We start from the raw sequence: 115343 nt of genomic DNA, 5'->3' as shown, positions 1-115343 counted from the left end.
GCTGGCAAAGCCCAGGCCCCAGTGGTCATAAGCCAGGCGCCAGCCGATCTCCACGGCCGGTGTAAAAGGCGCCTTGAAACCCACCACATGCAGCCCGGTAAAACCGATGAACTCGCCGGTGTCCTTGCGCTCCAGCGCCCAGAGCCCGAAACCCAGTTCGGCAAAATGACCCCGCAGCCGCCCGATCATGGCAGCACTTTCAAGGTGGCTCAGGGGCTTCGGAAAATAGCGCATGACGCGAGGGTCCGCACTCATCCGGGCGAACGCCGGCAAGTCATCGTCACGCCATTGCCGCATCCGCAGTCGGGCGCTATCAAGCTTGAGTATCGGTTCCATCGATTCTCCCGTGTCACGAGACATTAATGGGCTTCAGTGCAGCCGTCCGCTGCGCCACACAACTGGGCGTGCGGATACTTTACTGGCACTATCGGGCTTCGGCCCTTCAACGGACGCAAAATGTCCCTACCGCTTATCTACCACGAAGACTACAGCCCGGAATTCCCGGCGGATCATCGCTTCCCGATGGACAAGTTTCGTTTGTTGCGCGATTACTTGATCGACAGCGGCCTGACCAGTGACGTTCAATTAATGCGTCCCGAGTTGTGCCCGGCGGACATTCTGGCGCTGGCTCATGACCCTTCCTACATCAGCCGCTACCTTAGCGGTGATCTGTCGCGCGAAGACCAGCGGCGTCTCGGACTGCCGTGGAGCGAGGCTCTGGCACGCCGAACCATCCGTGCGGTAGGCGGCTCGCTGCTGACGGCCGAACAGGCTCTCAAGCATGGCCTGGCCTGCCATCTGGCGGGCGGCACCCACCATGCGCACTATGACTACCCGGCGGGTTTCTGCATTTTCAATGACCTGGCGGTGATCAGTCAGTACCTGCTGCAAAGCGGCCGCGTGGACAAGGTCCTGATCTTTGACTGCGATGTGCATCAAGGTGACGGCACGGCGCGCATTCTGGCCGATACCGAGGATGCCATTACCGTGTCGCTGCACTGCGAAAAGAACTTCCCGGCACGCAAGGCGCAGAGCGACTGGGACATCCCGCTGCCAATGGGCATGGGCGACGCCGACTACCTGAACGTGGTCGACGACCTGCTGAACTACCTGCTGCCGTTCTACAAGCCGGACCTGGTGCTGTACGACGCAGGCGTGGATGTCCACAAGGATGATGCGCTGGGCTATCTGCAGCTCACCGACCAGGGGCTGGCCAATCGCGACGAAGCGGTGCTGCGTCACTGCCTGAGTCGCGACATTCCGGTCATGGGCGTGATCGGCGGTGGTTACAGTAAGGACCGCCAGGCACTCGCAAGGCGCCACGGGATCCTCCATCACAGTGCGCAACGGGTCTGGAACGACATGGGTCTGTGACCCTGCGCGGGACTTCGCGTCAGTCGCAGGCCATGACGTGCGCCACACCTTGAAAGAGCGCTCGGGTAGAATGCCCCACCCCTCTGCTATCGATATTTCGCTGACCATGACCGACCTCGCCCCCTCCGCTTCCCGAACCGTCGCCATCATCGGAGGCGGCCCTGCGGGGTTGATGGCAGCAGAAGTGTTGAGCCAGGCCGGACTGAGGGTCGATCTGTACGACGCCATGCCGTCGGTCGGGCGCAAGTTTCTGCTCGCCGGGGTGGGCGGTATGAATATCACCCACTCAGAGCCCTACCCGGCTTTTCTGGCGCGCTATGCCGAACGTTCGCCGATGATCGCACCGCTGTTGCGCGGCTTTGACGCTGATGCGCTGTGCCAGTGGATTCATGCACTAGGCATCGAGACCTTTGTCGGCAGCTCGGGGCGCGTGTTTCCCACAGACATGAAAGCCGCCCCCCTGCTACGCGCCTGGCTCAAGCGGCTGCGTGACGCGGGTGTCACGATTCACACGCGGCATCGCTGGTCGGGCTGGAACGCTGATGGCAGCCTGCGCATTACTCATGCTGACGGTGAACTGGCGATCAAACCTACAGCCACGTTGCTGGCGCTGGGCGGCGCCAGTTGGGCGCGGCTGGGTTCGGACGGGGCCTGGCTGCCATGGCTGCAGGCAAGGCAGGTCGAGGTTGCGCCTTTGCAGGCCGCCAACTGTGGTTTCGAGGTAAACGCCTGGAGCGACCTGCTGCGCGACAAGTTTGCCGGTGCGCCACTGAAAAATATCGCGATGGGCCTGCATGGCCATGCCCTGCGTCTGGGCGAATGTGTGCTGACCGCGACGGGTGTGGAAGGTAGCCTGGTGTATGCGCTGTCGGCGCAGATTCGTGAACAGATCAACCTTCACGGTTCAGCGGTTGTGGATATCGATCTGCTGCCCGGCAAAGCGCTGACAGACATTCAAAAAGCCCTGAGCAAACCCCGCGGCTCACGTTCGATGTCCAAGCATCTGCACAGCCAGTTGGGGCTGGACGGCGCCAAGGCAGCGCTGTTGCGCGAGCTTGCGCCTCGTGAAGCGTTTGCCGATCCGCAGCTGTTGAGCGAGGCCATCAAGGCGCTGCCACTGCCCCTGATCAAACCGCGCCCCATTGATGAGGCCATCAGCACCGCAGGCGGCGTTACCTTCGAGGCCATGGACGAACGTCTGATGCTCAGGCAACTGCCCGGCGTATTCTGCGCCGGTGAAATGATCGACTGGGAAGCGCCGACCGGCGGCTACCTGCTGACCGCCTGCTTCGCCAGCGGCCGCGCTGCAGGGTTGGGGATGGTCGAGTGGCTGCAATCGCGCTGATCATGATCGTCGCCACGCTCCGCGTTGAATGCGCACTGCGCTTCAAGGCTTCTTCTTGCGCGGACCCGTGTTGAAGACCGGTACTTTACGCACCGGTTTGACCACCGGCGCAGGCTCGGACTCGCCGCTGTCGACCCATTTGCCCAGGTTGCGCTTGCTGCCCGACACCTTGGGTTTTTTCGGTTTCTTGGGCTTTTTCAGGATCTGGCCGCTGGCATCCGTACTCGGCACGCGATGCTCCGGTTCGAAATCCTGCTCTTCCTTGCGCTCCAGGGTCTGGCGGGTCAGCACTTCGATGGCTGACAGCAACTCAACCTCATCGGCACACACCAGCGAAATCGCCTCCCCCGTCAGCCCTGCACGGCCGGTGCGGCCAATACGGTGGATGTAATCCTCGGCCACGATCGGCAGGTCCAGGTTGACCACGGTCGGCAGGTCATCGATGTCCAGACCGCGCGCCGCCACGTCGGTGGCCACCAGAATCTTCACTTCATTGCTCTTGAAGCGGTCCAGCGCACGCTGGCGAGTGGCCTGCGGCTTGTCGCCGTGAATGCCGTCGGCGTTCATGCCCAACCCCTGCAAGCGATCCACCAGTTGATCGACGCCAACCCGGGTCTTGGCGAACACCAGCACCTGGCCCCAGCGATGCTTCTTCATCAGATGGATGAACAGATCCGCCTTGCGTTTCTTGTCGACGGTCACGACCCATTGCTTGACCGACGACGCCGCGACATTGCGCGGGCTGACTTCGATGGTCAGCGGGTCATTGAGCATCTGCGCGGCTAGCAGACGAATCTCGTCGGAGAACGTTGCGGAGAACAGCAGCGTCTGGCGCTGCTTGGGCAACACCGCATAGATACCGCGCAATTCCTCGGCAAAACCCAGGTCGAGCATACGGTCAGCTTCATCGAGGATCAGCGTCTGCAACTGGGAGAACTTGACCGCGTTCTGGCGGTGCAGATCGAGCAAGCGGCCTGGGGTCGCGACCAGCACGTCCACGCCCCTGCGCAGCTTCATCATCTGCGGGTTGATGCTCACGCCGCCGTAAGCCGCGTAGGTGGTCAGCGGCAGATGCTCGGCGTACTGACGAATGCTTTCATGAACCTGATCGGCCAGCTCGCGGGTCGGCGCCAGCACCAGCGCGCGAATCGAATTGGGCGCGACTTTCGGGCCTTCCATGGTTAGCCGTTGCAGCAGCGGCAGGGCAAAACCTGCGGTCTTGCCGGTGCCGGTCTGCGCAGCAGCCATCAGATCGCGGCCCGCCAGTACCGGAGGAATTGCCTGAGTCTGTACAGGCGTCGGAGTCTGGTAACCGAGCGCTTCGAGTGCGCGCAGCAAGGGTTCGATCAGGCCGAGAGAGGCGAATGTCATGGAAATACCGTAGGAAAGATTCAACGCAAGGCGCGCAGTTTAACCTGTCCGGCGCGCCTCGGTTAGCTTGTGCGTGTCGATACGGCCTCTTGCGGCGGCGACCGGCGCCATTGCGGCAGGCCAATCAGCACCACGGCACTGATGATCACCACCATGGCCATGCACTCTTCGACACCAATCGTTTCGCCAGCGAACACCACGCCAAGCATCACTGCCACGGCCGGATTGACGTAGGCGTAGCTGGTCGCCGCTGCCGGGCGCACGTTCTTGAGCAGGTACATATAAGCGCTGAACGCGACGATAGAGCCGAACACCACCAGATACAGCAGCGCGCCCCAGCCCGCCGCCGTCGGCATATGCGTTAGACGCTCGCCACTCAAGGCACTGCCGATCAGCAGCGTCGCTCCCGCCGTGATCATTTCCGCCGCACTGGCCATCGGCCCCTTCGGCAACGGCAGGTGCTTGCTCAGCACCGAACCAAACGCCCAGGCGGCGGCGGCAAAGATCACCACGGCGGCGCCATAAGGGCTGGCCTGCAAATTGGAGCCGAGGTTCAACAGGCCGATGCCGATCAGGCCCAGCACGATGCCTGCCCATTCAAGGTTAGTGGTGCGATTGCCCCAGAACAGCCCGAACAGCAGGGTAAACAGCGGCATGGTCGCCACCGCCAGCGCTGCCACACCTGACGCAACGCCTGCGTGTTCGGCCAGGGTCACACCGCCGTTACCGCAGGCCAGCAGCAGGAAGCCAATCACGAACGCGGCTTTCCACTCAGCCCAGGTCGGCGCCGGCACGCCGCGAAACCTTAAAAAGCCGTACATCAGGCAACCAGCAATCAGAAAGCGCACACCGGCCATCATCAACGGCGGCCATGATTCCACGCCGATGCGGATCACCAGATAGGTAGAACCCCAGATCAGGTACAAGGCCAGAAAGGCGCCGATGAGCAAGGGCGAAACTCGAACGGATTGAGGCATGGCTAGGCTCTGGGATCATTGTTATGGTTGACCTATTGTATGAAGGCCGAAGTCGGATATTAAGCAGACAAACCTGTTTAAAACGCGCTGAAACTTACGATTCAATGCTTGTCAGGCCTGCTTTCCTTTTATTTTAAAACCGCCCATCGCTCGGTACGAGGCACGCCATGACCCTGGATAAATACGATCGGATTCTGCTCGATGAGCTGCTGAAAAATGGCCGGGCGTCTTTTGCGCAGCTGGCGAAACTGGTCAACCTGTCCGCGCCCGCGGTGGCCGAGCGGGTCGCCAAGCTGGAAGCCAGTGGCGTGATTACCGGTTACGAGGCCAAGGTCGATCTGTCGAAAGTCGGCCTGCCGATTCAATGCATCATCGAATTGCGCATGGGCAGCCATGGCAATCAGCAGGCCTATAAGGACCTGTGGAAAGTCCCCGAACTGATCCAGTGTTATCGGGTGACGGGCGACCCGTGTGTGATCATGCGCGCGGCGGTCGATTCGATGCCGCACCTGGAAGACCTGATCAACCGCATCGCCAAATTTGGCTTCAGTAAGACGTCAATCGTGCTGTCGACGGCAGTGGAGCGCAGCCTGCCGGCCGATTACTTGATCAGCAACGGCAAACAGGAGCACTGACAGTTCAGACGCCGCGCTGGCGCTTCAGCGTTTCGCTGATCTTGGCGGCGGGGACTTTCTGCAGGGAACACAGCATCTTGTGAGAAATGGCAGAGATGCCGTGGGTCTGGCGCAATTCGTTGGTCAGGTACGCCGTCAGGTTGGCCGCCATTTCCGCATCGGCCATCGCCCGGTGAGCCTTGCCGGTGTCGGGCAGGCGCGCATAGCGGGTCAACGTGCCGAGCTTGTGGTTCGGTGCGCCGGGCATCAGCCGTCGGGCCAGCAGCAGCGAACAGGCAAAGCTCTGTTCGCGCGTGCGCTCGATACGCGACAACTCGTAATCCCAGAACTTCTGGTCAAACGAGGCGTTGTGCGCCACCAGCGGTGTCGAACCGACAAAATCCGCCACATCGCCCATCACCCGCTCGGCGCTGGGGGCGGTACGAATCATGTTGTTGCTGATGCCGGTCAACCCTTCGATGAACGCAGGAATACGCACGCCCGCATTCATCAGACTCTGAAAGCGCTCGACGATACGCCCCTGCTCCATGATCACCACCGCAATCTCGGTCGCCCGGCAGCTATGGCCTGGGGAGATGCCGGTGGTTTCAAAGTCGATGACTGCAATACGTTCCAACACTGGCCTGGCCCTGTAAATTCATTTCAACAACAACGCGCCTTCGATCGGCACGTAACGGCTGGCGGCGCGGATCAACGAGTTCGCGGTCAGCCCCGGCACGCCGTAGGCGACCGCCTCGACCCCATGCTTGCTGATCACGCGTTCGAGCAACATGTCAAAATCGCCATCACCCGACGCCAGCACGACTTCGTCCACTTGCGGCGCGAAATCCATGATATCGATGGTGATGCCGACATCCCAGTCCCCTTTGGCCGAACCGTCGCTACGCTGGATGTAGGGCTTGAGCCTGACCGTGAACCCCAGATTGCGCAGGATCTGCTGGAACTGCTGTTGCTTGCTGTCGCCACGATCGATGGCGTACGCAAACGCGTGAACGATCTCGCCGCGCTTGCTGATATCCGCCCACAAGGCGGCGTAATTGAAATGACAGCCATGCGCCTGGCGCACGGTGTAATACAGGTTCTGCACGTCGGCGAACACCGCGATCTTCTTCACCGCAATTCCTCATGGCGGGCAACATGCCCACGGGTTACAGCGATCCGGAACGTGAATCGGCGCCCAGTATGCCAGTTTGAGGAAGGAATTGAGGTCGACACAGCGATTATCGTTCCCGCGCTCCAGCGCTCATTGTCATACACAAATCTTTAAGAGCCCGGAAAACGTGACTTTCGAGCTTCTGCCCGCAGGGCGTAGGAGCGAACTTGTTCGCGAGACGGTGTTTCAGACGATGTATTTTCGACGGTTATAAAGCCCCCTTCGCGAGCAAGCGAAGCGTAGCCCGGCTCGCTCCCACGGCTTGCGGCCAGAATCAAGAGCAGACTTGCGTATAACGATGAGCGCAGAGTCCAGGCACGATCAGCGACCTTGCGGGCACCTATCGCTCCTCACGCTCCAGCGTGGGAGCATGAAGAACGACCGTCACATCCTCAAACGAACGAATCATCGTCCGAGAAACTGTCGCCACCATCGTCGAAACTGTCGTCAGCCGTGTACTGCTGATCCGGCTGTCCCCAACCGCCCTGGTCATTGGACAAGCCGGTGTCCTGAGCCTGTGGCGCGTCGTGAATGACTTCGACGATCTCCTGCGGCTGGCTGTGGTGGCTGAACATGCTGCTGATACCTTCTGCCAGCAACACACCGCCCGCGACACCGGCCGCAGTCTTCAGCGCACCGCCAAGAAAGCCACTGCCGGCAGCCGGAGCCGGCGCGGCATAACCGCCCTGCGGCGCTGCGGGCGCAGGTGCAGGATTGAAACCACCACCATCACGCCAGCCGCCACTGGAAGGCTGGCTCGGTTGCGGCTGCGATGCGCGCGGGGCGCTGCTGCCAAAGATACTCGACAAAAACCCGCCACTCGCTGGCGCGGATGAGGCTTGCCCCTTGGCCTGCTGGAGCTCGGCCTGCAACTGCTGAATCTGCTCGTCGCGCTGTTTTACCTGCTGATTGAGCTGATTGACCGCCGCTTCCTGCACCAGAATCGCCTGCGTCATGTAATACGGCGCAGCGGGCTGACGGGTCAGATGCTCCTTGATACGCGCCTCGGCCGCAGCATCTCGCGGGGCGGATGCCGTTTCAGCGTCTTTCAGTTTCGAGAAAAGACCGTCAATCAGGGTTTGCTCTTCGCTGTTCATGACCACCTCACTGAGTTGCCACTGGAATTCTTCCCTGCCGCAATGGCAGGACCATGTGCAGAAAATGGGGCCTCATCGACGCGCTTCAATGACATGAAGAAAAAGATAACAAGGCGTGCGCCGAAAACCACTGCGCTTGGTTCGACAGGGGCCATGGGCTAAAGTGTGCGCCTGCTTTTAGCCTGCGATCTATCTCCATGAACCCGTTGAACATCATCCAGGATTCGCTTTATTTCTTTCGGCGCAATCTCGGCAGCATCGCGCTGCTGTGCCTGCCTGTCGTGATCCTTGAAGTGCTGGCCAAACAAGCGCTGGGCAACGCCATGTCCGCCGACACGTCACCTGCCTACGCATTGGTGATCGGGCTGTTTTTCTACCCTGTCTATACGGCCGCGCTGATCCTGTTTCTCGACGCACGCAGCCGTGGCGAGGACGTACACACCCGCGATGTACTGGCCATGGCCGTGCGCCTGTGGCCGACCTTCGCCGTGCTCTCGGCCATGAGCACCCTGCTGATCATGTTCGGCCTTTCACTGTTCGTCGTACCCGGCATCTGGGTGATGATCAAACTGGCGTTCAGCGAATACCTGCTGGTTCTGCGCAAACTCACGCCGTTCATGGCCATGCGCGAAAGCATGCAGATGACCACCGGACACTTCACGCGCATTCTGGTGTGTGTCCTGAGCGTCTATATTCCCCTGTGGCTGCTCGAGGGCGCCAGCCTGTACCTGTTTCCGGAACCGCAAAGCGCAGCGGTTTCCGTAATCACCGACAGCATCGGCAGCTTCCTGCAGCTGTTCACCACCATCGTGACGTTCCGCCTGTTCATGCTGATCAGCGAGCCCGCGCACCGCGCCTGAAGCAAAGGCTGACGTCAGGCGCGTCGATTCGGTATGCTCAATACAGAATCCCTCACTGAGCGCCAGGCGCTCCAAGTCGAGCCGATGCCCCGTTTACTGCTACGTCTGACCCTGTACGGCTTGCTGCTGGTCGCCGTATTGCTGTTACTGGTTTTCCAACTGACCTGGCGTCCTCCAGCCCGTGAATTACTCACGGCCAGCTGCAACCCTGCGGTCGAGGCACCGAAACTGGTGCCGGGGCAAGCGCTGAAAGTCATGACCTGGAACATCCAGTACCTGGCGGGTAAACGCTATGTATTCTGGTACGACATGGCCGACGGCAGCGGCCCGGATGAACGCCCGACCCATGAAGACCTTGCCTACAATCTGGATGAAGTGGCGCGGGTCATCCGTGACGAACAGCCCGACATCGTGCTGCTGCAAGGCGTCGACGATGGCGCCAAGAACTCCGACTATCAGGATCAGCTGGCGCTGATCAAGGAACGTGTCGCGGACCTCTACCCATGCAGCACGCAGGCGTTCTACTGGAAGGCAGAGTTCGTACCCAACCCGCATATCTGGGGCAGCGTCGGCAGAAAACTGGCGACCCTCAGCCGCTTCCACATCGACAGCGCCGAACGTATACAACTGCCGGTGCCCGACGCCAACATCATCAGCCGTCAGTTTCAGCCAAAGGATGCCTTGCTGGTCAGCTACCTGCCCTTGCGTGACGGCGGCAAACTGGCCGTCATCAATACCAGCCTGACCACCGCCAGACACGCCGGCGACACCGCACAAAAACAGGTCGCGGCCACAGAAACACAGCTGGACAAGCTGGAAAGCGGCGGCACGCCCTGGCTGATCGGCGGCGACTTCAACCTGCTGCCGCTGGGCCAATACCAGCGCCTCCCCGAGCAACAGCGCCTTGGCTACGCCGCCGACAGCGAACTGCACGAGCTATGGGACAAATACCCGATGATCCCCGACAACGCCGAATCCAGCGGCATCGACCGCAGCAAATGGCTGACGCACTTCCCCAACGACAGCCGCATCAACGGGCCGGACCGGACGGTGGATTATCTGTTCTACAGCCCGAGCCTGAAGCGGGTCAGTGCGCGGGTTCGGCGGGATGATACGTTGCTGATATCTGATCATTTGCCGGTGATTGGGCGGTTTTTGTTGCCGGTGGTGCCTTGAAAGGGCAAAGCGCACTCAGGCGTCAAGGGTGCTCAACATCCGTCCTCAGCATCGCGTCGAGTGCTCGCTGAAGCTTCGATGCGCGCTCCGCGCATGGTGCCGCCTTCATGCTCATTGTCCGCAAATATGGGCTCGTAACCTTTTCCGGTGAACGTAAAGAATTTCGTTTTCCCATCAGCCTTCAACTGGGCCAGGGCTGCGCTTACCAACGGGAGAGACCGATCGTCAGGCTCAAGCGCGCGGTCATATCCATCAAACTCGATGCCCATAAAGTCCGACTATCCGCATCATCCGTGTAACAGCGCGCGACGAGGGACAAGGTGCCTTCTGTGAAGTAGTACATATCGTACTCATAGTAATAGTCGTAGAGTCCGTCCTTATCCTGCTCACTGGCGTCGATATGGTGATACCGCTCCATGAGGATTGAACCCGGGCCCTGGGATGTCCACTGGGGTTTGAGCTCGCGTTTACGGTTGTCATCCCGTGAGAAGATGGTTTTCATCCAGCGCTTGATAAGGGATTTGAAAACAAATCTGGCAGTGTTCAATATCTTTCCCTGGTTACCCGATTGCTCGGCGACTTTCCGCGATCGATTCTTGAGTATTCGCGTGGTTGAAAATACCGGAGCCAAGCGAAAATGGCAGCCCTATAGCCCTCGATAAGCTGGCGAGTCACCGAGCATCTGAATGTCGTCCTTCAGCAGCCGACAGGGTCAAAACAGTTTGAACCGTTTCTGAGCGCGCTCGCCTAATGATTAGCCCATGGATACTTCCATGGGCGACGTGCCAATACCGGCATACACCAAAGGGTGATCAACATGGCTAAAGACGACAAGAAAAGTAAAGGCGAAGCCTCGAAAGCCAGCAAGGACCTGAAAGACAAGAAGGCATCACCGGCCAAGAAATCTGAAGCGGCCTCGACGCTTTCCAAGTCTTCCGAAAAGAAAGACAAGAAAAAAGACGCCGAGCCAAAGAAAGCAGCCAAAAAAGCGGATAGCAAGCCAGAAAAGGCCAAGAAATCAGACAAGGTTGAAAAGGCTGAAAAGCCGGCTAAAAAGAAAAAGTGACATCTGCTGCCTGCCAGGGCTTTGCGCCCTGGCGTTCTCTGGGTCACTGTCTCGCTTGCAAGCTAAGTGACCAGAATAAAGAGGTTCTCCCTCTAGAGATCAACTCAACGTTGCACGCCCTGAATTTTCTCAAGACGCATTTCATAACCTTGACCTGGCTGCGTGACCGTCTCTGTTTCAACGGTCTGCACAACACGGCCCGATGCATCCTTGGTCACTGCGATGCTTTTGCTGTAAGCGGTTTGAACGCAGCCCGAGATAGAGATGACTGCCAGCAACAACAAAGCGAAGTTAGTTTTCATTATGGATTCCTGTCCATTGGTTGAGTGGCGGGCAGCTTAACCGGATAGATAGCCTCTTGCCGTCATTTTTGCGCTTTTGCTTTATAAAGTCCGCTGGAAAAGCCGAGCTCCTAATTAGCCTGACGCAGTTCAACGTGATCGGTTGGCAGAGCTTGACGGCTTAGCCTCTCGGTCTACTGGATTACGAGCCATTGCTCCCGGACCTCACGTCCCCCTCAGTTTCACCCGCGCCCTCGCCTCCGCCACCAACGGATCATCCGGCCAGTAATGCTTTCTATCACCTAGCACCTGCGACATTGACAGCGTTGTAGCTTCTAAATTAGTGGACTTCTGGCGTTTTCGTCAGCAACACCGTTGACTGTCAATCTCGCTATGGAGGATTGACATTTTGAGAGGATATTTTTTGAGAGGATGACACCCTCGGCAAGATCTGCCCATAACAAAGCGAAACGGCCCTAACAAGGCGGGCCGTTTGCTTGGGACCGTCACGTAGCGTTAGAGGGTTGAAGCAACAACTGTATGCACGACACCGCACCTATTAGATCCGTGCAAACCCATACTCAAGTCTTCGCACATATCAATCGAAATGTTCCGAGCATTCGCAAACCATCCTTTCTTCTAGCCAGATAGAGCTCATTCAGCTCAACAGAGCCATAGTCTCTCACGGACTGAAATCCTATACTCTGAAGCTCATGTTCAATGACAGCGGGGTCAAGCCATGTTTTCCATGGCTCACCCAGTTGCCCGATCAAACTCACAAGATGATCGCCTATGGCATTTTCAATGGGATCGAGCAACGTAGGGGTGACGCCGTAATCGAAAATTACGCCGCTTCCTTTTGGCAGCGACGCGACAAACGTTAGTGTGTCAAGTATCGCTTCTTGGGATATGTATATCGTCACGCCTAACCAAGAAAAAAATGCAGGTTGATCTGCGCGAAAACCGGCTTTCTGCAGCTCTTCGGCTAAGGTGTTACTTTCAAAATCAACCGCCACGAACGTCAATGAGTCAGGTACTTTTATGGACGCTTCTTTAAGGAGACTTCTCTTCCATTCTTGGGTAGATGGATGGTCCACTTCAAATACATGAAGGCCCTCTTCAAGATAAGTATTCCTGAGAGCGAATGTATCAAGGCCGGCACCTAAAACGACATATTGTTTCACTCCGGAGTGTACAAATTTTTTGAGTTCATCTTCAGCTAATCGACTACGAGTAACCACGACAGCACGTATGCCTCGCGCATGGAGATCGTTGGATTGGAATGGATACTGTCGCAGGTCGGTTGCCGCCTGCTCGCCAAGAATCGGCAAGGCCAACGGGTCGTTGAATATGATGGGTTCATCCAGCAGCTGATGAGCGGCCCGGAGTTCGGCAACCTGAAAAGCAGTTCGACTTGGAATACCCGTATTAATAACGTTTTTCTGTGAAGTGAGCATCATAGCTTTCCTGTACCGTACTATGGGCCAACTAATATTTTCTGCATGATTATCCTTCACGTTTTACACCATCAATAGTTGTTGGTCTGCTATAGCTGGTTTTTTCGATCGACACTTGCAATTTGGCTTGCAACGTCCAGATTCCGCTTTAAGGACCTTTCGTGACCTGACTCCGCTGTTCTTGCACGCCCACCGGTACTTCGCCCTTGAAGGTCACCCGGCGTACGATGCGCTCTTGGGTTCCTTAATCATCCAGCGCGTAATGCTGGGTGGCGCGGTTATCCCAGATCGCTACGTCACCGCTATGCCAGCGCCAGCGCACAGTATTTTCCAGCCGTGGGACGTGACTCTGCAGCAGGCTGAACAGGTGGGGGGGTAATGTTGTTCGATTAAGGCTATAGCTGGCATATTCAGGCAGCAAATGACTTAAATTCACTCTCGATGCATTTGATTCAGCCTACGCAAAAAGATAGAGGGTGCCGTTCTATGCTGTCGGCACTGCGGATGACCGAGGAAGGCTCGATGGAGTTACGATGCCACTGTCGGCAACGTCAGCATGAAAAAGCGCAAAAAGGGTCAAGAAAAATGCCAGTATTTCTTGACCCTTATCTGATGAGGGCTTGATGTCAATAAATTTTACTTACGAACGGGACAGTCGCTGACGAATTTGCGCAACCAACGCGTCAAGCGTCCCTCTTTCATTGGTCTCCACGCGTTTGCTGAGCAGCAACTCTTCGGCGCTGAGCGGGTCACGATTGGCCTGCTGCCCTTCGATGACGGTCAGGGTGGCGTCGGACAGATCGTTCTTGTCTGTCTGACGTTGTGCCAGCCAAGCGGCGATCACGGCCTGTGGCGCATTGCAGTCGAGGATCAGGAACGGTGCGCCGGTGGCCTCAGCGATTTTCGCCGCAGCGTCGCGTTGTTCACGCTTGAGGAAGGTCGCATCCAGTACCACCGGGAAACCAGCGCGCAGTACGGTGTCGGCGATCTCGTTCAAGCGCGCGTAGGTGGCGGCGCTGGCATCTGCCGCGTAGATCCCTGCCTGCGGCTTGTTCTCGACATGCTGCTCGCCGAACAGGCGCTTGCGCTCTACATCCGAACGTAGGCGAATTGCACCCAGTGCTTCTACCAGGCGCATGGCCACGTGGCTTTTGCCGACGGCTGACACGCCGTGAGTGATGGCCAGGAAAAGCGAGAGGGTAGTGCTGTAGCTTTCTGCCAGGTTGGCGTAGTTGCGGTATTGGCGCAGGGTGGTTGCGCGCTGCACCGCGTCTGCCTCGGAAGGCATGCTGAACAGTGCAACCTTGGCGCGTACCAGGGCGCGGTAGGCTTTATAGAAGTTCAGCAGCTCCAGGCCTTGGTAGTCGCCGGTAAGTTCCAGGTACTGGCTGATAAAGCGCCGCGCCAGGCTTTTGAGGCCACGGTCTTCCAGGTCCATCGCCAGGAAACCGGTGTCGGCATACACGTCGGTGAAGCGGAATGGCTCGTTGAACTCGATGCAGTCAAAGATCACCACATGGCCATCAATCATAGTGGCGTTGCCCAGGTGAATATCACCGTGGCATTCGCGGATGAAACCATTGAGCTTGCGTTGTTCAAACAGTGGCTTGAGGCGCTCGAAGCTGCTTTCGGCCCAGGCCTGCAAGGCTTCCAGTTGTGCCAGGTCAGCCTTGTCGCTGAGGAAAGGGCGGATCTGCTCGAAGTTCTGCAGCACCGGCACCATGACGTCGTGTGGCGTGCCGGCGGTGTGTGTGGCCGGCACTTTCGGGGCATTCAGGTGAAAGTGCGCGATCTGCCTGGCCAGTTCATCGATGTGCGCGCTGGTCAGTTCGCCGTTGGCTTGCAAGGTGCTGAGCAGCTGGCTTTGTGGGAACTGGCGCATTTTCAGCACGTAGTCGACTAACGGGCCGTCGCCGCCCAATTGCGGTGCTTCTGCGCTGCCGGTGATTGGCAACACTTCAAGATATAAATTATCGGTCAGGCGCTGGTTGAGGCGCAGCTCTTCATTGCAAAAGTGGCTGCGGGCTTCCAGGGTGGTGAAATCGAGGAAGCCGAAATTCACCGGCTTCTTCATTTTATAAGCGTAGTTACCCGTAAGCAGGACCCAGGAAATATGGGTCTCGATGACGTGGAACTGATCCACCGGATGGGGGAACAGGGCCGGATTTTGCAGGGCAGCAATCAGGGACTGGCTCACGTGTGATCCTTCGGAGTTTGGGGAAATTCATGGAGGGTATGATTGCTGCTACAGACGGTTGTGCAAACCGCTGTCCAGCTCATATTGGTCATCAATAGTATTAGCTCAGCAGGCTGGAAACACCTGAATATAATATAGCGCAAGAAAACATCATCAATACCGATGGTGATGCTTTAAGTATTACCTGCCTTGGGCCCCCTCCTTCTTGCGAATGGAGATTGACAAAAGTTCCGACGCTCAGCCAAAAAAGGGATGCCAGCAACATAACCCCAGAAAAGACCAGCATTTCCTGAGCAATTAAAAGCGGATCGTCGATAAGCGTAACGGAAAAGATGATCGAAGACACAATAAATGCTTTCGGATTAAACAGCGTAGCAATAAATATATTAAATCCCAAAATAGTTTCGGTCGCTTTTAAAAAGTCACCTGAAAGCTTCCACGTCTTGCAAGACATGTAAGATATATAGCCCGCACAGAACACCTTCATGAAAAACAGACAAACTGTATTGCCCGAGACATATTCGATCAGAATGGAATAGAAGGTGATCGCAATCACGTAGCCGGAAAGCTCGAACAGCGGTAAACCAGCAGACTTCAAAAACCCCTTGGACACGCCGGCCGCCAGCAATAACGTATTCGTCGGTCCCGGAACAAATAACAGTACAGCAGACTCAATCGCCACCTTCAGTAGTTCATGCATATCACACCCTTGCACAACAGCAACATTTCACTCGACAAAAAATCATTGAATACCTGGTCACTCACCGCGCGCCCCGCAACTCGACCCCGTCCGCGCGCGTACGTCCCCAAGGCATAAACACGCGGTCATAAAGCTTTTTCAGGCATGGTACTTAACGATGCATGCCCCCCAAAAAAACATGCCAAAACTCAGGCAAAAGGCCAAATCACCATCATCCATCGGGGTCCCAGTCAGATTCAACAAACTATCAATCGTAAAAACATGCGCTTTCGGAGGCAGCGTTGGCAGCCTGAGTTTTGAGGCGTCGCCGCCGACCTCCATAATGTACATTTTGGACAAGTGCATAATAAAGTTATTGGTTATGAAGTGGCTTATAGCACTTTTATCAAAATCAACTTTCAAAAAAATATCCCTAGACAGCGTATGAATTGCGGTCAAGGCGAGCCGCAACGCATCAATATTTTTCTGTTCAGCATAAGCCTTAGTGACTCGGTGGTCGGTGGCCTCCGACCGCGCGATAACCTCGTAGCAGTTTCTGGTTTTTTCGCAGGTCACCAGACAAACTGCTACCCCGTCACTTAAAATCGCCGTTCCAGGATAATGCCGCTCCTCGTCAGTCATCAGCTTTTCTGCGAATACCAACAAAACCTTACTGTCTGGGCGCTCCTGCAGGATCTGCCCACAAAAACGCAAGGCATGAACGAAATTACCGCACTCCCCCGCAGACAAGGCATACAACGTCGCCTTATGAATGCCGATATTCGCTGCCAACTTCGAGAGGTAGACACTCAGGCCAACGACCTTGTCAATGAATTTGGTTGAGCTGATATAGACAATATCGGTCACTTCCTCTCGAACGACATGGCTCTCATCCAGGACCTTCGCGGCTACCTTTTCGCACACAGCATAAACGTCACGACTTTCATTTACATAATATTCAAAGCCGCCCGCCCGAAAGGCCTTAAGCTCATCAGGACTAATGCAAGATGACAAGCTATCAATTGACTTCGACTCGCCGAAATCAAACACGACGTTAGAAATAAACAGATTGGTCATACCGGCATTCCCTGGCAATTAAATATATACAAAAAAGAGACAGTCCAACTACTCAAAGCCCTGGCAGCCTATACGCCATTCAAAAGAGCCGAGCTTAACTCAGCCAACGAGGGCTGTTTATTGACGAACTGAACCTTGAGCCATTCGGAAATGGCCAGATAGTTGGACGGTAGCAACCTGCATAGCGTTGGCCTTTGATCATCCGACAGCCAACCATGGGCGTTACCCGCACGCTGGCGAATCGCTGGATCATTAGTGATGTACGTCTTGGCTCGCCCACCAAAATGGATCGTCTTAGGATCTGGGAGATCCACTATAAAGGCGTCGCTTGCGGAAAAAAGGGTCTGCCTGATCAGTCCAGGCAAAAAAGACTCGCCTATCAGCACGTTCAACTCACTGCTGACAAAAAAATCTATTTGACTGAGCGTCCCTTGAGTGAAGTCGTTCGGGGCCGACAGCGCGCCTTCGATGCCAATCTTTATATCCAGTTCAGGGTGTTCAACCCTCAACCGGTTAATGCCCATCAATGCCTCCAGGTCATGCTCTTCATTATTGAGAATAATGGCATCACAGGCAGCGATGTTTTTCGCAAACTCAAACTGAGCAGCATCAATTCGCCCTTGCAGGTGCAAACGCTCAAGAACACCTTGCGGTAGCTTCTGGTAAAAGCCCTGAACACAGCGAGGATCATCCACGCGGATAAACAACTTGTTCTTTTGTGGGGTACTACTAAAACGCCCTTGGTAGGCCGAAATAACCCGGTAGTAGACCAGTTCAGTCGTCATACCGTAGACGCCGGTCAGGGCGACAGCGTTCAACTGATGCGCCAGAACTTTTGAAAACAGAACCTTATCGTTTTCACTGTGGGTAATAGCCACCCCCACACACCCGGAGTCATTGGATCTTTTGGCGCCCAATCTCGAAAGAATGCTGTCCAGGCTACCGGAATCAATCGCCTCAGCGGTCCAAGGAACTGCCTGAAAAGCTAGATGTCCGCACGCCTGTGCACGCTCTATAAAAGAATAATCCAGATTATCTTCCGAGAGCGTCAGGACATGAGGGTAAGCCAGGCCAAAATAACTAGAAAACTCATCCCCCCGGCTCCAGCGACTTTTGAAAGCCTTACCCAACCCGTCTTTCGCAGGCTGCCGGGCAACCTTGCTTTCCACGCTTTCTGTGCTGCCTGGCACTTGGCGAATGACTTTCTCACCCAAGATTAATGGCGAGCATTTATTTCGGATCTTTGTTGTCAGTTTGGTGAGCACATCACCAGGACCGATCTCTACGTACTCGTCGACCTCCAACCCCATCAAGTAACGAACGCTGTCCAACCACTGCACTGGGCTGTACAGTTGCTTCACCAGTTGGTTCTTCAGCATTTCATGCTGATGGGGCAAACCGGTGACGTTACTGATCACCGTTTTATTCATCGGTCGAAACGTCAAAGGCTCGAGAAACCGCTCAAAATCTTGTGCTATCGGCTGCATGTAGCGCGAATGAAAAGGTGCCCCCACCGGAATAGGAATGTAGGTGCCCGCCAGCGAGTTGATAATGCCTTCAAACGCCTCCAGCGCTTGATGCGGCCCTGCAATCACCAACTGATCCGGAGAGTTGATGTTTGCAATATCAATGCTGGTAATGCCGTTATCGTTGAGCAGTTGCTGCAGATCCTGAGCTTTATAATTCAGGATCACGGCCATGGAACCGGCATTCGCGGAAGACATCAATTCCCCGCGGTGCTTGACGATGCGCAGTCCCGTTTCAAAGTCAAAGACATCCGCGGCGAACAGCGCCGCATATTCTCCCAGGCTGTGCCCGGCCAGGAACTCGATCACCACCTCGTTATCTTCCCGATAGGCGAGGTACTGCAATGCACACACGGTATACAGCGCAGGTTGCGTGTACTGTGTTTTGTTCAACTGCTTCTGTGGGTCTTCCAGGCACAGCTGCTCAATGGAATACCCCAGAATATCACTGGCGATTTCAGTCTGCCGACGGAAACGTTCGAACAATTCACGCCCCATGCCCACTCGCTGTGAGGCCTGTCCCGGAAAAACAAGGGCAGTGTTCTTTGCTGGATTATTGCCGACCACGCTTGTTCGAGTCTTTTCCATAGAATGATTTACCAAGGTAGTGTCTTGAGGCCCGGGTTGAGCGATAGCGCTTTCGCTATACGCCTTTGCAAGGCGCTTTAGGGTCAGCACGCCGGCCTGGTATTGAGTCGTGTCGTTACTCATCAACGACATCAGCGTCAGGCTCACAGGGACCTGCTTTGCCCTGAACGCACCCAGATGCTGTTTGACAAATCCATGCAACGATCCGGAAGGACTAAGATCAACATACACAGGCGTCGCGCCTGTGGCGCTTGCCTCTATCAAGTCGATGGTGTCTGCAAAGTTGATGGGGGACTCAACGATCCCCCAAAAGTGCTCGGCGTCAATCACACGACACCGCGCAACCGTTGCACAGGAGTAAAAAGGCAGCGTGAATGCCCCGGTTGTGTACTTTTTTATCGACGCTAAAGAAGCCGCTTTTAACGGGCGTATGGCAGGCGAATGAAAGGCGTAGTCCACAGCGATCCGCTGATATAAAAAAGCTCGTTGCTGGCAGCTCTTTTCCAACGCATCAATCACCCACGTATCTCCCGAAAAGGTGACGTGTCGTGAGTGATGCACACCCGCAACAGCAACTTCAGGAAACTCGGCGAGCAGTGCGTCCCTTTCATCCGGGGTAATCAATGCCGACAGCATGCCGCCTTTCGGCAACTTGCCTTGTCCTGCAAACTGCTCGATCAATATGGCTTGATCACAGATTGCAGCCAATAAATCCGTATCCGAAATGGCACCGGCGACACAAGCGGCAATGAACTCCCCCAAACTCGTGCCGATCACCGAGTCAGCGGTGATCCCTTCAGCAGCGAGGGTTGAGACCAGTGCCAGTTGCACCATCACGATGCTCGGATGAGTGAACGTGATAGAGGAGAAGTCATCGCTGCGAGACTTGTCTTTACGATAAATCTCCGCGATTACCGATTTACCCAGTATGCGTTGGCCTATCAGATCCAGCCGCAGCATGGCTTCACGAAACGTTGAATGCGTCAGGAATAGATGGCTCGCCATCTGATAGTAATGACACCCCTGCCCGCCGAACATAAATATCCTGTGCAAGGGATAGACCATCCCCTGGTTCAGCGGCGAGGCGGTGTCTCTGGCGAGCGCATCGGTCCTGACATTCATTGCATCAGCCCTCCACGTCGGTTTCTAACACTTCTTCAATCTGGTCGCCGTGCTCAGCCACCAGGTACTGTGCCAACGACTGAATGGTGTCGTGCTCGAAAAACACCACCACAGAGATCGCCAGCCCCAGACGGCTGTTGATCAACTCACACAACCCAACAATGCTGATCGACTCGTAGCCGTTTTCAGTAAACGTTGCTACAGGACTAAACGAAGCTGACTCCTTGTCCAGCAACTCCGAGGAGATTGAAACCAACCACGAAACCGTTGCCTGCAACTCGTCACTGGCGCCATCAAACGAATAGGCTGGCTGTTTTTGCGCGACCGCTGCCAGTGGCGCAGGCGATGCAACGGGAGGTTCCACGGTTACCTGCGGTTGAATGACTGGCGTGTTGTCAGCGAGAGTTGCGGCCTTCCAGATGAACGCGAATTGCTCATCCGAATGGTTTTTGTCCAGGGCGTGAATAAATGCAGTGGCAATGTCATTGGCCGCGTTGCCCTCCACTTCCAGCGCTACGGTCTTGCCTTCGCGGTAACCACTACCCTGCAACGCCGCGCGATAACGAGCAAAGGTTTTTGCCAAGGTGTTGAGCTGTTTACTGTCGTGTTCCTCGACGGTCATGACGATGGAGAACGATTGCAGCTGGGAGTCAAATGAGTAGGTCGCCTCATCTAGGTTAATCAGTGCCGCGAGATGACGAATAAGCGCCTTGTCTTTCAACGGTTCCTTATGCTGCTGAACCTTGTCATCGGCCGGAACAATGTAATGCACACCCTGGACATCGCCCAGTTGGTCTTTTATCAGCAACAGTGCATTGAACACGGACTTTCTATCGTCAAGTTCAGCCGCGTAGTAGCCGACTTTGGTATTGTCCAGGCTGTTCTGAAGTAACCCGATTTGCTCATCGATGTCTGGCGATGAAAGCGCGTCACCCAGGATTGCGATATGGCATCCGCTGGTTTCATCATCAATCGCACGAATCACACTTTGGCCCACCTCATTCAAGCCGTTTGCCAGGACATAGACACCGTTGTCATTGAGTAACGAGCCTGATTCCGGCTGGCTGACTTTCTGCACGCTGCCGGCATAGATACTGTCGTGGGCACACAGGTATTCAGCGATGTGAGTCTGTGTGTCTGCTGCACGGTTGATCAGCGTCGAAATGTTGGCAAACGAGCACAAGGCTTCACAGTAAATAATCGTCAGTTTGACATTGGCAGCGCCCAGCACGTGCTGTTCCAACGCCCCGGTCAATGCTGCATAGAGTTGATACTGGCGATCGAACGGCATGATGATTTGCAGGTGCAAAGGCTGAGTGCTGTCCGCCAGCCAGGCTTTGACCTTCTTCGCCAGTTGGCGTGAGACGGACTTGGCCAGATCAGCGAAAGACTGGGCAAAGCCGTTCGGCAGGACTTGCTGCCATTCTGAAGAGCCGGCATCGAGGCCGCAGGTCTCCAGATCTCGCTGGAAGTAATCCAGGGTGTCCAGGCCAACGACACAGATTTTCGTATCGGCCTGCGCCGGTTTCGGATGTGGGCTCACGTCCACCTTGTTCCAGCGATGAATAAACAACGACTTCGGTTCGGCGGTGACTTTTTCGACCGCCACCGGTGCCGTAATGACCGGCTCGCCAACCACCGGCTCAACGGTTTTCTGAACAATCTTCCCTGCGACTTTTTCAACGACCGGTTCAACCATAGCGGCTACGGTTTTCACCCGCTGCTGCACAGGGGCTGCCTCGACTTTTTGAGACACGCCGGCCGTGTGGTTGCCCATCGGCAACCAATGACGGTTTTGTGAGAACGGGTAGGTCGGCAGGCTGATACGTTGCCCTCTTTTCCCCAGCAGGCCGCCCCAGTTAATCACCACCCCTTTGGCCCAGAGCGCGACGATGTTCTGGTATTTACCTTGCTTCAGCCATTCAGAAAGAATCAGCTCAAGGGAGTTATCCTCGTACAACAGCTTCGCTGTGGCGTCCATCTCGCTGGCATAGCAGACATGCAGCGGGGATTTGCTTTTTTTATCATTCAGGAATGCATCGAGGTTGTCTTCAAGGTGCTCGATGGAGTCCGCCAGGAAGCTCAGGCGGTACGGCATTTGAGTGCGGCCGGTTTGCAGCGTATAGGCAATGTTGCCCAACCAGTATCGTGGCTGGTTGTTCAGGGAGGTGTTTTGCTGAGCGTTGTAGTGGATGTAGCCCAGCAACTGCGCAGCTCTCTGGTGTAGCGCCTCCTTTGATTTTGCGGACAACACGATCAGTTCCGGGTAATCCATCGTGTAATTGACCTGATTCGACACTTCCTCGTGCTCTTCGATGATGAAGTGCGCATTCGCACCGCCCGCGCCAAAGGACGACAGGCCGGCAATCCGCTTTTTGACCTCTTTATTCGGCAGACGCCAATGGGACAGCAACTGGGGAATCGAGAAGGAGGTTTTTTCGATCTGCAGGTTTTTATTAATTTTCTTCGAGTGGAGCGAAGGGACGATTTGCTGGTATTTCAGTTGCAGCAGAATCTTGGTCAAACCGGCCATGCCTGCGGCACTTTCGCAATGACCGATATTCGATTTCACCGAGCCTACCGAGCAGAACTTACCTTGTTGTGCCGAGTCTTGATCGATGGAAAACGCCTGCCTCAGCCCATGAATTTCGATGGCGTCGCCCAGATTGGTGCCCGTACCGTGCGCTTCAATGTACGAAATGTCCGCAGAACGAATGCCGGCCTGTTGGACCACTTTTGAGATCAGCTTGCTGTGAGCTTTCGGGCTTGGAACGGTATACCCATTGGTCTTGCCTGCGTGAACGATCAGCGACCCGGTAATCACCCCATAGATGTGGTCGCCATCGCGCAGCGCATCCTCGTAGCGTTTCAACAAGACCGCACCAACACCTTCTCCCGGTACATAGCCGTCTGCACTCTCGGAAAAGCTCGCACATTTACCGGTCTGCGAAAGGTCGCCGCCCTGTTTCAGCACACCATATTTGTTGGGATGCAAGGTCAGATTGACCCCGCCGGCAATCGCGTAATCAATCTCCCCAAGCTTCAACGCAGAGCACGCCAGGTGCACGGCGGACAGCGATGACGAACACATGCTGTCTATGGCGACGCTAGGGCCTTCCAGGTTCAGGATGTAGGAAACACGGTTGGCAATGGAGGCAAAGCTGTTGGAGATGGCATGCCCATCGTACAGACCTTTAGCCGTTTCGCTGTGCAGCTGATACTCCTGGTACATCGCGCCGACATAGACACCGGTGGTCATGTCACTTTCGGCCAGGGAATCTTTGGTGTAGCCCGCATCTTCCAGCACCGAGAAAGCACATTCGAGGAATTTACGCTCCTGAGGATCTGTCAGCAGCGCATCGGTTTCACTGAAGTCGAAGAACTCCGCGTCGAACTCGTCAAAGCCGTCAATAAAGCCGCCCTTGAAATTTTCCGGATTTTCGACCCGATTAAAGCCGGTTTGCTCCCACCTTGCCTTGGGCACTGAGGTCACCAGGTCACGACCTTGCGACAGGTTTTCCCAGAACTCGTCCAGGGTCCGCGAGCCAGGGTAAGTACCATTCAGCCCGATGATCGCGATATCGCCGGAACGACGGGGTTCAGGGTAGGTTTCCTGGAAATCAAACACCTGAGGCAGTGACGCCGACGGGGCGTCAACCTCTTGAAGGGAGAATGCGCCCAGGTCGATCACGTCAAACTCAGTAACCGCAGGTGCGCTGGCAGGGGCCTGGGTGTGAGAAGCAACGGCAACCGGGGCAGCACTAGGTGGTTGTGCATCGCTGAAATCAATACCCAGCAACGCCGCCAAGGCCTGTTTATCTTGCTCGATAAAGTAATCGATGATGCCTTCGACGCTATCAATATCAAACAGCAGGGAACTGCTGACCTGCTCGAAATGCTCACGCAGTTTATTGGTGAGGGTGACGACCAGGATAGAATCGAATCCCAGTTTTTCGAGGGAGAGGTCCAGCGCGATTTCATCGACAGGAAGCTGAACGACGTCGGCGATCAGATCAGTGAAAAACGCCTGGCTCTTGGCTTTCAACATTGCAACGTTGACAGCCGAAGGGGTATTTGACGGGGTATGCATGGAGGACTCGTTCCCTGATGAATGACTGGATCCGGACTCAACGACCTTGGGGGCAAGGGACGCGGCGTGCTTTTGCGCACGCATCAACATCACGAACTGCCCCATGTCGTGGGCCAGCTCGGCGGGGAACTGCGTAGAGCCGTAACCCACTTGCAGGGCGGTGTTGTGCCACGTGGCAGGCTCCAGAACCGGAGAGCCCGGCACCCTGATGTGATCGTCGTTGTACAACCACCAACCGTCGAGGAAACCAAACGTGAGGTGGTTGAACAAGGTATTGCGGCTGAGCTCGTTGACGATCAATGAGCCCTGATCTTTCAAAACTTCCCAGACCCGGCGAATCGAGGCGGCAATGTCACGGGTGGCGTGTAACACGTTGGTGGCAACTGCAATATCGTAGTAATCACGCTGCAGTGGTTGGTCATCGACCGACTTTTCTACGTTGAAAATCTCGTAGCGCAAGAATGGATTGCCTGGCCCGTATTCCCGCTGGGCATGAAACAGAAACGACTTCGAAAGGTCGGTGTAGCAGTACTCTGCGATGTTGGCGTGAAACGGCGCCAGGTGCTTGAGTAACACGGCGGTTGTACCGCCGGTGCCAGCGCCCACTTCCAGAATGCGAATTTTCCGCTGAGGGTCAGCGGCCAGCAGCGTGTTGATTTCGTCAACCACCGTCCTCGAAAGCACCAGGTTGAAGTAGTCAGCAACGCGGTTGTTTTTATAGATACCCTCGACCATGCGCATCGAAGAGTCAGGGAACATGACGTCGGTGGCCTTTATTTTCCCGGTCAGTATCTCCTTGGTATGGATCAGCAAGGCTTCAACCAGTTTGACTTGAGCGGATTTATTATCATCCAGCAGCCATTCAACTTTTGCGGTGTTCCAGGAGAGCCAGGCTGCGCTGGCATCGCTCTCAGGAAACTCTGCCGTTTTGCTGAATTGACCGGCGTCGTGACGAAGGTAACCCTGGCGCACAAGGCTCATCAGGGTCTCCGTCAACCAGCGCGAAAAACCTGCGCGAATATCGGTCTTGCGAAGCACGTCTTCAACGGAAAACTCAGTACCGGAAAACACGCCCAAGGTTTCAAGGTCGGCAGCGACGATCCGGCAAAGGTAGCTGTCCATGTCCTCCAGGTAAAAAACGCCTTCCTCCCTTAGGGCCATATAGTGTTCATTCCGATACACATATTCCATCATACAGCCCTCCACTCCATCGTTATTTAACTGAGTTGTTGATTGCACAAAACCAAATTCTGTAGTGTTCTGATGAAGTGTCACCTTATCTATCAATGTTATTTTTTCTGGATCGTAGGCAGCGATAAAACTGGCCTGTAAATGATCCCCTGCAATCAACGCCTCAAAGGCCAACATGCCGATGGTCGGGTTGATTGACGCCATCCCGCTTTTTTCCAGCACCTTTTGATACGACGCATCACTGACAATGCCGACGGTTCCCCAATACCCCCAGTTCATGGTTCTGACATGGGTAGTTGCGCACTTGGCCTGCAAGTAATGGGCAAAACTGTCTTTAAAGGTGCACCCCGCAGCGTAATTACTCTGCCCGGCCTGGCGAGCAAAGCTCTGGATCGAGGAATAGAAGGCGATGAAGTCGAGGTCTAGATCGGCAAAGTAATTTTCGATGTTTCGGCAAATATCCACTTTCGCAGCAAGGGCCGAACTAAAGGTTGTTTCAGACATATTGGCAACCGTCTTGTCCTCCAGGACGATTGCCGAATGAATAATGCCGTCCAGCCGGCCATATTGACGGAGGATGGTGTGTCGTAATTGCTCCATTTGGTGTGGCTGGGTGGCATCAACCGATACGTACAGGGGAGCACGACCGAGTCTCTCCATGGCACGCAATGAATGACGGATTTCATCATTAATGGCTTTTCGACCTGCCCAAATGACTTGGCTATCGTGCCGTTGCAAAAGACGTTCGGTCCAGGCCTGGCCCAGGCCACCGGCACCACCGATGATCAGATACACCCCGTTGTCACGGTAGATCGGCTTGACCGGCTCACTGCCGTTTTCAACCGGCAACACCTCCAGGTGCTCGGCATACCATTGATCGTCGCGGCAGCAATACGTCTGTCCTTTGACTTTTCTTTTTTCAATGCCTTGCGACGAGCGCACCAGCGAGGGGTTTGAGGTCGCACGCGCCACAAAGGCGTCATCGACATCAAGCAAGCTTATCGTCCAATGGCTGTATTCTTTCGCAGCGGCACCGACAAACCCATGCAACCCGGCGTTGACCGCTGTGTTAGTGCCTTCGTTGTTGACATTGAAGTTATTCTTGGTGACGACCGTGATCGACAACCTGACTTCATCAGCCTTTAATGCCAGCAACGCCTTGAAGAACCTGAAGAAGATTTTTTCTTCGATACCATACTGTAAACCTTGATCCTCTGCGTGCACAGAGACATCAAGGCTACCGCCGATCCAGAGGATACTTTTAATCGTTCCCGGGATGTAGTCCGCCAGTGTCGCGGTCATACGTTCCAGCGTATCCAGCGCAGTAAAGCTGCAGTGAGCCTGACCGCCAACCAACGACAATAATCTCTGCCTGTTTGGTGACACACCCGCCGCAGAAGTGACTGGAATAATAACCAGAACGCTTTCATCGGTCGCCAACGACGGGCTGCCCGCTATTGGCCGCCAACGATTAACAGCATAAATGTTATGCACGGCATTGCTCATATCAAACCTTCTACCCAGAGGTAACAATCAATAGCACCCAAACACCAGGACCTGTTTAAGCTTCAGACAAGCGCGGCACACCGGACAGTATCCGTTGGCGATAACCATCCAGCACCGCACAGACATTGGATTGCGCGTCGTAGATAACAATGGTCCAGATTTCTTTCTTGCCATCATTCAGCACATGCCCAACCGACCAGGCGTTGAGTGGAATTTCCCGATACTGTTGAAAGCGGTCTATTGCAAAAGGAACCCGGGTTTGCACCCCACCCTGATCCCTGGTTTGTTTGGCTTTATCCCGCGCTACAGCGAGAATCGAGATGGCCTGAAGTGCAGAGTCTGCAAGGCAGGGATGAACCGAAAAAGGCGACTGTTTATTCGCCAGGATCGACGGCAGTTGCAATTGAGCGATGACCGTCGAGGGCGAAAAGTAGAGGGCCTTGATGCCTTGCAAACGGGTCTTGTGGGTAATGCCATGGCGACGCAACAAGTCATAGCATTGCGCTGCCGGTACTTTTCGATACTGGGCCAGCCCTGCCGCGCTCAGGTCAATCTCATCGAACCGGATCCCCTGTGCTTTCAGGTGACTGAACGACTGATCTTCTGCCAGCACCTGTTGACCTGACGACAACTCACAGATGGCTTGGGCATACAGCTGCTTTTTATCTCGGCTCAGCACCTTCAGGTCAGCGTTGTCGCCTCGCTCTGTCACTTCCACAATAATCGGTAAGCGTGGCGTGGCGTCGGTAAAGACCATCGGCTGAACCCAGGCAATATCGTTCAGCGCTATTTGGTAGGCATTCTTGAACTTGTCGCCATACACCGCGCAAACACTGCGTTTCATCAGCTCGATATACATCACGCCGGGCAGGACTTTCTGTCCCATAACCAAATGATCCGCGATGAAGAAATCATCCACCGTCAGGGTGAATTCACAGTACTTGCTGGCGGCTTTTGACCTTGCCGCCGTGGCTCGTGGGGCTGATGCGGGAGGACTCGGACGTGCAACGGAGGCCTGTTTCGCCGGCGCTTTATCCTTTGAAGACGCCCAGAACGACATGGAATTGAACGGACTTGCCGGCAGGCTACAAATGCTGCCCTGGAACGAAGCGTCGTTGACCTGGCCATTTTCAATATAGACGTGCGCTTGTTTCAGCAAAGCCTGGGCATTGCCCTGCCCCAGGTCGCTCGGCGTAAAGATTTGCATGCTCGGCTTGGCTGCTGACAGCAGGGAGCCCAGTGCATTGGCCAGTTCAGAAACCGAGCGGCAAAGAATCGCCACGCGCTTGCCGAAGTGCCTGCGCCCGCAGGCCAAGGTGTAAGCGATGTTGGTCAGCGACACCGTCGCGTCAGACTCGAGGTGCTCACGCAGTTTCTGCAGGAGTTTGACCAACTGTGGGTCAGAGTTCGCCGACAGCAGAATCAACTGCGGCCCAAACTTCTCCGCCGTGTGCCGTACCGGCTGGGGTAAATCACCGAGCACCACGTGCGCATTGGTGCCACTGGCACCGAAGGCACTGATCGTTGCCAGCCTCCGGCCATTTCTGGCTTGCCACGGTTGTGAAGATTTCGCGACATAAAACGGGCTACCGGCCAAATCAATTCGCGAGTTGCCTTTGGTGTGGTGAATCAGCGGCGGAATGGTGCTGTGTTCCAGTGCCAGCACCGACTTGATCACACTCGAGATACCGGCGGCAAATTGGGTGTGGCCAATGTTGGCTTTGACCGAGCCCAAGGCGCAGTAATTCTTGTGCGCGGAGTCCGTGGTGAAGGCTGCACAAAGTGCGTTGAACTCAATCGGGTCGCCCAGGTTGGTGCCGGTGCCGTGGGCCTCCACCATGGAGATGTCGTTAGCGGTAATACCGAAATCCTTGTACACCCGTTTCAGCAACTTCTCTTGCGAGACGGCGCTTGGGGCCGTGATGCCGTTGGTTCTGCCGTCCTGGTTGATGCCGTCACCGTAGATGACCGCGCGAATGTTGTCGCCATCGGCCAAGGCATCGTCCAAACGTTTAAGAATAATCGCCCCGACCGCTTCGCCGGGGACAAAACCATCGGCGTTTTCATCAAATGGCGAGCACGTCCCGGTGGGCGACAACATCCCGGCTTGTGTCGCCTGCACGTACAAGCGCGGCGTCGTCTGTACAAATACACCGCCCGCAATCGCCGTATTGGTGATCCCCAGTCGCAGGTCTTTACAAGCCTGATGGATCGCCACCAACGAACTTGAACACGCAGTGTCGATGGTCAGCGCCGGCCCTTTGAAATCCAGGTAATAGGCAATCCGCGACGCAATCATCGAGCCCATGTTGCCCCACAGCGCTTGCGCCGGTGCCTCACTGGCCTCGAACACTTCGTTGTAGTCGCCAGTCCAGCCGCCGACGTAAATGCCGAACTGATCTTTCACTTCAGGGGTCAGGCGACTGCCTGCATAGCCACTGTCCTCCAGGGCATGCCACGCCTCTTCGAGGAAAAGGCGTTGTTGTGGGTCCATATACGTGGCTTCAACCCCGGAAATGTTGAAGAAGATCGCATCGAACTTATCAATTTCATTGAGGAATCCACCGCGCTGGCAAACACCGTCGGGATACTTTTCCTGATTGAGATAGTCCGCCAGGTCCCAACGATTCACCGATTCGGTGCTGTCTTTGCCGTCGCGGATATTGTTCCAGAACGCCTCGGTATCATCGGCACCGCCAAAACGGCCACTCATGCCGATAATTGCAATCGGCTTTTGGTTGCGTTCCTGGCCAGTTGCAGGCGACTCGCTGAGTAGCTGAGGCGCTGGCCGAGCGAATTGAGTCGACGAGTCGACGATCGTCACAGGCGTAATCAGCCCATGGGCATGGCGGGATAGATCCTCGACATTCGGATAATCGTAGATACACGTGGTTTTCAAACCGAGACGATACTGTTCATTAAGCGAATGGATTAAATCAACGCCCAAAATGGAGTCCAGACCGTAATCGACAAACGACACCTCATTGTTGATCGACGCCTCATCCATCTTGAGTACATTGGCCAGTCTTTCTCGAATGAATCCGGCAACGGCCGGCACTTCAAGGCGAACGGGCACGTGACTGATGATTTCGGCGCTCACCTTCCCTGCTTCTGATGGCTGATCCAGGTGTCTGACGGCCTTTGCGTTCGAACCGACTTTGTCCAGGAAGCTATGGGTGTTGGCCGCAAAGGCATACTCGGGTATCCGGCATTTTTTCGGTTGCAGCCCATCGCTGTACAAACCTTCCCACTGCTCAAAGCTGCCATTGACCCACAGTTGCGCCAAGGCGTCCGACTCGTGGTGGGCAAAAGCAATCTGAACGCGGTCGTGGGCCAGCGCTTTTTGCTTGGAAAGCTCTTCAAACCGGTGAGTTTTCACCCCGGCATACAGGCCGCTACCATTAACCTGAGGGTCTTCCTCGCCAAGGAAGCGCTGGAGACGCTCGATAAAACCGGCTAGATCCCTGGCACAAATCGCGACGCGATGTTGATGGGCATTTCGACACGTTTGCAGCGTGAACGCGATGTCACGCAACGCGGGTACGGTCGACGATGAAGCGCCGCCCTGAATAACCGCCACCAGCCGCGCAATCGATACACTGCCTTGCCAATTGAGCATCGACAGATTCAGCCCGTAGCGGGTGTTGACGGCCTCGAACAGTCGATAGAAATCAAATGGTTTGAGCCCGGCATCGACCAAGGGGGTTGAATCGTCAACCTGATTCAACGAGAGATTGTTATCCAGCCCCCGAAGCGTGGCGCGAATAAACGTCGCAATATCCATTGCAGTGGAGGCTTCAGGCGCTTGCGCCTGAAGGAAATCCAGGAACCGACGGCAGTTTCTTTTCAGGCCTTGTTCGGTATTCGAAGAGAAAGGGAAAACCAACGCCTGGACATGTTCTTGCCCGACAGGTGCGCCAACGACCTGTTCCTGCGGCGCTGTGTACTCCTCCAGAATAACGTGGGCATTCACCCCCGCCGCACCGAACGACGAAACACCGGCGATACGATTGCGGTTGTTGCGCGATGGCCACTCGATCAGCTCCCGCTGCAAATAGAACGGCGACTGGTCGAACTCCAAGTTAGGATTGATCGTCTGTGCGTGCAGGCTGGGTACCAGGACCCGGTGCTGCATCTGCAGCACCACTTTGATCACACCGGCCAGACCGGCGGCGGCTTCCAGGTGGCCGATATTGCTTTTTACCGAGCCAATCGCGCAGGAAGACTCAGGCAGGTCATTACCCGAGAAACAGGCTTTGAGTGCGTTCAACTCGATGGGGTCACCGAGTTCCGTCCCGGTGCCGTGAGCCTCGATGTAGCTGAGTTCGCCCGCTGTGATATTGGCGCTGTTCAGGGCTTTCTCGATCACCGCCGTTTGCGCCTTGGGGTTCGGCACGGTGTAGCCTTTGGCGGCGCCACCATGATTGACCGCCGAGCCTTTGATTGTTGCGTAAATCCGGTCGCCGTCTGCCTGGGCCTGCCGAAGCGGCTTCAGAATAAGCGTCGCGACACCTTCACCCGGTACAAAGCCGTCCGCCTGGTCGCCAAAACTGTGGCACTGACCTTTTTGCGACAGCATGCTGGACGCACAGAGTTGTACATAGCTTGCGGGGTGCAGATACAGGTTCACGCCACCGACAATCGCCATCTGGCAACGCCCGGCCTTGAGACTATGGACCGCCTCATGAATCGCCACCAGCGACGATGAACACATGGTGTCGATGGGCATGCTGGGCCCATTGAGGTCGAAGAGATAAGAAATACGGCTGGCGACAGAACTGAACGAGGTCGTCGGAATCGTGCGTTCGTCTTGATTCCAGAGTGCCGGGCCGTAGAGATTGAAGCCAGTCTTGGTAATGCCGACGTAGACACCAACGTCGCCGTCATACTGCTGCTTGATTTTATCTTTGGTGTAACCAGAGTCCTCCAGGGCACGCCAGCAAGACTGCATAAACAGCCGCTCCTGCGGATCCATGGCGAGGATTTCTCGTGGTGAGAGCTTGAAAAACTGCTCATCGAAATCATAAGCCTGTTCAAGAAACCCGCCTTGCTTGCAGTAGGATTTACCGTCTCTGATGGCCTCGATTTTGTCCGTGGCATAGAAGTCTTCCAGGGACCAGCGCGACTCAGGAATCTCGGTCACCGCGTTCACGCCGTTGCGCAACAGCTCCCAGAACGCTTCGATATTCGCCGCCCCCGGAAACTGCGCGTTAATACCAATAATGGCGACCGCATCACCGGCCTGCGCATCCACTGCGCGGGGCACCGCCGGACGCGGCTGAGCGTCCTGACGGGCAGAGGCTTGCGGAGCCTGTTGGCTCGCTGCCGGGGCAACCGCGCCGAGCCACGCCTGCACCGCGTCGGGTTGCAACTGGCTCAGTGTGGTGGCCAGGTCATGAATGGATTCCACTTCGTACAGCAGCGTTTTCGACAGTCGAGAGAAATGCTCACTCAACGCCTGATTGATCCGCATGATGGAAAACGAGTCGAGGCCGTAGCTTTGCAACGGCTCGAAGGTGTCGAGTTTGCTTGTCTCCAGCTTCAGGACGCTGGAGATCAACTGTTTGAGGTGAGCGACCAATGGATCATAGGCAGTCTCAACCGATGTCACTGCGCCCTTCCCGCTGGCTGCTTGAGCCGTTTGCTGACTGAGCGCCGGGGTTTGCAGGTTCCGCTGTGGTTTAGCGTTAACGTACTGGCTATCAATTTTCACCGGATCGCCATAGGTCACCAGAACACGGTGGGTATCGGCGGCCAGTAACAACGTATTCACGTGATTGAGGGCCACATCGACCGGCAACGGCAACAGACCGTACTCGACGTGGAGTTCTTTCAGCGCCTGCTGATCAACACCCATACCGGCGTTTTCCCAGAGCGGCCAGTTCACCGACAACAGGCGATCAAAGCCGTTACGCCCGACCTTGTTTCGAGCGTCGCTGAAACCATCAATGAATCCATTGCCGGCCGCATAGTCGATCTGGCCGACAAAACCTAACTGGCCTGCACAAGAGGAGCAAAATAGAATGAAGTCAAAGCCCGTTTCAGTCTGTTGACTGACGTCGTTTGCAGCCTGAATCAGATGGATGCTGCCACTGACTTTGGCTTCCAGGGTATTTTCAAACTGCTCGACGGTTTTGTTGACCAGAAAACTGTCATTCAACGTGCCGGCGCAGTGGAAAATCCCTTCGAGGTGATGGGAGGCGACGACCTTGATCAACAGCGACTTGAGGTCCGAGTAGCTCGCCGCGTTCGCCGTGAGATAGGAAACCCGGGACTTTCCGTAGGTGTTTACCAATTGCAGGTACGGCGTATTACTTTGCAGATCGGCTTCACTGCGGCGCCCGGTCAATACGACGCGGGCCTGCTGCCCCTGGCGCAAAATGTAATCTGCCAAGTGCAAACCAATACCGCCTACGCCACCTATAATCAGATAACTCGCATCGGTTTTTATAAAGCTTTGCAACGACGCACCATCAGAACGGTCACTGAGCGTTTCAAACACCTGAACATAACGGACATTCTTGAGGTAGCGCACATACGCCGCGTGACTGTGCTGTTCCTCGGCCAGGCTATTTTGGCTTAACTGACCCAATGAGGCTTCATCGAGCGCCACCAGTTGAGTGGTAATGCTCGGGTGCTCCTTATTCAGGGTTTTCAGCATGGCTGAAATAGCCGCTTCCACTCCGACATACACAGATTCGTGCGCTACTTTGTCTTCAGCGTAACTATCGGGCCTCAGAAAAAACACCTGGAGCAGCGTATCCGCCGAGCTTTTCCGGCCTTTACCATGCTGCAAAATGGCCGTGACCTGCGCCTTCAAACTGACGAAAACGTCGAGGATCATCGCACTGGCCAAACCGCTCATCTGGTCGGCAAGCGTGCCTTTGGCGGCCGCCTCTTCGGGAGCCGACACTACCGTCATCCGGGCCAGCAGGCGTTGATCCAGGCGGGCTTTCAAGGTATCCACCAACCGCTCATGACCGTGCTCCGTTACGACCACCACGCAATGCTGTTCGTGAGCCTGAGCCACATCGAGCGCGCGCCCAAGCGGCGCATCGCGCCACACCGGCACATAACGCGTACTGCCCGGCGGCCCGGACTGCTCTTCACGCATACGGCCCCCGGTGGCGTCGGTTTTGGCCAGCGCCTGAACCGCTTGCTCTTTAGTAATACGACCCGCTTTGAGTTGATCAATAATGTAACGCTGAAAGTTAGCAATCTCATTGGAGTTATTCATGACGACACCCTTAATCCTTTCTCAATAGCTGCAGGACCGTCTCGGTATCCAGATCGTCCACAAGCACTCTGTCCAGTAAATCTTCATAAAATGAGTGCTCTACAAATTGCTCATTTGAAAAATTATCGACGTCATACCAGGTGGTCACTTGGTCTTTAGGCAGCCAATACCGCTGCTGTTCGAAAGGATAACCAGGCAACACAACCCGATTAGGCCGTGCGCCTCCGTAGAGCAAATTCCAGTTAAACTTAACGCCTTTAACAAACCGCTCCGCCACCCTATTGGCATTGTCCAAAGTGAGCAGTTCTGGCAGTGCCTCGTTGGACATTTTCTCGGTTTTCGAGCCCTTGATATGCCCGGTAAAGATGGACACGTGGTTTAACTCATTGGCCCCGGTCGAGAAGTCTGCATCGGACAGTGCGGCCTCACTTTCAATAAACCGCGTGAGTTTGTTCAGGCCATCCGCGCTATCCATGGCCACAATCGACAAACGGTAAGACAGCTCGGCACGCCCAACCTGGAGGGTGTAAGCCACCTCCTCAATCTGCTCGGGATGACTGGACAGGTGCTGGCGTAAATTGATCGCTTGCGAGACCAGCCCACGGCGAGTTTTCGCCGACAGCACCAGAACCACCTCGTGCCCGGAAAACGCCCGGTGCGCACGAGCAGTCGTCCGATTGCTTTCATAACGGCGCAGAACGACGCTGGCAATCGAGCCGCCAAATCCGAAACTGCTGACCGCCGCGAAAATCCCCTGATCACTGGCCTTCAAGCTGGACTGGCGTTCGTTGATCACGAAGCGGCTGTCATGCAGTTCGATATAGGGGTTCAACGGTGAGCAGTGAAGATTGGCGGGCACCGTCCGCTCGCTGAGTACTTTCACCGCTTTGATCAGGCCGGCCACGCCTGCGGCTGACTCCAGATGCCCGATATTGCTTTTCAGCGCGCCGAGATAAATCGGCAAACCATGCGTTTCCGTCACCGCCTGTTTCAGCGCATTGACCTCTACAGGATCGCCAAGCTCGGTGCCAGTACCATGAGCCTCAACATATTGCAGTTGGCTCAAGTCGATCTTTTTAAGGGTTGTACGCAACAGCTCAGCCTGGCTCTTGGCATTCGGCGCCGTCAGCGACTTGGCCCGGCCGCCATGCTGATGCGCACTGCTTTCAATCACGGCCAGGATGTTGTCGCCGTCTTTCTGCGCCAGCGAAAGCGGCTTCAGGATGACCACGCCCACACCCTCGCCTCGAACATAACCATTGGCATTGCGCGAGAAGGTGTTGCAACGCCCATCCAGGCTCAACATGCCTGCATGGTCAGGCTCGGCGAAGCCCTGGATGTCGAGTAACAGATTGACCCCACCGGCGATGGCAAAGGACGCCGAGCCGGAACGCAGGCTTTCACAGGCATTATGGATAGCGACCAGTGAACTGGAACACGCGGTGTCAATCGACTCACTCGGGCCGTGGATGTCCAGGAAGAACGACACACGGTTCGCCAGCATGGCGTGAGAGTTGCCCGTGGCGATGTAACCGTCCAGCTCCTGGTCTTTTTGCAGCAATGCCCGGTAGTCATTGTTGCTGACCCCGATAAATACCCCGGTGTCAGAAGGCAACTGGCTGGGGTCATAAGCGGCGTTTTCAACGGCGTGCCAGACCACCTCCAGGACTTGGCGTTGCTGTGGGTCCATGAACTCCGCTTCAACCCGCGAAATATTGAAAAACGCCGCATCAAACCCGTCTACCTTATCCAGGTAGCCACCCTTTTTGACGCATGCCACACCGGCGAACGCCGCTTGGGTGTCCTGGTTGTAACGCTGGTAGGGGAAGTCTTGAATGCTGTCTTGGTTATTGAGCAGGTTCGACCACAACGCTTCAACCGACGCGGCCCCCGGGAATCGTCCGGCCATACCAATGACCGCGATGGATTCATGAGGGTCCGGCAGACGGTGATTCCGCTCGGCCTCTGGTTTCTCGACGCGAGAAACCGGCGTTGCAGCCTGGTTCACTGCAGAGGCGCTGTTCTGTGGCGCCTCTTCACTGGTGCCGCTGACGCCTTGATCCTTGAGGTAAAAACACAATGCCTCAATATTTTCGCAGTCAAAGAAAACGGCCGGGGTGATTCTGGCGCCCAGCGTCTCGTTAACTTCTTTGCTCAACTGGGTTAAGCCGATGGAGTCAAAGCCGAACTCGTAGAAGCTGGTTCTTGCGTCCACTTCGGATTCATCAAACTTCAAAAGCTTAGCGACGATGGCAGACACGGCTTTGCCGAGACCGTCGGACTCCGTGCCAGCGGCGGCGACTGGTCGCGGAGACTCGGCAGTCTCGTGGCGGAAAACGGGTTGGCTGCGGAAGCTGGCCGTCTCAATGGTCTTGGCGGCACGCGGTTCAATGGCTTGGCTATTGGCGATATACACATCGTCCAAGAGGGACAACAAAGTGCCATTCTTGTCAGCCAACGCAATCGTTCCGCGCAACGCTTGCCCCGACGATTCGAGGGAGAACAGCAGGCTGCTGACCTTCGACACAGACGCTAAATCCAGCTGGACATTGCAGGCGCAAAGCGCGTAGTCGCTCCAATGGTCCAGTCCTTGGCGCAAGGCGATGTAGAGGACGGCTTGTTGCAACGCCGAACCGAGTTCGGATAAAAACGTCGTGTTGCGGGCAAAGTGATTGTGTCGATAATCAGTATCTTTCAAGTGCACGCGATAGCGCTGTTCACCGATCAACTGCAGCTCGCTGATAGCATTGACGTAATCGCCAAAAACGATTTTGTGCTCTTCCAGCGCTTTGCTGACCTGTGCACCGGAAAGGCTTTCCCGAACGGTCGCATTCGCAAACGCGGGAAAAGGCTGCTGGAGAACCCTGCGTCCATCGCCAGCTTGCACGGCAAATTCGACCCGTGCACACAGTTGATGCGGCGTCGACGCATCCGCTGTGGAAGAGATGTAAACGTCAGAAAATTGCCCCGTTTGATCATTCAATGCCACCGCATAACACAGCTGCGAAGGCACAACAGGGGTAGGCGCCAGCAACTCCCAACGCACAGAGGTGTAGCCGCTTTGCGGATCAGCCTGCTTCATCACTGCAATCGCCGCATCGAGCAGGCTGAACGTGATTAACTGCGGCTGTTTCTTGACCCGGTAAAGGTAGTCGAGGATTTCAATCTCGATCAAATCAGCGGAGTAACGGATGCCGCTCAGGTCGGAGGTGTTGTCACGGACCAGCGGGTGATATTTGTTGCGGTTGCCCAGAGGATCAATAACGCTTGGGGCGTCTTCCAGAACCTCAAACCAGCAGCGTTTCTTCTCGAACTGATAAGCCGGAATGCGTACTTTGATCATCGCACCCAGGGCCGCTTGGTCATTCAAGCCATGCAAGGCAAACCAGTCCACGGTCGAGCCATTGGTCCAGTACTCGGCCAATGTCTCAAGCTCAGCGCTCTCGATAGCCTGACTCAGTTCCCTCCTGGAGAACTCCTTGGTCGCACCCGACGCACTGTCCACGAAGCGCACGGAACGGTTGCTGGAAAGACCACCCAGCCAGCTATCAATCGACCCAATGACCTCATTGACGCTGTCTGCGCAGAATGCCAGGCGGCATTTCATCTGGTTCTTGGCCACTTGCAGGGTGTAGGCTAGCGAGGCGGGCGATACATCACGGTGGTCTTTCAGGTAGCTTGAAAAACCCTGCAGGTTCCTGACCAGCGAATCACGATTGGTCGCCGAAAATACAAACAGCTGTTGCTGGGTCTGGCGCGGGCTGCGGCTGGTCGTCCGAGGGTCGACATACTCCTCCAAAATCATGTGCGAGTTCATCCCTCCAGCACCGATGGAGGTGATCGATGCTCGACGCGGTAAGACCAGGTTGCTTTCGGAACGAGGAGCTGGCCACGACTGCAGTTCTTTATGCACATAAAACGGTGAGTCTTCGAAACGAATATTGCTGTTGAGCGTATCCGCACCCAGCGACGGCACGATCTGCTGGTGCTTGAACTGCAGTAAGATCTTCGAGATGCCGGCGATACCAGCGGCCGCGAGAAGGTGGGCAACGTTCGACTTGATCGAGCCAATCGGACAGAACTGCTTCTTATCGGTGTATTTTCGGAAGGCCTGGGTAGCGCCTTTTATTTCGACCGGGTCGCCCAGTTCGGTACCCGAACCATGGCCTTCGAAGTAACCAATGGTTTGCGGGTCAATTTGCGCATCTTCAATCGCTTTTTCTATCGCCAGAGCCTGCATATGCGGCTGCGGAACGGTGAAACCATTGCGTACGCCAGCATTGGACAGGGCCGTTCCCTTGATAATGCCCCAGATGTTGTCGCCATCACGCTTGGCATCTGCCAGGGTTTTCAGGACCACGGCACCCACGCCTTCGCCCAAAATAGTGCCATCGGCGCCAATCCCATAGCTTCTGATGACATCTGAGGTTTTGGTGGTGAAATGTTCCTGGGAACTGGAGATCAGGTTGTAAGGGTGCAGGAGCAAGTTCATGCCCCCCGCCACGACTATTTTCGACTCACCAGACCGCAGCATTTGCACAGCCACATGAATGCAGGTCGATGTCGCCGAGCACATGGTGTCGACAAACAAGGACGGGCCGGTGAACCCATAAAAATACGACAGCATGTTCGGGATCGTGCCGGTGTAGCTGCCGCTGGCAGAACCGCCCCGCGTGAGGTTGTTTTGGAAACCATACAAGTTGTAGTGGTTGCTCATGGTACCCGCGACAACACCCACGTCGCCTTTATACAGCTGTTGCAACGACTCTTTTGAATAGCCTGAATCTTCCAGGGCCTCGACGCCCACTTCGAGGAACAGCCGGACTTCCGGTGACATCTTCTCGGCTTCGAGTTGAGAAATCTGAAAGTAACGCGGATCAAACTTGTCTATGTCGTCGAGGAAGCCACCGGTCTTGATCGTCGACTTACCCCACACATCGCGTTCTTTGTAGTAAATAGCGTCGTGCTTCCAGCGATCCGCCGGGATCTTCTCGAACGCATGCTGGCCACTTTTCAACAACTCCCAGAGTTCATCCATGTTTCTCGATTTAGGATAACGTCCGGACAGACCGATGATCGCAATATCATGCTGATCACGGTCATCGGCGGCGACCTGACTGGCGACAGGTACTGCTTCAATTTGCTTGTTGATCGACGGTGCCGGTGCGGCAGCCGCCTCTTCAGCGACTTGTTTGTCTTTAGAAGGCGTGTCTGTATGAGCTGCGACCTCGACGACAGGCGCTCTGCCCTCCAGGTACAGGCTCTTTAGTTTTTCGCTGTATTCATCCATCAGATAATCGGCCACTTCATTGATCGTGAAGTATTCGAAAAACAGCGTTTTTGATAACTGACCGAATTGCCCCTCGAGTTGACGGATCATTTCTACGGCCATAATCGAGTCAAAGCCGTACTCTTCGATTTTCTGATCGCCTCGGATCGTCTTGGCGTCGCGTTCAATGACGATAGCCAACTTGCCCTTCAGATAGTCCTGGGCATATTGAAACAGGGCCTCATTATCGACGTCATCACCGCTCTTCGAGGGATCAGGACTCTCCTGACTGCCCCCCTCAGGCACAACGCTGCGCTGGTTAAGGCCTGCGATGTAAGCGTGGATTTTCTCCTGGTTGCCGTACGTGACGAGGATCGGAGAATCATCGGTGGTGGTCAGCGCATAACGCAACGCGTGCATCGCTTCATGGGTGGGAAGCGGCTCCATGCCGGTTGTTTCATGCACCGATGCTAAGGTGCCGGCGTCCATTTTCATGCCACCTTCTTGCCAAAGCGGCCAATTAATGGCGATCGTCTGCCCGGTCCCCTCCCCCTCGCGCACCCGTTGATTGCGATCAATCGCGAAGGCATCCAAAAAGGCGTTGGCTGCGGCATAGTCACTTTGGCCAGCATTGCCAAACGTGCTCGCCACCGAAGAGAACAGCACGAACTTGCCTAATGGCAGACGCTTGATCGCCTGATCGATAGCCAGCGTCCCATCGAGCTTTGGCGACAGCACTGGCAGCGAATCCTTGACCTCTTTACGCAAGATGAAGTTATCGGCAATGTGGCCAGCGGCATGGAATATGACATCAACGCTGTGATGAGTATTCTTCAGTGCAGCGACGAAATTCTCGACCTCAACGACATCGGTAATATCGAGTGGCTGATAATCGACCTTGCCACCCCGTGCTTGTATTTCACTTTTCAAGGCAGAGAAAACAGCCTGCTGCTCGGCGGCGGTTTTGCGCCCGGTCAAGTAGAGCGTGCACCCCGGAAAATCCGCTGCGAGCTGCCTGGAAATCAGTTGACCAATACCCCCCAGCCCGCCGGTTATCCAGAACACCGGCTGTTCATTAAGCACCGGAATTTTTCCCTGAACAGGCCTTACGGGTTGCGCTGTAATCCGTTCTATCCGACGCAGGCCTTGCGCATCATGACGTACGCTAAATGCTCCGTCGGCGATGAGAAACTCACGGGCGATGATCGATCCGGAATCGACCAGCGGAGAGTTTTCTATCGATACAAAGCGGCCCTGGATCCGTGGGTTTTCATTGTGCGCGACCCGCAGCAGCGCAGTCAGGCTGGAGCGGATCACATCCGGCAGTGTCGAGGAGGCGCAGACCAAAAGGTGTTGAATAGTTTTAGGCTTGGTTTCCAGGAGTTTCTTAATGTATGAAAACACGTGGGAGTACGCTTCAATCGTCTGTGCGCTGCTCACTGCCTCAGGGGAAGACAGCGCCATCGACTGGAACGTGCAGGACGTTTGCGCAGACACCTGATTACGATAATTGGCGATCCAGCGATCATCCTGAATCGTACTGCCCACATAAAGGGCAAGCACGTGATTAGCACGATCTGCGGGCGCTGTTGAGCTTATTGGCGGCTGTTGATGATCTGTACTGTCAACAACCCACTGTTTCGAAAAATAGAGATTCTGGCTACTCGGTTCATTCGAGCCACTGTTGTTCTTGCTGGTCATTTGCTCACCCACGGGACTGCGCAATAAGAACATCGTAAAGTTTTTCGCCGACGCTACCTGTTCGCCTTGTTCGGTAAAAATATTCAGATCAAAGGTCAACGAGGCTTTAGTGCCGGCAAATCGATTTTTCTCACGGATACGAGCCCAGACGGTCGTGGGGAAAATCTGATAGACCGATAAACTGTCGAGTGAAAAAGGAACATAGGGATAACGTGAGGCGTTATTGGACAACGCCGTCGCAATACCGGCCTGCAATACCGAGTCGAGAATTGCCGGGTGGGCAGAGAATGATTGTTGACTCCCAGCGATTGAAACCTTTACCCAGACTTCATCCACGCCGACATGGATTTGCTCGACACCCTGCAGCCTCGGGCCATGGTAAATACCTGTGCTCTGAAGGTATTGATAGCATTGATCGCGGTGAATTTCCTTGAATGACGACATGTCCGGCAGGTCAATACGATCGGCTACCGTTGAACCCGGCTGATACTCGCCTTGCACATGAACACGAACGTTATCTTTAGCCTGCCCTTCGATATTTTTGGGATGGGTATAAAAACGAAAGCCTTTGCCTGGCGGCCCAGAGGCAGCGTTTGCATCAGCCTGCTTACTGTCGAAGTCGAGGTAAATCGACTTTCTGATATCGACGTCGTCGTCGGACAGTTCGATGGCAAATGGCGATAACCAAAATACGTTTGAGAAGTCGACATTGATCATTTTATCGGCACGGGGAATCGTCGATAAAATCATTTCCAGATAGTGCACACCCGGCAATATAGATTGGTTATTAACCGTGTGATCTTCCAGGAAGAAGGCTTTACTCGACAGCGTAAATTCGACTGTACCCGGCTGTTTTGGCTTGGCCACATCAGCGTTCTTTTTGGGGAACCAGTAAGCCGTGCGCTCAAATGAATAAAGCGGCAAGCGGACTTTCGCGGGGATCAGGCTAGCGTCGAGATAAAGGTCATTCCAATCGACGGCAACCCCAAAAACCCAGTACTGGGCCAGGCTGAGCATATCGTGATTGGACATCCAGTTTTCAGTCAGTGACGCTCGATTTTCTTCGGCGTAACTCCTAAGTTTCTTGCCTTCTCCGGCATCGTAAGAGTTACCTACAAATGTGTGCTCGGCAGCAGCGCGTGTATCTATAAAGCTCCGAATCGCCAGTTTCAGTTCGTCGATAGACTCAACCACAAAGCACACGCGTTCTGTGAGCGCGTCGCGCTGGCACTGTAATGCATGGGCAATGCCGGGCAGGTCAGAAGGGTTGTCCTCCAGAAACGCCAGCAGGCGCTGGGCATACGCCACCAACGACTCACTTGACTTGGCCGACACAGGGATCGCAAACACGGGATGGTTATGAGCGACTGCACGGGCTGACAACTGCGCGGTTTCAGGAATGAACTCCTGGATCACCGCATGGGCATTGCTGCCACCAAATCCAAATGAACTGATACCGGCGATGCGCCCTGTCGAGCCCTCCGCAGGACTCGCCCAAGGCTGATGCTTGTCGACAATATAAAAAGGCGTATCTGTCAGTTCTATCTTGGGGTTGATGCTTTTAAAGTTCAGGTTTCCGGGCAGTTCTTTATTCTTTAACGCGGCTAAAATCTTGATAATCCCGGCAACACCCGCTGCACCTTCCAGGTGTCCAATATTTGTTTTAACCGAGCCAATACCGCAGTAGTTCTTCCTGGACTGCGGGTCATCGACAGCGTGGCTCGCCTGAGCGAAGGCTTTCTTAAGCCCATGGATCTCGATAGGGTCACCCAACGGCGTGCCGGTGCCATGGGTTTCGATATAGCTAACATCGCGAACATCAATATTACTGCGTCGATAAAGCTCTGCGATCAGGTCCGCTTGCGCCTGAGGGTTGGTCACGGTCAGTGAGCCGGTTTTACCTCCATGGTTGTTGGCAATACCTCGCACCACGGCGTAGATGTTGTCCCCGTCCTCAATGGCCTTGTCCAACGCTTTGAGCAGCAAAAGCCCGCCGCCCTCACCGCGCACATAACCATTGGCGCGGTCATCGAAGGTATAGCTCTTGCCATCTTTAGAGAGCATTCCATTTTTGGTAAAGGCGATAAAATGCTGCGGGCTCCAGATTAAATTCACCCCCCCGGCCAAGGCCAGCTCACACTCGCCGGACTTGATGGCATTGACCGCTAACGCCAACGACACCAGCGAGCTTGAACAGGCGGTATCAATGCTGATACTGGGGCCTTTGAGGTCAAAGTAATAAGAGATCCGGTTGGATAAAATCGAGTACGCCGTTCCCGTCGGAAAGTAAGGATCAATCGGCGTGTGATTCAGCGCCAACAGCTCAGCGTAATCCCAGTGACACACCCCCATAAAAACGCCGGTGTTCGTCCCTTTCACGCTGGATGGGCATATCCCTGCGTCTTCAAAGGCGTGCCAGGCCATTTCCATGGCAATACGTTGCTGGGGGTCCATGAACTTGCTTTCACGGGGCGAAATCCCGAAGAAATTGGCATCGAAGCACTCGATATCGTCGACGAACCCGCCCCAAATACTCGATGTTTTATCGCCGCCGGTTTTAGGATCACCGTAAAGCTCAGCCTTCGACCAACGCTTTTCATTCACCTCACTAATCAGGGACTTTCCAGCTTTAAGCTTGCTCCAGAAAGCATCAATAGAGTCTGATTCAGGCAGGCGAAGGCCGACCCCGACAATAGCGACCTGGGTGCTATCTAGGTCAGTTTTTGTGCTTGACATAAACGTTGTCCCTTTGGTTTCTAGTGCCTTGCGTCTACGGCTTGAACCAACAACTTATCCACCCGGCAAGGATTGATATAAGCCGCGCCCTGACGTTTGACAAACCATTTATCCAGCTCGATCAAGGACATCAGATAGACAAACGCCTGGTTGTCTCTGACTGTTATGTCTTCACCGCCGGCAAGGGTTCGTTCGACCACTTTTTTGATCAGTGCTTTTGCAAACACCGGATTAATCAGCTCGATGGCGTCCAGCGCATTGGACTCGCAAAGATGATTGAGATAATCGAGGGCGTGTTCGACAAACGGCCCGCTGTCCGGCGCACGATATGGTGTTTTGGCTTTATGAATGATACGGTCCGGCAGAATTCCATCGTAGGCCATGCGCAGCATGTACTTTTCAGTAAAGCCATCGTCAAAACGCAAATTGATGGAAGAGGCGAGTTTCTGCACATTGATGTCGAGGAATGGACAGCGGTTTTCAATACCATGAGCAAGGCCCATACGCTCGCCCTGGCTACTGAGGAGATACCCGGAAAGCAAGGTATTGAACTCCAGCCACTGGGCTTTTTGCGTTGGGCTTAACGCGCTGTACACCGAGTCTTTCGCCACCCATGCCTGAATGCCAGCAAATGGATCATTCTTGGTTTTCAGCAACCGACTGGCAAAGCGCCCATTTTGAAAACGTATTTCGTGGGAGAACAACCCAGGGATTTTTTCTTTCGCATAAGCGTTATAGAAACCCATCAAGTTCGAGTCATTGTCTTCACTGAAGCTTTTCATGTAAGGATACAACTTGGCCAGCAAGCGTTTCTTCTCATCGTGATCAGTGGTGTCCCACTGGGAGCGCAACAGAGTCTCTTTAAAGATGTTGTAGCCCAGAAAGACTTCATCCGCTCCCTCTCCGCTCAGAATCGCTTTGATACCGGTCGAGCGAACATGCTTGGACAACATGTACATCGGCACGGGCGCGGTACGAAACAACGGCATTTCAGCATGGAAAACCGTCGCCGAGAAATTATCAACAATGTCTTTATGGTTAATAATCAGCCGTTCATGCTTGGTCGAGAACAACGCAGAGACGAGTTGTTGATCACTCGACTCATCCAGGTTCTTATCTTCAAACTCCACAGAAAACGTGCGCAGCGGCTTTTGCTTGATGATCCTTGCCGCAATACTGGTCAACACGGAGGAGTCAACACCACCACTGAGGTACAGCCCCATAGGCACGTCACTGCGCAGTCTGAGCTTGACCGCCTGCTCAAGAGTGTTGCGGATCTCTTCCTTGGCTTCATTTTCAGTGCCATCAAAATCCACAGCGCGAAAATCCAGGGCGTAGTAGGGCCGGATCTCACACTGAGCCCCTCGCAAGGTCATGATGGACCCAGGTGGCAGCTGACGAATGCCCTGAAACGGGGTTTGCGATGGCAGGGGTGTCCAATGGGCGAGGATTGAGGACAAGGACATTTCGTCAAACTTGAACTCAAACCCTGGAAAGCCAAAAAAGCACTTCATCTCTGAAGCAAAAAGATAACCACCGTCGGTTTGCGTATAAAACAGCGGGCGCTTACCAAAGCGATCGCGCGCTATAAATACTTCATCTTTAACCGTATCATAAATGGCGAAGGCGAAAGCGCCATTAAATTTTTCCAGGGCCTCATCACCCCACTCCATCCAGCTGCGCAACACCACTTCGGTGTCGGACTCAGTGGAAAAATGGTGTCCCAAGACCTGCAATCGACGCCTTAGCTCGATGTAGTTATACAGTTCACCGTTGTATGAAATCCAATACTGACCTGTGCTATCGCTGAGGGGTTGAATACCTGCCGCAAGGTCAATAATACTTAAACGCATGGTGCCGAGGCCCATGGAATTATTGACATAATACCCTGCCTGGTCGGGGCCTCGATGTTCAATCATTGAAAGCATATTTTTTATGACGGTGGTTTCATCGAGATTTTTATTTTTAACACCAAAGAAGCCAGTTATCCCACACATAAAAATAAACTCACCAAAGTTTAAGTTGGCACCCCACACAGAACTGTAGCGCCCTACCGCCTTAGCGAAGGTCGAAAGTCCCAATCACGGCTTGGAGTTTTTTTGCCAAGGTCAACGCGCACGCGCCACAAACACCGAATAATATTACGGAGAAAAGCATCGACAAACTTTAGCTGCCCTGCCTGACTGACAACAGTATCTGATGGACTGGTGGGCCTCTAAACCGCACCTCGGAACTACCGGGTGGCCGTTGCCCGTTTCTCGACAAACTCTACCATATTCTGGATAGAAACCAGCACATTGCCCATCATATCTTCCTGGGTGAACACAATACCAAACTCCTTCTTCAAGAAAGAAATAAGTTGAATATAACCTACCGAATCGATCAAGCCGAGTTTGATGAGATCATCTTGTTCTGTTATATCCTCATCGAACTCAAATAAGAAATTTTGAGTCAGATAGGATTTGATTTTTTCTTTCATGTATTCACTCTTTCATAGCCATTGCACATTCCACCGCAACGGAGGGACTTTTAAACGCACCCTCAACGAATAGATCAAGCCGACCCGGCCGACTCCAATTCTGCGCGCTCAAAAGGATATGGATGCCAGTCTTCATTATCATGACTGGTCACTGCCAGGCTTTTATCCCGTTCGTAGTAACTGGTAAACTCCGGAATAATAGCTTGCGTCCGACGCATGATCCTGTTGTGGTTCGAGACTAGCGCACCACGCTTGTGCATGGTGCCATTGCAATTCCAGATCAGAAAATCGTCCTGCTTCCAAAAGTGCTCATAAACGTATTGATCTTTAATTTGATGATCAAACAGAAACTTTAAGAGCCTGTAGCTCTCTGACTTACTCAGCCCTTCAACACGCTCCATAGTGTTGTAGTTCAAATAAAGATATTTCTGCCGCGTGATCGGATTGGTTTTAACTAATGGTTGGCTGACCGGTTCAGTACGCTGAGGATCGACAAAGTAGTGAACCACTCGAAGATTATCAATACGCTTTTTCAGGCTGTCTTCCAAGTCATTATAGGCGGCAACAGTGTCGCAAAATAACGTTGCTCCGCCTTGTGCGGCAGCCAGCTCTGCATATAAGCAATTAATCGTTTCAACGTTTATGGCTTCCGAGTCGCCAGTGTGCCAACACGAAGTTCCCTTACCCTTGGTATGATTGTCTTTCTCATCCCATATCGCATGCTCATCCTGAGTTTTGTCGCAAAAATCCGGGCCATTCACAAAATACAAAATCTCCCCATGATTAATTAGCGGCAGCCCATTAGGAATCACCTCGTCATCACCAAAAGTAGCTGTCTCTATCTGCGGCGCCCAAGAGTGTAACTTCAGGTTCGGATTGCCCAGCAGTCGCGTGACTGCGATTTGCTCTCTCCGTGTAAGATTTTGATTCCTGAATAACACAAACCCGCGATATGCCAAGCATTTTTTTATCGCTGCGATCGTGTCAAAGGACAGATTTTTGTGCAGTTTTAAATTCTCGATTTCGACGCCAAAACTCTGAGCTGGGTATGATATTTCAAAAGGAACACTTGATAATTTTAAACCCATGACAACCCCCCAGAACTTTAATCTACACTGATTGAGTTAACGTTTATAAATACCTTGAAGCTCGGGTCTGTAAGAATCACCTCACCGCCCTCCTATTCAGATTTCTTTCAGCATGGAGTCAAGAACATCGCCCTGGCCGAACCCAGGATCTTCGCCACTGCTTTAACGCTTCAGCAAAAACTATCACTGAATGAAAATACCAACAAATTATATAAATTCATCCTTGATGTATTTTATTCATTCCGCGTCATCTATTCCTTGATGGCTTCTTGCTCGCCGTTTGCGGGCCACACATAGATGGCCAATAAATATCACTTCGCTCAGCTCTTTAATCAGTCCTCTATCCCAGCCATCAATCGTATTCCCCATAGGAAAATCGGCGACCTTATTGGCACTGTCGGTGGTGCCGCCCAAGGGGTCACCTGGGCAATAGCCTTCTAAGGTGACGTCCAGCTCAGAAACCACGATCACCCAACCATAACCCCGTTATCTTGCCGCTGATAGCCTGGAGACGGAGCTTGGACCTCACCCATGCGCCCAGTGTTTCCCTGTCCGATGGTGTTCAATACCATTCGACCTCATCCGACGATGAAGTGGAGGGACAGGTGGGGGGACAAAAGGGACGACAAGGGAAACCCGCGGCTAAGATAGACCGAGTACCAGAGCGTGAAGTTGCTCGGCATCCAACCGGTAACCACCCCAGTTCGCAGCCCGCAGAACAACGGCATGGCCAAGAGCTTCATGAAGACGATCAAGGGTGGTTGCGTGGCGTAAGCGTCCAAGCCAGATCGAGAAATTGGCTCTGTATAACCTGGCAATGCCTTCGAATACTACAATGAACAGCATCCGCACAGCGCCTTGAACTATCGCTCACCGAGAAAGCTCAGGCGCTTGGAGCCGTATCAATTTAGCAGGGGTTGGTGTACGGCTTTACGGGGACAAGGCCACGGCAAGATTGACATACCAAAATAACCGGACAAACATTATAGCCCATGTATTCGCCCAAACAATGGAGTGCTGGCTAATATGTTTTCAAAAATCCCCTTAACGTCTCTACGATCGTTTGAGTCAGCGGCTCGACTAAGCAGCTTCAAAGCGGCTGCCATTGAACTTTTTGTTACTCCTTCAGCGATTTCACATCAAGTAAAATCACTAGAACACTGGCTCGGCTTATTGCTTTTTGAGCGAGTAGCCAAGGGAGTCACCCTAACGACTGAAGGGCTTGATTTATACAAGAATATTCATCAGCATTTTTCAAGCATAAACCAAAGTCTTAGTCAACTACGCTCACAGACCGACGAGAACGCAATCACCGTCACAACCACCCATGCATTTGCCTCATTGTGGCTCATTCCCAGATTAGGGGATTTCTACCGCCGCCATCCAACGATGCAAGTCAACATCATCACCAGCAAAACACAGGCAGACCTGCACAGAGACGCCAGTATCGACGTGGCTATTAGCAGCGTTTTCGAAGAGGTGCCTGATACCTATCAGCTACATCTAATGGACGAAAGCTTTCAGGCCTATACGCCCTACAGGACGCCCTTATCTGGAGAAACAAGGTCCCCACTCATCAACGTTCGTTGGGAGGCTGATGGCCATAACCCATTCGACTGGACGACTTGGTGCCAAGCGGCGGGACACGACGATTGGCTGGCCAACGCCACTTTCATGGAGTACGACGATGAACATCATGCTTTGCAAGCTGCAACTTCTGGCTATGGGATGGTGCTCGCCAGCGACGTCTTAGCCGTCGACAGTGTTACCCGAGGCTTTTTAACGCCATACAAGCCCGAGGTTAAACTAACGGGGACCCATTATGTCTCGGCCTGTGTACCTGGCAGAGAACGAAATCCGCCCGTCAGGGACTTCCTTGACTGGCTCAGTAAAGAAGCCTCTAAACATCTTGTACTGCAACGCCTCCTCACAGAGTCCATAGACTTTAGCGCACACAAAAATCCGTTGAGGAACGACCGGAATCAAAGCATGCTCAAGCTCCAGATATACTAACAATGAGACTAGGAGTTCGATGCTCTGCCCCCCATGGATGGCAATGGAGACCACGTAGATAGGCATAAATCGCCATATGCCATCAGGCAGTGACGAGTCACTGAGCTACAGTTGCAACACCGCAAACCATTCAACATCACCCGTACACTAAAACCGCGCAGCCGTACACACACCTTTCTCCTATCGTCGCACACATCAATATCCATCCGTATGCGTCCGACCCAGTCATCTACCCAGCCCGACAAAGCCAGGGCATGGTGTGCACTTAAATTTAAGTGGACACCCGTTCTAGCTTTTTAAGCGGTTATTTCATGCAGCCAACACGCCGTTCCTATTCCAAGCCCTTCAAAGCCCAAGTCATTCCGGAGTGTGCCCAACCCGGCGCCTCGATTGCCAGCGTCGCACTCAGCCATAGTCTCAACGCAAACCTCGTCCACAAATGGATTCGGCTGCAAGCGCAGAAAAGCCCGGCGCTCCCACCTGCATTTATTCCGTTAGCCATACCGCCGGCCGGTGCAAACTCCCATGGAGATGCAGTACATCCACAGATCCCGCTCGTTCATGCAAGTCATCAATGTTTTGAGTGATCACGGAGACGTTATACCCTGATTTGGCCAGTCGGCTCACCGCGAGATATGCATCATTGGGAGCTGCTTTAGAGACCTGTTGGCGCGGCCACAGGTACCATCCCCATACCAACGGAGGATTTCACGAAAGGCCTTGGCTGTTTCCATAGTGCGCGGATCGTATGGAGCCCAAATACCGGTCAATGGATCGTTGTACGTGGGGATGCCACTTTCAGCTGAGATTCCCGCACCCGTGAAAATGACGATCTCGGGGGCGTGGGACAGGGCCTTCGCGGCGCTTCCAAATTCAGGCACAGAACATCCAGTCCAGAAGGTTTAACCAGTATTTTGCCCTCTACGTCCCCCTAGGCTTCACCCGCGCCGTCGCCTCTGCCACCAACGGATCATCCGGCCAGTAATGCTTCGGATACCGCCCTTTCAAATCCTTCTTTACCTCAATGTAGGTCGACCGCCAGAAGTTAGCCAGATCCTGCGTCACCTGCACCGGGCGGCGTGCCGGGGACAGCAGGTGCAGTTTCAGCACCTGCCGCCCATTGGCAATGCGTGGGGTATCGGACAAACCAAACAGCTCTTGCAGCCGCACCGATAGAATCGGCGGATGTTCGCTGTAGTCGATACGAATATTCGAGCCAGAGGGCACTTGCAGGGTCTGGGGTGCCTGCACCTCCAACTGTTGCGGCAATGGCCACGGCAGGAGGTTGCGCAGGATCGAAGACAGGTCGAGCTGGCTGAAATGGCTGAGCCGGGTAACTTTGCCCAGGTAGGGCATCAGCCAGTTTTCGAGTGTCGCCAGCAGTTGCGCGTCGCTCAGATCAGGCCACTCGCTCGCTGAGCTTTTCTCGATATCCAGGCCGCGCAGCAGTGCAACACGCGCCTGCCATTGACGCAGTTCCGGCGTCCAGGGCAGCAGTTCCAGGCCTTTGCGACGCACCAGCGCCAGCAGCGCGTGGCTGCGGGTTGTCTCGTCGAGGCCGGTCAGTGGTTCGCGACTGATGATCAGTTCACCGACTTTGCGCTGTCGCTCTGCGCGGAATACACCTTCGCGTTCGTCCCAGTCGATCTGGTCCACGCTGATGACCTGCTCGGCCAAGACCGAATCGAACAGTGCCGGATCGAACTCGGCGGCGAGGTAGATGCGTTCTTCGCGCTGGCCCTGACGACTGCCCAAATCCGCGATGACCAGCCACGGCTGTTTCATCAGTGCATCAGCCTCGGCGAACAGTGCCGCGCGACCATTGGCCAGTCGGTATTCGGCGCCGCCCGCTCGGCGTTGCTGTGCGACGCGATCCGGGTAGGCCAGCGCCAGCAAGGCGCCCAGCCAGCGGGAGTGGTCCGGATCGCCGACCGGGCTGTTCGCTGTGTCGCGCAGATAACCGCGATATTGCCGCGACAGTTGTCTGGCCCGTTGTACCCCGCCTTGTGCGCCGCGCGCCGCGCGTTCGGTGCCGGCCAGCAGGGTCAGGCGGCTGTGCAGGTCCGCGCCAGCGCCGCGCAAGATATCGCGCTCGCCCAGCAAGGCCGCCACGTCGCACGCCAGTTCGCCCAGCCCTAGCGCATGGCCGCGCAATAGCAGATGAGCGATGCGCGGATGAGCAGGCAGCTCAGCCATCGCCTGACCGTGTGGCGTCAGGGCTGGCGGCTGACCCGGCTGATTGTTCAATGCCTCCAGGCGCACCAGCAAATCCTGCGCCTGTGCATAAGCCGCGGCTGGCGGCACGTCGAGCCAGACCAGTTGCGCAGGCGTGACGCCCCAGCGGGCCAGTTGCAGTGCGAGCCCGGCGAGGTCCGCCTGAAGAATTTCTGCCGCCCCGTAGGCGGCCAGTTGATCGTGTTGCGCTTCGGACCACAGCCGGTAACACACGCCCGGCTCCAGCCGCCCTGCCCGTCCGGCGCGCTGGGTGGCGCTGGCACGAGAGATGCGTTGAGTCTCCAGACGCGTCATGCCGCTGCCCGGATCGAAACGCGGCACCCGCGCCAACCCGGCATCGATCACCACGCGCACGCCGTCGATGGTCAGACTGGTTTCCGCAATGTTGGTCGCCAGCACCACCTTGCGCGTGCCCTTGGGAGCCGGTTCGATAGCCGCGCGTTGCGCATTCAGATCAAGCTCGCCATGCAGGGGGCAAAGCAGAATGTCGGCGCGCTCGCCCAACGCTTCTGCCAGTTGCTGGTTGACCCGACGAATCTCGGCCTGCCCCGGCAGAAACACCAGCAGGCTGCCGGACTCGCTGCCCAGCGCATCCAGCACCGTCTGCACGACGCGCGGCTCGACAAACTCACCGGGCTGAAAAGGCCGTCCCCACTGCATGCTCACCGGAAACATCCGCCCATCACTGCGTACCACCGGCGCATCGTCCAGCAACGCCGCCAACCGCTCGCCTTCCAGCGTGGCCGACATGAGCAGAATCTTCAGCGGCTGATCGTCGCGAAACAGTTCCCGGCCATTGAGACTCAGGGCCAAGGCCAGATCGGCATCCAGGCTGCGTTCGTGAAACTCATCGAAAATCAGCAGCCCCACACCTTCCAGCGCCGGATCGTCCTGCAAACGACGCGTGAGGATCCCCTCCGTCACAACCTCGATGCGAGTCTTCGGGCCGACCCGGCTTTCCAGACGAATCCGATAGCCCACCGTCTCGCCGACTTTCTCGCCCAGCTCACTGGCCAACCGCTCGGCAGCCGCTCTCGCAGCCAGGCGCCGCGGTTCCAGCATCAGAATGGTCTGCCCGGCCAGCCAGGTTTCCTCAAGCAGCGCGAGCGGCACGCGCGTGGTCTTGCCCGCGCCGGGAGGGGCTTCGAGTACGGCTTCATGGCGTGTGGACAAGGCCTGGCGCAAGGCTGGCAGGACGGCATCGATGGGTAACGAGGTCATGGGGGCTCCCGGAGAGATGCGGGAGAGTATACCGGGGTGGGGTTGGGGAATCAGGCGGCGTGTTTTAGCTGAACGGCAGTAGCCAGAAACACTGCCGCCAGCATGTCTCACGCCGAAAAGTCAGGTCTTGAACTCGTTACCGTTCTCATCAATAAGGCCATTGTCGTATTTCTTGCGCAATTCTGGATCGGACAAAATCCTGAACGCATTTGAAATCACTTTGAAACGCTCAGTCGCCTCAGCCTCGTTACCGACGTTCTTATCAGGATGATTCTTCAGCGAGGCCTTCTTGTAAGCCTTTTTGACTGCGGAGAGGTCCGCCGTCATGTCCGAGAGGCCCAAGTGCTCGTACAACTGCTTGACGGATGGCTTGGCGGGGGCGGAATTGTCCACCTTCGCGGACGCGCCAGCAGCGGGTGTTTTGTGGGGCCGCTCTGTTGACGGCCCCTGAGCGCCTGAATTGGGCTGGGCTTTCGGCGGTGGCGGCGCGCTGTTGGCCTGGGGGCGAGCGCTTGGAGGCGTTTGCGGGCGCGCTTGCTGTTGAGTGCTTTCAGGTCTCCAGGATGGTCCCGGTGTGGGTCGTCGCACGCGATCGGTGCTTTGCTGACGAATCTCGTTGATCACCTGGTCAGCGATGTCATTCATCAGTTTGTTCAGCTTCAAGTTGCTGGAGAAGAATGCGTAGTTCGCCTCACTGTTGTGCTTGCCATGCTCAGGTTCGAGACTGGCCATCGCGTCGGCCAGCGTCTTGCCCAGAGAGAACAACATCTTGCCCTGGCTGTCGCTGACGCCCAAAAAGCTCATCACGTTGCGCATCGACTTATCGCGCTCCCAGACAACGCTGGCCACGTCGAAGGCAGCTCGCGCCAGATTGAATCGGCCTCCCCCTTCGTGCGTCTCGACATGGGTCACCGGTTCCTTGCCGAGCAATGCGTCGAGGATCACCTCGAGGCCTCGCTGCTGACGCTCGTTGAGCCGGCCTTTCTGCTCCAGCAATGAACTGTTGACCTGCAACGCCACTTTGCCAGCGATATGGCTGACGACGTTCATCGCGCGGTCTATCGTTGGCTTTGTCGAATCGCTGAGCGCCACACGCGCCAACGAAGATGCAAGGTTGGTGAGGTTGATCATCTGCTTCTCCGGAAACTCATACCGCCTTGGTGGCAAGCAACGAGATCCGGTTCCACGGGATGTGCAACTCTGCACAGGTGCAGAGCACTGACGCGAGCATCAGCCAGGTTGGCGAATAATGGTCAGCCCGCCTTGGCCGCCATCGCCGTCACTTCAACCCGCATCCCCTCAACCGCCAACGCCGCCACGCCCACCGCTGCGCGCACGGGCCAAGGTTTTTTGAAGAAGCGTTTGTACACTTCGTTGAAGGCGGCGCGATCGGCCATGTCTGTCAGGTAGATGGTCAGGTGCATGACCCGGTCCATCGAGCTGCCGGCGCGTTCGAGGGCGTCTTTCAGGGCCCGCAGGGTACATTCACTCTGCTCAGTGATGCCACCCAGTTCCAAGCTGCCGTCTGGATGGGTCGGGATTTGGGTGCTGACCAGCACGCCGTTGAAGTCGGCGACGTCCGAGGAGATGGACTCCGGGTCTGGATCGGGGGTGAAGGTGATGTCTGCGTTTGCCATGGGATCTCTGCTTTGCAAAGGATGGAAAACGCCAAGCCTACGCGAGCGACAGGTGGGGGTCGAGCCGCAGGCTTTGTCGCGGAAAGTTGAAATGCGCCGCGTTGCTCTACAGAATCGCGCCCGGACCCGGCCATGCTGTCGGGCGTTTAGGGTGAAAGGGGTTGCCGTTGAACGAACAGAGATTGTCCATGCGCCTTGAGCGTGTGGCGACGCATGTGCCACCCGGTGCACGACTGGCCGATATCGGCTCGGATCACGGCTATCTGCCGGTGGCGCTGCTGAACCGTGGTGTCATTGCGGCAGCGGTGGCTGGCGAGGTGGCGTTGAGGCCGTTCTGCGCAGCCGAGCGTACCGTGCGCGAGAACGATCTGGAGGATCAGGTCAGCGTGCGCCTGGCCGATGGTCTGGCAGCGATCGAAGCGGAAGACGCGATCACGGCGATCAGTCTCTGCGGCATGGGCGGCGAGACGATTCGCGACATCCTTGAAGCGGGCAAGGCGCGCCTGAGCGGTCAGGAACGCTTGATCCTGCAACCCAACGGCGGCGAGCAACCGTTGCGCGTCTGGCTGATGGAGCATGACTACCGCATCGTCAGCGAAGAGGTGCTGCGGGAAAATCGTTTCGACTACGAAATCATCGTCGCCGAACGCACAGGCCCCGTTAAGTACACGGCTGAGGAGCTGTTTTTCGGCCCGCTGCAGATGCAGGCGCGCAGCCCGGCATTTCTGCTCAAGTGGCAGCGTCTGCTGGGCAAGAAGCACAAGACGCTGCGCAACTTCGAACGCGCGCAGCAAGCCGTGAATCAAGAGAAGCTGCAGGACGTTGCGCAACAGGTCCGCTGGATTACCGCGTTGCTGGCCTGAAAATCGAACTCATGCCCGAACCGGCTCTCAAACCCGCATGATCCGCAGGTCAGGCTTTAAGGGTGCCTGCATCTGGTTCAGGCGTCAGCGCTGCAATGTGTGACGCGGAGCGTGAGGAACGAGAGGTGTCCGGGAGAACACTTCTGGTGCGTATAACCGGCGCGTCTTCTACACAACCATCGACGGGAGTAAAACGACCATGCATTCCGAAGCACTTTCCTGGGGCCACGGGCCTCGTCTGTTCGAAGTCTTCCTTGAGCCGACCTGCCCCTTTTCGGTGAAGGCCTTCTTCAAGCTCGATGAGCTGCTGGCTCAGGCCGGAGAAGACAGGGTCACGGTCAAAATCCGCCTGCAATCGCAGCCCTGGCACATGTTTTCGGGTGTCATCGTGCGCTGCATTCTGGCGGCTGCGACCCTTGAAGGCGGCAAGCAAAGCGCCAAGGCGGTCATGGCGGCGGTTGCGTCACACCGTGAGGAATTCGAGTTCGAACACCACGCCACCGGCCCGAACATGGACGCGACGCCCAACGACATCATCGCGCGCATCGAGCGTTACAGCGGCCTCGCGCTGGCAGAGGCTTTCGCCAATCCCGAGCTTGAGCAGGCCGTGAAATGGCATGCCAAATACGCTCGCCAGAACGGCATACACGTCTCGCCGACCTTCATGATCGACGGTCTTGTGCAGCCGGGCTTGAGCAGTGGCGACCCGGTATCGAAGTGGGTCGCGGAGATAGGTTGAGCGACGAGCTCAACCCAGCGCATCGATCCGCTCATTGATCCACTCGCGACTGCGCGCCAGCGCCTTGCGCGCCAACGTGGTCGGGAAGTGGATGAAGCCGTGCGGCGACTCGGGCATGAGGTGCATTTCGACCTCTGCCGAGTTGGCCCAGCGCTCGGCCATTTGCAGCGTGTCATCCAGTAGCGGGTCGATCTCTCCGACGAACATCAGTGCGGGCGGAAGGCCTGTCAAATCGCCATACAGTGGTGACAATGGCGGTTCACGGCGTTTATCGTCGCTTCGATCAGGGGTGAGCGCGCGCATGGCGCCGACCATGCCCGGACCATGCAGCACCAGCGTCTCTGGCCCTGCGGTACGCACGCTCTTGGTCCCCGTCAGGTCGTAAACGCCGTAGTACAGGACTGTACCCACTATGCGCTTGAGCAGATCAGGTCGGCTTTTCAATTTCAGGAGGGTGGCTGCGGCAAGATGCCCGCCAGCGGATTCGCCCACCACGATAACCGGCAGGCCGGCAAACTCTTCGCAGTCCTTCCCCAACAGCCAGCAGGCGGCAGAAAAGCAGTCCTCCATCAGGCCCTCGATGGGGGTTGTCACAGCAAGTCGGTAATCAACCGAAACAATGGCTACGTCGCAGGCATTGACCATGCCGACGTTGAAATCATCGTTCATCTGGGCATTGCCGATCACCCATCCGCCGCCGTGGATATCGAACACCACGCCCTTGGGTTTGCCTTTGGGGCGGATGATGCGCACGGGCACAGCTACGTTATCCGAGCTGACCGTTCTTTTCTCGATGCGAAGGTCATGGCCTCCCGGTTTCAGGGCACTGCCGATCTGCGCTGCACGCAACAGCGCCTGAATCAACCGGGGCGTGACGCGATTGCGAATCTGGAAACGCGGCATCCGCGCGAGGGTTTTATTAAACCGTCGTACTTCTACCAACTCTTGCTCACTGGCAGGCCAAGGCTGTTTTGTGTCCAATTTCTGCTCTCTTGTCAGGCTGACGTATGCGGGGGCGCGCAACGCGATTTGCCCCGCCTGTACCTGAGAGGCTCTCAGTCGTAGAACGGTTCAACGGATGCCCGACTGCCCACGAAAAAACTGTCCGCGACCAGCCGCAACGGTTGCAGGTCCAGGTCACTGGCTTTATCGCCGATCAGCTGTTGGAAGTGACGATACACCGCGGCGTACTCACCCTCCTCCGAAACAGACTGAGGCACGCCATCGATACTCAACAGCGCACCGCCGTTGTCCAGGCGCAACGTGCCTTCGGCGCAGCGAATCTCGATGCTCCACAGTTCGTCGTGACCATGGTCGAAATCGAACTCGGCGCGGATATCGAGATGGCGCGTGTCGGACATTTTGATGGACGCAGCGATAGGCGACTGGCAATTGCTCGGCACGCGCAGTTCGGCAGACTCGACGAACAATGGGAGTGGCAGCAGGTGCGTCACGATCGACAGGGCATTGATCCCCGGATCGAACACGCCAAGGCCACCGGGCTGCCAGATCCACGCCTGACCGGGGTGCCATTTGCGCACGTCTTCTTTCCAATCGATCTGCACGCTCTGCAGGGTGCGGGTGGACAACCACTCACGCGCCGCTTCGATACCCTGCGCGTAACGCGAATGCCAGGCGAACAGACCGCTGACGCCCTGCTCTTGCACATGGGTTACCAACGCCATCGCCTCACCCAGGGTCGCGCACGGCGGCTTCTCGACCAGCACGTGTTTGCCTGCAGCCAACGCCTCTTGCACCAGGGCAAAGCGACCTTGCGGGGGCGTACAGAACGCAATCGCGTCGACCTGCGGCCCGCTCGCAAGCAGTTCGCCCAGGGATTTGAAATTCTCTACCCCGGCGCACGGCGGGCCTTGCGTAGCCACGGCCACCAGCTCAAATGCGGGATTGGCGTGGATGGCAGGGACGTGTTGATCCTGCGCAATTTTGCCGTAACCCACCAGACCGAGACGAATCGGTTGCATACATGACTCCTGAGTTTTTGTAGTTATCGTGCGGCACAGTAAACCAGATGTTAATCGTGGTCGGTAAGGGGCATCGGCGCGGGAGCTGTTTTCCTGGCCGATCTCACATTCGATAATCTTCAGCGCCCGCTCAGGCCCCTTCGTGAGCAAGCTCAATCCCACCACTACGATTCCGCCGTTCGGGGCGCTCCGCATCCCATTTGGTTTAACTTCACGGCCGCAGAACCACGCCATCACTCAATAGTCTTAGCCTTGCAGTCATTGCCTTGTATAGTTGCCCTCTTCATCTCAGGAGCTTTCCATGCGCATTCCTTCTCGCTTGATCGGTGGCGTTCTGGTCGCCACGTTGCTGACTCAGATTTCCGCCTGCGGCAGCATTTTCTATCCTGATCGTCGTGGTCAGATCGATGGCAAGGTTGACCCGGCCATTGCGGCGCTGGATGCTTTCGCGCTGCTGTTCTATATCGTTCCGGGCGTGATTGCGTTTGCGGTGGACTTCGCCACCGGCGCGATCTATTACGGGCCCGGCGAGCATGCACAGATCGATCCGCAAAAGCTGCAAAAGGCGCTCAAGGCAGATGGCAGTGTCGACAACACCAAGCTGCAAGCCATCATTGAAACCGAGCTGGGCCGTTCCCTGCCGTTGAACGATCCACGCCTGATCCAGCACAAAGGCAGCGTCGAGCAACTGGCAGCACTGGGCCTGGTCCCGGCTGCCTGATATCGATCCCGTTCAAGGAAGCGTCATGAGCACCACTGCCGAACATTCCCGACTGCTGCGGCTCGCGACGCGGGCCTCGCTGGCGGTCGCCACGACGCTGATCCTGGCCAAGGGCGTTGCCTGGTGGCTGAGCGGTTCGGTGAGCCTGCTGGCCGGTCTCACCGACTCGCTGCTGGATGGCGCTGCCTCGTTCCTCAACCTGCTGGCGGTGCATTACGCATTGCGCCCTGCCGATGACGATCATCGCTACGGCCACGGCAAGGCGGAAGCGCTGTCGGGCATGGCGCAGGCGTTGTTCATCACCGTCAGTGGTGTGCTGATTGCCGTTCAGGCCGTCGAGCGCATCCAGAACCCGGAACCGCTGGGCGCACCGCTGCTGGGCATGGTGGTGATGGTGGTTTCCATCGCGCTGACGATCGCACTGCTCACTCTGCAATACCGGGTGATCAAGGCGACCGGCTCGGCAGCGATCCGCGCTGACTCGCTGCACTACCGTTCAGACCTGCTGCTTAACGCCAGCATTCTGGTGGCGCTGACGCTGGCGTATTTCGGCTGGCAGCAGTTGGATGCGTATTTTGGTCTGGGCATCGCGGTGTATATCTTGTGGAGCGCCTTTCAAATCGCCCGCGAAACGGTATCGGTGCTGATGGATGCGGAATTGCCCGCCGACGTCAGTACTCAAATGCTGGCACTGGCGTGCGAAGTGCCGGGCGTGCTCGGGGCGCATGATCTGCGTACACGAATCTCTGGCAACCACTGGTTTGTGCAGTTGCACCTGGAGCTACCGGGTAGCCTGACGCTATCGGTCGCCCATGCAATTTGTGATCAGGTGGCTGACGCCATTCACAAGCAATTCCCGAAGGCCGAGGTGTTGGTACACGCCGACCCTCAGGAAGTCGTCAAGCAGGCCAGTGCCTGACCGCCATCAGTTGACGCTGTAACCTCGCCCCGCCAGACACGCGCCCATCGAGCGACGATACAGATCGACCACGTCGGGCGGCGGCTGGCCGGTGACATTGGTCGGGTCGAAACCGCTTTGCTCCGCAGCCCAGCGGTAGCACTGGTATTTATCCAGCTCGACCTGCTGCGGGCTCTGCCCGTTTGCAGGGTAGGCCACCGGATCGTAGCCATTGCCCTGCTGTTCGGCCGGCGGAGCCTGATACACGGCTTCGTTCTGCGGCGGATTGACCACCACGTAGTCCTGACTGTCCGGCTGGTAGGCGTAATAGGTGCCAGCAGCCAGAAACAGCAGGCTGCTGCCGATCCATACTTCCTGAGAGTAGGACGGTAGTCTGCTGACACGCACGCCGTAGGGCGGTGTCACCACGACATAACGCGGGCCTTGCGGGCGATACCAGTAGCCACCCGAGTAGTAATAGTCCTGACCACGATAGGGAATACGCGAGTAGCCACCCGGTACGCGATCTATCGCATAGCCAGGCCGATATTGCGGACCTGGCCCCCAGCCATTGCCGTGCCCGTCGGGACGCCCTTCCCAACGGTCATTGGGGCGACCGTTGCCGGCCTGCCAGTTGCGGTTGTTGCCGCGTGGAATGTCCTGGTAATAGCCCTGACGCGGCGGCTGGGTTTGCCACGCCTCTTTCGGGCCGCTCTGGATCGGCAGGTTGTCCTGGGCTTGGCGCAACTGCTGACGCTGCTGGTTTTGCTGCTGCTGAATCTGGCGCTGCTGATCACGCTGTTGCTGCTCGATCTGCTGTTGCTGCTGGCGCTCGGTGTTGCGCTGCTGAAGCTGCTGTTGCTGGATCTGCTGCTGTTGCTGACGCTCGACCTGACGCTGCTGATTCTGCTGCTCCTGAATCTGGCGTTGCTGATTGGTCTGCTGCTGGTTGATCTGCTGTTGCTGCTGACGCTCGACCTGGCGCAGCTGGTTTTGCTGCTGTTGGATCTGCCGCTGCTGGTTGATCTGCTCTTGAGCACGCTGCTGTTGCTGCTGACGCTGCTGCGCGTTTTCACCGGAGCTGCCGTAAAGCGGATTGCGCGGTGGTTCATCACGTTCGTCGGCCAAAGCCTGAGCACCGATGCTCAGACACAACAGACTTACACCCGCAAACTGCCAGATGCCAGATTTCATGCTTTCCTCACTAGAGCGCGGGTTGACGTCATTAAGACTGTTTAAGCGTAGCGCCGTTCTGCGCACTTTATCAGCAGACAAAGAAAAGGGGACCAAATGGCCCCCTTGAGATACTTCGTCCTGGCGCAGCGCTTTTGACGCTGGCTCACCTCATGCCGTCTTCTGGACAATATGTAGCCCGGGGGCCTGACACACCCTATTGGGTGGAAGGCCGCGACTGGCCTGATTCGGCGGGTCGCGCTGGACGCTGTGTCCGGGCAGTGATTCTGTTTAAAAGAATAGGCCTGAGGCTAAGGCAGAAGATTGCTAATATTGCGGATTAAAACATTACTTGCGCAATTTTTGACTTCAGATGAATAATCCAGCGCAATTGAATTGATAATGGGGTGCATCGTGAGCAAGCTCGACAGATACGACCTGAGCATTTTGGCTGAATTGCAACGGGACGCACGCATATCCAACCAGGAATTGGCCGAACGCATTGGTCTGTCGCCGTCACCCTGCTCGCGCCGGGTCAAGCAACTGGAAGACGACGGTTACATCGTGCGCCAGGTTGCCCTGCTGGATCGCAAGAAACTGGGTCTGAACCTGACCGCCTACGTGCTGATCGGCATGGACCGACACACCCCCGAGCGTTTCGAGAACTTCGAGCAGCAGATCCGCAACCTGCCTCAGGTACTGGAATGCAGCCTGGTGACCGGCATGGACGCGGACTATCAACTGAAAGTGGTGGTGCCGGACATGGATCACTATCAGAAACTGCTGTTGGGCCATCTGACCCGCATCGAAGGCGTGACCAGCGTCAAATCGAGCTTTGTGCTCAATCAAGTGCTGGCCAGCACCGAAATGCCGCTGACTCACCTGCGTAACTGAGCGGGCACCTGCGTCACAGTTTTGCGGCGACTTCCCTGTACTGGCCCTGATCCAGGCCCTCCAGCGTCCAGTCGCCAATCCTGACCCGCACCAGCCGCAGGGTCGGCAAACCGACGGCAGCGGTCATGCGCCGCACCTGTCGATTGCGCCCTTCCTTGATCACCAGCTCCAGCCAGCTTGTCGGCACGCTCTTGCGAAAACGCACGGGCGGGTCGCGCGGCCAAAGTTGCGGTTCATCGAGCTGCCGCGCTTCGGCGGGTAAGGTCGGCCCGTCGTTAAGCTGGACACCGTCGCGCAACTGCTGCAACTGCTCATCGCTCGGCTCGCCTTCGACCTGCACCCAGTAGGTCTTGGCCAGCTTGTGCTTGGGATCGGCAATGCGCGCCTGCAACTGGCCGTCGTTGGTCAATAGCAGCAAACCTTCGCTGTCGCGATCCAGGCGCCCGGCCGGATAGATGCCGGGGATCTTGATGAAGTCCTTGAGCGTGGCCCGCCCCTCCTCATCGCTGAACTGGGTCAGTACATCGAAAGGCTTGTTGAACAGGATCAGCTTCGGCTCGGCCGGTGGCGCTTTGGCGACACGCCGGGCAGCACTTGCCGGTTTGGGGGCAGGACGGCGGGAATCGGGGCGTTGGGTGCGGGACATGAGAATTCGGCAATCGGAAAACAGAAAGGGCCACTTTAGTAGCCCTTTGTGCAAATACCAATCTATTAACGGCAAGCCATCAACGGAATGGCGGCTCGTCGAAGCTGCGCAGTTTGCGTGAGTGCAGCGAGTTCAGCTCGGTGCGCAGCAGGTCCAGCGCAGCGATGCCTATCTTCAAATGCTGGCTGACCGCACGCTCATAGAACGCATTCGCCGAACCCGGCAGCTTGATTTCGCTGTGCAGCGGCTTGTCGGATACGCACAGCAAGGTGCCGTAAGGCACACGCAGGCGATAACCCTGAGCGGCGATGGTGCCGCTTTCCATGTCAACTGCCACTGCGCGCGACAGGTTGATCAGCGGACGTTCCTGAGCCCAGCGCAGTTCCCAGTTACGGTCGTCATAGGTCAACACCGTGCCGGTGCGCAGGCGCTTCTTGAGCTCTTCGCCGCGCTCGCCGGTAATCTGCGCAGCCGACTCCTGCAAGGCCAGTTGCACTTCGGCCAGGGCCGGAATCGGAATATGCGGAGGCAGCACACGGTCGAGAATCCCGTCGCGACGCATGTAGGCGTGAGCCAGCACGTAATCGCCGATGGTCTGCGACTGACGCAGGCCGCCGCAGTGACCGATCATCAGCCAGCAATGCGGACGCAGCACGGCGAGGTGATCGGTGATGTTCTTGGCGTTGGACGGGCCGACGCCGATATTGACCAGCGTCACGCCGTGACCGTCTTCGGCGATCAGGTGGTAAGCCGGCATCTGATAGCGGTGCCAGACCACGCTGGCGACGATGGCCTGGGCTTCGTCCTGGCCCATGCTCTTGTCGACTACCACGTTACCCGGCAGGACCATGCGCACGAAACGCGGGTCTTCGCGGAGTTTTTCCAGGCCGTGCAGAATGAACTGGTCGACATAGCGATGGTAGTTGGTCAGCAGAATCCACGGCTGCACATGGCGCCAGTCACTGCCGGTGTAATGCACCAGACGGCGCAGCGAGAAATCCACCCGCGCAGCGTCGAACAGCGCCAGTGGCAGCGGGTCGACGTTGGCCCAGTCGTAAAGGCCGTCGGCAATGCCATCGGTGGCAGCCGACAGGTCGGTGCTCGGGAACACCCGTGCCAGCGCCGCAGCGGTGACGCCCGTGCCGGCCAGCTCATCGCCCTGCTCGACCACGTAAGGATAAGGAATGCTCTGCTCGCTCATGCCGACTTCGACCGTTACGGTGAAATCGTTCATCAGCGGGACAAGTTGTTCGAGCAGGTATTTTTTGAAGGCCTTGGGCTGCGTGACGGTGACGCTGTAGGTGCCCGGCAGCTGCACCTTGGCGTAGGCACGCGTGGTCACCGGCACTTCGCCCTGGCATTTGTAGACCAGGCGCAGTTCCGGGTAGCTGAATTGCGCGCGCTCTTCGGCGGTGGGTTCGACGCGGTCTTTCAGGTAGCGCTTGAGCGCCTGACTCAGCGCACTGGTGGCGCGTTCATGCAGCTCGGCGAGCCGTTCTACAGCCTGCTCGGCGGTGTCGACAACAACAAAGGCTTGGGTCACGATTCATGTCCTGTCTGATCTTGCAGACGTGCATCGTAACGGGTTCGCGTGCTCATGCCACCTGCGGCGAGGACCTTTGCAGCAATGTTTCTACGTCAACGCCCTTGGGCAATGCGCCATACACCCGCCCGCCGGACACCAGTCGACCGGCAATGAAGCCGTCACTGACCGCCGCGTTACCCGCTTCCAGCAGCAACTTGCCCTGCAAGGCGATGGCGATGTCTTCGGTCAGTTGACGGGCGCGGTACTGGATGTCGCCGGTGTCCCGAAACGCGACCTTGAGCTTGTCGATGTGCGCCGCGAGATGCCGATCGCCATGCCCGTCGCCCAGTTCGTCGAACAGCGCGTCGAGCGCGCCGGGCTCTTTGGACAGGGTTCGCAGCACATCCAGGCATTGCACGTTGCCGGAGCCTTCCCATGTCGAGTTGACCGGCGCTTCGCGGTACAAGCGAGGCAGAATGCTGTCCTCGACATAACCGGCGCCGCCCAGGCACTCGGCGGCTTCGTTGATCATGGCCGGGGCGCGCTTGCAGATCCAGTATTTGCCCACTGCCGTGACCAGGCGCACGAAACGCTTTTCGTGATCATCATCCTGGTGGTCAAGCGCGCGCCCCATACGCAGGGTCAGGGCCAGCGCGGCCTCGCTTTCCAGTGCCAGGTCAGCCAGCACGTTCTGCATCAACGGCTGCTCGGCGAGCAACCGACCACTGACCGCACGGTGCGCGCAATGATGCGTTGCCTGGGTCAGCGCCTGACGCATCAGGGCACTGGAGCCGATCATGCAGTCGAAACGGGTCATGGCGACCATTTCGATGATGGTCGGCACGCCGCGCCCTTCCTCACCGATCATCCATGCCAACGCGCCGCGAAACTCGACTTCGCTGGAGGCGTTGGACCAGTTGCCGAGCTTGTTTTTCAGGCGCTGAATGTAGAACTCGTTACGCGTATCGTCCGGCCGGTGGCGCGGCAGCAAAAAACAACTGAGGCCCTTGTCGGTCTGCGCCAGGGTCAGGAAGGCATCGCACATGGGCGCCGAGCAGAACCACTTATGCCCGACCAGTTCGTAGGCCTGGCCGGGGCTGCCTGCCCCCACCGGGAACGCACGTGTGGTATTGGCGCGCACATCGGTGCCGCCCTGCTTCTCGGTCATGGCCATGCCGATGGTCGCGCCGTTCTTGTGCGCAATGCCCACGTTGCGTGGATCGTACTCAGTCGACAGCACCTTGGGCAGCCAGATTTCAGCCAGGTCCGGTTGCAGCCTGAGCGCAGGCACGCTGGCGAAGGTCATGGTCAGCGGACAGCCGCTGCCGGGGTCTGCCTGCGTGTGCAGATAACTCATCGCCGCGCGTGCGACATGCGCACCGGGCTGCGGATAGGTCCATGGCAACGATGGGATGCCGTGCTCGATGGCAGCGCTCATCAACTGGTGATACGCCGGGTGGAATTCGACCAGGTCGATGCGATGCCCGTAGCGGTCATGGCTGGCAAACTCGGGCTTGTGCTGGTTGGCCAGAAAGCCCGCTGCCATCAGCGGGCCACCTGCCAGCGCACCATAGGCGTCGATACGCGGCTGCGCCCAGCCCGCCCCGAATCGGCTGCTCCATTCCTGAAGCGGCACGTCGATACGGTAAAGGTTTGCCCCGTCGAGCGGCGGCGGTTGATTGGTGACTTCGTGGGTTTCGGCGAATTGATTCAGGTTCATGAGTCATCTCCTGCCTGCGTACACACGCAATATGCACACAGTGAATCACGCACCCGCCCCTCGCAAAAGTGCCGTAGCCGCCTAACCGCCGGCGCTTTCAGCTAATGACGCTATAAGGCCGCTTATATGCCCCATTGAGCCTTGAGTTCAGGCGCCCTGCGCACCGCGCCCGGCACGACCATCAGCATCGGGACGCTCAGTGTGAAACAGCTGCCCTTGCCGGGCTCGGAACGATGACTCAGCTCGCCGCCCTGCAGCTCGACCAGTTTCCGGCAGATCGCCAGGCCGATACCGAGCCCGCCGTATTCTCGAGTCATGGAGCCGTCGACCTGAAAGAAATGCTGATACAGCCGGGCTTCGTCCAGGCGGCTGAAGCCGATACCGCTGTCCATCACTTCGACCCGCAGGTAGAGGCGCTCCAGGTCTTGCGGATGACCACTGAAGCGCACCTGCACAGCACCCTTGCGGGTGAATTTGATCGCGTTGTCCACCAGACACTCGATGCACTGGTAGAGCTTGCTCGCGTCGCCGCGAAGGTTCGGCGGCAGTTTATCGTCCAGATCGAGCGTCAATATCAGGCCTTTGGCCTGAGCCGCACCGCTGAAGCGCTCTTCCAGCCTGTAGGCCAGATCCTCGGGCGCAAACGACTCGCAGTCGGCGTACAGCACACCGGCCTGCAGCTCGGTGAGGGTCAGGATGCCATTGATCATGCTCATCATGTCGCGCGCCGAACTGGCGGCAGTTTGCTGATACATCTCGAGTTCGTCGTCCATGTCCAGCGTCTGCATGACCTCCAGCGACCCGATCACGCCGTTCATCGGCGTGCGCAACTCATGGGTGAGCGTGGCGAGGAACTCGTCCTTCAGCCGGTTGCTGTTGGCCAGTTGCTGGTTGAGACGTTCAAGATCCTGACCGGCAGCCAGCAAGGTTTGCGCCTGTTGCCGGCGGGCGTGGTTGATACGGTCGGCCAGCGCCATCGACAGGAAGGCCATCTCCAGCACCGTGCCGATGTGCGAGGCGTACATGGTCAGGAAGGTATTGGGCAGATAGCCGAGCAGCATCAAGCCGAAGATCAGTCCGCTGACCATGAACACCGACCAGGCGAGCACAAAATAGCGCCCGACCCTTTCGCCTTTGACGACCGCAACGATACCCGCCAGATAGATCGTCAGGGCGCCTGCCATGACCAGCTGAGCCGCGCCGCGCAGGGCCGGCCCGTAGCTGAGGAACAAGGCCATGCCCATGACCAGTACGGCAGCGCCGATGACCGCCAGCAGCAGGCGGTCCAGCCAGCGGCTCAATTGTGCCGTACCCAGAAAGCTGCGCGAAAACTGGCAGGCGAATAACGTCGCCAGCGATATCAGGAAGGGGGTCGACGCATTCGCCCACCAAGGGCTGTCAGGCCACAGGTATTCGATGGCAACGCCGTTGATCGACATCTGGTAAAGCCCGAACGAGGCGACGTAAAGCAGGTAATACAGGTAATCCACCTCGCGAACGCTGAGGTAGATGAACAGGTTGTAGACCAGCATGCCCAGCAGCACGCCGTAGATCAGACCGAAGACGTAAACCTTGCTGGGCTGCGCGTCCAGATAGGCGTGGGTGGACCAGAGGTAGAGCGGTGCCTGAACAGCGCCTTCGCTGCGAATACGCATGTACAGGGTTCGCGTCTGGCCAGGCGGCAGGTCCAACTGAAAGAGGTAGTTGTTCTGGGCGAACTGACGGCTGGAGAACGGCAGCATATCGCCGGTATGCCAGGCTCGAGTCGGCTGCCCGTCAGCATCCGGGCCGTAGAAGTCAATGTGGTCCATTGGCGGATAGGCCAGTTCCAGCAGCCAGTCGTTATGAATGCTGGCATCTGTGGGGCGATACGTCAGCTCGACTTTCAGCCAGAAGGCGGAACGTGAATAACCGGCGTTGAAGGTTCCGGCAGGCACGGGCTGAAAGGCACCGGCGTGAGAGGCGGCGCTGACGCTTTCGATGGTCGCCTCGCCGGTCGGGTCCTCGAATACCTGAATGGCACGGCCCAACGACAGAAAACGAGTGTTTTCATCAAACTCGACTGCATGACTCTGCAACGGCAGCCAAAGAGCCAGAATGATCAACAGATAGCGCATTGAAGCCCCAAGGTAGGTCGTCGCGTTCAATCCATCCATTGATTACGACGTCCCGCAAATTTCTATCCTTGAAACAGGCTAATGATTCAAACACACCATTGAACGTGCACATGTACCGGCAGACATCAATAAACAACCGAACCGTCACTCGTCAGCCTTGCCAATCAAGCATAGCCGCTAATAGCTTAAAGACAGTATCGCGATCAAAATCAAGGTAATAGCTCTGTATCGGTGACTGCAGAGCAAACATGAGTACTTTTTAAGGTTTTGTCGAGCCTGCGGTTGTCGCCGCTTGACCTTGATCCACAAGAAAAAACCGGCACCCCGAGCGGCCCGCGAAAGGTTTAGTGATAAGCTCGCGCACCATGAATATCTATAGCTCCCGCCCCGTAGTCCTTTGCCTGTCCGGCCACGACCCTAGTGGCGGCGCCGGTATGCAGGCCGATATAGAAGCCCTGCTCGCCCAAGGCTGCCATGCCGCTCCGGTGATTACCGCGCTCACCGTGCAAGACACCGTGAACGTCAGTGATTTCCGCGTGCTGGATCGCGAGTGGGTGATGGCGCAAGCCAATGCAGTCCTCAATGATTCGAGCGTAGCAGCCGTCAAGCTGGGCATGCTGGGTTCGCTGGAAATGGTCGACACCGTAGTCAATCTGCTTCTGGCTCACCCGCATCTGCCCATGGTCTGTGACCCGGTGTTACGCGCTGGCGGCGGCGGCAGACTGGGCAAGGACGAAGTCGGCTACGCCATGCGCGAGCGCCTGTTGCCGCTGTCGACCATCGCTACGCCGAACCTTCCGGAGGCCCGCATCCTCGCCGAGCTGCCCGAAGGCACTGCGGATGAATGCGCTGACAGACTACTGCCGTTTTGTGAATATCTGTTGATCACTGGCGGTCATGGTGATGAACAGCAAATCCATAACCGCCTGTACCTGCGTGGCGGTCAGACCCACACCTTCGTCTGCGAACGTCTGCCCGGCAGTTACCACGGCTCTGGCTGTACCCTGGCCAGCGCACTGGCCGGGCGCATCGCTCAGGGGCAGGAACTGGTCAGCGCGGTGAAGTCGGCACTCGACTACACCTGGCGGACCCTGAGGGATGCCGAACAGTTGGGCCGGGGGCAATTCGTGCCACGTCGGCTGCCGCTGGATTTTTGCTCGTAACACATCGCCATGAGGGTCGATTCATGAAACTGCGTGGCCTGTATGCCATTACCGACAGCCAGTTGCTGTCCGGAAAATTCCTGTCGTACGTCGAAGCTGCGCTGGACGGCGGCGTGACGCTGCTGCAATACCGCGACAAGAACAGTGACGAGTCCCGCCGTCTGCGCGAAGCGACCGAACTGCTCAAACTCTGCGAACGCTACAAGACCCGGCTGATCATCAACGATGACGCTGAGCTGGCTGCGCGCCTGGGGGTAGGCGTGCACCTGGGGCAGTCGGACGGCTCGCTGCCCGATGCCCGCGCCCTGCTGGGGCACAAGGCGATTGTCGGGGCTACCTGTCATGGCCGCGTGGAATTGGCCGAGCAAGCCAAGGCTGATGGCGCGACGTACGTGGCATTTGGCAGGTTCTTCAATTCACAGACCAAACCCGGTGCCCCCGCCGTACCGCTGGACCTGATCGCTCAGGTGCGTGCCCGGGTCCACCTGCCGATCGCGGTGATTGGTGGCATTACCCTGGAGAACGCGCCGCAACTGGTCGAGCACGGCGCCGACCTGCTCGCCGTGGTGCACGGTTTGTTCGGCGCTGAAAATACCCAGGAAGTGACACGCCGGGCAAAAGCTTTCACGGCGCTGTTGTAGAGCGGAATCGTTGTGGGCGCGAGCCGGGCGATGCTTCGCTTGCTCGCGAAGGCGATGGTTTAGACCCGCTATTTTCGGGGCCTGCATCGCCCCCTTCGCGAGCAAGCTCGCTTCCACAAGTACGTGGATCCTCATTCGCAGCCGCGCTTCATTTGATATAGTGCGTGTTCCTGCGCCTTCTCTGGCTCATGCCACCCAATAAAGCAGCCCACCCTGAAGCTGCCCGCCTCGGCTGACCCCAGCGTAGACACGAATTCCCCGTTTCAAAGCAGAGACCCGATCATGTCCCGTTCCGAAACACTGTTCGCCAACGCCCAAAAACACATCCCCGGTGGCGTCAATTCGCCGGTTCGCGCCTTCAAGAGCGTGGGTGGCACGCCGCTGTTCTTCAAGCACGCTGCGGGCGCCTACGTGACTGACGAAGACGACAAGCGTTATGTGGATTACGTCGGCTCCTGGGGCCCGATGATTCTTGGCCATAGCCACCCCGACGTGCTCGATGCCGTGCGCAGCCAGCTGGAACACGGCCTGTCCTACGGCGCACCGACGGCCATGGAAACCGAAATGGCCGACCTGGTCTGCGAACTGGTGCCGTCCATGGAAATGGTCCGCATGGTCAGCTCGGGCACTGAAGCGACCATGAGTGCGATTCGCCTGGCCCGTGGCTTCACCGGCCGCGACAGCATCCTCAAGTTCGAAGGCTGCTACCACGGTCACTCCGACAGCCTGCTGGTCAAGGCAGGCTCCGGCGCGCTGACCCTGGGCGTGCCCAGCTCGCCCGGCGTACCTGCGGCCTTCGCAAAACACACCCTGACCGTGCCGTTCAACAACCTCGACGCCGTGCGTGACCTGCTGGCCGAAGTGGGTCAGGAAGTAGCGTGCATCATCGTCGAGCCAGTGGCTGGCAACATGAACTGTGTGCCGCCCGCGCCTGGCTACCTGCAAGGCCTGCGCGACCTGTGCGACGAGCACGGCGTGGTGCTGATTTTCGATGAAGTGATGACCGGTTTTCGCGTAGCCCTCGGTGGCGCCCAGGCTTACTACGGAGTAACGCCCGACCTGAGCACCTTCGGCAAGATCATCGGTGGCGGTATGCCGGTCGGCTGCTTTGGCGGCAAACGCGAAATCATGTCGCATATCGCACCGCTCGGCCCGGTCTATCAGGCCGGCACCCTCTCGGGCAACCCGCTGGCAATGGCGGCCGGCCTGACCACCCTGCGCCTGATCAGCCGCCCCGGCTTTCACGACGAACTGAGCGACTACACCCGCCGCCTGCTCGAAGGTCTGCAACAGCGCGCCGATGCCGCAGGTATCCCGTTTGTGACGACTCAGGCCGGCGGCATGTTCGGTCTGTACTTCAGCGAAGCCGAAGAAATCGTCACGTTCGAAGACGTGATGACCAGTGACTCCGAGCGCTTCAAGCGCTTCTTCCACCTGATGCTGGACGGCGGCGTGTACCTCGCGCCGAGCGCATTCGAAGCGGGTTTCACTTCTATCGCCCATGGCGATGCCGAGCTGAAACTGACTCTGGATGCCGCAGAAAAAGCATTCGCTGCGCTGAAATAAGCTCGTCAGGCATCACTCGCGCAGGGTGTCAGTGAACCGGCGCGAGTGATGGCTACGAATGAAACTGAACGTTAAGTCCGTATTTTGCTTCTACAATGCAATGCGAACACTGCACATACAGGCTGACGACAACCCTCTTTCAGGTAATCCGCCCGAAAAAAGGACGTTTTAAAGCCGTGCAGCAGAAAATCCGTAAAGACTTTGTAAGGTTGGCTCTGCTTATTTCATAATGCGCAGCCAGCACGTTTAGCTGGTCGGGCATGCCCGCACCTTTTTCAGAGGTAAGTCGACTCCCATGAACCGCACCGGCCGCACCCTTGTATTGGGCTGCCTGTTGCTTGTCTATCCCCTGCTGGCAAGTGCCGGCGGCAACTCGTTGTTAGTCCCGGCGATGGGTCGTTGCACCCTCAATACCCAGCCAGAGAACCTGCCTGCAGCGCTTGAAGCCTGCCAGCAGGCCGCCAAGGGTGGGGACGCGCAGGCGCAGTACGAGTTGGGTGAGTTCTATTACGAGGGCAAAAATGCACCTCGCGATTTGCCGCAGGCGCTGAATTATTTCGAGCAGGCTTCACTGCAGGGCCATGCCCAGGCGCAGTACCAATTGGGCTTGATGTTCAGCCGTGGCGAAGGTGTGCAGGCCAACAACATTCAGGCCTACGTCGTGCTGAAAATGGCCGCGGTCAATGGCTCGGAAGAGGCGCTTGACGCTGCCGACGAAGTCTCGGCAAAGATGCCGCGTGACGAGCTCGAAGTGGCCACTCAGGTACTGGGGCAGATTTTCCGCAAGTACCTGCTTGAACTGCAGACCGCCGAAGGGCGCAGTCCTTTCTCTCCGTTGCCCTGATCAAGAATCTTTCAGGGCAATCGCGATTCACACCTGCAACGCTTACTTTTCCGGCATCGGCATGGGGAACGGCATCACATTACTGGTGCCGCGCGCTTCGCTGATCTTCGGTGTGCCCATGCGTTCGACTTCATCGATGCGCACAATCGAATGCATCGGCACAAAACTGCGCACCACGCCTTCGAACTGGGCCTTGAGCTTCTCTTCGCTGGGATCCACCACAACGGTCGTGCGCTCGCCGAAGACGAATTCTTCAACTTCCAGAAAGCCCCACAGATCACTTTGGTAGATCTGCTTGGCGTACATCTCGAACACCTGTCCCTGGTTGAGGAAAATCACCTTGTAGATTGGAGCTTCGCGTTTGGTCATAACGGGCGGGTAACGATCAGAGATGAAAAAGGGGCACGGACTATAGCATGTCCGCCCGCCTCGTCGGACAGCCGACGCTAGGAACCCGAGCCCTTCATCCTTATAATGCGCGGTTCACTGACACGGTTGATCATCACGCATGGCCAAAAAGCTTTATATCGAAACCCACGGTTGCCAGATGAACGAGTACGACAGCTCGCGCATGGTCGACCTGCTGGGCGAACATCAGGCCCTGGAAGTCACCGCTCGCGCGGAAGACGCCGACGTGATCCTGCTCAATACCTGCTCGATTCGTGAGCGCGCCCAGGACCGGGTGTACTCCCAGTTGGGCCGCTGGCGTGAGCTGAAGCTGGCCAATCCGGAAATGGTCATCGCTGTCGGCGGCTGCGTGGCCAGCCAGGAAGGCGCAGCCATTCGCGATCGCGCGCCCTACGTGGACGTGGTGTTCGGCCCGCAGACCCTGCACCGCCTACCGGAAATGATCGACGCCGCACGCGTGACCCGCTTGCCGCAGGTCGACGTCTCGTTCCCGGAAATCGAAAAATTCGACCACTTGCCCGAGCCGCGCGTCGATGGCCCGAGCGCGTACGTGTCGGTGATGGAAGGCTGCAGCAAATACTGCACGTTCTGCGTGGTGCCCTACACCCGCGGCGAAGAAGTCAGTCGTCCGTTCGACGATGTGCTGAGCGAAGTGATCCACCTGGCCGAAAACGGCGTGCGTGAAGTCACCCTGTTGGGGCAGAACGTCAATGGTTATCGCGGCACCACCCACGACGGCCGCGTTGCTGACCTGGCGGACCTGATCCGCGTAGTCGCCGCCGTCGATGGCATCGACCGCATTCGCTACACCACTTCGCACCCGCTGGAATTTTCCGACAGCCTGATCCAGGCCCACGCGGAAGTGCCGGAGCTGGTCAAACACCTGCATTTGCCTGTGCAGTCGGGCTCCGACCGCATTCTGGCGGCCATGAAGCGCAACCACACCACGCTGGAATACAAGTCCCGCTTGCGCAAGCTCAGGGCCGCGGTGCCGGGCATCAGTATCAGTTCCGACTTCATCGTCGGCTTCCCCGGCGAGACCGAAAAAGATTTCGACAACACCATGAAGCTGATCGAGGACGTGGGTTTCGACTTCTCGTTCTCGTTCGTCTACAGCCCGCGTCCGGGCACGCCCGCTGCGGACCTCAAGGACGATACGCCGGAAGCGCTGAAGAAAGAGCGACTGGCCGCGCTGCAACATCGCCTGAACCAGCAGGGTTTCGAGATCAGCCGGCAAATGGTGGGCAGCATCCAGCGCATTCTGGTGACCGACTACTCGAAGAAAGACCCAGGCGAACTGCAGGGTCGCACCGAGAACAACCGGATAGTCAATTTCCGCTGCGACAACCCCAAATTGATCGGGCAGTTTGCCGATGTACACATCGATGATGCGCAGCCTCACTCGTTGCGCGGCTCGCTGCTACAGTAAAGCTTGAGTGTCGCCGCAGAAACGAATCGCCGAATGAATTCGTTTCTGCGCGGTCCCTACCATTGAGCACGGTGAATCCCTGGCGCAGCCTTTAACAAGGCAAAGCTTTCGCACAACCAGCGCTAGGGGTATTCTTCAATACATCTCAATTGCCGCCGGACGGCCATTAAACGACCTTGAACGCACCCATAGAACCTCATCGTTTCACCCTCGAGCCTTTCGAGGCCCATCGTTTCGCCAACTTGTGCGGGCAACTCGACGAGCACTTGCGCCTGATCGAGCAACGCCTGGACATTGAGATCCGCAATCGCGGCAATCAATTCGAGCTCATTGGCGACCCCAAACAAAATCATTCCGCCGAGAACCTGCTGCGCCGTTTGTACCGGGAAACCAAAGGTACCGAACTGACGCCGGACATGGTCCACCTGTTCCTTCAGGAATCGGGGGTGGACGGCCTGGACAATCACCCTGCCGCCGAAGTCGGCGTCTCGCTGCGCACCAAAAAGGGCATGATTCGCCCGCGCGGCCTGAACCAGCAGCGTTACGTCAAGGAAGTCCTCAGCAACGACATCAACTTCGGCATCGGCCCTGCGGGTACCGGCAAGACCTACCTGGCGGTGGCATGCGCGGTGGATGCACTGGAGCGCGAGCAGATTCGACGCATCCTGCTGGTGCGCCCGGCGGTCGAGGCTGGCGAGAAGCTGGGCTTCCTGCCCGGCGATCTGGCGCAGAAGATCGACCCGTACCTGCGCCCGCTGTATGACGCGCTGTACGAGATGCTCGGTTTCGAATACGTCGCCAAGCTGATAGAGAAGCAGGTCATTGAAGTGGCACCGCTGGCTTACATGCGCGGACGCACCCTTAATAACAGCTTCATCATTCTCGACGAAAGTCAGAACACCACCGTCGAGCAGATGAAGATGTTCCTGACCCGTATCGGCTTCGGCTCCACGGCCGTGATCACTGGCGATATCACCCAGGTCGACCTGCCCAAGGGCACTCGCTCCGGGCTGACGCATGTCATTGATGTGCTCAAGGATGTGCCGGGCATCAGCTTCACGCATTTCAAACCCAAGGATGTGGTTCGCCACCCGTTGGTGCAGCGCATCGTCGAAGCCTACGAGCGTTTCGACGACCGCCTCAGCGATGGTCCGTCGGGCAACAACAGTTACCCACGGGACAAACACCGCGATGCTTGAGCTGGACCTGCAGATTGCAAGCGAGACAAGCGCCCCTGACGAAGCCCGATTCCGCCTCTGGTGTGAAATGGGCTTGCGTCAGCGCAGTGCCGACTCCGAGCTGACCATCCGCCTGGTTGACGAAACCGAAGGCCGTGAGCTCAATAACACCTGGCGACACAAAAATTACGCAACAAACGTGCTTTCATTCCCGGCGGACGTTCCAGACGACATGCTGGACATCCCGTTGCTGGGCGATCTGGTCATCTGTGTTCCGGTTGTCAACCGTGAAGCCGTTGAACAAGGCAAGTCCATCGACGCGCACTGGGCGCACATGGTCATTCATGGCTGCCTTCATCTGTTGGGTTACGACCACATTGATGATGAAGAAGCCGAAGAAATGGAAGCACTGGAACGAACGTTGCTTGAGGAGCTGGGCTATCCCGATCCTTACGCTGACGACGAAAGTGCCGACCTTCCCCATTCAGACACACCAAGCAAGGACCACGAGTAAGGGCTATGAGCGAAGACCGATCGAGCAACGGGCAAAAGTCATGGTTGGGTAAACTGACCCAGGCCTTTGTCCATGAGCCGAAAAACCGCCAGGAGCTGCTTGAGCTGCTGCGCGAAGCCCACCAGAACAAACTGCTGGACAGCGAAGCGCTGGCCATCGTCGAGGGCGCCATTCAAGTGGCTGACCTGCAAGTGCGCGACATCATGGTGCCGCGCTCGCAGATGATCAGCATCAAAGCGACCCAGACACCCCGTGAATTTCTGCCTGCGGTCATCGATGCTGCGCACTCGCGCTATCCGGTGATCGGCGAGAGCCACGATGACGTGCTCGGTGTGCTGTTGGCCAAGGATCTGCTGCCGCTGATCCTCAAGGCCGACGGCGACAGCGATGACGTCAAGAAGCTGCTGCGTCCGGCCACCTTTGTGCCCGAGTCCAAGCGTCTCAACGTGCTGCTGCGCGAGTTTCGCGCCAACCACAACCACATGGCCATCGTCATTGACGAATACGGCGGCGTGGCGGGTCTGGTGACCATCGAAGACGTGCTGGAACAGATCGTCGGCGATATCGAAGACGAGCATGACGTCGAGGAAGACAGCTACATCAAACCGCTGCCCAGCGGCGACTTCCTGGTCAAGGCCCTTACGCCGGTCGAGAATTTCAACGAATTCTTCGACAGCACGTTCTCGGACGACGAGTTCGATACTGTGGGCGGTCTGGTGATGAATGCCTTTGGCCATCTGCCCAAGCGCAACGAAATCACTGAAATCGGTGCCTATCGTTTCCGCATCCTGAGCGCTGACAGCCGTCGCATTCATTTGCTGCGCGTGACGCCCATTTCACGTCCGTAAACACTTGATGCTGCTTTAAGGAATCTACATGCGCTGGATAACCCGCCCCGGCTGGCCCGGTAACCTGCTGGCCCTGGCGGCTGGCGGGCTCACGACCCTGGCCCTGGCGCCTTTTGACATCTGGCCTCTGGTGCTGGTGGCAGTGGCGATGTTCTATCTGGGCTTGCGCGACCTGAACCCGCGCCAGGCACTGGCCCGCGGCTGGTGCTATGGCTTCGGTCTGTACGGCGCCGGCACCAGCTGGATCTACGTCAGCATTCACACCTACGGCGGCGCGTCCGTGTTGCTGGCAGGGCTGTTGATGCTGTTGTTCATCGCCGCCATTGCCCTGTTCTTCGCCCTGCCCGCCTGGGTCTGGGCGCGCTGGCTGCGTCGCAATGAGGCACCGCTGGCCGATGCGCTGGCCTTCGCAGCGCTATGGCTGTGGCAAGAAGCGTTTCGCGGCTGGTTTCTCACCGGCTTCCCGTGGCTCTATTCCGGCTACAGTCAGCTCGACGGCCCAATGGCCGGGCTCGCCCCCGTCGGCGGCGTATGGCTGATTTCGTTCTCGCTGGCGATGACTGCTGCACTGTTGTGCAACCTGCACCGCCTGCGTGCACGCAAATCGTTTCTGGCCATGGGCGTGGTGCTGTTGCTGGCCCCGTGGGTCATCGGCCTGGCCCTCAAGGGGCACGCCTGGACATCGCCGTCCGGCGCGCCACTGAAGGTCGCGGCAATGCAGGGCAACGTCGAACAAAGCATGAAGTGGGACCCGCAAAAGCTCAACGATCAGTTGGCGCTGTACCGCGACATGACCTTCCGCTCGCAGCAGGCAGACCTGATCGTCTGGCCGGAAACCGCCGTGCCGGTACTCAAGGAAAGCGCAGAAGGCTATCTGTCGATGATGGGCAAGTTCGCCTCGGACCGCGGCGCGGCGCTGATCACCGGCGTACCGGTACGCGAACCGACCGGGCGCGGTGAGTATCGTTATTACAACGGCATCACGGTCACGGGTCAGGGTGACGGCACCTACTACAAGCAGAAGCTGGTGCCGTTCGGTGAATACGTGCCGCTGCAGGACCTGCTGCGCGGGCTGATTTCCTTCTTCGACCTGCCAATGTCGGACTTCGCGCGCGGACCGAACGATCAGGCGTTATTGCAGGCCAAGGGTTATCACATCGCGCCGTTCATCTGCTATGAAGTGGTCTATCCAGAGTTCGCCGCTGGCTTGTCGGCACAAAGCGACCTGCTGCTGACGGTCAGCAACGACACCTGGTTCGGCACCTCGATCGGCCCTTTGCAACACTTGCAGATGGCCCAGATGCGCGCGCTTGAAGCGGGCCGCTGGATGATCCGGGCAACCAACAACGGCGTGACCGCGCTGATCGACCCGTTCGGCAAGATCACCGAGCAGATTCCGCAGTTCGAACGCGGCGTGCTTTACGGCGAAGTGGTGCCCATGCATGAACTCACGCCGTATCTGCACTGGCGCTCGTGGCCGCTGGCGATTGTCTGCCTGCTGCTGTTTGGCTGGGCGTTGATGGCGGCACGGATTTCCAAGACCGTGTGACTGCACGAAGCCGGTTTCATCTGCCCGCAGGTGAAATCGGCTTCAGATGGTCACTGCTTCATATGGTCATTGTCCTTTGCGATAGATCCAAGGGTAAACCAGCAAGCCTGCGGCTTCATTGAGCAGCACCCCGCTCTGCGTGAACACGCGACTTTCAGGCAGCCAGCCACCAAAAGGCCTGGCGTTGTCGACCCCCAGAAAGCCGACCGGCGCACCCACCACCGTGAAACCCGCCTGCTCGAAGCTCCAGCGTGCCCGCGGCATATGCCAGGCCTGAGTCACCAGCACCACGCGCTTGATACCTTGCGGCTGCAGAATTGCGGCGCTCATGGTCGCGTTTTCCCACGTGGTGCGGCTCAGGCCCTCCTGCCAGCGCACCGCCACAGCAAAATCATCCTGCAGCGACTGCGCCATGATCGACGCTTCGCTGGGCGGCTGGTCAAAATGCAGGCCGCCAGAGGTCAGTATCGGCAGTCCGGATTCTTTCGCCAATCGAGCTGCCAAACGCAAGCGCTCGAGTCCAAGACCGGTGGGCGTGTCTGTCCCCCAGGTCGGCGAGTTGCGCTCGCGCCCATTGCCCAGTACCACAATGGCATCCGCCTGCTGCGCCAGTGTCGCCCACTGCTGTTGCGGCAAGGGAGGGACCTGCTCCAGCTTACGAGCGGCAAACTCTACGGCGACCGGCAGGCTCATCAGCCACAATCCGCCGAGGCCGACCGCGAAAAAAGTCGCTGCCAGACGCGGCCGCGTGCGATGTAACCACCAGCCAAGGATCAGCAGGACAAACAGAATGCCGGGCGGCAAAAGAAGGGCTTTGAGCAGGTAGCGCAGCGGCATCGGGACATCTCCATGAGTGCCCGCAGCCTAGAATGTTTGCAGACACGCGACAATGTCTGAAGCAGGAAGCCCGAGGTAGCCAGCCACTTTTCGTACAGAGACTAAGAGTTACGGCCCAGCCGCACTGACGCTTTGGCTCGTCGCCGGTCCTTCAGCCAGACGATGGTGGCTGACGCACGCGGCGCCCTGCCATGCTCCGCAGCCACCAGAGCGCTGCCCGAGGACATGTCCACGACAGTTGCGCCTGCGCCACCGGAACCTTTTTCGAGATAGGCTTCAATCAACTGGAACTCGGCACGACTTAGCCCCTTGAGCTCAAGCTCGGCAGGCGACTCGTTCCGGAGCCGGACCGAGGTACTCGCCGTCTCGAGTGCAAGACCGAGACGGTCGATCAGACGCTCATACAGCCGGGTCAGGCTTACAACATGCTGCAACTCTGTCATCCGCTCACCTCATCGAAGATAATCATCACCCTCGCGTTTGAGCTTAGCGCTGCTGCAAGAACCGGTAGGGAACAACGACCAACGGCCAGATGAGGTTGTCAGCCGGGCGTTGAGCCCACAAGTGGAGCAATCAGGGTTTCCCTCGATAGACGGCCCTCATGTATGCTACTGCGCTTCCTGTAATTCCACTTCCGCGCTCTTGAGCCCGAACGCACCGCACAGACAGTTGCAATTGTCCGCCACGCGGTGCCGACCTGACTCGGCGAAGCAATGAAGAGGTCAAGGGTCACTAATCCTTAGTAAAAAGTAGCCATGCACGAACTCTATCAGCCCCGTGAAATCGAAGCCGCCGCCCAAACGTTCTGGGATGAGCAAAAGTCTTTTGAAGTCAGTGAACAGCCAGGCAAGGACACTTTCTATTGCCTGTCGATGTTTCCTTACCCGAGCGGCAAGCTGCACATGGGTCATGTGCGCAACTACACCATTGGTGACGTGATCTCCCGTTACCAGCGCATGCTGGGCAAGAATGTTCTGCAGCCACTGGGCTGGGACGCTTTCGGCATGCCGGCTGAAAACGCCGCCATCGACAACAACGTCGCGCCGGCCAAGTGGACCTACGAAAACATCGACTACATGAGGACCCAGCTCAAGAGCCTGGGTCTGGCGGTTGACTGGTCGCGCGAAGTCACCACCTGCAAGCCGGATTACTACCGCTGGGAACAATGGCTGTTCACTCGCCTGTTCGAAAAGGGTGTGATCTACCGCAAGAACGGCACCGTGAACTGGGACCCTATCGACCAGACCGTACTGGCCAACGAGCAGGTCATCGACGGCCGCGGCTGGCGTTCCGGCGCGCTGATCGAAAAGCGCGAAATCCCGATGTACTACTTCAAGATCACCGCGTACGCCGATGAGCTGCTGGAAAGCCTCGACGAACTGCCGGGCTGGCCTGAGCAGGTCAAGACCATGCAGCGCAACTGGATCGGCCGTTCGCGCGGCATGGAAGTGCAGTTTCCGTACGACCAGGCCTCGATCGGCGAAGCCGGAGCCCTGAAAGTCTTCACCACCCGCCCTGACACCCTGATGGGGGCGACCTACGTCGCGGTAGCGGCTGAACACCCGCTGGCAACCCTGGCCGCGCAAGGCAACCCCGCACTGCAGGCGTTCATCGATGAATGCAAGGGCGGCAGCGTTGCCGAAGCCGACGTTGCCACACAGGAAAAGAAAGGCCGGGCGACCTCGTTGTTCGTCGAGCATCCACTGACTGGCGAGAAACTGCCGGTCTGGGTCGCCAACTACGTGCTGATGCACTACGGCGATGGCGCGGTCATGGCCGTACCGGCTCACGATGAACGTGATTTCGAGTTCGCTACCCAGTACGGTCTGCCGATCAAGCCCGTGGTCCGCACCAGCGCCGGCGACCAAACGCTTGCCCCATGGCAACCGGCCTACGGTGAGCATGGCGAGCTGATCAATTCCGGAGAATTCACCGGCCTGACCTTCCAGGAAGCGTTCGACGCCATTGAAGCCGCGCTGGTCAAGAAATCCCTCGGCCAGTCCCGCACCCAGTTCCGCCTGCGCGACTGGGGCATCAGCCGCCAGCGCTATTGGGGCTGCCCGATCCCTATCGTGCATTGCGACACCTGCGGCGACGTGCCGGTCCCGGAAGACCAGTTGCCGGTTGTCCTGCCGGAAGATGTCGTGCCCGACGGCGCTGGCTCGCCACTGGCGCGCATGCCCGAGTTCTACGAATGCAGCTGCCCGAAATGCGGCGCACCGGCCAAGCGTGAAACCGACACCATGGACACCTTCGTCGAGTCCTCGTGGTACTACGCGCGCTATGCGTCGCCGCATTACGAGGGTGGACTGGTCGAGCCGAACGCTGCCAACCACTGGCTGCCGGTGGATCAGTACATCGGCGGTATCGAACACGCGATCCTGCACCTGCTCTACGCCCGCTTCTTCCACAAGCTGATGCGCGACGAAGGCCTGGTGACCTCGAACGAACCGTTCAAGAACCTGCTCACCCAGGGCATGGTCAACGCCGAAACCTACTTCCGCATGGAAATCAGCGGCAAGAAGACCTGGATCAACCCGGCCGACGTGACCCTCGAAAGAGACGCCAAGGCCAAGGTGATCAGCGCCACACTGACCAGCGACGGCCTGCCGGTGGAAATCGGCGGCACTGAAAAGATGTCGAAGTCGAAGAAAAACGGCATCGACCCGCAGACCATGATCGACCAGTACGGTGCCGACACCTGCCGTCTGTTCATGATGTTCGCCTCCCCGCCCGATATGAGCCTGGAATGGTCCGACTCGGGCGTCGAAGGTTCACATCGCTTCCTGCGCCGCGTATGGCGACTGGCCCAGGCGCATGTGGCTCAAGGCCCATCGACCGGCCTGGACGCTGCGGCATTGTCCGATGAGCAGAAAACCATCCGCCGCGCGATTCATCAGGCGATCAAACAGGCGAGCCAGGATATTGGCCAGAACCAGAAATTCAACACCGCTGTCGCACAAGTGATGACGCTGATGAACGTGCTGGAAAAGGCCCCGCAGGACACACCGCAGGATCGCGCACTGATGCAGGAAGGCGTGGAAACCGTCACCCTGCTGCTGGCACCGATCACGCCGCACATCAGTCACGAACTGTGGAAGCAACTGGGTCACAATGAGCCGGTCATCGACGCGGGCTGGCCTGCATTCGACGCACATGCGCTGGTGCAGGACAGTCTGCAACTGGTGATTCAGGTCAACGGCAAGCTGCGCGGTCACATCGAGATGCCTGCCAGTGCCAGCCGCGAAGAAGTCGAAGCGGCTGCACGCGTCAACGAGAACGTATTGCGCTTCACTGATGGCCTGACCATTCGCAAGGTGATCGTCGTGCCTGGCAAGCTGGTCAACATCGTCGCAAGCTGATTGGATCGGGCGCCCGGCAAACGCAGGGCGCCGAACATATTTCCAGGGCACGCACTGGCGGCCCAAACGGATTCAAGGGGAGCATCAAGATGATCAAACGCAATTTGCTGGTGATGGGCCTGGCTGTTCTGTTGAGTGCCTGTGGCTTCCAGCTGCGTGGCACCGGTACCACCGAGCTGGCGATCAAGGAGCTGGATGTCAGCGCCCGCAACGCCTATGGCGAAACCGTGACTCAGCTCACTCGCCTGCTGACCAGCTCTGGCGTCAAGGTCTACACCGGCGCGCCTTACAAGCTGATGCTGACCAACGAAGCCGAGACTCAGCGCGCCATCAGCTACTCGGGCTCGGGTCGCTCGGCTGAATACCAGCTGACCACCACCCTGACCTATGAAGTGCATGGCGACAGGGATCGCTTCCTGCTTGGCGATAAAGTCACCGCAGACCGTTCCTACGTGCACGACGGTAACAACCTGACCGGTTCCGATCAGGAAGCCTCTCAGGTTCGTCAGGAAATGCGCAACGACCTGATCCAGAAACTGATGGCGCGCTTGCAGCAACTGACCCCTTCGCGTCTGGACGAACTGCAGACCAAGGCCGACGCAGTTGCCAAGGCCGAAGCCGACGCACTCGAGGCTGCTCAGCGAATCCGCGACGAGACACCTCAGCAGTCGCCTGTCGAAGTTCCAGCCAGATAAGTGTTCGGGGCCGGTTTTCCGGCCCCGACATCCTCTGAATCATGAAACTCGCCCCCGCCCAACTCGGCAAGCACTTGCAAGGCACACTTGCGCCCGTCTATGTGATCAGCGGTGATGACCCGCTGCTCTGCCAGGAAGCAGCTGACGCCATTCGCGCGGCCGCACGCCAGCAAGGCTTCGATGAGCGGCAGGTATTCAGCGCCGACGCCAGCTTCGACTGGGGCACATTGCTCCAGGCGGGTGCCAGCATGTCGCTGTTTGCCGAACGCCGTCTCCTGGAGTTGCGTCTGCCCTCCGGCAAGCCCGGCGACAAGGGTGCTGCGGCGCTTATGGAATATTGCGCCAGACCCGCCGAAGACACGCTGCTGCTGATCAGCCTGCCCAAGCTCGATGGCAGTGCGCAGAAAACCAAATGGGGCAAGGCCCTGGTCGAGGGTGCGCAAACCCAGTTCGTGCAAATCTGGCCGGTGGACATCGGCCAGCTGCCGCAATGGATTCGCCAGCGCCTGTCGCAGGCGGGTCTGGCGGCGACTCAGGACGCCGTCGAACTGATCGCGGCCAGGGTCGAAGGCAACCTGCTGGCCGCCGCGCAGGAAATCGAAAAGCTCAAGCTGATGGCCGAAGAAGGCCAGATCACCGTCGAGACCGTGCAGGCGGCGGTGGCCGACAGTGCACGCTTCGATGTGTTTGGCCTGACCGATGCCGTCCTTAATGGCGAAGCTGCCCATGCGTTGCGCATGCTCGAAGGACTGCGTGGTGAAGGGGTCGAAACGCCGGTGATTCTCTGGGCATTGACCCGCGAACTGCGCGCTCTGGCCAATATGTCGCAACAATTCAGCCAGGGCGTGCCGCTGGACAAGGTGTTCAGCTCGGCACGTCCGCCGATCTGGGACAAGCGCAAGCCACTGATGAGCAAGGCCCTGCAACGCCACTCGGCAAAACGCTGGAGCCAGCTGCTCATGGATGCGCAACGCATCGATGCGCAGATCAAAGGCCAGGCCGCCGGCTCGCCATGGAGCAGCCTGAGCCGACTGGCGCTGCTGATGGCAGGGCAACGATTGGCGCTGCCTGCGGAGTAGGCCTCATGTGCGACCTGCCTACTGGCCTGTTTGAAGTCGTCGCTCGTGCCATTTTCTATCCGGTCGGATGGCCAATCGTAAAACTCCTGACGCTTGGCAAATACCCTGTAAAAGGCTCCTGGTTTGCGGAAACCCCAGCAGCAAGTTGGGCGACAGGCATGGGAGTTGCCACCCTTGCAATCATCATGATGGCGCTACTGCATCAGTTTGATTTTTGATCAAATTCGCGAGCAAGTTGGCTCCCACAGGTCTTCATTCACTCAGCCAATTGCGCGCTCAGTGTCATAGCACACGACTATTAGACACACGCGCCGTTCTGCCCGATGATTCGCAGCGTTTTACAACACCCATCAGGAGCACCCGCCATGAGCAAGCCAAAGCGGCCGAACAAGGCCAAATCCATCATCGCCCAGCCTTTGTTCCGCAGTCGTCAGGAACAACCCGCCAAGGGCAAAGGCAGCTACCGCCGCGAAGCCTTCCAGTCTAAAAGCTGGGAGGCTTCCTGCTTTATGGCAGCCTGATATCGAGCAACATTTCCGGGGCGCTTTCAACCGCTTAGCCGTGTTATGGTCTGCACCTAACGGTAATACCCTTGGACTCAAGCATGCCTTCTCGTTTTACCCATCGCCCGCAGCTGCGCCAACTCATCGCTGCCTCCAGTCTTGTTGCCCTGGTAGCCTGCGCAGAAAAACCCACTGCAGCCGATGCCACGCCTCTTCAATCCAGCAAGGTGCAGACAAACGCTCCTGCCGTAGCGCCTACGCCAGCGCTGGTCGTTGATGACAACCTCACGATTCAGCCCGCCGTCAGCTTCAGCGAATGGCAGGCCGGCTTTCGTGCCCAGGCGTTGAAGGCGGGTATCCGGGCGGACGTATTCGACCTGGCATTTGCCGGCGTCACCCCAGACATGAGCGTGGTCAAGGCCGACCGCAGCCAGCCTGAATTCAGCCGCCCGGTCTGGGAATACCTCGACGGTGCCATCTCTGCCGCACGCGTACGCAAGGGTCAGGCGCTGCTTTCGCAGTATGCCGACGACCTGCAGAAGATCGAGCAGCAGTACGGTGTGGATCGTCAGGCGCTGGTCGCGGTATGGGGCATGGAAAGTAACTTCGGGTCGTTCCAGGGTACGCAATCCGTCATTCGCTCACTGGCAACGCTGGCCTACGAAGGCCGTCGTCCCGGCTTTGCACAGAGCCAGTTGCTGGCCGCGCTGGAAATCATCCAGCATGGCGACATCACCCCGGACAAAATGCTCGGTTCGTGGGCCGGTGCGATGGGCCAGACCCAGTTCATCCCGACTACCTACAACACCCATGCCGTGGATTTTGACGGCGATGGCCGACGGGATATCTGGAACACCCCTGCCGATGCCCTCGCCTCCACCGCGCACTACCTGCAAAGCTCCGGCTGGCAGCGTGGTCAGCCCTGGGGCTTTGAAGTGGTGCTCGGCTCGGGATTCGATTACTCGCTGGCCGACTCGACGACCCGCAAAAGTCTTGCTGAATGGCAGCAACTGGGCCTGAAACAACCAGACGGCTCAGCCATTTCGGTCGCTGCCAGCCAGCAACAAGCCGCCTTGCTGTTGCCGGCCGGTTATCGCGGGCCAGCCTTTCTGGTGCTGGACAACTTCCGCGCGATTCTCAAGTACAACAACTCGACTTCCTACGCGCTGGCGATCAGCCTGCTTTCCGATCGATTCAAAGGCGCGGGCTATGTAGTGGGCAGCTGGCCACGCGGAGACCTGCCGCTGAGCCGCTCAGAGCGCATTGAGCTGCAAACCCTGCTTTCGGCACGCCAGTACGACGCAGGCGCGCCAGACGGCATTATCGGCGCCAATACACGCAAGGCTATCCGCAGTGCGCAGCAGTCGTTCGGCTGGCCAGCCGACGGTTACCCGACGCATGAATTGCTGGAAAACCTGCGCAAGCCTGTCGGGCAGTAATCGGGAGGACGCAGAGCGTCCAGAACGGCATGCCAACGCGGAGCATCGGCACGATAATCAACCGCAAAAAAGAAGGGCCAGGTATCACTACCTGGCCCTTCTTGTTTTTGCGCCGTGTTGTCAGAGCATCGCTTTGGCGATCTTGGCCTGCTCGTCGGCGTGGTACGAAGAGCGTACCAGCGGCCCGGACGCGACGTTCTTGAAGCCCATCTTGTAGCCTTCCTCGGCGAACCAGGCAAAGGTGTCCGGGTGGACAAAGCGCTGCACGGGCAAGTGATTGCGCGAAGGCTGCAGGTATTGACCCAGGGTCAGCATGTCGATGTCGTGTTCGCGCATGCGCTGCATGACTTCGATGACTTCTTCGTCGGTCTCGCCCAACCCCAGCATCAGCCCGGACTTGGTCGGTACATGCGGGACCATCTGCTTGAAGCGCTGCAGCAGGGTCAGCGACCACTGGTAGTCCGACCCCGGACGCGCAGCCTTGTACAGACGCGGTACGGTTTCCAGGTTGTGGTTGAACACATCCGGCGGCTCGGCGGCGGTGATTTCCAGCGCCACATCCATCCGGCCACGGTAATCCGGTACCAGCGTTTCGAGCTGCACGCCCGGCGACAGCAGGCGGATTTCGCGGATGCAGTCGGCGAAGTGCTGAGCACCGCCATCACGCAGGTCGTCACGGTCCACCGAGGTGATAACCACGTACTTCAGGCGCAGGTCGGCAATCGCGATAGCGAGGCTTTTCGGTTCGTTGACGTCGAGCGGCTTCGGACGGCCGTGGCCCACGTCACAGAACGGGCAACGACGGGTGCAGATGTCGCCCATGATCATGAACGTTGCAGTGCCACCGGAGAAGCACTCGCCCAGGTTGGGGCAGGATGCTTCTTCACAGACGCTGTGCAGCTTGTGCTTGCGCAGCAATTGCTTGATACGGTCGACTTCCGGAGAAACCGGGATGCGCACGCGAATCCAGTCAGGCTTCTTCGGCAGGTCTACCGTCGGGATGATCTTGACCGGGATGCGCGCAACCTTTTCCGCTCCGCGAAGCTTGACGCCCGCTTCGACTTTCGGACGGGCCACTCGCTCGGAAACATCCAGCGTCGGGATCAGGGTTTGCACGGTGTCAGTCATAATGGTTTATTCCGCCCGTAAGGGTCGCCTGCTCAGCGTAGTCGAGGTGTTTGACGAGCTGCGCACGCAGTCGGGCACTTACCTCGGAAAATTCTATCTGCCCAGCCTGATCGCTCAGTTGGGTCATGGCCAGTCCGGCGTATCCGCAAGGGTTGATGCGGCGAAACGGCTCAAGGTCCATGTCGACGTTCAACGCCAGACCATGAAACGAACAGCCGTTGCGAATGCGCAGACCGAGCGACGCTATTTTCGCGCCGTCAACGTATACGCCGGGGGCATCAGCCTTGGCTGCAGCCTTGACGCCGTAGTCGGCGAGCAAGGCGATGAGGGTGTTCTCGATCCGGGTGACCAGATCGCGAACGCCGAAACCAAGGCGCCTGACGTCCAGCATCAGATAAGCCACCAGTTGGCCCGGGCCATGATAAGTCACTTGGCCGCCACGATCGACCTGTACGACAGGAATATTACCCGGCAGCAGCAAATGCTCGGCCTTGCCGGACTGTCCCTGGGTGAAAACCGGCGGATGCTGGACCAGCCAGACTTCATCGGCAGCCTCGCGGCCACGCTCGTCGGTAAAGCGCTTCATGGCGTGCCAGGCGGTTTCGTAATCGATCAGGCCCAGATCACGAAAACCCAGCGTAGCCGCCATCAGAGCACCATGTGCACGAAACCCGTAGCGCGCAAGGCACTATTGATATCGCGCAACTGGTCTTCGCCGGTAGCGACAATGTGCAATTGCACAGTGGTGTATTTGCCGTTGCTGCTCTGACGCTCGGCGAGCGTCTTGAGGTCGACCGTGGCATGCTTTTCAAGCACTTCCATCACGGCCGCCGTAAAGCCCACACTGGTGTCACCGATCACCTTGATCGGGTAGTCATTGCAGGGAAATTCGATTTTGTGCGACTTGATGTCGGTATCAGTCATGGCAGTAAAGGTCTCACAAGCCGTGACGACGGACACGCGGCCCGCTCAGATCATGAGCAGGCCGCGAGAAGGTCGGCATTGGTTACTGGATCAGTTGAACAAGCCGTAGAAGAACAGGCGGATGCTATCCCACACGCGGCGGAAAATACCACCCTCCTCAACCCCGTCGAGCGCAATCAGATTGGCGGTGTGAACCACCTGATCGTCTTTCTTGACCTCGACCTTGCCGATCACGTCGCCCTTGGCGATTGGCGCAACCAGTTGCGGGTTCATGGTCATGCTGGCAGACAGCTTCTTCATGTCACCTTTTGGCATGGTCATGCTCAGATCTTCAGCCAGACCGGCCTTGACCTGACGCTCGGTGCCTTTCCAGACAGTGGCCTGGGCCAGCTCGGTGCCCTTCTGGTAGAAGTTCTGGGTTTCGAAGAAACGGAAGCCGTAGGTCAGCAGCTTCTGGGTTTCAGCTGCACGAGCCTGTTCGCTGTTGGTGCCGAACACCACGGCAATCAGACGCATGCCGTCACGTACTGCCGACGACACCATGCAGTAGCCAGCTTCATCGGTATGACCGGTTTTCAGACCGTCAACGGTCTTGTCGCGCCACAGCAGCAGGTTACGGTTAGGCTGCTTGATGCCGTTCCAGAAGAACTCTTTCTGCGAGTAGATCGCATAGTGAGCCGGGTCTTCGTGAATGATCGCGCGTGCCAGGATCGCCATGTCGTGAGCCGACGAGTAGTGCTCAGGGTTCGGCAGACCGGTCGGGTTCATGAAGTGGCTGTTGGTCATGCCCAGATCGGCAGCAGTCTTGTTCATCATGTCGGCAAAGGCATCTTCGCTGCCGGCAATATGCTCGGAGATCGCGACGCTGGCGTCGTTGCCCGACTGAATGATGATGCCATGCAGCAGATCGCTGACCGTGACCTGGCTGCCGACCTTGATGAACATCCGCGAACCGCCCGTGCGCCAGGCGTTTTCACTGATCGTCACCGGATCGTTTTCGCCAATCTGGCCGCGACGGATTTCCAGGGTCGCGATGTAGGCGGTCATCAGCTTGGTCAGACTCGCAGGAGCCAGACGCTGATCACCGTTGTTCTCGACCAGGACGTTGCCGCTGGTGGCATCCATCAGCACGTAGGCCTTGGCCGCCAGTTGTGGTGCAGCAGGCGTCATCTGCTCTGCCGCCCACACAGTCGGGGTGATGATCAGTGGAACAAGCAGGCACAAACGTTTTGCAAAGGTGGTGATGTTCATCCGTCTCTCGAGAATCCTAATGGGCAAACATGCCCTTGCGGGCAAAACTGAACAGACCGGCGAAGCGAAACGCCTCGGTACGGCTCGTGGCGCCAGGCTGTAACCCTGGCTGACAAAGTCGCCTGTTCGACACACGACCTTGTGGGCAGTTACCTGCAACGCTTGCCCTGAAAGCAAATGTGCGCCGCCTGCGACTGCATACCGTCCCCCATTATTGCCGGAGAACGGTTGTCGAAAAACTTACTGATCCGATGTCACTACGCTCGGCTGGCCCAGATTGGCCGACCTGACGCTGTTTTGCAGCTGCTGGGCCTCACCCTGCGTGTCGATCGGTCCCATCCGCACTCGATAGAGCGTTTGCTGATTGCGCGCTATCGAGCTGACGAACACCGGCGCTCGAACCATCCCGCTCAATTTCGACCTCAGGAGTTCCGCAGCGTCCGGGTTGGCGAAGGCTCCCACCTGGAGAAATAGCCCAGCGGCTTGTCCTGAAGCGTTTTTTTTTGCGTCAACCTGCATAGGCACGACGGGTGCAGCGTGCTGCTGAGGGGGTGGTGTGTACTGCTCGACGGTGCCGGTCGAAGTGGACAGCGCAGGCGGCGTCGCCTGAGCAACGACCTGCGGCTGATTGAGCAACAGCGGCGCCGGACGGCCTCGTTGCGCCCACCATTCCTGCGGGTCGATACCTTCGACCTTGACCCGTGCCGTGCCGGTTTCGGCATAGCCGAGCTTTTTAGCGGCCGCGTAGGACAGGTCGATGATGCGGTCGGAATAGAACGGCCCGCGATCGTTGACGCGCAGGATCACCGTGCGATTGTTGTCCAGGTTGGTCACTTTGACGTAGCTGGGCAGCGGCAGGGTCTTGTGCGCGGCACTCATGCCGTACAGGTCATACACCTCGCCGTTGGCGGTGTTCTGACCATGAAACTTGGTGCCATACCAGGAGGCAGTGCCAGAAGCGACGTAACGCTTGGCATCGCTCATCGGAAAGTAGGTCTTGCCCAGCACGGTATACGGGTTGGCCTTGTAGGCGCCGGTGTGCAGGGTTGGCGTTGCATCAGGGATACGCGAGACATCCACGTCCCACCACGGCGCCCCGTCCTTGTGGGCACGGTTGATGTCCAGCCCCGGCATCGAGCGCACCACGGCGCCGCCCTTGGGCGACGGTGAGGTTGTCGTGCGCGATGGCGACGAGCAACTGGCGACCAGCACTGCCAGGCCAGTCAACGCCAGAAGCTTGAATGATTGAAGAATCGGCGATGCCCGCATTACTTGACGCCTCGAGCTTGAACCAACGATTCAGACAGCTGATATACGGCCATGGCGTACATCACACTGCGGTTATAACGAGTGATTGCATAAAAATTGTTCAAACCCAGCCAGTATTCAGGACCATTGTCGCCTTCCAGACGAAACGCCGTCACCGGCATATCGTCGCGCAGCGCATCATGACTCGCCCAGCCCAGCTGTCGCAACTCCCCGACCGACATTACCGGATCAAGCGCAGGGCTCAACCCCTCGTCAACCCGATCGCCACGCGCCGTGGCACGACTGACCACCGGCTGACCGGCCACCCAGCCATGACGCTTGAAATAGCTCGCGACACTGCCGATGGCATCGTCCGGGTCGGTCCAGATGTTGATGTGACCGTCACCGTCGAAATCCACCGCGTAGGCGCGGAAACTGCTCGGCATGAACTGCGGCAGCCCCATTGCCCCGGCGTACGAACCCTTGAGCGTCAGAGGGTCGACCTGTTGCTCGCGAGCCAGCAGCAGAAACTCGCGCAATTCCTTGCGGAAGAACTGGGCGCGTGGCGGGTAATCGAAGCCAAGCGTCGACAAGGCGTCTATCACCCGGTAATTACCGGTATTGCGGCCGAAAAAGGTTTCTACACCAATGATCGACACGATGATCTGCGCCGGCACGCCGTATTCCTGCTCGGCACGTGCCAAGGCGGCCTCATGCTGACGCCAGAAGTCGACACCGCGAGCGATGCGCGTATCGGTGATGAACATCGGCCGATACTCTTTCCATTGCTTGACCCGTTCGGCCGGGCGGGAAATGGCATCGAGAATGGCCTGCTTGCGCTCGACCTCCCGGAACAGGCTCATCAACTGCTCACCGGCAAAACCATGATCGCGAGTCAGCTCACCGACGAATTCCGCCACTTGGGGCGAACCGTCGTAGTCGCCCGCCAGTGCCTCTTGCACCGATCCAAGGATGCCCACCAGACCGACCACCGGAGCATATCGAGCCCAGTTACGCATTACTTGCATTGAATAGTTCACCTTAATCAAACTTGAGCGATCCATTTACGATGTGTATGGATCGACATCAAAACTCCAAACGCTGACAGTAGGGTCACGAGCGAAGTTCCGCCGTAGCTAATGAAGGGCAAAGGCACCCCCACCACTGGCAGCAGGCCACTGACCATACCGATGTTGACGAAAACGTAAACAAAAAATGTCATGGTCAACGCGCCGGCCAGCAGTTTGCCGAATAATGTCTGCGCCTGTGCGGTGATCACAAGCCCGCGACCGATCAGCAGCATATAAATGATCAGCAACGCACAGATGCCCACCAGGCCGAACTCTTCACCCAACACTGCAATGATGAAGTCGGTATGGCTTTCCGGCAAAAAGTCGAGGTGCGACTGCGTGCCGAGCAACCAGCCTTTGCCGAACACGCCGCCCGAACCAATCGCAGCCTTTGACTGAATGATGTTCCAGCCGGTCCCCAGCGGATCGCTTTCCGGGTCCAGAAACGTCAGTACGCGCTGCTTCTGGTAGTCGTGCATGAAGAAGAACCACATGGCCACCGCCGCCGGTACGGCCGCCGCCAGTACACTGATGATCCAGCGCCAGCGCAAGCCGGCCATGAACAGCACGAAGGCACCCGACGCCAGAATCAGCAGGGACGTTCCCAGGTCTGGCTGGCGCACAATCAGAATGAACGGCACACCGATCAGGGCGAGACTGACCGCCACGTGCTTCAAATGCGGCGGCAGCGTGCGCTTGGACAGGTACCAGGCGATGGTCGCCGGCATGATGATCTTGAGAAACTCCGAAGGCTGGAAGCGAATGACCCCGGGAATGTTGATCCAGCGCGTCGCACCCATGGCGTTATGGCCCATGACATCCACCACGACCAGCAGCAGGACGCCGATGACATACAGCACCGGCACCCAGCGCGCCATAAAGCGCGGCTCCAGTTGGGCGATCACCACCATTGCCACCAGACCGATGCCGAACGAACTGGCCTGCTTGATCAGCAGGTCCCAGTTCTTGCCGCTGGCCGAATACAGCACGAACAGGCTGCCCGCCGCCAGCGTCAGCAGCAGGATCAGTAATGGACCGTCGATATGAATGCGCTGCAGAAACGTGGCGCGGCGACGCATCACGTCTTCACTGGACAGGATGCGGTCGAAATTACTCTTCACGGGCCGCAGCCTCCAGATTCAGGGAACCGGCGTACTCGGGTTTGAGATGGCCGTTTTCGTCGAGCAGCCAGGCGTCCAGGACCTGACGTACGACGGGGGCAGCAACGCCGGAACCGGACTCACCGTTCTCGACCATCACTGCAACAACGATTTTCGGATTGTCGGCCGGGGCGAAACCGACAAACAAGGCGTGGTCGCGGTGACGTTCCTGCACCTTGGTGCGGTCGTATTTCTCGCCCTGCTTGATGGCCACCACCTGGGCCGTACCACTCTTGCCGGCAATCCGGTACTGCGCACCGATGGCGGCCTTGCGCGCCGTACCGCGCGCGCCGTGCATCACTTCCTGCATGCCGTGATTGACGCGTCCCCAGTTGGCCGGGTCGCGCAGCACGATGTCCGGCATCGGGTTTTCATCCACAGGTGCCTTGCCTTCGATGGTTCTGGCCAGGTGAGGACGGTTCCACACCCCCTTGTTGGCCACCAGCGCGGTCGCCTGGGCCAGTTGCAAAGGCGTTGCCTGCATGTAGCCCTGACCAATGCCGAGGATCAGCGTCTCGCCGGGGAACCAGGCCTGCCGGCGCGTGGCGCGCTTCCACTCGCGGGAAGGCATCAGGCCGGGAGATTCTTCGAACATGTCCAGCGAGACCTTCTGCCCGATACCAAACTTGTTCATATAGGTCGCCAGTCGATCAATGCCCACCTTGTGCGCCAGATCGTAGAAGTACGTGTCATTTGAACGCATGATCGCCGTATCCAGATCGACCCAGCCATCGCCGGTGCGGTTCCAGTTGCGGTACTTGTGATCGTAATTGGGCAGCTGGTAATAGCCCGGATCGAACACCCGTGAGCCAGGCGTCACTGCACCGGTATCCAGCCCGGCAATCGCCACCGCAGGCTTGATGGTCGAGCCCGGCGGGTACAGCCCTCGCAGGATGCGGTTGAACAGCGGCCGATCGATGGAATCGCGCAGCTCGGCATAGGCCTTGAAGCTGATGCCGGTGACAAACAGGTTCGGATCGAAGCTCGGCGCACTGACCATCGCCAGCACTTCACCGGTGGCCGGATCGAGGGCGACGACCGCACCACGACGCCCGCCCAGTGCGGCTTCGGCAGCTTCCTGAAGCTTGATGTCCAGGCTCAGGACAATGTCCTTGCCGGGGATCGGGTCGGTGCGCTTGAGCACACGCAACACGCGACCACGGGCGTTGGTCTCGACCTCTTCGTAGCCAACCTGACCATGCAGCTCGGGCTCGTAAAAACGCTCGATACCGGTCTTGCCGATATGGTGCGTGCCGCTGTAATTGATCGGGTCGAGGCTCTTGAGCTCTTTTTCGTTGATGCGCCCCATGTAGCCGACCGAGTGGGCAAAGTGCGGCCCTTGCGGGTAGTGCCTGACCAGTTGCGCAACCACTTCGACGCCCGGCAGGCGGAACTGGTTGACGGCGATCAGGGCGATCTGCTCTTCGCTCAGCTCGAACAGGATGGGCACCGGCTCGAATGGTCGACGCCCCTGTTTCATGCGCTTTTCGAAGATGATGCGGTCGTCGGGGGTGAGCTGCAGGATCTCCACAATGGTGTCGAGCACGCTGGACCACTCGCCTGCGCGTTCACGGGTCATGCTGAGACTGAAACTGGGCCGGTTATCGGCGACCACAACGCCGTTGCGGTCGTAGATCAGCCCACGGCTGGGCGGAATCGGCTGAACGTGAACGCGGTTGTTTTCCGAAAGCGTGGAGTGATACTCGTACTGGATGACCTGCAGGTAATACAACCGGGCAATCAGCACGCACACCAGCAACACGACCGCCACTGCTCCGAACACGACCCTGCCGCGCACCAGGCGTGCGTCCTTTTCGTGGTCTTTGAGGCGGATCGGTTGAGACATTTAGGCCGTATTCACAGTAAAGACGGTGCTACTTGTGATAAGGGTGCCCGGACAGGACCGTCCAGGCGCGATACATCTGCTCGCCGATCAGGATGCGCACCAACGGGTGCGGCAGGGTCAGCGGCGACAGAGACCAGCGTTGTTCACTGCGGGCACAGACTTCAGGCGCCAGCCCCTCGGGGCCGCCGACCATCAGGTTGACCGTACGCGCATCGAGACGCCAGCGATCGAGTTCGACCGCCAGTTGTTCGGTGCTCCACGGTTTGCCCTGCACTTCCAGCGTGACAATCCGCTCGCCCGGCTGCACTTTCGCCAGCATCGCCTCGCCTTCCTGACGGATAAAGCGCGCGACGTCGGCGTTTTTGCCTCGGGTATTGAGCGGGATTTCCACCAGTTCAAGCGCAAGCTCGGAGGGCATCCGCTTGGCGTATTCGTGCCAACCTTCTTCCACCCACTTGGGCATGCGCGAACCCACAGCGATCAGACGCAGACGCACATCAAAGCCTTATTCGTTGCCCGGTGTGTGGTGCGCAGCGCTGGCAGCACGGCTTTGTTCGGCACCCTGCCACAAGCGCTCAAGGTCATAGAACTGGCGTGCCGCAGCGGTCATCACATGGACAATCACATCACCCAGGTCCAGCAGAACCCAGTCGCTGTCGCCCTTGCCTTCTTCGCTCAGGGACTTCAGGCCGGCAGCCTTGACCTTGTCACGGACGTTATCGACCAGTGCGTTCAACTGACGGTTGGACGTACCGGTGCAGATCAGCATGTAGTCAGCGATGCTGGTCTTGTCGCGCACGTCGATGGTCAGGATGTCGGCACCCTTGACCTCTTCAAGGGCTGCAATCGCAACATTGATGACGTCTTCACTGCTCATTTTTTGCTTTGTCATATAAAACTCATTCAGCTCGTATGTGTGGGACCGTCCAGACGCTTGTCGATCAAAGCAGTTTCAGGACGACCCATCAGTGTTCGGCGCGCGGTAAAGTCCGCGTGCATCGATATAGGCCAGTACCGCGTCTGGCACCAGAAAACGTACCGACTTACCGCTGGCCAGCAGTTGACGGATCTGGGTGGCAGACACCGATAAAGGCGTCTGCCAGACGAATGTAATCTGTCCACCCGGCCCTTTCAGGGCCTTGGGATCGCTGACTGCGCGGGCCGCCAGCAGATTGCGCATAGCATCCGGCGACTCGCTGTCCGCGTCCGGGCGTTGCAGCACCACGATATGGCAGTGCTCCAGCAGTTCTTCCCATCTGTGCCAGGTCGGCAGCCCGCAAAAGGCATCCCAACCCAGCAACAGGAACAATTGGTCGCGAGGCGCCAGTTCGGCGCGCATCGATTCCAGTGTGTCGAGGGTGTACGACGGTTTGTCACGTTTCAGTTCACGGTCATCCACCGTCAGGGGCGACACACCCGCAACGGCACTCTGAACCATCGCCAGACGATCCTCGGCGGTGACGCTCGGCATGTCACGATGCGGAGGCCTGGCGCTGGGCGTCAGGCGCAACTCATCGAGTTCCAGCAGTTCGGCCACTTCGAGCGCACCGCGCAAATGACCGATATGAACCGGGTCGAACGTGCCCCCAAGCATGCCGATACGTCTGGGCAGCGCGGTCATGGGGCTATTCAAGTCAGGCTTGTCCGCGCAATTGGCCGTCACCGATCACGATGTACTTCTCGCAGGTCAGCCCTTCAAGACCGACAGGACCGCGGGCGTGCAGCTTATCAGTAGAAATGCCGATCTCGGCACCCAGGCCGTATTCGAACCCGTCAGCGAAGCAGGTCGGCGCATTGACCATGACCGAGCTGGAATCGACCTCGGCCATGAACCGGCGCACCTGACTCTGGTGGTCCGAAACGATGGCATCGCTGTGATGCGAGCCGTAATGGTTGATGTGCTCGATGGCTTCATCCAGCCCGGACACGACGCGAATAGACAGAATCGCGTCCAGGTACTCGGTGTGCCAGTCGTCCTCGGTGGCCGGGATCACGTCGATCAGCTCACGGGTACGCTCGCAACCGCGCAACTCGACGCCCTTCTCGCGAAACTGCGCGGCCATCGACGGCAAAAAGTCGGCGGCAATGGTCTGATCGACCAGCAGGGTTTCCATCGCGCCGCAGATCCCGTAACGGTAGGTCTTGGCGTTGAAGGCGATCTTCTGCGCCTTGGCCAGATCGGCGTGGGCACTGACGTACACATGGCAGATGCCGTCCAGATGCTTGATGACCGGCACCCGTGCGTCGCGACTGACGCGCTCGATCAACCCCTTGCCGCCACGCGGAACGATGACGTCCACGTACTCGGGCATGGTGATCAGCGCGCCCACGGCTGCACGGTCGGTGGTTTCAACCACTTGCACGACAGCAGCGGGCAGACCGGCCTCGGCCAGGCCGCGCTCGATGCAGGCCGCGATGGCGCGATTGGAATGAATGGCTTCGGAACCACCGCGCAGGATGGTCGCGTTTCCAGACTTCAGACACAGACTGGCCGCATCGATGGTCACGTTCGGACGTGACTCGTAGATGATTCCGACAACACCCAGCGGCACACGCATCTTGCCGACCTGAATACCTGACGGCCGATAGCTCATGTCGCGGATCGCACCGACCGGGTCTGCCAACGCTGCTACCTGACGCAACCCGACGATCATGCCGTCGATACGTGCGGGGGTCAGGGCCAGACGCTCGAGCATGGCCGGCTCAAGGCCGTTCGCCTGACCATTGGCCAGGTCCAGCGCGTTGGCGGCAGACAGCTCGGCGCGAGCTTCGTCCAGAGCGGCAGCAGTGGCCTGCAGGGCGCGATTCTTCTGCGCAGTGCTGGCACGGCCGATCACTCGCGAAGCTTCGCGGGCGGCGCGACCCAGGCGGGTCATGTAGTCAAGAACGGACTCAGTCATTGGTCTCAGAGGTCTTGGCAAAGAGGAAAGCGGCTGATTATAGCTGTCGTGCCGCCCGAACGACAGCGCAGACAGGCGGATGGTCGATATCAGTGCGCAGATTTTTCGTCACCGTGGCAGGCGTTGCCGACGGCCATGCGCAGGCTGGCGCCCTGCATGGGCATAACGGCTTGTCATGATTCGGTCACGTTCAGAAACAACAAAGCGCCTAATCCAGACACATTCAGCTGCAATTAAAGTTGCGCTTGTTATTATCGGGCTCTTTCTCAATGTACCCGTCCGATTATGCCCACAGCCCTCCCCGACCACTTCTTTCATCGCGATGCCCAACTGCTGGCGCGCGCTCTGCTGGGCAAGGTTATTCGCCACAAGGTAGGCGACCTGTGGCTGGCCGCGCGGATCATCGAAACCGAAGCGTACTACTGCGCCGAAAAGGGCAGCCATGCCTCGCTGGGCTATACCGAGAAACGCAAGGCACTGTTTCTCGACGGTGGCCACATCTATATGTATTACGCACGCGGCGGCGATTCTTTGAATTTCAGCGCCGAGGGGCCGGGCAATGCCGTGCTGATCAAATCGGCGTTTCCCTGGACCGACGCAACCAGCGACGAAAACGCGCTGGCGCAGATGCAACTGAACAACCCCGACGCCAGCGGCGCGATGCGCCCGGCGCAACGGCTTTGCGCTGGCCAGACGCTGCTGTGCAAGGCGCTCGGCCTGAAAGTCCCGGTGTGGGACGCCAAGCGCTTTGACCCTGAAAAATTGCTGGTCGAGGACATCGGTCAGACACCCGAACGCATTATCCAGACCACCCGACTGGGCATTCCTGCCGGGCGCGATGAGCACTTGATGTATCGCTTCGTGGATGCCGGTTACGCCCGTTTCTGCACACGGAACCCTCTCAGACGCGGTCAGGTCGAAGGCCGCGACTACTTATTTCTCGATCAAGGAAACTGACCGATGGGCGATCTGCTCAATGGAATGACTGGCTGGCTGACCGCAAACCCTTCCTGGGTGGCTGTCGCGATCTTTTTGGTGGCCTTCATTGAATGCGTCGCGATCGTCGGGATCGTCGTGCCGGGCACGGTCATCATGTTTGCCATCGCCGCCCTGGCGGGCAGCGGCATACTGCCGTTGAGCGAAGTGCTGTTGCTGGGTTTTCTCGGCGGACTGCTGGGTGACGCGGTGTCGTACTTCGTAGGCCGGCGCTTTCATCAGAATATCCGTCAATTGCCCGGCTTGCGCACGCACCCGGAGTGGATGGAAGGTGCGGAAAAGTACTTCCACCGTTACGGCATTGCCAGTTTGCTGGTGGGACGCTTCATCGGCCCGTTGCGTCCGATGCTGCCGATGATCGCCGGTATGTGCGACATGCCGTTGCCGCGCTTCGTGGCAGTCAGCGTGCTGGCGGCGGCAGGCTGGTCGATTGCCTACCTGATGCCGGGCTGGGCGGCAGGCGCAGCGATTCGCCTGCCACTGCCGGAAGGCTTCTGGCCCGAGGCGGCCGTGGTTGGCGGCGGCCTGGCCGTCCTGTTCGGGCTGAGCATCCAGAGCAGTATTCGCCAGAAACGCTACGCAACCCGACTGATTTCCGCGCTCAGCCTGATGCTGGTCGCGGCGCTGTTCTTCGGCTTCCCCTTGCTGGCCGACTTCGACAACGGTCTGATGACGCTCATCCAGGAACACCGCAGCGAAGCCACGCAGAATATCGTGGTGTTCGTCACCAGCATCGGCGATTTCAGGGCGCAGTTGCTGGCCGCCAGCCTGCTGATCATCGTGCTGGCGGTTGCCAGGCAATGGCGCCACGCAGCCTTTGCTCTGACAGCCACACTGGGCACCGCGATCGCCAACGGCATCCTGAAAACGTTTTTCGCCCGCGCTCGCCCGGAGGTGCTGTTAGAGCCGCTGACGACGTACAGCATGCCCAGCGGTCATAGCTCGGCAGCCTTTGCGCTGTTCATGACCCTGGGAGTGCTGGCCGGACGTGGCCAACCCGTACGGCTGCGCCTGACCTGGATGCTGGTCGCTGGTATTCCGGCTCTGGCAATCGCGCTGTCGAGGGTTTACCTGGGCGTTCACTGGCCCACCGATATTCTCGCCGGCATGCTTCTGGCGTTTTGCGTTTGCGCCGCCAGCCTGGCGTTCATTCAACGCAAGGCCCCCTTGCCGGCCATGTCGGTGCGCGTCTGGTGGCTCGTCGTGCCCGCCATGACCGCCTTGCTGGGTATCTTCGCCGTTCGTGCCCTGTCGCATGGCGTGCTGCGTTACCAGTATTGATCGACAGACCTGATCGCGCCCGCACATGACGGGTGCGACTCTTCTCACATCTGGCACCTTGCCAGCGCTCTTTCGAGGCGTTGACTACACTCTTCAGGGACAAATGAGTGTGCGATGGCGTGATCGAAGGAGTGTTGATGTCTCCACTGGATGGTTATACGGCGATGCCCTCCCGGCAACGCGGCGCGATCGGCCTGATGGCGGCGCTGACCATGGGCCTGGCATTGCTGTGCACGCTGACCGTTATCGACAGCGGCAGGCTGTATCTGGAAAAGCGCTCGTTGCAGCGGGTTGCGGACATTGCCGCACTGGAAGCGGCGGGCCGTAGAGGCACGTGCAGCGGCACAGCCGCCTCGGCGCCCGATTTCGCTAATCAGAGCGCCACGCGCAACGGCTTCGTCCCGAATACCGATGGCCGCACCCTGGTGACTCGCTGCGGAACACTCACCGTGGACGTCGCAGGGCCTCGCGTATTTGTCGCCGACTCGACGCAGGCGCTGGCTATCCAGGTGGTCGCGGCTCATCCGGTGCCACGCAGCATTGCAGCCGGCATTGGCGCACTGTTCGAAAAGACGCCTTCCCCACCCAATGTGACGATCAGCGCCACCGCCGTTGCCGCCAGTGCCGCGCCGCTGGCGGCGCTGACCATTCGCAGTGCGGGAGTCACTGTGGACAGCACCGGTGCCGCCCTCCTCAACCCGGTGGTCGGCAGCCTGCTGGGGGGTACGTTGAACCTGAGTGTTGCCAACTGGCAAGGCATCGCAGACACCAACCTGAGCCTGCTGAGCTACCTGAACAGGCTGAAAACCGACCTCAGCCTCACGGCGGTTGGTTACAACGATGTACTCAACACCTCGGTTTCGGTCAGTCAGCTACTGCAGAGCGCAATCAATGTCATCAGCCCCAACGCAACACTGGGCGGTGCCGCCGCCATTCAGGGCCTGCAAGCCTTGAAGCTGGCCTCTGGGGCGACCACAGTGCTTCTGGGTGATCTGCTGTCCGTGCAGAGCGGCGCGGACCTCGCCGCGCTGAATACCAATCTGCGCCTGATGGATCTGGTCCAGGGCATCGCGCAACTGGCCAACAAAAAGAGCGGCGTTCTGACCGCGACCCAGGTCAATATCGCCGGGCTCGCGCAGGTCACCACACGCATTCAGGTAATCGAGCCGCCTCAGCTGTCGGCAATCGGCGACCCGAGCAAGATCGACCCGCTCGACCCGCGAAACGGTGCAAATCGGATTTACGTGCGCACGGCACAAATGCGCGCACTGGTGTCGATCAACCTGCCGGTGCTCGGCACGATGACCTCGCTGGTCAATACCGCGGGTTCAGTGATTGGCAGCCTCACGCCGATCCTCAACAGCGCACTGAGCCTGAACCTCGCTGGACTGGGGACCTCGGCCACCTGTGCGCTGGGACTCACCAGTTGCATGGTGACCGACTTCAAATTTCTGACCGACAGCTCGTCAAGCGCAGGTCCGAGGATCGACATGAGCCTGTCACTGGCCAGCGCCGACAGCTACGTCAGCGGTTTTACCTGCACCAGCAACGCCAGCAAAACCCTCAACGTCAAGACCGACGCAGCATTACTAAGCGCCAAGATCGGCTCGATCGACAGTTCGTCTGCCTTCCCCGCCAGCACTGATCCGGCGGCCATCACCGCCGTGCCGGTGCCCGTCATCGATATCGGCACCATGACCTGCCAGAAGGTTGCCGGGCTGCTGGGTAACTGCACCGCGCGCAAGCCTTTCGGGGGTGGCGGTATCGGCCTGACCTTCGACAACGTCAGCCAGTCGGCACTGGGCAGCTCGACGGTGACCAGCACGACGTTCAGCTCGCCCAACCTGCCGGAGATCAGCAGCGCCCCGTTTTACCTGACACGCGTTGCGCACACCAAACCGAGCACCTTGCTCAACGGCACGGCTTCAAGCGTCAAAGTGAATGTATATAAACCGGCGACCAGCAATGTGCTGGGCAACGTCATCACCGGTGCGGCCGCCACACTGAACAGCCTGACCCTGGCGCTGGATGCGATTGTCGACGACACCCTGACACGCTTGCTCACGTCGGTCGTCGACCCGTTGTTCGAATCACTGGGTGTGAGCATGGGGGCCACCGACGTCGGCTCCAATCTGAGCTGCAACCTGGGTCAGGCGACACTGGTGATTTAGCTGCCGGTCTGATCGGCGTTGAATATCGGCAGTTCGATCTGGAATCGAGCGCCCTCACCGACGTTGGCGACGCTGAGCTGGCCGCCCATCTGGTCGACAATGCCGTAACTGACGGACAAGCCCAGCCCGGTGCCGACACCGATCGGTTTAGTGGTGAAAAACGGCTCGAAAATACGCTCCAGCAACCGCGGATCAATGCCCCCGCCGTTGTCCTGGACCGCCAGGCGGATGATATTTTCATCGCGCTCGGCCTCGACACTGATCCACGGCTCGAAATCCCGGTCCTTTTCCCGGCGCGACAACAAGGCATCACGGGCGTTGACCATCAGGTTGATCAGCACCTGCTCAAGCTGATCGACATGGCCGCGAACCCGCACCGCGTCGACCATCCCGCCGACCCGCAGCTGCACGCCCTTGCCTTTCATGCCTTCAGCCAGCATCGAGATCGTGCCTTCGACCGCCTGAGCCGGATCGAACAACTGCTCTTCTACTTCAGAGCGGCGACCGAATACCCGCATGTGATCGACTACACGGGCAGCGCGCTGCACCTGGGTGTCGATGCGATTGAGTTTTTCAGTGAGGTATTCGATGTCTACATCACCCCGGCCCAGACGCTTGAGAACGTTGACCACGGCCATGCGCATGACGTTGAGCGGCTGGTTGATCTCATGGGCCAGACCGGTGGACATCTCGCCAAGCGTTGCCATCTTCGCGCTCTGATTCAACTGCATGCGCGAGCGGCGTACATCGGTGTTGTCACGCCCCACCGCCTGCACTTCGACCAACGTGCCGTGCTCATCGAATACCCCTCGGTCGGCCCATATCCACCAGGCATACTCGCGTCCCGGCAGCTCGATACAGATTTCTTCGGTACTCACCGGTGCTTCCGGAGTCAGTTGGCCGATACGCTTGATGAACGCCTCGCGCTGCTCGTCCGACAGCCAGTCTCCGAGGTTGATTCCGGTCAATTGCTCGGGTGTGCACTCCATATAGTTGGCCAGCGGCCGGTTGCCGAAACTCAACACCAGGTCCGGCGTGTAGCGGCAGATCATCGCCGGCGAATCTTCGACCAGAATGCGGTAACGCTCCTCGCTGCGCCGTATATGCTCTGCGGCCAGGGTGGCCTCGGTCACGTCCAGCCACAGCCCCACCGCCTCCACCGGCATGCCGAGGTCGTCACGCAGCAGTCGCGCCTCGTCCAGCAGCCAGTGGTATTGGCCGTTCCTGTTGCGCAACCTGAAACGGCGGCTGACGAAGCCTTCACGCAGCAGTTGCCGGTTACGCTCGAACCAGATGTCGTGGTCTTCGGGATGGATGTATCCCGCCAGTTGCCCATCGACGCAATCGGCCAGCGTCCAGCCCAGCAAGGGCGTCAGGCTGTCACTGAAAAAGGTTGGCTCCAGGTTTCCGTGATCGTAACGCTGCACGTAAATCACGGCGGGCGAGCTGGCAATCAGGTTATCCAGCCGGGCATGCGCGGCGGCGGCCTCGGTTTCCTGATTCTTGATATCGCTGACGTCCAGCATGAACCCCAGCACACGCTGAACCTGACCCCTGATCAACGCCTGCCCCTGGATACGAAACCAGAGGGTTTCCTGAGTGGGGTCATTTTGTGCCAGACGTACACAGAGCAACAGCGGCGTGCCTTTGTCGCGCAACTGCGCGAGACGACTGGACAGCTCCTGTCGATCGGCGGGATGAATCAGTGCCAGCCAGTCCTGACGCGACAGGCTCTCGACCCGGTCGCCCAGACGCAGACTGCGAGCCAGCTGCGGTGCCAGCAGAACCTCGTCACGATCCGGCAGCAATTCCCACCAACCGGTGCCCAGCAGGTCCTGAAGCACCGCCAGGCGTTCGACATGGTGACGGTTATGTTGCTCGGACATTCGAAAAAGAACCGGCCCGGCCAAGGCCGAGCACAGGTTGAGCCACTCGCGCTCGCCAAGGTCCGGAGCCTGCTGCTGCGCGTTATAAAATCCGAACATCAACCAGGCCTTGGCAACGTTATCGCGGCTGTGGGGGATCAGAAGACCGTCAGCGTTACCGAAAGCACTTTGCAGCGCGCCCTCATAGACAGTGCCGCCAAACCTCAGTTGCTGTGTAGCGTCGACGTTGAATCGATCCAGCGCAGTGCCCAGCCGCTGCCCGACCTGCCACAACTCGGGCGCCGTATGCGCGCTGTACTGACAATAAACACGCCAGCCGACACCGCCGGCCTCCGGTAACACCAGCGCCACACAGGGGATGCGCCACAGCTGCGCGAGCTCCTCCAGTTGCTCGCTCACCACTGTAGTCAGGCGTTCGACGTTGCACGCTCGCACACGCTCAGCCATCTGCCCGGCAAACCGCAGGCACTGCTGGCGGCTCCGCGCGGCACTGGCCTCCTCCATCAGGTCGCTGATATCCAGCAATTGCAAGAGCCAGCCCTTGCCATGCGCCTGCACCCAGCCTCTGGCGTGCAAGGTGTGTGCATCGTCCCCTTTGAAGTCCAGGTCCAGCATGTGCCCCAGCCAGTCACGCGGCACCCCTTCAATGACCAGTGCACTGTTGGGCAGCAGCAGACTCATCAAACGCTGAGCCGCCGGCAGTGGCGCAGCGACGTCCAGCCGGGCGAGCAAGTGCGGGCTGATGCTTTGTATACGGCCTTCGTCATCCAGCAGCAAATAGAGGTCCGCACCGATCGGACCGGGCTCGCTCGATACAGGCAAGGGCTGCGGCACCTGCGTTGCTTCACCACGGCCCAGCCAACGGCTCAAACGATTCTTTTCAAGGGACAAGTTGCAGACTCGCTTGTGCAGTCAGGTTGTTCGGCAAGCGTGGAACCTCGCCAATGCCTGGAAGAGTCAACAAGGGCACTACCTGAGCCAGTCGGGTTTTGGGGTACTGGATGGTCACGGTCAGAATGCCTGCGCTATAGGTCACGCTGGTATGGTTGATATTGAATCCCAGCGCAGGGGGTATCCACGACAACTGGTTCATGACCACACTCTGAGCCTGACTCTTTAACAAATCGTTATAGCCGGTAACTGTTGGACTGAGGGCCACACTTCTACGCACCGCTTCACTGGCGGCGGCATTGAATGACTGGACCATGAGCAACGGCAGGCTATAACTCACCATGCCATAGAACACCGCAAAGAAAATAACGAACACCGCAGAGAATTCAATAGCGGCGGCCCCCTGTTGACGACGGGGCAAGGTATGTTGCAGAACAGTTTTCATATCGACGTCTACCCTGACATGTAGTGCATCAACACAGCATAGATTCTTTCCCGATAACAGGATGTCTTCGGCGTGATGAAATTATTTTTCCTGTTGATATGGTTTGCAATTTGCGCCGAACAGGATGCGCGTTGCAAGCAGATTTCCAACGGGCTGACACTCGGCGCCGCAGCGCTGGCTATTATCTACCTGGCTTTGACCGGTATGACCTGGCTCGGCTCGCCTGCGCTGGAGGCCTTGCTGGCCGTGACCTTGGCATTGGCGCTGACATTGCCAGGCTATGCACTCGGCAAGTTGGGTGCCGCAGACGTCAAACTGATGACGGCGTTGGCGCTGGCCTCGAACAGTGCCTATCTACTGGGTACGTTTATTGGCGCCGGGGTTGCCATGGCGACCTGGCTTATCGTCGCAAAGCGTGCCTGGCCCCCGACACAGCAATGGGTTACGCAACGCTATCGGTATATGAACCCCACGGCGCCAGATAAATATCCTTTTTCACCTTTCTTGTTCGCAGGCTTACTCCTGAGCACGGCACTGCTCCACTAGTCGACTAACGCTGCGGGAAAATTTTATTGCTATGTACATAGTCAGAAAGTACGACTACGGTTAAGTCATCGCGATGGCGTACTGTCATCAATACCCGCACTGATCGAATAACGCCGAGTCATGTTTTGCTGAATGGATCGGGGCGCCGTCAACGGCCCCCTAACAGCATGGAGTTGCCTGTGGATAACGACCCGCTCACGAAAGTTCTGGTGGTCGATGACCAGCCCCTTATCGTTGAAGAACTCTGCGAGTTTCTGGAAAGCAGCGGCTATGAGTGTGTGCGTTGCCACTCAAGCCTTGAGGCCATCGAGCGTTTCAACGCCGACAGCACCATCGGCATCGTACTCTGTGATCTGGAAATGCCCGGCATGAACGGCATCGAGATGGTCGAAGCGATGAAGATGACTGGCGGCAAGACGCACCTGTTCGAGGCCATCATGCTGACCGGCCAGGCCGAGAAGAAAGACGTCATCAAGGCGCTTCGGGCCGGCATCGCCGATTACTACCAGAAGCCGGTTGATCTGGAAGAATTGCTCGAAGGTGTGCAGTTGCAAGTACAAGCCCTGCACGAGCGGCAGAAAAACCGTCAGCAACTGGGCCTGCTCAACGAGAAGCTCCAGTTCCTGGCCGCCTCCATCGACGACCTTTACAAGAATCTGGACAGCGTCCAGAACAACCCCCAACCCGCGCGCAAAGCGCGTGACCGCCAGGAACGTGACGGGCAGATGCCGGTGGCACTGGCCAAGTTGTCACCTCGCCAACTGGACGTGGCTCGCCTGGTCAGTACCGGGCTGACCAATTACCAGATCGCCTGCGAACTGGGCATAACTGAAAACACTGTAAAACTCTATGTGTCGCAAGTACTGCGCCTGACGCACATGCACAACCGCACACAACTGGCGCTGGCATTTTCACCGGGCAAATCGGCGGAGCGGCACAGACAGATCGAAAGCCAGGACTGAGCAGGAATCAGGCTTCGATTTCGGTCCGCACGACGTGATAAGGCACGTCGACCAGCACCGAGTGCACGCGATTGCGGCCCGCATGCTTGGCGCAATACAACGCAGTATCCGCCTGCGAGGCAAGGCTCAGGCTGTCGTCATGGGCACCGAGGGCAACCACGCCGGCGCTGAAGGTGCAGAACAGATCGGCGGGCTGCGCCGGATAATGGATCTCTGCAAAACGATGGCGAATGTCATCCAGTACCCCGTGGGCGCTCTGGATATCAGTGTCCGGCATGACAATAGCGAATTCTTCACCACCGTAACGACCGATGAAGTCGGTTTTGCGCAGGCGTTGTTTGAGAAACAGCGCAAGGCTCTTGATCACACGGTCCCCCATCGGGTGCCCGTGGCTGTCGTTGACTCTCTTGAAGTGGTCGATATCGAGCATGGCAAAGCACAGCGGCTTGCCTTCACGTCGCGAACGAAAGCTGCAATCTTCCAGCAGTTGCAAAATATGCGTGTGATTGTAAAGCCCGGTCAGGCTGTCACGGACCATGCGCGCCTTGAGGTTTCGCGCCCTGGCAGCGCGGTTGCGCACGGTGGTGATCAGGTGACGGGGTTTGATCGGCTTGGTCAGGAAGTCGTCGCCGCCTTCGCTCATGGCATCGAGCTGCTTGTCCTGATCGTCTTCGGCCGACAGATAAATGATCGGCACGCTGACGTAACGGTCGTTATGGCGGATGACCTTGGCCAACTCAGTGCCGGTACAGCCCGGCATGTACATATCGAGGATGATCAGGTCAGGCTGAAACTCGGCCAGTTCGGACATCGCCTGAATCGGATCAAGCAACACCCGCGTCACGATTCCGGCAGCGTTCAGAACACGCTCGGTGTGCAGCGCCTGCGCGCGCGAGTCGTCGATGATCAGCACTTTATAAGGCTCGTATTGAGCCACGCAGGTCAGGACTTCAATTTTTTCCAGCAGACTCGACGCTTCCAGCGCGCCGGTCAGAAACTCTTCGCCACCGGCCCTGACCGCGGCCAGGCGGGTGGGCGTATCGGTTTCATTGACGCTGAAAAATAGCAGCGGAAGCTTCTGCTCCAGCCCTTCCTGAGCCTGGGAGGCCAGTTCAAGCCCCTTGCCGGGTCCGCTGAAATCGACGTCCATGACAATCGCTGCCGGGTGCCGCTGTGCCATTGCCCGCTGAAACTCGGCGACATTGTGCAGCGACAGCGCTGCCAGACCGAAGAACTCCAGCTGCTTGGCCAGGCGCTCGGCCCGCTCGTGATCCTGAAGCACTATATAGACGGGCTTGCGCAACGGTGGCAGCGCCGTTTGCTCGAAACGATCGCCATGGCGCAGCCCGGTTCGGGAAAGGCGCTGCATCAGGCGATTGAGATCGGTGATGACACGGCTGTTGAGACGACCGCGATTGGCTTCTACCACATCCAGGGCCTGACTGATCTCCTGTGCCAGAGCGCTGTGTTCAACCTGCTCGAAGCGCTCGGCAAAGCGCGAAAGACGCTGCGTGGACTCCTTGAGCTCGGCCATATCGCCGACCGACCATTCGGCCTTCTGCAGACGTTGCCACGTCTCTAGAATCTGGCGCGCCTGGTGAATGACCCGCTGGGCAAAGTGGTGCTTCAGGCGATCTCGGCTAGGGTCTTCAGGGTAGGTCATATTCAGACTACTGTGGTTTTGCTGAGCGATACGGCTGATGGCGCTATGCTAGCACCTCCGTTACAACAGAACAGCGTCGTAAGTCACTTATTTGACAACATTTTGATGGCGCATAGCCAGTATGCAAAACCAATCGATGCATAGACTGCGCCTATGATCGTTACAGTTCAAATCTCAAGATAATGTCTGTCAGCCGCACCTTGAGGTAAGGTTGCGGTCGAACGCCTCGTGAAGCATTCAACTCAAGATCGAAAGGACCCTACCATGCTGGATTGGAAGAACCGCGCAGGCAGCGCGGGTGCGCGCACCGCAGACACTTCATCGACCAAACGCCGCGGTTACCTGGGTAACCTGTTCTACAGTCGCGCGCTGGGCGCCCTGATCTTGATCTACCTGCTCGTCGCACTGGCAGTCGGCTGGTACTGGAGCAAGGAGCCTGCCCTGTTCCCGGTGCAACAGAATGCGCAAGCCGCCGCCGAGCGCGAAGGCAAACAGATGGTCATCGGCTACACGACGGTTGAAACACTCAAGACCGTAGCAGGCACGTTGCTTAGCAAGCCCGGTGGCTACCTGTCCAATGATCGCATGCCACCAGGCCTGTGGCTGGACAACATCCCGAGCTGGGAATACGGCGTGCTGGTTCAGGTGCGTGACCTGAGTCGTGCGCTGCGCAAAGACTTCGCCCGCTCCCAGTCGCAATCGGCTGAAGACGGCGATCTGGCGCGTGCCGAGCCGTTGTTCAACTTCAACAATCGCAGCTGGCTCCTGCCGTCGAGCGAGTCGCAGTACGCCGAGGGGATCAACTCCCTGAGCCGCTATCAGGCACGCCTGTCCGATCCCAACCAGAAAGGCGCGCTGTTTTACGCCCGCGCCGACAACCTGAACAACTGGCTGGGCGATGTCGGCACCCGCCTGGGTTCGCTGTCGCAACGCCTGTCGGCCAGCGTTGGTCGGGTCAAACTCAACAGCACGCTGAAAACCGAAGCCGCTGTGTCGGTCAAGCCCGGTGAAGTGCCGCAGGTCGATGAGGAAATCGTCGAAACGCCATGGCTGGAAATCGACAACGTGTTCTACGAAGCACGTGGTCAGGCCTGGGCGCTGTCGCACCTGCTGCGCGCCATCGAGGTCGATTTTGCCGATGTACTGGCGAAGAAGAACGCGACGGTCAGCGTGCGCCAGATCATTCGTGAGCTGGAAGCCTCGCAAGAGCCGATGTGGAGCCCGATGATTCTCAACGGCAGCCCGTTCGGCGTATTCGCCAACCACTCGCTGGTCATGGCCAACTACATCTCGCGTGCCAACGCCGCAGTCATTGACTTGCGCCAACTGCTGAATCAGGGCTGATGTCCATACCTGCCAACGAGGCCGCGCATCGCGCCGCCTCGGATGCCGAGCAGATCGCCTGGGTCGACGAACAGGATCGACTGCTCGGTTCGCTGGTCCGTGCCGACTTGCGTGAACGCGGGCTGATCGGACGCGGCACTTATATCCTGCTGTTCAACAGTCTGGGTGAGCTGTGTGTGCATCGACGCACCTTGAGCAAAGCTATTTATCCCGGCTACTGGGATGTAGCCGCAGGCGGCATGGTCCAGGCGGATGAAAGCTATGCGGCCTCTGCCGCGCGAGAACTGGAAGAAGAGCTGGGGGTCAGTGGCGTGCCGCTGCAGGCCCACGAACAGTTTTTCTTCGATCAGCCGGGCAACCGGCTCTGGTGTGCAGTGTTTTCAGCCGTGTGGGACGGGCCGTTGAAACTGCAACCTGAAGAGGTCCTGGAGGCGCGCTTCATGCCCATCGCCGACGTGCTGCAAGAGGCTGAGCACAATCCCTGGTGCCCTGACTCCCTGGCGGCGCTGAAACGCTACCTCAAACAGATAGAGAACGAGCAGTAAGCGAGTGTTCAGAAATTGGCGCATCCAGCCCCTTAGCAACCGGCCTGTTTGCCGTTACACTGCGCGACCTTTTCAAACTGGACCGGCCCTGCCGTTTCAGTAGCGCTGCCCCTGCCAGAGTGGGGCTTCGCGGTCGATGGCTCGTACGAGCCCGACCCATCTTCAGTCCTCAACAAGAGGATGTTTGCGTGGCTAAAAAAGCCGCTTCTCTCGCCGCCCTGGGTGGCCTGGTATTTTCAACCGACGCTGGGCGCCACTGCCCCGATTGTCGTCAACCCGTTGCCGAGTGCACCTGCAAACAGACGGCCATCCCCGAAGGGGACGGCATTGCCCGTGTACGTCGCGAAAGCAAGGGCCGGGGCGGCAAGACCGTCACCACCATCAGCGGCGTCCCGCTGGCCGAAGAACCGCTCAAAGAGCTGGCCAAGGCCCTCAAGCAGCGCTGCGGCACCGGCGGATCGCTCAAGGAAGGCGTGATCGAGATTCAGGGTGATCACGTAGAACTGCTGGTGGCAGAGCTGATCAAAAAAGGCTTCAAGGCTAAAAAGTCCGGCGGCTGAACCCGCGAATCAAATCGTCATTTCCACTCATTACAATGCGCCCAGCTGGCTACTGGCTGGCGCTACGACTTCTTTATAGGGGACTTCGATGTCCGTACGACGCACACGCAAAGACGATGGCAGCCAATGGACCGTTGCGGACAGCCGCAGCGTTTATGGCATTCGCCATTGGGGCGCGGATTATTTTGCAATCAACGAAGCGGGACGCGTTGAAGTCCGTCCCAACGGGCCGGACAGCTCGCCCATCGATCTTTACGAACAGGTCGACAACCTGCGCAAGAGCGGCCTGTCGCTGCCGCTGCTGGTGCGCTTCCCCGACATCCTGCAAGACCGCGTGCGCCAGCTGACCGGCGCATTCGACAGCAACATCGCGCGCCTGGAATACCAGAGCCAATACACCGCGCTGTATCCGATCAAGGTCAACCAGCAGGAAGCGGTGGTGGAAAACATCATCGCCACGCAGAACGTCTCCATCGGCCTGGAAGCGGGCTCCAAGCCTGAGCTGATGGCCGTGCTGGCACTGGCGCCCAAAGGTGGCACCATCGTCTGCAACGGTTACAAGGACCGTGAGTTCATCCGTCTGGCGCTGATGGGCCAGAAGCTGGGCCACAACGTGTTCATCGTCATCGAGAAAGAGTCCGAAGTCGAACTGGTGATCGAAGAAGCCGCCGAGCTGAAAGTCGCCCCCCAGGTCGGTCTGCGCGTGCGCCTGTCTTCCCTGGCGTCGAGCAAATGGGCGGATACCGGTGGCGAGAAATCCAAGTTCGGCCTGTCGGCGGCGCAATTGCTGTCGGTGGTCGAGCGTTTCCGCAAGGCCGGCCTGGATCAGGGCATCCGCCTGCTGCACTTCCACATGGGCTCGCAGATCGCCAACCTGGCCGACTATCAGCACGGTTTCAAGGAAGCGATCCGTTACTACGGCGAACTTCGCAAGCTTGGCCTGCCGGTGGATTACATCGATGTGGGGGGTGGTCTGGGTGTCGATTACGACGGCACGCACTCGCGCAACGCCAGCTCGATCAACTATGACATGGACGACTACGCTGGCGTGGTGGTCGGCATGCTCAAGGAATTCTGCGACGCGCAAAGCCTGCCGCACCCGCATATCTTCTCGGAGAGCGGCCGCTCGCTGACCGCCCACCACGCCATGCTGGTGGTGCAGGTGACCGACGTCGAAAAACACAACGACGAAGTCCCGGAAATCGCCGACAAGGCCAGCCTGCCGGAAACCGTGCAATGGCTGGTCGACCTGCTCGGCCCGACCGACATCGAGATGGTCACCGAAACCTACTGGCGCGCTACGCACTACATGAGCGACATCGCCGCCCAGTACGCCGATGGCAAGATCAGCCTGTCGGAAAAGGCACTGGGCGAGCAATGCTACTTCGCCGTCTGCCGCCGCCTGTACAACTCGCTGAAAGCCCGTCAACGCTCCCATCGTCAGGTGCTGGACGAGCTCAACGACAAGCTGGCCGACAAGTACATCTGCAACTTCTCGGTGTTCCAGAGCCTGCCGGACACCTGGGCCATTGGCCAGGTACTGCCGATTCTGCCCCTGCACCGCCTGAATGAAGAGCCGGTGCGCCGCGCCGTGCTTCAGGACCTGACCTGCGATTCGGACGGCAAGATCAAGCAGTACGTCGATGAGCAGAGCATCGAGACCAGCATGCCGGTGCATTCGCTGAACGAAGGCGAAGACTACCTGCTGGGGATCTTCCTGGTGGGTGCCTACCAGGAAATTCTCGGCGACATGCACAACCTGTTCGGTGATACCGACTCGGTGAACATCTACCAGAACCCGGACGGCAGCGTTTACCACGCCGGCATCGAAACCCACGACACCATCGAAGACATGCTGCGCTACGTGCACCTGTCGCCGGAAGAACTGATGACCCATTACCGGGACAAGGTCGCCAGCGCCAAGATCACCCCACGCGAGCGCACCTACTTCCTCGATGCCTTGCGCCTGGGGCTGACCCGCTCGTCGTACCTGTCGTCCTGATCCTTGCGCGGAGCCAGATCTAACTGCTTGTCATGCCAATGCTCCGCATTGGCATGCAGTTCGTGACGCGGAGCGTGAGGGACGAGAGGTGCCCGTAACCACCGCCCCCCATGCCCCGCGCTCATACAACCCACCCATTCGACGTAATCCCCCACCAACATCTGCTGTAGGCAACGTCCTGTTCTACCTGCAGACCTCTACCCTGCCCGGCTTCTGCGCGAGAATCTGCGGTCGCATTCCCGGTAGAGAAGCCCTCCATGCCCGACCCCGACAGCGCGCCGTTCTTTTATCTGGAGATTGCCCGCCTGCAACGCCGTTTCACCGTCGTATCGTTCAGCGCAACCGAAGCGATCAGCCAGCCGTATGCCATCGAGCTGGAAATCCTCGGCGACGGCTTCGATCTGGACCTGACCAGCCTGATGTACAAGCCTGCCTGGCTGAGCTGCGGTGGCGAGCAGGGTTTTCCGGGGCAGAGTTTTCAAGGACAAGGCTTTCACGGTCAGATCCACGGCGCGACCCGCAAGCACTACCACCCCGGCCCGGCCTGTTATACGCTGCTGATGGGGCCTCGACTGGCCTGCCTCGGACTGCGTCAGCACTCACGTATCTTTCAGCACATGACTGCCACGCAGATCATCGCCCAGGTGCTGGAAGAACATGGTTTGAAGAACGCCTTCCGCTTTGACCTGCAGACAGAATGCATAGAGCGCGAAAGCTGCGTGCAGTATCAGGAATCCGACCTGCAACTGGTCCAGCGGCTGTGTGCAGAAGAAGGCATTCACTACCATTTCGTCCACTCGCGTCGCCGCCACCTGCTGGTATTTGGCGCCAGCCCTTGGGAGACCGGGTTAACAGCACCTGCCCCGGCACCGCGCCCTGCCATCGCGCCACTGCAGCGTGGCTGGATCATCGGCAGCGACGGCGAACCGGCAAAGACCGATGCGTCAGGTCGGGTGCACGTGCGCCTCGAATGGGACTGGCAACGTCCGGAGGGCCCCGACGCGGGCTGTTGGCTGCATCTGGCTGCAGGGCTGGATGTTGAGTGTCGGGGTGGCATGGCAGTGATAGTGAGCTTTTGCGCAGACGACAAACGCCCGCCGCAGATCACCGGCTGCCTGTCAGCGCTGGCAGACGATGGCGGCCACAGATGTGATCAGGCACCTGCCGATAACGTCGAGATGCACCTCGACTGGCAGCTGATCACCGGGCCAGACCGGCAACTGCAACTGGCGGACGGGACCCGCGTAGAACTGGCTGAAGGCAGCACACTGACCGTCGATGCCGGGGCAAGCACGGTACAGATCGATGACAGCGGTCTTACGCTGAGCAGCCCGCGCATCAGCTTCGCCAGCCCACCGAGTGATCCGCACGCCACTGAATGACGTAGCAGCAACTGTGCGGCACTGGGACGAAGCGTGACGGTCTCAGGCATATCCGACTTACCTTCCAGAGCCCCTCCGCTATGATCCGAGTGATTTTCCTGACACTGATGACCGGTGCCGTACTGGCAGCCTTGTCCGGCTGCTCGCCTTTGAAGCTGCTCAATACGTTGAACCCCAGCGGCCCTGTCGATCATGTCTACAATCTGGCTTACGGGCCAGATCCACGAAATACGCTGGATGTCTACACGCCCAAGGCAAAACCGGCCAAGGCACCGGTCGTGGTGTTTTTCTATGGTGGCAGCTGGAACAGCGGCTCGAAGGCCAATTACGCATTCGTCGGCGAAGCGCTGGCCGCACGAGGCATGGTGGTGGTTATCGCCGACTACAGGCTGTATCCACAGGTACGTTACCCAAGCTTTCTGGAAGACTCGGCCAAGGCGCTGGCCTGGGCGCACAAGCATGCGAACACCTACGGTGGCGATCCGAGCCGCCTGTACGTAATGGGCCACAGCGCGGGTGCCTACAACGCCGCAATGCTCGCGCTCGACCCGCGCTGGCTGGCTCGCGAAGGGTTGTCGCCCTCCATCCTCAGCGGCTGGATCGGGTTGGCCGGGCCTTACGACTTCCTGCCCATCGAGAACCCGGACGTGAAGCCGGTGTTCTTCTTCCCCAATTCACCGCCCGACTCGCAACCCATCAATCACGTCACGTCCAGTGCACCACCGGCATTGCTGATGGCCTCGAACACCGACTCGCTGGTCAACCCCAAGCGCAACACGGGCGGCCTGGCCAGGTCGTTGCGGGAAGCCGGCGTGCCGGTGCGCGACCTGTACTTCTCGCGCACCAACCACGGCACGCTGGTCGGCGCATTCGCCAAATTGCTAAGCGGTCTGGCACCAGTGGTCGACGAGGTGGACATGTTCGTCAAGCACACGCCGCAAACGGCGTCTGAAAAGAACGCCGCAACCGGGTCGAAAGCTCAGTGAACGAACCAGCCGTCACTGCGTGTCAGCCGCCAGGCAATGGTCCCCAGACTAAGGCCGCGCAGCAGGGTAAAGGCCAGGAACGTCAGCCATAGGGCATGGTTGCCGTGGCTGGAAGCCAGATAAGCCAGCGGCGCGGTGCACGCTGCGCTGAAGAGCATCGCGTTACGCATTTCCCGCGCACGCGTGGCACCGATGAACAGGCCGTCCAGCAAATAGCTCCAGACGGCCAGCAACGGCATCAGCGCCAGATACGGCAGATACGTCATCGCAGTGGCGCGCACTTCCGGGATATCGGTCTGCAGGCTGACGAAGCCATGCCCAGCCACCAGAAAGAACAGCGCGAACACTACGCTGGCAATCAGTGACCAGCCCCCAGCGACCACCAGGGAGCGGCGCAACGTATCCCGGTCCCGCGCGCCGATGGCATGGCCGCACAGCG

At 58.0% G+C, this 115343-nt stretch carries 88 protein-coding genes and 4 pseudogenes (2 of these 92 cut by a window edge); 41 read left to right on the top strand and 51 right to left on the bottom strand.

Annotated elements, in window-relative coordinates; genetic code table 11:
• Positions 1-336, bottom strand: partial view of a GNAT family N-acetyltransferase gene (locus JOE34_RS10365; RefSeq protein ID WP_003313831.1) — the 5' portion only. It extends 234 nt beyond the left edge of the window; the window shows 336 of its 570 coding nt (coding positions 1-336); the start codon lies at positions 334-336; its stop codon lies off the left edge, out of view.
• A 120-nt stretch (positions 337-456) separates the two neighbouring features.
• Between JOE34_RS10365 and JOE34_RS10360 the strand changes: the two genes are divergently transcribed.
• Both JOE34_RS10360 and JOE34_RS10355 read left to right on the top strand, forming a co-directional pair.
• A complete protein-coding gene (locus tag JOE34_RS10360; protein ID WP_003313832.1) occupies positions 457-1374 on the top strand; it encodes a histone deacetylase in 918 nt (305 codons plus the stop codon).
• A gap of 106 nt (positions 1375-1480) precedes the next feature.
• Complete coding sequence (locus JOE34_RS10355; protein ID WP_209996851.1) at positions 1481-2719, top strand: TIGR03862 family flavoprotein; 1239 nt, start codon at positions 1481-1483, stop codon at positions 2717-2719.
• A 42-nt stretch (positions 2720-2761) separates the two neighbouring features.
• On the opposite strand, the gene JOE34_RS10350 is transcribed toward JOE34_RS10355, so the two are convergent.
• Both JOE34_RS10350 and yedA read right to left on the bottom strand, forming a co-directional pair.
• Positions 2762-4090 carry a DEAD/DEAH box helicase gene (locus JOE34_RS10350; protein WP_003340788.1) on the bottom strand — a complete coding sequence of 443 codons (1329 nt, stop codon included), beginning with the start codon at positions 4088-4090 and terminating at the stop codon, positions 2762-2764.
• A 62-nt stretch (positions 4091-4152) separates the two neighbouring features.
• The gene (gene yedA / locus JOE34_RS10345; RefSeq protein WP_003419122.1) at positions 4153-5067 is read right to left on the bottom strand and encodes a drug/metabolite exporter YedA; all 915 of its coding nucleotides are present in this window, start codon (positions 5065-5067) and stop codon (positions 4153-4155) included.
• A gap of 167 nt (positions 5068-5234) precedes the next feature.
• Here yedA and JOE34_RS10340 point away from each other — a divergent pair, with 167 nt between their 5' ends.
• On the top strand, positions 5235-5702 hold the full coding sequence (locus tag JOE34_RS10340; RefSeq protein ID WP_003313835.1) for an Lrp/AsnC family transcriptional regulator: 468 nt from the start codon (positions 5235-5237) through the stop codon (positions 5700-5702).
• Between the two features lie 4 nt (positions 5703-5706).
• Here the strand turns inward: JOE34_RS10340 and JOE34_RS10335 are convergent, their stop codons facing one another.
• The 3 genes from JOE34_RS10335 to JOE34_RS10325 all read right to left on the bottom strand — a co-directional run bounded on the left by JOE34_RS10335 (position 5707) and on the right by JOE34_RS10325 (position 7952).
• Positions 5707-6318 carry a 3'-5' exonuclease gene (locus JOE34_RS10335; protein ID WP_003392086.1) on the bottom strand — a complete coding sequence of 204 codons (612 nt, stop codon included), beginning with the start codon at positions 6316-6318 and terminating at the stop codon, positions 5707-5709.
• A 21-nt stretch (positions 6319-6339) separates the two neighbouring features.
• Positions 6340-6816: an NYN domain-containing protein gene (locus tag JOE34_RS10330; RefSeq protein ID WP_002555259.1), complete on the bottom strand. Its 477-nt coding sequence runs from the start codon at positions 6814-6816 to the stop codon at positions 6340-6342.
• Between the two features lie 431 nt (positions 6817-7247).
• Entirely contained in the window at positions 7248-7952 is a 705-nt protein-coding gene (locus JOE34_RS10325) for a DUF2076 domain-containing protein (RefSeq protein ID WP_003424658.1), read from the bottom strand.
• Between the two features lie 197 nt (positions 7953-8149).
• On the opposite strand from JOE34_RS10325, the gene JOE34_RS10320 reads away from it, so the two are divergent.
• Together JOE34_RS10320 and JOE34_RS10315 are read left to right on the top strand one after the other, a co-directional pair.
• Positions 8150-8812 (top strand): YciC family protein, encoded by a 663-nt coding sequence (locus JOE34_RS10320; protein ID WP_010418287.1) that lies wholly within the window; start codon positions 8150-8152, stop codon positions 8810-8812.
• Between the two features lie 33 nt (positions 8813-8845).
• Positions 8846-9988 (top strand): endonuclease/exonuclease/phosphatase family protein, encoded by a 1143-nt coding sequence (locus JOE34_RS10315; protein ID WP_032662634.1) that lies wholly within the window; start codon positions 8846-8848, stop codon positions 9986-9988.
• Positions 9989-10062: 74 nt separating this feature from the next.
• Here the strand turns inward: JOE34_RS10315 and JOE34_RS10310 are convergent.
• Positions 10063-10490 (bottom strand): annotated as a pseudogene (locus JOE34_RS10310) (hypothetical protein); the annotation flags it as partial.
• A gap of 306 nt (positions 10491-10796) precedes the next feature.
• Here JOE34_RS10310 and JOE34_RS10305 point away from each other — a divergent pair.
• Entirely contained in the window at positions 10797-11054 is a 258-nt protein-coding gene (locus JOE34_RS10305) for a hypothetical protein (protein WP_024663132.1), read from the top strand.
• A 104-nt stretch (positions 11055-11158) separates the two neighbouring features.
• Here JOE34_RS10305 and JOE34_RS10300 read toward each other — a convergent pair whose 3' ends face one another.
• The 14 genes and pseudogenes from JOE34_RS10300 to JOE34_RS10235 form a co-directional block, all read right to left on the bottom strand.
• Positions 11159-11356, bottom strand: coding sequence for a hypothetical protein (locus tag JOE34_RS10300; protein ID WP_003313844.1), 198 nt, complete (start codon positions 11354-11356; stop codon positions 11159-11161).
• A gap of 560 nt (positions 11357-11916) precedes the next feature.
• Positions 11917-12792, bottom strand: coding sequence for a class I SAM-dependent methyltransferase (locus tag JOE34_RS10295; RefSeq protein WP_024692295.1), 876 nt, complete (start codon positions 12790-12792; stop codon positions 11917-11919).
• 148 nt (positions 12793-12940) lie between these two features.
• Positions 12941-13162: pseudogene (locus JOE34_RS10290) on the bottom strand (TauD/TfdA family dioxygenase); the annotation flags it as partial.
• A gap of 270 nt (positions 13163-13432) precedes the next feature.
• Positions 13433-14989 carry a bifunctional aminoglycoside phosphotransferase/ATP-binding protein gene (locus tag JOE34_RS10285; RefSeq protein WP_209995693.1) on the bottom strand — a complete coding sequence of 519 codons (1557 nt, stop codon included), beginning with the start codon at positions 14987-14989 and terminating at the stop codon, positions 13433-13435.
• A 100-nt stretch (positions 14990-15089) separates the two neighbouring features.
• On the bottom strand, positions 15090-15689 hold the full coding sequence (locus tag JOE34_RS10280; RefSeq protein WP_209995687.1) for a hypothetical protein: 600 nt from the start codon (positions 15687-15689) through the stop codon (positions 15090-15092).
• Between the two features lie 138 nt (positions 15690-15827).
• Positions 15828-16745, bottom strand: coding sequence for a hypothetical protein (locus JOE34_RS10275; protein ID WP_003392075.1), 918 nt, complete (start codon positions 16743-16745; stop codon positions 15828-15830).
• Between the two features lie 68 nt (positions 16746-16813).
• Positions 16814-19981 (bottom strand): ACP S-malonyltransferase, encoded by a 3168-nt coding sequence (gene fabD / locus JOE34_RS10270; protein ID WP_010418254.1) that lies wholly within the window; start codon positions 19979-19981, stop codon positions 16814-16816.
• A gap of 4 nt (positions 19982-19985) precedes the next feature.
• Positions 19986-26768, bottom strand: a complete 6783-nt coding sequence (locus JOE34_RS10265) for an SDR family NAD(P)-dependent oxidoreductase (RefSeq protein ID WP_209995685.1) — start codon at positions 26766-26768, stop codon at positions 19986-19988.
• A 55-nt stretch (positions 26769-26823) separates the two neighbouring features.
• Positions 26824-34005 carry a type I polyketide synthase gene (locus JOE34_RS10260; protein ID WP_096116589.1) on the bottom strand — a complete coding sequence of 2394 codons (7182 nt, stop codon included), beginning with the start codon at positions 34003-34005 and terminating at the stop codon, positions 26824-26826.
• A gap of 10 nt (positions 34006-34015) precedes the next feature.
• Positions 34016-43711, bottom strand: coding sequence for an SDR family NAD(P)-dependent oxidoreductase (locus JOE34_RS10255; RefSeq protein WP_209995682.1), 9696 nt, complete (start codon positions 43709-43711; stop codon positions 34016-34018).
• Between the two features lie 20 nt (positions 43712-43731).
• A complete protein-coding gene (gene asnB / locus JOE34_RS10250; RefSeq protein WP_229699114.1) occupies positions 43732-45747 on the bottom strand; it encodes an asparagine synthase (glutamine-hydrolyzing) in 2016 nt (671 codons plus the stop codon).
• A gap of 197 nt (positions 45748-45944) precedes the next feature.
• Positions 45945-46190: an acyl carrier protein gene (locus JOE34_RS10245; protein WP_003399878.1), complete on the bottom strand. Its 246-nt coding sequence runs from the start codon at positions 46188-46190 to the stop codon at positions 45945-45947.
• A gap of 74 nt (positions 46191-46264) precedes the next feature.
• Positions 46265-47278 (bottom strand): TauD/TfdA family dioxygenase, encoded by a 1014-nt coding sequence (locus tag JOE34_RS10240; RefSeq protein WP_010418193.1) that lies wholly within the window; start codon positions 47276-47278, stop codon positions 46265-46267.
• Between the two features lie 237 nt (positions 47279-47515).
• Positions 47516-47692 (bottom strand): hypothetical protein, encoded by a 177-nt coding sequence (locus tag JOE34_RS10235; protein ID WP_154292360.1) that lies wholly within the window; start codon positions 47690-47692, stop codon positions 47516-47518.
• A 258-nt stretch (positions 47693-47950) separates the two neighbouring features.
• Between JOE34_RS10235 and JOE34_RS25835 the strand changes: the two are divergent.
• The 3 genes and pseudogenes from JOE34_RS25835 to JOE34_RS10225 all read left to right on the top strand — a co-directional run.
• Positions 47951-48250: pseudogene (locus JOE34_RS25835) on the top strand (integrase core domain-containing protein); the annotation flags it as partial.
• Between the two features lie 54 nt (positions 48251-48304).
• Positions 48305-49291, top strand: coding sequence for a LysR substrate-binding domain-containing protein (locus tag JOE34_RS10230; protein WP_010418189.1), 987 nt, complete (start codon positions 48305-48307; stop codon positions 49289-49291).
• A 311-nt stretch (positions 49292-49602) separates the two neighbouring features.
• On the top strand, positions 49603-49878 hold the full coding sequence (locus tag JOE34_RS10225; RefSeq protein ID WP_003392053.1) for a transposase: 276 nt from the start codon (positions 49603-49605) through the stop codon (positions 49876-49878).
• Here the strand turns inward: JOE34_RS10225 and JOE34_RS10220 are convergent.
• The 4 genes and pseudogenes from JOE34_RS10220 to JOE34_RS10205 form a co-directional block, all read right to left on the bottom strand.
• Positions 49808-50172: pseudogene (locus JOE34_RS10220) on the bottom strand (Sir2 family NAD-dependent protein deacetylase); the annotation flags it as partial. The gene JOE34_RS10225 and the pseudogene JOE34_RS10220 overlap by 71 nt on opposite strands.
• A gap of 40 nt (positions 50173-50212) precedes the next feature.
• Positions 50213-52747 carry an ATP-dependent helicase HrpB gene (gene hrpB, locus JOE34_RS10215; protein ID WP_209995673.1) on the bottom strand — a complete coding sequence of 845 codons (2535 nt, stop codon included), beginning with the start codon at positions 52745-52747 and terminating at the stop codon, positions 50213-50215.
• 120 nt (positions 52748-52867) lie between these two features.
• Positions 52868-53878, bottom strand: a complete 1011-nt coding sequence (locus tag JOE34_RS10210; protein ID WP_209995666.1) for a J domain-containing protein — start codon at positions 53876-53878, stop codon at positions 52868-52870.
• Positions 53879-54000: 122 nt separating this feature from the next.
• Positions 54001-54384, bottom strand: coding sequence for a RidA family protein (locus JOE34_RS10205; RefSeq protein WP_003340858.1), 384 nt, complete (start codon positions 54382-54384; stop codon positions 54001-54003).
• Between the two features lie 167 nt (positions 54385-54551).
• Here JOE34_RS10205 and JOE34_RS10200 point away from each other — a divergent pair, with 167 nt between their 5' ends.
• Complete coding sequence (locus tag JOE34_RS10200; protein ID WP_280922940.1) at positions 54552-55247, top strand: tRNA (adenine(22)-N(1))-methyltransferase TrmK; 696 nt, start codon at positions 54552-54554, stop codon at positions 55245-55247.
• A 199-nt stretch (positions 55248-55446) separates the two neighbouring features.
• Positions 55447-55986: a thioredoxin domain-containing protein gene (locus tag JOE34_RS10195; protein ID WP_003313849.1), complete on the top strand. Its 540-nt coding sequence runs from the start codon at positions 55447-55449 to the stop codon at positions 55984-55986.
• Between the two features lie 9 nt (positions 55987-55995).
• On the opposite strand, the gene JOE34_RS10190 is transcribed toward JOE34_RS10195, so the two are convergent.
• Both JOE34_RS10190 and JOE34_RS10185 read right to left on the bottom strand, forming a co-directional pair.
• Positions 55996-56967, bottom strand: coding sequence for an alpha/beta hydrolase (locus JOE34_RS10190; protein ID WP_209995658.1), 972 nt, complete (start codon positions 56965-56967; stop codon positions 55996-55998).
• Between the two features lie 74 nt (positions 56968-57041).
• On the bottom strand, positions 57042-57968 hold the full coding sequence (locus tag JOE34_RS10185) for a Gfo/Idh/MocA family oxidoreductase (protein ID WP_065088761.1): 927 nt from the start codon (positions 57966-57968) through the stop codon (positions 57042-57044).
• A 301-nt stretch (positions 57969-58269) separates the two neighbouring features.
• On the opposite strand from JOE34_RS10185, the gene JOE34_RS10180 reads away from it, so the two are divergent.
• Positions 58270-58689, top strand: a complete 420-nt coding sequence (locus JOE34_RS10180; RefSeq protein ID WP_003340868.1) for a hypothetical protein — start codon at positions 58270-58272, stop codon at positions 58687-58689.
• A gap of 25 nt (positions 58690-58714) precedes the next feature.
• Complete coding sequence (locus JOE34_RS10175; protein WP_032662612.1) at positions 58715-59608, top strand: cation diffusion facilitator family transporter; 894 nt, start codon at positions 58715-58717, stop codon at positions 59606-59608.
• Positions 59609-59614: 6 nt separating this feature from the next.
• Here the strand turns inward: JOE34_RS10175 and JOE34_RS10170 are convergent, their stop codons facing one another.
• Positions 59615-60334 (bottom strand): DUF6515 family protein, encoded by a 720-nt coding sequence (locus JOE34_RS10170; RefSeq protein ID WP_209995651.1) that lies wholly within the window; start codon positions 60332-60334, stop codon positions 59615-59617.
• Here JOE34_RS10170 and JOE34_RS10165 point away from each other — a divergent pair.
• Together JOE34_RS10165 and JOE34_RS10160 are read left to right on the top strand one after the other, a co-directional pair.
• Positions 60326-60826 (top strand): hypothetical protein, encoded by a 501-nt coding sequence (locus JOE34_RS10165; RefSeq protein ID WP_209995649.1) that lies wholly within the window; start codon positions 60326-60328, stop codon positions 60824-60826. The genes JOE34_RS10170 and JOE34_RS10165 overlap by 9 nt on opposite strands.
• A gap of 336 nt (positions 60827-61162) precedes the next feature.
• Positions 61163-61654 carry an Lrp/AsnC family transcriptional regulator gene (locus JOE34_RS10160; RefSeq protein WP_003419292.1) on the top strand — a complete coding sequence of 164 codons (492 nt, stop codon included), beginning with the start codon at positions 61163-61165 and terminating at the stop codon, positions 61652-61654.
• A 13-nt stretch (positions 61655-61667) separates the two neighbouring features.
• Here JOE34_RS10160 and JOE34_RS10155 read toward each other — a convergent pair whose 3' ends face one another.
• The 4 genes from JOE34_RS10155 to JOE34_RS10140 all read right to left on the bottom strand — a co-directional run bounded on the left by JOE34_RS10155 (position 61668) and on the right by JOE34_RS10140 (position 67662).
• A complete protein-coding gene (locus JOE34_RS10155; RefSeq protein ID WP_024662850.1) occupies positions 61668-62300 on the bottom strand; it encodes a pseudouridine synthase in 633 nt (210 codons plus the stop codon).
• Positions 62301-62379: 79 nt separating this feature from the next.
• Positions 62380-63843 (bottom strand): AMP nucleosidase, encoded by a 1464-nt coding sequence (gene amn / locus JOE34_RS10150; protein WP_003392026.1) that lies wholly within the window; start codon positions 63841-63843, stop codon positions 62380-62382.
• A 52-nt stretch (positions 63844-63895) separates the two neighbouring features.
• A complete protein-coding gene (locus JOE34_RS10145) occupies positions 63896-65545 on the bottom strand; it encodes an acyl-CoA dehydrogenase family protein (protein WP_161421383.1) in 1650 nt (549 codons plus the stop codon).
• Positions 65546-65667: 122 nt separating this feature from the next.
• Positions 65668-67662 (bottom strand): 7TM diverse intracellular signaling domain-containing protein, encoded by a 1995-nt coding sequence (locus tag JOE34_RS10140; RefSeq protein WP_161421419.1) that lies wholly within the window; start codon positions 67660-67662, stop codon positions 65668-65670.
• Between the two features lie 365 nt (positions 67663-68027).
• Between JOE34_RS10140 and JOE34_RS10135 the strand changes: the two genes are divergently transcribed.
• The 4 genes from JOE34_RS10135 to JOE34_RS10120 all read left to right on the top strand — a co-directional run bounded on the left by JOE34_RS10135 (position 68028) and on the right by JOE34_RS10120 (position 71876).
• Positions 68028-68825: a hydroxymethylpyrimidine/phosphomethylpyrimidine kinase gene (locus JOE34_RS10135; RefSeq protein WP_010418089.1), complete on the top strand. Its 798-nt coding sequence runs from the start codon at positions 68028-68030 to the stop codon at positions 68823-68825.
• A gap of 23 nt (positions 68826-68848) precedes the next feature.
• Positions 68849-69466, top strand: coding sequence for a thiamine phosphate synthase (gene thiE, locus JOE34_RS10130; protein WP_003313864.1), 618 nt, complete (start codon positions 68849-68851; stop codon positions 69464-69466).
• A 282-nt stretch (positions 69467-69748) separates the two neighbouring features.
• The gene (gene hemL, locus JOE34_RS10125) at positions 69749-71032 is read left to right on the top strand and encodes a glutamate-1-semialdehyde 2,1-aminomutase (protein ID WP_003392017.1); all 1284 of its coding nucleotides are present in this window, start codon (positions 69749-69751) and stop codon (positions 71030-71032) included.
• A 295-nt stretch (positions 71033-71327) separates the two neighbouring features.
• Positions 71328-71876 carry a tetratricopeptide repeat protein gene (locus JOE34_RS10120; RefSeq protein WP_003313867.1) on the top strand — a complete coding sequence of 183 codons (549 nt, stop codon included), beginning with the start codon at positions 71328-71330 and terminating at the stop codon, positions 71874-71876.
• Between the two features lie 42 nt (positions 71877-71918).
• Here JOE34_RS10120 and JOE34_RS10115 read toward each other — a convergent pair whose 3' ends face one another.
• Positions 71919-72245 carry a DUF1820 family protein gene (locus JOE34_RS10115; protein WP_003313868.1) on the bottom strand — a complete coding sequence of 109 codons (327 nt, stop codon included), beginning with the start codon at positions 72243-72245 and terminating at the stop codon, positions 71919-71921.
• A gap of 139 nt (positions 72246-72384) precedes the next feature.
• On the opposite strand from JOE34_RS10115, the gene miaB reads away from it, so the two are divergent.
• The 5 genes from miaB (at position 72385) to lnt (ending at position 77802) form a co-directional block, all read left to right on the top strand.
• Positions 72385-73713: a tRNA (N6-isopentenyl adenosine(37)-C2)-methylthiotransferase MiaB gene (gene miaB, locus JOE34_RS10110; RefSeq protein WP_003368786.1), complete on the top strand. Its 1329-nt coding sequence runs from the start codon at positions 72385-72387 to the stop codon at positions 73711-73713.
• Positions 73714-73889: 176 nt separating this feature from the next.
• Positions 73890-74912, top strand: coding sequence for a PhoH family protein (locus JOE34_RS10105; protein WP_003313870.1), 1023 nt, complete (start codon positions 73890-73892; stop codon positions 74910-74912).
• Positions 74905-75405, top strand: coding sequence for an rRNA maturation RNase YbeY (gene ybeY / locus JOE34_RS10100; RefSeq protein ID WP_003313871.1), 501 nt, complete (start codon positions 74905-74907; stop codon positions 75403-75405). The genes JOE34_RS10105 and ybeY overlap by 8 nt, the downstream gene beginning before the upstream one ends.
• A 5-nt stretch (positions 75406-75410) precedes the next feature.
• A complete protein-coding gene (locus JOE34_RS10095) occupies positions 75411-76253 on the top strand; it encodes an HlyC/CorC family transporter (protein WP_003368790.1) in 843 nt (280 codons plus the stop codon).
• Positions 76254-76281: 28 nt separating this feature from the next.
• Positions 76282-77802, top strand: coding sequence for an apolipoprotein N-acyltransferase (gene lnt, locus JOE34_RS10090; protein ID WP_122220237.1), 1521 nt, complete (start codon positions 76282-76284; stop codon positions 77800-77802).
• Between the two features lie 66 nt (positions 77803-77868).
• Here the strand turns inward: lnt and JOE34_RS10085 are convergent, their stop codons facing one another.
• Both JOE34_RS10085 and JOE34_RS10080 read right to left on the bottom strand, forming a co-directional pair.
• Positions 77869-78639 (bottom strand): YdcF family protein, encoded by a 771-nt coding sequence (locus tag JOE34_RS10085; protein ID WP_010418057.1) that lies wholly within the window; start codon positions 78637-78639, stop codon positions 77869-77871.
• 101 nt (positions 78640-78740) lie between these two features.
• A complete protein-coding gene (locus JOE34_RS10080) occupies positions 78741-79082 on the bottom strand; it encodes a hypothetical protein (RefSeq protein ID WP_003392001.1) in 342 nt (113 codons plus the stop codon).
• Between the two features lie 312 nt (positions 79083-79394).
• Between JOE34_RS10080 and leuS the strand changes: the two genes are divergently transcribed.
• The 6 genes from leuS (at position 79395) to JOE34_RS10050 (ending at position 85717) form a co-directional block, all read left to right on the top strand.
• Entirely contained in the window at positions 79395-82001 is a 2607-nt protein-coding gene (gene leuS / locus JOE34_RS10075) for a leucine--tRNA ligase (protein WP_032662600.1), read from the top strand.
• Between the two features lie 89 nt (positions 82002-82090).
• The gene (gene lptE, locus JOE34_RS10070) at positions 82091-82696 is read left to right on the top strand and encodes an LPS assembly lipoprotein LptE (protein WP_003340893.1); all 606 of its coding nucleotides are present in this window, start codon (positions 82091-82093) and stop codon (positions 82694-82696) included.
• A gap of 41 nt (positions 82697-82737) precedes the next feature.
• Positions 82738-83775 (top strand): DNA polymerase III subunit delta, encoded by a 1038-nt coding sequence (holA, locus tag JOE34_RS10065; RefSeq protein WP_003368796.1) that lies wholly within the window; start codon positions 82738-82740, stop codon positions 83773-83775.
• Positions 83776-83780: 5 nt separating this feature from the next.
• Complete coding sequence (locus tag JOE34_RS10060) at positions 83781-83993, top strand: hypothetical protein (protein ID WP_010418032.1); 213 nt, start codon at positions 83781-83783, stop codon at positions 83991-83993.
• Positions 83994-84140: 147 nt separating this feature from the next.
• The gene (gene arfA / locus JOE34_RS10055; RefSeq protein WP_002555325.1) at positions 84141-84296 is read left to right on the top strand and encodes an alternative ribosome rescue factor ArfA; all 156 of its coding nucleotides are present in this window, start codon (positions 84141-84143) and stop codon (positions 84294-84296) included.
• An 83-nt stretch (positions 84297-84379) separates the two neighbouring features.
• On the top strand, positions 84380-85717 hold the full coding sequence (locus tag JOE34_RS10050; RefSeq protein WP_032662598.1) for a lytic murein transglycosylase: 1338 nt from the start codon (positions 84380-84382) through the stop codon (positions 85715-85717).
• 120 nt (positions 85718-85837) lie between these two features.
• On the opposite strand, the gene lipA is transcribed toward JOE34_RS10050, so the two are convergent.
• The 12 genes from lipA to JOE34_RS09990 form a co-directional block, all read right to left on the bottom strand.
• Positions 85838-86845: a lipoyl synthase gene (gene lipA / locus JOE34_RS10045; RefSeq protein ID WP_002555327.1), complete on the bottom strand. Its 1008-nt coding sequence runs from the start codon at positions 86843-86845 to the stop codon at positions 85838-85840.
• Entirely contained in the window at positions 86838-87494 is a 657-nt protein-coding gene (gene lipB, locus JOE34_RS10040; protein ID WP_003313884.1) for a lipoyl(octanoyl) transferase LipB, read from the bottom strand. Before lipB ends, lipA begins: the two co-directional genes overlap by 8 nt.
• On the bottom strand, positions 87494-87769 hold the full coding sequence (locus JOE34_RS10035; RefSeq protein ID WP_003340907.1) for a DUF493 domain-containing protein: 276 nt from the start codon (positions 87767-87769) through the stop codon (positions 87494-87496). The genes lipB and JOE34_RS10035 overlap by 1 nt, the downstream gene beginning before the upstream one ends.
• Positions 87770-87859: 90 nt before the next feature.
• A complete protein-coding gene (locus JOE34_RS10030) occupies positions 87860-89020 on the bottom strand; it encodes a D-alanyl-D-alanine carboxypeptidase family protein (RefSeq protein ID WP_003313886.1) in 1161 nt (386 codons plus the stop codon).
• A 240-nt stretch (positions 89021-89260) separates the two neighbouring features.
• A complete protein-coding gene (locus JOE34_RS10025) occupies positions 89261-90289 on the bottom strand; it encodes a septal ring lytic transglycosylase RlpA family protein (protein ID WP_003391978.1) in 1029 nt (342 codons plus the stop codon).
• Complete coding sequence (gene mltB / locus JOE34_RS10020; RefSeq protein WP_003313890.1) at positions 90289-91296, bottom strand: lytic murein transglycosylase B; 1008 nt, start codon at positions 91294-91296, stop codon at positions 90289-90291. Before mltB ends, JOE34_RS10025 begins: the two co-directional genes overlap by 1 nt.
• Positions 91297-91313: 17 nt before the next feature.
• On the bottom strand, positions 91314-92417 hold the full coding sequence (gene rodA / locus JOE34_RS10015; protein WP_003313892.1) for a rod shape-determining protein RodA: 1104 nt from the start codon (positions 92415-92417) through the stop codon (positions 91314-91316).
• Positions 92418-92448: 31 nt separating this feature from the next.
• Positions 92449-94344 carry a penicillin-binding protein 2 gene (mrdA, locus tag JOE34_RS10010; protein WP_003399770.1) on the bottom strand — a complete coding sequence of 632 codons (1896 nt, stop codon included), beginning with the start codon at positions 94342-94344 and terminating at the stop codon, positions 92449-92451.
• Between the two features lie 28 nt (positions 94345-94372).
• Complete coding sequence (rlmH, locus tag JOE34_RS10005) at positions 94373-94840, bottom strand: 23S rRNA (pseudouridine(1915)-N(3))-methyltransferase RlmH (protein ID WP_003313894.1); 468 nt, start codon at positions 94838-94840, stop codon at positions 94373-94375.
• Between the two features lie 9 nt (positions 94841-94849).
• Positions 94850-95236 carry a ribosome silencing factor gene (gene rsfS / locus JOE34_RS10000; protein WP_003340916.1) on the bottom strand — a complete coding sequence of 129 codons (387 nt, stop codon included), beginning with the start codon at positions 95234-95236 and terminating at the stop codon, positions 94850-94852.
• 60 nt (positions 95237-95296) lie between these two features.
• Entirely contained in the window at positions 95297-95956 is a 660-nt protein-coding gene (gene nadD / locus JOE34_RS09995) for a nicotinate-nucleotide adenylyltransferase (RefSeq protein ID WP_161420682.1), read from the bottom strand.
• 22 nt (positions 95957-95978) lie between these two features.
• Positions 95979-97244: a glutamate-5-semialdehyde dehydrogenase gene (locus JOE34_RS09990; RefSeq protein WP_003421073.1), complete on the bottom strand. Its 1266-nt coding sequence runs from the start codon at positions 97242-97244 to the stop codon at positions 95979-95981.
• Positions 97245-97529: 285 nt separating this feature from the next.
• Here JOE34_RS09990 and JOE34_RS09985 point away from each other — a divergent pair, with 285 nt between their 5' ends.
• From JOE34_RS09985 to JOE34_RS09975, 3 genes are all read left to right on the top strand, one after another.
• Positions 97530-98201, top strand: a complete 672-nt coding sequence (locus tag JOE34_RS09985; RefSeq protein WP_003421075.1) for a DNA-3-methyladenine glycosylase — start codon at positions 97530-97532, stop codon at positions 98199-98201.
• Positions 98202-98204: 3 nt separating this feature from the next.
• Positions 98205-99521 carry a bifunctional DedA family/phosphatase PAP2 family protein gene (locus tag JOE34_RS09980; RefSeq protein ID WP_003421077.1) on the top strand — a complete coding sequence of 439 codons (1317 nt, stop codon included), beginning with the start codon at positions 98205-98207 and terminating at the stop codon, positions 99519-99521.
• A 137-nt stretch (positions 99522-99658) separates the two neighbouring features.
• Positions 99659-101692, top strand: coding sequence for a TadG family pilus assembly protein (locus JOE34_RS09975; RefSeq protein ID WP_096112905.1), 2034 nt, complete (start codon positions 99659-99661; stop codon positions 101690-101692).
• Here the strand turns inward: JOE34_RS09975 and JOE34_RS09970 are convergent.
• Positions 101689-104469, bottom strand: coding sequence for a PAS domain-containing sensor histidine kinase (locus JOE34_RS09970; protein ID WP_209995647.1), 2781 nt, complete (start codon positions 104467-104469; stop codon positions 101689-101691). The genes JOE34_RS09975 and JOE34_RS09970 overlap by 4 nt on opposite strands.
• A complete protein-coding gene (locus JOE34_RS09965) occupies positions 104459-104914 on the bottom strand; it encodes a TadE/TadG family type IV pilus assembly protein (RefSeq protein ID WP_209995645.1) in 456 nt (151 codons plus the stop codon). The genes JOE34_RS09970 and JOE34_RS09965 overlap by 11 nt, the downstream gene beginning before the upstream one ends.
• A gap of 75 nt (positions 104915-104989) precedes the next feature.
• On the opposite strand from JOE34_RS09965, the gene JOE34_RS09960 reads away from it, so the two are divergent.
• The gene (locus tag JOE34_RS09960; protein WP_003340946.1) at positions 104990-105460 is read left to right on the top strand and encodes an A24 family peptidase; all 471 of its coding nucleotides are present in this window, start codon (positions 104990-104992) and stop codon (positions 105458-105460) included.
• Positions 105461-105627: 167 nt separating this feature from the next.
• On the top strand, positions 105628-106422 hold the full coding sequence (locus tag JOE34_RS09955) for a response regulator transcription factor (RefSeq protein WP_004416012.1): 795 nt from the start codon (positions 105628-105630) through the stop codon (positions 106420-106422).
• A 7-nt stretch (positions 106423-106429) separates the two neighbouring features.
• Here the strand turns inward: JOE34_RS09955 and JOE34_RS09950 are convergent, their stop codons facing one another.
• Positions 106430-108085: a PleD family two-component system response regulator gene (locus JOE34_RS09950; protein ID WP_003391944.1), complete on the bottom strand. Its 1656-nt coding sequence runs from the start codon at positions 108083-108085 to the stop codon at positions 106430-106432.
• A 264-nt stretch (positions 108086-108349) separates the two neighbouring features.
• Here JOE34_RS09950 and JOE34_RS09945 point away from each other — a divergent pair, with 264 nt between their 5' ends.
• The 6 genes from JOE34_RS09945 to JOE34_RS09920 all read left to right on the top strand — a co-directional run bounded on the left by JOE34_RS09945 (position 108350) and on the right by JOE34_RS09920 (position 114904).
• Positions 108350-109429, top strand: a complete 1080-nt coding sequence (locus JOE34_RS09945; RefSeq protein ID WP_003313910.1) for a DUF2333 family protein — start codon at positions 108350-108352, stop codon at positions 109427-109429.
• Complete coding sequence (locus tag JOE34_RS09940) at positions 109429-109974, top strand: NUDIX hydrolase (RefSeq protein WP_024959366.1); 546 nt, start codon at positions 109429-109431, stop codon at positions 109972-109974. Before JOE34_RS09945 ends, JOE34_RS09940 begins: the two co-directional genes overlap by 1 nt.
• Positions 109975-110162: 188 nt before the next feature.
• Positions 110163-110534, top strand: coding sequence for a translation initiation factor Sui1 (locus tag JOE34_RS09935; RefSeq protein WP_003340951.1), 372 nt, complete (start codon positions 110163-110165; stop codon positions 110532-110534).
• 88 nt (positions 110535-110622) lie between these two features.
• Positions 110623-112536, top strand: coding sequence for an arginine decarboxylase (gene speA, locus JOE34_RS09930; RefSeq protein WP_209995643.1), 1914 nt, complete (start codon positions 110623-110625; stop codon positions 112534-112536).
• A gap of 257 nt (positions 112537-112793) precedes the next feature.
• Complete coding sequence (locus JOE34_RS09925; RefSeq protein ID WP_209995641.1) at positions 112794-113918, top strand: contractile injection system protein, VgrG/Pvc8 family; 1125 nt, start codon at positions 112794-112796, stop codon at positions 113916-113918.
• Positions 113919-113998: 80 nt separating this feature from the next.
• Positions 113999-114904, top strand: a complete 906-nt coding sequence (locus JOE34_RS09920; RefSeq protein ID WP_017278135.1) for an alpha/beta hydrolase — start codon at positions 113999-114001, stop codon at positions 114902-114904.
• On the opposite strand, the gene JOE34_RS09915 is transcribed toward JOE34_RS09920, so the two are convergent.
• Positions 114898-115343: the 3' end of an MATE family efflux transporter gene (locus tag JOE34_RS09915; protein ID WP_209995635.1), read on the bottom strand. 895 nt of this gene lie beyond the right edge of the window; the window shows 446 of its 1341 coding nt (coding positions 896-1341); the start codon falls outside the window, past its right edge — the gene reads right to left on this strand; it ends in the stop codon at positions 114898-114900. The genes JOE34_RS09920 and JOE34_RS09915 overlap by 7 nt on opposite strands.

This window comes from Pseudomonas sp. PvP028 (assembly GCF_017832255.1).
GTDB classification, from domain to species: domain Bacteria; phylum Pseudomonadota; class Gammaproteobacteria; order Pseudomonadales; family Pseudomonadaceae; genus Aquipseudomonas; species Aquipseudomonas syringae.
Note: the sequence above shows the minus strand (reverse complement) of the source record. Positions and strands in the feature narration are given on the sequence as shown.

What these genes read in the sequence shown, in the direction of transcription:
- JOE34_RS10360 (WP_003313832.1), top strand. Translation starts at nt 457, where the DNA reads ATGTCCCTACCGCTTATCTACCACGAAGACTACAGCCCGGAATTCCCG.
- JOE34_RS10355 (WP_209996851.1), top strand. Translation starts at nt 1,481, where the DNA reads ATGACCGACCTCGCCCCCTCCGCTTCCCGAACCGTCGCCATCATCGGA.
- JOE34_RS10350 (WP_003340788.1), bottom strand. Translation starts at nt 4,090, where the DNA reads ATGACATTCGCCTCTCTCGGCCTGATCGAACCCTTGCTGCGCGCACTC.
- yedA (WP_003419122.1), bottom strand. Translation starts at nt 5,067, where the DNA reads ATGCCTCAATCCGTTCGAGTTTCGCCCTTGCTCATCGGCGCCTTTCTG.
- JOE34_RS10340 (WP_003313835.1), top strand. Translation starts at nt 5,235, where the DNA reads ATGACCCTGGATAAATACGATCGGATTCTGCTCGATGAGCTGCTGAAA.
- JOE34_RS10325 (WP_003424658.1), bottom strand. Translation starts at nt 7,952, where the DNA reads ATGAACAGCGAAGAGCAAACCCTGATTGACGGTCTTTTCTCGAAACTG.
- JOE34_RS10320 (WP_010418287.1), top strand. Translation starts at nt 8,150, where the DNA reads ATGAACCCGTTGAACATCATCCAGGATTCGCTTTATTTCTTTCGGCGC.
- JOE34_RS10315 (WP_032662634.1), top strand. Translation starts at nt 8,846, where the DNA reads ATGCTCAATACAGAATCCCTCACTGAGCGCCAGGCGCTCCAAGTCGAG.
- JOE34_RS10300 (WP_003313844.1), bottom strand. Translation starts at nt 11,356, where the DNA reads ATGAAAACTAACTTCGCTTTGTTGTTGCTGGCAGTCATCTCTATCTCG.
- JOE34_RS10295 (WP_024692295.1), bottom strand. Translation starts at nt 12,792, where the DNA reads ATGCTCACTTCACAGAAAAACGTTATTAATACGGGTATTCCAAGTCGA.
- JOE34_RS10280 (WP_209995687.1), bottom strand. Translation starts at nt 15,689, where the DNA reads ATGCATGAACTACTGAAGGTGGCGATTGAGTCTGCTGTACTGTTATTT.
- JOE34_RS10275 (WP_003392075.1), bottom strand. Translation starts at nt 16,745, where the DNA reads ATGACCAATCTGTTTATTTCTAACGTCGTGTTTGATTTCGGCGAGTCG.
- fabD (WP_010418254.1), bottom strand. Translation starts at nt 19,981, where the DNA reads ATGAATGTCAGGACCGATGCGCTCGCCAGAGACACCGCCTCGCCGCTG.
- JOE34_RS10265 (WP_209995685.1), bottom strand. Translation starts at nt 26,768, where the DNA reads ATGAGCAATGCCGTGCATAACATTTATGCTGTTAATCGTTGGCGGCCA.
- JOE34_RS10260 (WP_096116589.1), bottom strand. Translation starts at nt 34,005, where the DNA reads ATGAATAACTCCAATGAGATTGCTAACTTTCAGCGTTACATTATTGAT.
- JOE34_RS10255 (WP_209995682.1), bottom strand. Translation starts at nt 43,711, where the DNA reads ATGTCAAGCACAAAAACTGACCTAGATAGCACCCAGGTCGCTATTGTC.
- JOE34_RS10245 (WP_003399878.1), bottom strand. Translation starts at nt 46,190, where the DNA reads ATGAAAGAAAAAATCAAATCCTATCTGACTCAAAATTTCTTATTTGAG.
- JOE34_RS10240 (WP_010418193.1), bottom strand. Translation starts at nt 47,278, where the DNA reads ATGGGTTTAAAATTATCAAGTGTTCCTTTTGAAATATCATACCCAGCT.
- JOE34_RS10230 (WP_010418189.1), top strand. Translation starts at nt 48,305, where the DNA reads ATGTTTTCAAAAATCCCCTTAACGTCTCTACGATCGTTTGAGTCAGCG.
- JOE34_RS10225 (WP_003392053.1), top strand. Translation starts at nt 49,603, where the DNA reads ATGCAGCCAACACGCCGTTCCTATTCCAAGCCCTTCAAAGCCCAAGTC.
- hrpB (WP_209995673.1), bottom strand. Translation starts at nt 52,747, where the DNA reads ATGACCTCGTTACCCATCGATGCCGTCCTGCCAGCCTTGCGCCAGGCC.
- JOE34_RS10210 (WP_209995666.1), bottom strand. Translation starts at nt 53,878, where the DNA reads ATGATCAACCTCACCAACCTTGCATCTTCGTTGGCGCGTGTGGCGCTC.
- JOE34_RS10205 (WP_003340858.1), bottom strand. Translation starts at nt 54,384, where the DNA reads ATGGCAAACGCAGACATCACCTTCACCCCCGATCCAGACCCGGAGTCC.
- JOE34_RS10195 (WP_003313849.1), top strand. Translation starts at nt 55,447, where the DNA reads ATGCATTCCGAAGCACTTTCCTGGGGCCACGGGCCTCGTCTGTTCGAA.
- JOE34_RS10185 (WP_065088761.1), bottom strand. Translation starts at nt 57,968, where the DNA reads ATGCAACCGATTCGTCTCGGTCTGGTGGGTTACGGCAAAATTGCGCAG.
- JOE34_RS10180 (WP_003340868.1), top strand. Translation starts at nt 58,270, where the DNA reads ATGCGCATTCCTTCTCGCTTGATCGGTGGCGTTCTGGTCGCCACGTTG.
- JOE34_RS10175 (WP_032662612.1), top strand. Translation starts at nt 58,715, where the DNA reads ATGAGCACCACTGCCGAACATTCCCGACTGCTGCGGCTCGCGACGCGG.
- JOE34_RS10160 (WP_003419292.1), top strand. Translation starts at nt 61,163, where the DNA reads ATGGGGTGCATCGTGAGCAAGCTCGACAGATACGACCTGAGCATTTTG.
- JOE34_RS10155 (WP_024662850.1), bottom strand. Translation starts at nt 62,300, where the DNA reads ATGTCCCGCACCCAACGCCCCGATTCCCGCCGTCCTGCCCCCAAACCG.
- JOE34_RS10145 (WP_161421383.1), bottom strand. Translation starts at nt 65,545, where the DNA reads ATGAACCTGAATCAATTCGCCGAAACCCACGAAGTCACCAATCAACCG.
- JOE34_RS10140 (WP_161421419.1), bottom strand. Translation starts at nt 67,662, where the DNA reads ATGCGCTATCTGTTGATCATTCTGGCTCTTTGGCTGCCGTTGCAGAGT.
- JOE34_RS10135 (WP_010418089.1), top strand. Translation starts at nt 68,028, where the DNA reads ATGAATATCTATAGCTCCCGCCCCGTAGTCCTTTGCCTGTCCGGCCAC.
- thiE (WP_003313864.1), top strand. Translation starts at nt 68,849, where the DNA reads ATGAAACTGCGTGGCCTGTATGCCATTACCGACAGCCAGTTGCTGTCC.
- hemL (WP_003392017.1), top strand. Translation starts at nt 69,749, where the DNA reads ATGTCCCGTTCCGAAACACTGTTCGCCAACGCCCAAAAACACATCCCC.
- JOE34_RS10120 (WP_003313867.1), top strand. Translation starts at nt 71,328, where the DNA reads ATGAACCGCACCGGCCGCACCCTTGTATTGGGCTGCCTGTTGCTTGTC.
- JOE34_RS10115 (WP_003313868.1), bottom strand. Translation starts at nt 72,245, where the DNA reads ATGACCAAACGCGAAGCTCCAATCTACAAGGTGATTTTCCTCAACCAG.
- miaB (WP_003368786.1), top strand. Translation starts at nt 72,385, where the DNA reads ATGGCCAAAAAGCTTTATATCGAAACCCACGGTTGCCAGATGAACGAG.
- ybeY (WP_003313871.1), top strand. Translation starts at nt 74,905, where the DNA reads ATGCTTGAGCTGGACCTGCAGATTGCAAGCGAGACAAGCGCCCCTGAC.
- JOE34_RS10095 (WP_003368790.1), top strand. Translation starts at nt 75,411, where the DNA reads ATGAGCGAAGACCGATCGAGCAACGGGCAAAAGTCATGGTTGGGTAAA.
- lnt (WP_122220237.1), top strand. Translation starts at nt 76,282, where the DNA reads ATGCGCTGGATAACCCGCCCCGGCTGGCCCGGTAACCTGCTGGCCCTG.
- JOE34_RS10085 (WP_010418057.1), bottom strand. Translation starts at nt 78,639, where the DNA reads ATGCCGCTGCGCTACCTGCTCAAAGCCCTTCTTTTGCCGCCCGGCATT.
- JOE34_RS10080 (WP_003392001.1), bottom strand. Translation starts at nt 79,082, where the DNA reads ATGACAGAGTTGCAGCATGTTGTAAGCCTGACCCGGCTGTATGAGCGT.
- leuS (WP_032662600.1), top strand. Translation starts at nt 79,395, where the DNA reads ATGCACGAACTCTATCAGCCCCGTGAAATCGAAGCCGCCGCCCAAACG.
- lptE (WP_003340893.1), top strand. Translation starts at nt 82,091, where the DNA reads ATGATCAAACGCAATTTGCTGGTGATGGGCCTGGCTGTTCTGTTGAGT.
- holA (WP_003368796.1), top strand. Translation starts at nt 82,738, where the DNA reads ATGAAACTCGCCCCCGCCCAACTCGGCAAGCACTTGCAAGGCACACTT.
- JOE34_RS10060 (WP_010418032.1), top strand. Translation starts at nt 83,781, where the DNA reads ATGTGCGACCTGCCTACTGGCCTGTTTGAAGTCGTCGCTCGTGCCATT.
- arfA (WP_002555325.1), top strand. Translation starts at nt 84,141, where the DNA reads ATGAGCAAGCCAAAGCGGCCGAACAAGGCCAAATCCATCATCGCCCAG.
- JOE34_RS10050 (WP_032662598.1), top strand. Translation starts at nt 84,380, where the DNA reads ATGCCTTCTCGTTTTACCCATCGCCCGCAGCTGCGCCAACTCATCGCT.
- lipA (WP_002555327.1), bottom strand. Translation starts at nt 86,845, where the DNA reads ATGACTGACACCGTGCAAACCCTGATCCCGACGCTGGATGTTTCCGAG.
- lipB (WP_003313884.1), bottom strand. Translation starts at nt 87,494, where the DNA reads ATGGCGGCTACGCTGGGTTTTCGTGATCTGGGCCTGATCGATTACGAA.
- JOE34_RS10035 (WP_003340907.1), bottom strand. Translation starts at nt 87,769, where the DNA reads ATGACTGATACCGACATCAAGTCGCACAAAATCGAATTTCCCTGCAAT.
- JOE34_RS10030 (WP_003313886.1), bottom strand. Translation starts at nt 89,020, where the DNA reads ATGAACATCACCACCTTTGCAAAACGTTTGTGCCTGCTTGTTCCACTG.
- JOE34_RS10025 (WP_003391978.1), bottom strand. Translation starts at nt 90,289, where the DNA reads ATGCGGGCATCGCCGATTCTTCAATCATTCAAGCTTCTGGCGTTGACT.
- mltB (WP_003313890.1), bottom strand. Translation starts at nt 91,296, where the DNA reads ATGCAAGTAATGCGTAACTGGGCTCGATATGCTCCGGTGGTCGGTCTG.
- rodA (WP_003313892.1), bottom strand. Translation starts at nt 92,417, where the DNA reads ATGCGTCGCCGCGCCACGTTTCTGCAGCGCATTCATATCGACGGTCCA.
- mrdA (WP_003399770.1), bottom strand. Translation starts at nt 94,344, where the DNA reads ATGTCTCAACCGATCCGCCTCAAAGACCACGAAAAGGACGCACGCCTG.
- rsfS (WP_003340916.1), bottom strand. Translation starts at nt 95,236, where the DNA reads ATGACAAAGCAAAAAATGAGCAGTGAAGACGTCATCAATGTTGCGATT.
- JOE34_RS09990 (WP_003421073.1), bottom strand. Translation starts at nt 97,244, where the DNA reads ATGACTGAGTCCGTTCTTGACTACATGACCCGCCTGGGTCGCGCCGCC.
- JOE34_RS09985 (WP_003421075.1), top strand. Translation starts at nt 97,530, where the DNA reads ATGCCCACAGCCCTCCCCGACCACTTCTTTCATCGCGATGCCCAACTG.
- JOE34_RS09980 (WP_003421077.1), top strand. Translation starts at nt 98,205, where the DNA reads ATGGGCGATCTGCTCAATGGAATGACTGGCTGGCTGACCGCAAACCCT.
- JOE34_RS09975 (WP_096112905.1), top strand. Translation starts at nt 99,659, where the DNA reads ATGTCTCCACTGGATGGTTATACGGCGATGCCCTCCCGGCAACGCGGC.
- JOE34_RS09965 (WP_209995645.1), bottom strand. Translation starts at nt 104,914, where the DNA reads ATGAAAACTGTTCTGCAACATACCTTGCCCCGTCGTCAACAGGGGGCC.
- JOE34_RS09960 (WP_003340946.1), top strand. Translation starts at nt 104,990, where the DNA reads ATGAAATTATTTTTCCTGTTGATATGGTTTGCAATTTGCGCCGAACAG.
- JOE34_RS09955 (WP_004416012.1), top strand. Translation starts at nt 105,628, where the DNA reads ATGGAGTTGCCTGTGGATAACGACCCGCTCACGAAAGTTCTGGTGGTC.
- JOE34_RS09950 (WP_003391944.1), bottom strand. Translation starts at nt 108,085, where the DNA reads ATGACCTACCCTGAAGACCCTAGCCGAGATCGCCTGAAGCACCACTTT.
- JOE34_RS09945 (WP_003313910.1), top strand. Translation starts at nt 108,350, where the DNA reads ATGCTGGATTGGAAGAACCGCGCAGGCAGCGCGGGTGCGCGCACCGCA.
- JOE34_RS09940 (WP_024959366.1), top strand. Translation starts at nt 109,429, where the DNA reads ATGTCCATACCTGCCAACGAGGCCGCGCATCGCGCCGCCTCGGATGCC.
- speA (WP_209995643.1), top strand. Translation starts at nt 110,623, where the DNA reads ATGTCCGTACGACGCACACGCAAAGACGATGGCAGCCAATGGACCGTT.
- JOE34_RS09925 (WP_209995641.1), top strand. Translation starts at nt 112,794, where the DNA reads ATGCCCGACCCCGACAGCGCGCCGTTCTTTTATCTGGAGATTGCCCGC.
- JOE34_RS09920 (WP_017278135.1), top strand. Translation starts at nt 113,999, where the DNA reads ATGATCCGAGTGATTTTCCTGACACTGATGACCGGTGCCGTACTGGCA.